The sequence below is a fragment of the Rhodococcus xishaensis genome (genome assembly GCF_004011825.1).
GTDB lineage: Bacteria > Actinomycetota > Actinomycetes > Mycobacteriales > Mycobacteriaceae > Prescottella > Prescottella xishaensis.
Genome location: NZ_RKLO01000001.1, coordinates 111,997 through 209,474, shown reverse-complemented (window position 1 = coordinate 209,474; position 97,478 = coordinate 111,997). Strand labels below are relative to the sequence as shown.

Here is a 97,478-nt window from a genome sequence, read left to right as displayed (position 1 = left end):
CGCTAGCCGACGGTCGCGCGGTACAGGTCGGGTTCGATGTAGATCAACTTGGCAGCGGGGACAGAGTCCCGGACACGGGCCTCGGCCTGATCGATCGCCGCCGCGACGTCCGCGATTCCCGAGCCCGGCGATATCGCAACCTTGGCTGCGACGAGAATCTCCTCGGGTCCCAGGTACTGGGTGCGGCAGTGGATCACCCGTTCGATCCGGTTGCCGTCGACGAGGGCCGCCAGGATCCGATCCTCCTCGTCCTGCGTGGCACCTTCACCGATGAGCAGACTCTTCATCTCGATGATCAGGACGATCGCGATGATGCCCAGGAGCGCTCCGATGAGAAGGGTTCCGATGCCGTCCCACACCGGATCGCCAGTCAGCATGGTGAGCCCGACACCGCCCAGCGCCAGGACGAGGCCGACGAGTGCACCGGCGTCCTCGAGCAGGACGACCGGCAGCTCGGGCGTGCGCGACGTCCGGATGAAGTGCCACCAACTGGCGTTGCCCTTGAGTGGACGCGATTCCCGAACTGCGATCGTGAAGCTGTAGGCCTCGAGCGCTATCGCGGCCATCAGAATGATGACGGCCACGATCGGTGACGACAGATCCTCGGGGTGTTGAATCTTGTGGACACCCTCGTAGATCGCGAACAGCGAACCGAGGGTGAAGAGCACCAGTGCGACGACAAAGGCGTAGAAATAGCGGTTGCGCCCGTAGCCGAACTGATGGAGCTTGTCGGCCTGCTGCTCGGCCCGGTTCTGGCCGACCAACAGCAGCCCCTGATTGGATGTGTCGGCCACCGAGTGGACCGATTCTGCCAGCATCGACGACGAACCCGTGATGGCAAAGCCCACGAACTTGGCCACCGCGATTCCTGCGTTCGCCGTCAGTGCCGCGAAGATCGCCTTCCTACCCCCGCCAGCCGACACCGGACACACCCCTCGTCAGGCGTCGACCGCGCCTACGCCGGCCAAGAACAACTGGGCGTGTTCAGCACAAGCCTGGATGTGAACCTCGTTGTCCGACGCCGAGATCCAAGCTGCTGTCCCTCGCTCGAGCATCAACGACTGCGAACCGCAGCCGACCTTGGCCGCGCCGGACGTGCACAGCAGAATCTGTGGTCCGTCAGGTCCGAAGGTCGTTGCTCCGGTCTCGGTTCCCGAGGCATCGAGGTCGATACGTGAGAGCCGGAACTCCGGTGCCGGAGTCTGGTACCCGACCTCCCTGACGTTCTCGGTCGCGATGGGAGTCAGTACCGGGACGTCGACCGACTCGAAGTCGAGGACCCGCAGCAGCTCCGGCACATCGACATGCTTGGGTGTCAGCCCGCCTCGCAGGACATTGTCCGAGTTCGCCATGATCTCCACTGCCGTGCCATGGAGATACGCGTGCAGGTTGCCGGCGTCGAGGAACAGACCCTGCCCTGGTTCGAGCGTCACCCGGTTCAGGAGCAGAGATGCCAGGATTCCGGCGTCGCCCGGGTACCACTCGCTGAGTTCGAGCGCGGTCCGAGCCTCCTGCGCGAATTCGAGGTCCCCGGCTTCGGTTCTCGACAGGTAGGCGACACAGCCGTCGAGGACGGGTGGGACCAACGCCGCAAGCGCTTTCGGCGGCAACGTGATCCAAGTGGTGAACAGTGCGCGCAGACCGCCCGAATCGGGTTGGCCGGCGAGCAGACTTACGTACGGCTCGAGTTCCGGGACGTTCAGGGCACCGAGCAACCGTACAGACCGATGCGGATCTCGGAAGCCGGCGAGTGCTTCGAATCGCGTGAGCGCCACCACCAGCTCAGGCTTGTGACTCGCATCGGGGTAGTTGCGCTCGGCTGAGTCGACCGGAATACCTGCTGCCTCCTCGCGCGCAAAGCCCTCACGAGCCTGATCGGCGCTCGGATGTGCCTGCAGCGAAAGCGGCTCTTCTGAGGCGAGAACCTTGAGCAGGAACGGCAGCCGCGCACCGAACGTGGCGACGCACCGGTCGCCGAGCTCCCGGGTGGGGGCATCGTCGATGACATCCCGCAGAGACCGCGTGGCGCCGTCTTCGATGACATGTGCGGGGTCCGCGGGGTGGGCGCCGAGCCACAGTTCCGCTTCCGGATGGGCGCTGGGGCTCGGGCGGCCGCTCAGCTCCGCAAGCGCGGTTCGTGACCCCCATGCATAAGAACGGAGCGCACCTTCGAGTTGGCGCACTAGTTACCGCCGATCAAACGTAGGTATGCCGCACTCATCTCGAGCCGGCTGGCGAGAACTGCAATCTGCTCTAACTCTCCACGTGCGACAGCTGTTGTCTCCGTGGGGGATCCCGGCGGCCCCAGTGGACCGGCTTGATCCGACGCCGCGACGACGACGTCGGCATCGGGCAAAGCAGCGACCCGGCGTTCGACGGCCGGCCGATTCGCCTCCGAAGCCAAGACGAACACACGCAAAGGCATTCCGGGCATCGGGCCATCGATCTGCTCGTCGTGGAAGAGCGAGTCTTCGCCGGTCGGCCTCGAACCCGCGGCGGTGAACAGGGGCCCGGCTGTGAGAACCTCCGACAGGTCTGCCGCAGCGGCGACAGCGCCGCCGGTGCGCAGGAGGACCTCAGTTCCGTGTCGGGCCAGGTGCGTGGTGGCGCGGGTATCGCCACTGAGAACGACCCTGCGCCGTCGGATACGCGCGGCGAGCGACTTGGCCGGATTGTGGAAGACCTCGTTGCGCGGGTGATCGCGCAGCGCCTCGTCGTCGACCGCTTCCGCGAGGCGGCCCAGGTCGGGGCACACCGCGGCCACCCGCTCGGACTCGATCGCGATCAGGACGGCGAGAAAGACCGCGACATACCGCAGCAGCCCGTGATGGTCGGGTACCGCAACCCGCGGCGGCAGGGTGGTCGCACGGCCCGCGCCCGCGGCGCGCAGCGGCCCCTCGTCCGGAGCGGCGACCACGACCTCAGCGCCGCGTCCCAACGCGCGGTCCACGGATTCGACGAGCCGCGGATCACCGGCGTCGTCACCGGCCACGACGACCACATCGAGGGGCCCGACCCACATTGGGGTTCCCACGCTCTCGACCAACGGGATGCCGATCCGGCTACCGACCGCGGCCGTCAACAATTCGGCCGCACGTGACGCGCATCCGTCGCCGGTCACAAGCACCACACTGCGAGGTTGCAGACCGTGCAGTCGCGCGAGGCCGTCTTCCTCCACCGTGGCCTGGGTAGCACGGATCTGCGCACCCCCGAGCGCAGCGAATCGGAGCGAGCCATCGACGTCCGCCGCGAGCAGAGCGTCAACGTCATCGAGATCGAGCAGAGACGACGGAGCTGTCATCACCGACACACCTCCCTTTCTCCCTCTCCCTGTACCTCGACGAGTTCAGGTGACTCGAGTATCCCAGCAACGCGCGGACTAGGCGCGAACTGCTCCCAGGATCTCTGCGACGAGTTCATCAACCGCCTCAGGGGTCCGCGCCTCGACGTTCAGCCGTAGCAATGGCTCCGTGTTGGATGCGCGCAGGTTGAACCATGCCCCGTTCGCGAGATCGACGGTAACGCCGTCGAGCCGATCGACGGCGACCGCGCGGTCGGCGAACAGGTCGAGCACGGCGGCCGTGCGCTCGGCGGCATCGGCCACAGTCGAGTTGATCTCACCGGACGCCGCGTAGCCCTCGTAGGACTGCATCAGTTCCGACAAAGTCCGTTCCTGCTCGCCGAGAGCCGCCAACACGTGCAACGCCGCCAGCATGCCCGAGTCGGCGCCCCAGAAGTCGCGGAAGTAGTAGTGCGCCGAGTGCTCACCACCGAAGACGGCACCGGTCTCGGCCATCTGCTGCTTGATGAACGAGTGCCCAACCCGGGTGCGAACCGCCGTACCACCGAGCTTCTCCACCAGCTCGGGGACGAACCGTGACGTGATCAGGTTGTGGATTATGGTGCCGCCGGACTCCTTGGCGAGTTCACGCTCCGCGACCAGGGCGGTCACCGCCGAGGGCGAGACCGGATCGCCCTTCTCGTCGACGACGAAGCAGCGGTCGGCGTCGCCGTCGAACGCGAGTCCGACGTCCGCACCGGTCTCGCGTACGAGAGTCTGCAGATCCACCAAATTCGCTGGATCGAGAGGGTTGGCTTCGTGGTTCGGGAACGAGCCGTCGAGCTCGAAGTACAGCGGCAGGACCGTCACCGGCATGGGGCCGAACACCGCCGGGACGGTGTGTCCGCCCATCCCGTTGCCGGCGTCGACCGCAACTTTCAGCGGGCGCAGCCCGGTCAGGTCCACCAGCCCACGCACGAAGGCAGCGTACGGCTCGAGCAGCTCGTCCTCGGCGATGGTCCCCACCGGACCGTCGTACGCGGGCACGCCCTCGGCGACCTCTCGAGCGATCAGATTCAGACCCGTGTCCTGACCGACCGGCTTGGCGCCGGCACGGCACAGCTTGATGCCGTTGTACTTGGCGGGATTGTGGCTGGCAGTGAACATCGCGCCCGGGCAGTTCAGGATCCCCGACGCGAAGTACAACTGATCGGTCGATGCCAGTCCGATGTGTACGACGTCGAGGCCCTGTGCCACGACTCCGTCGGCGAACGCTCGCGAGAGCGTGGGAGACGACTCGCGCATGTCGTGGCCGATCGCAATCCGTGTCACGCGTTCGCCGCCGACCTGCTCGTCGCGCATCAGTCGAGCGAACGACGCACCCACGTCGCGCACGAAGTCCGGATCGATCTGCTCGCCCACGACACCACGCACATCGTAGGCCTTGATCACGGCATTCACGGATTCGGCGGATCGAGTCACTGCTGCTTACTCCTGCTGTTCATTGATGCGACACACTGGTCGCACCGGTCTACTCGGCTCGGTGTGGTGAGCGAGTCGAATCGTCGCACCGAGCCTAGTGGTCAGCGCCCCGATTGCGCCTCCCCGGGCGTTATGTCGAATTTCGTGGTCGGGGCCGACGCGGGAGTAAGACTCCGAGGCGACCGGTGAAACAGCGCCACCGAGGTGAGATGCTCAGTTGGCGGGGTCGGGAAGGACCCGGAGATGACCGCGACGACCGGTGCGTGCAGTGGGAGTCGTCGATGACGACGCAACACCCGGCCGCGACTCGGCCGATCCGGACTCGGCACCGGCGCGCTCACGCAAACCCGCCTCACGTACGGCCTCAGCGAGAGCCGTCAGATCGTCCTCGTCGGGAGTGCTGGAGGAGAATCCGCCCTCGTACCGCACCAGCTCCCACCCCTTGGGTGCGGTGATCCGCGAGGCATGGGTCTCGCAGAGGTCCCAGGAGTGAGGCTCCGCGACCGTGGCCAGCGGCCCGACGACGGCGGTGGAATCGGAATACACATACGTCAGGGTCGCAACAGCGGGGTTCTTGCACCCGGGCCGGCAGCAACGACGTAGTGATCTCACAAGTAAAGAGACTAGCCCCCGGCGTCGGGTAGACCTACCGGGACACACCGACGGACGGAGCCCGAACCACGGCCGACCCCCGCGGCGACGCCGGCCGACGGGAGGTGCCGGCCGTGGATAGCGGGGGGCGCTCTGGTGCCCCGCTGTAATCTCGCCTGCATGGCAAGAGCACGTCGTTCCCGCCCGCTGACATCGCGTTCGGTCGCGCGGCGAGGTCGTGGGATCCGGGGACCACTGTTCCCGCCGGATCTGCCCGCGGCGCGGACACGTGCGGAGAATTTCGATCACACCGTTCTGGGCGCGTTCGAACCGATCGATGCACGGTGGCACGATCGGCTCACCAAACTCGACATCGCGGTGGACGACGTGCCACGAATCCGGGCCATCGACCCGGACTCGGTGAATTGGCCGCCGGAGGTGGTGGCAGACGGGCCTGTCCCGTTGTCGCGACTGATTCCGGCCGGAATCGATCGCCACGGGACCGCGACACGCGCACGCATCGTTCTCTTCCGGCGACCGATCGAGTTGCGTGCCAAGGATCCTCAGGACCTCGAGGATCTCGTTCACGACGTACTAGTCGAACAGGTCGCGACGTACCTCGGTGTAGGCCCGGAGGTCGTCGACCCCGAGGTACCCGGGGCCGACGACTGAGGGCCGACGACCGATTCCGGTCGTCAGACGATTCCGCGCTTGAGGCGCCGGCGCTCACGCTCCGAGAGCCCGCCCCAGATTCCGAATCGCTCGTCGTTTGCCAGCGCGTACTCGAGGCACTCGTCTCGAACCTCGCACCCCATGCAGATGCGCTTGGCCTCGCGTGTGGACCCACCCTTCTCCGGGAAGAATGCCTCGGGGTCGGTCTGCGCGCACAGTGCGCGGTCCTGCCACTGCTCCTCGTCGTCGTCGAACATCGCGGCGAAGCCGGGGATCAGGCTCAGCCGGGGAGCAGTTTCTCTCAACTCGAGACCATCGGAGCCGACGCTGGCTGCAGCGTCCGCATCGGAATCGGTCCGCGGTATACCGCCGATCACGCTCAGGGGAGTGTCGAACTCGTATTGCTGGTGTTGCATCGCTCCGCCTCCTCACCTGTCCACAGCGCACAATTGGATCGCTCTCGAATCCTGTACTGCCGTTCCCACCCCGACAACCGTCCGGACAAATGCCCGAACGATGGTTCGAGCCGAGGGCCGTTCCAAGTGAACTCGCCCCTCGAACTTGGAATGACGTACATGTGATTAGACATGCCGTGGCGTGTCGGGTCAAGCGGAATCGGAAATGTTCGTTTATGATTCCCGCCCCACGCACGCGTGGTACACCTCGGCCGATGAGACGGCGCCGTCTGGCGCACAACACCACCGATAGGCTTCAGGTTGTGAACGTGACTGTATTGGTTGGTGGCGTCGGAGGGGCTCGTTTCCTCCAAGGTGTTCGAAGTCTGCTCGGCGGCGCGACCGGGGGTGACGCATCGAAGAACCCAGGTTCGTCCGCCGACACCGAGCACCGGATCACCGCCGTCGTCAACGTCGGCGACGACGTTTGGATGCACGGCCTGCGCATCTGCCCAGACCTAGACACCTGCATGTACACCCTCGGCGGAGGGATCGACCCAGCGCGCGGCTGGGGCCATGTCGGCGAAACCTGGAATGCGAAAGAGGAACTCGTCGCCTACGGCGCTCAACCGGACTGGTTCGGCCTCGGCGACCGTGACATCGCCACGCACTTGATCCGCAGCCAGATGCTGCGCGCCGGCTACCCGCTGTCGGCCGTGACCGAGGCGCTCTGCAATCGGTGGAAGCCCGGCGTCGCACTGCTACCGGTCAGTGACGACCGCTGCGAGACACACGTCGTCGTCACCGATCCCGAGGACCCCACCGGTGAGCAGCAACGCGCGATCCACTTCCAGGAGTGGTGGGTCCGCTACCGTGCGCAGGTGCCGACGCACAGCTTTGCGCACGTCGGCGCAGAGCAGGCAAAACCGGCGCCTGGGGTCGTCGAAGCGATCGAGTCCGCGGACGTCGTCCTGCTCGCCCCGTCGAACCCGGTCGTCAGCGTCGGCGCAATACTGGCCGTTCCCGGGATCCGTGGGGCGCTGCGCACCACCAAGGCCAAGATCGTGGGCCTGTCCCCCATCATCGATGGAAAACCATTGCGTGGCATGGCAGACGAGTGCCTCGAGGTGATCGGTGTCGAGACCTCCGCCGAGGCGATCGGCCGTCACTACGGCGCGCGCTCGGGCGCCGGCATCCTGGACGGCTGGCTGATCCATTCCACCGACCAGGCCGACGTCCCCGGCGTCGAGGTCCGCAGTGTCCCGTTGCTGATGACCGATCCCGAGGCGACGGCGGAGATGGTCCGTGCCGCCCTCGACGTTGCCGGAGTGAACTTGTGAACGACCGAAATCACAGCAGTGAGACTGTGACCGTTCAAGACCACGGCGCCGGCCGGGCGATCGAGATCCTACCCGTCGCCGACCTTCCCGAATTCCGACCCGGCGACGATCTTTCAGCGGCGATCGTCGAGGCGGCGCCCTGGCTCGCCGATGGCGACGTGCTCGTCGTCACGAGCAAGGTGTTCTCGAAGGTCGAGGGGCGGATCGTCGCCTCCCCCACCGACCCCGAGGAGCGCGACGCCGCCCGACGGCGCCTCGTCGACCAGGAAGCCGTCCGTGTTCTGGCCCGGAGGGGGCGCACACTGATCACCGAGAACAGGCTGGGCATCGTCCAAGCGGCATCGGGGATCGACGGGTCGAATGTCGACGGCGCCGAACTCGCCCTGCTGCCGGAGGATCCGGATGGCAGCGCACGAAAGCTTCGCGCGGACATCAAGTCTCGACTCGGCGTCGACGTCGCGGTGGTAGTCACGGACACGATGGGACGCGCCTGGCGGGTCGGCCAGATCGATGCGGCGATCGGAGCGGCGGGCGTCCCTGTTCTGCACGCGTACACGGGAACCGTCGACAGCCAAGGCAACGAATTGTTCGTGACCGAGGTCGCAGTGGCCGACGAGATCGCGGCCGCCGGCGATCTCGTCAAGGGCAAGCTCGGTGGCGTGCCCGTCGCGGTCGTGCGCGGCCTCGGGCTCGACGATGACGGCTCTGCCGCCGAGAAGTTGATCCGCCGGGGACCCGAGGACCTGTTCTGGCTCGGTACCGCGGAGGCACTCGAGCTGGGCCGTCGCGAAGCGCTGCTGCTGCGCCGCTCGATCCGCGAGTTCTCGGACGAGCCGGTCGCCCCCGAGGCACTGCGGGACTCGATCGCAGAGGCCCTGACCGCTCCCGCCCCGCACCACACCCGTCCGGTGCGGTTCGTCTGGCTGCGCAGCGCCTCCGTCCGCAGCCGTCTGCTCGACGCGATGCAGCAGCGCTGGCGCGAGGACCTCGCGGGCGACGGCCTGAGCGAGGACCGGATCGAGCGTCGAGTGTCGCGCGGCGACATCCTCTTCCGCGCCCCGGAGGTGGTGATCCCGTTCTGCGTGCCCGACGGCGCTCACGACTATCCGGACGAGCGGCGCACGCGTGCCGAGGCGACGATGTTCACCGTTGCGGTCGGGGCGGCGGTACAGGGCCTGCTGGTGTCGCTCGCGACCCGCGGCGTCGGCAGCTGCTGGATCGGGTCGACCATATTCGCGGCCGAGACCGTCCGGGCCGAACTCGGCCTGCCGGCCGACTGGCAGCCCCTCGGCGCGATCGCCGTGGGCCATCCCGTCGAACCGCTGTCGCCCCGTCCCCCGGTGACGCCGGGCGACGCCCTGCTGGAACTGTAGGTGACGGCGAAATGACTGCACGATCGCTGCACGCGTCCGCGCGTGAGGTCCTCGTGAACTGGTGCACCGATTCCGAGGCCGCGGAATCGTTGCGGCACACGATGCTCGCCTTCCTGGACTCCGCGCCGGACGGCTGCCTGCGCTCACACGTTCCGGGGCATATCACCGCGTCATCGCTCGTCCTCGACGAGGGTGGCTGTCACGTACTGCTGACGCTGCACCCCCGCGTGGGACGCTGGATACAACTGGGTGGGCACTGCGAGGAGAGCGACGACACGGTCGTCGAGGCGGCCCTGCGGGAGGCACGGGAGGAATCGGGCATCGAGGATCTGCGGATCGACACCGCGTTGTTGTCGGCGCACACGCACCCGATCACGTGCTCGCTCGGTGTCCCGACGAGACACTTGGACCTGCGGTTCCTGGTCAAAGCGCCGGAGGGAGCGCCGATCACTATCAGCGACGAGTCCCGAGACCTGCGCTGGTTCCCCGTCGACGATCTGCCCGACGGGGCGGAAGCGGACACGATCACCCACCTGGTCCGGATGGCCGCCACGCGCTGAGTGCGGCGGCCGTCGGCCGGTTCAGCGGTACGGCCCGATCAGACCAGCAGTTTCGCCGCGGTCGCCACGACGACCTCGTCGACGCTCACACCGGGCGCGGTCTCGACCATGCGCAGACCCTCGTCAGTGACGTCGAGGACCGCCAGGTCGGTGATGATCCGCTGCACGCAAGCCTGACCGGTCAGCGGAAGGGTGCACCGCTCGAGGACCTTGGGTTCGCCCCTCTTCGAGACGTGCTCCATCATCACGATGACGCGCTTGGCGCCGTGAACGAGGTCCATTGCACCGCCCATGCCCTTCACGATGTGACCGGGGATCATCCAGTTGGCGAGGTCTCCCTGGGCGCTGACCTGCATCGCACCGAGCACCGCAACATCCACTTGGCCGCCACGGATCATCCCGAACGACTCCGACGAGTCGAAGTACGATGCGCCGGGCAAAACCGTGATGGTCTCCTTGCCGGCGTTGATGAGCTCGGGGTCGAGTTCGTCCTCGGTAGGGTACGGACCCACGCCGAGGACGCCGTTCTCCGAATGGAGTACGACCGTGACGCCCTCGGGAATGTAGTTCGGCACGAGTGTGGGCATGCCGATACCGAGGTTGACGTACTGACCGTCGAACAGTTCCTGCGCCACGCGGGCGGCCATCTGCTCACGCGTCAACTTCTGTGCCAAGACTCGAGTCATGTTCGTACCGTTCGCTTCTCGATTCCGACAGGGACCTTGCCCACGTGCACCACACGCTGTACATGGATGCCCGGGGTGTGGATCTGGTCGGGGTCCAGTTCGCCGGGCTCGACCAGATGCTCGACCTGCGCGATGGTGATGCGGCCCGATGTGGCGGCGGGCGGGTTGAAGTTGCGAGCGGTGCGTCGGTACACGAGGTTGCCGTGGCGGTCGCCCTTCCAGGCGTGCACGAGCGCGAAGTCGGCGACGATGCCGAGCTCCATGACGTACGTGATGCCGTCGAACTCGCGGGTCTCCTTGACCGGGCTCGCGATGGCGATGCCGCCGTCACCGACGAAGCGACGCGGCAGACCGCCCTCCGCAACCTGCGTGCCAACTCCGGCGGGAGTGAAGAAGGCCGGTATGCCGGCACCGCCGGCCCGCATCCGCTCGGCGAGTGTGCCCTGCGGAGTCAACTCCACCTCGAGTTCTCCCGTCAGGTACTGCCGCGCGAATTCCTTGTTGTCGCCGACGTACGAACTGATGGTGCGGCGGATACGCCCCTTCTCGAGCAGCAAGCCGAGGCCGAAGCCGTCTGTGCCGCAGTTGTTGCTCACCGTCTCGAGGTCCGTTGCACCCTGGTCGAGAACTGCCCGGATAAGGACCCCCGGCACACCGACCAGTCCGAATCCACCGACTGCGATGGTTGCACCGTCCGGGATGTCGGCGACTGCCTCGGCCGCGGTGTCCTTGACTTTGTCCAGCATGCCGCCCAGCATACGACGATCGTACGTATTGTGCACGTCTGTGCGTATTACGAACACTCTCGGCTTCGATTGATTGATCGCGTGCTTGGAACGCACTAGATTGTTCGTATCGCGTTCTTTCGTCCATATTGCGAACACGGTCCGTGGTGTGAGCGCGGGCTCGAGTCGCCCGATCCACCCCATGAGACCCCACACGCCAGGCTGCATCAGGAGATCCCCGTGACACACACCCGCGGTGACCTGTTCGACCCGGTCTTCGGCGCAGACGAACTTGCCGCGACCCTGTCGGACGGCGCTTGGGTGAGCGCACTGCTCTCGGTGGAGGCCGCGCTCACCCGCGCGGCCTCCACCTTCGGCCTGGTATCTCCTGAGCACGCGATGACGGTGACTGCGGTGACGTCGCGTCTCGCCGAGCCCGGTGGAGTCGACATCGCCGACCTCGGACGTCGCTCGTCCGCGGGGGGCAACCCCGTGATCCCGCTCGTACGGACTTTGCGCTCCGAGTGCGAGGCCGAGGGCGTTCCGGCGTCGGCGGTGCACGTCGGTGCGACCAGCCAGGACGTGATGGACACCGCGCTGATGCTCTTGGCCCGCAGCGCCGGTCGCATCGTGATCGACGACCTGCGCGCCGCCGCCGATGCCGCCGCCGACCTCGCCCGCGACCATCGTGAGACCCCGATGATCGCGCGCACCCTCGGCCAGCAGGCGCTCCCGACGACCTTCGGCGCGTTGGCGGCGTCGTGGTTCACCGGGCTCGACGCCGCCGCCGTGTCACTCGAGCAGACCGTAGCAGCACTCCCAGTACAGTTCGGCGGCGCCGCAGGCACTCTCGCGGCCGTGCACCCGCACGGACTCGCCATCGCCGATGCGCTCGCCGACGAGCTGGGCCTGGCCCGACAGGTCGTCCCGTGGCATACCGTTCGTATCCCGATCGCGACATTGGCGGCCGCGTTGGGCGTCGCCGCCGGGGCGGTGTCGAAGCCTGCCACGGACATCACCCTGTTGGCCTCGACAGAGTTCGGTGAGGTCGCCGAGGACACACCGGGTGGCTCGTCGGCGATGCCGCACAAGCAGAATCCTGTGGCGGCCATCACGGCGCGGGCGGCGGCGCGTCGAGTCCCGGGCCTGGTATCGACGGCGCTGTCGTCGATGGACCACGAGTCCGCTCGCGCAACCGGCGCCTGGCACGCCGAATGGGAAACCGTCACCGACCTGCTGCTGCTCGCGGGTGGTGCAGCGCACCGGCTCTCGTCGAGCGTCGGCGGCCTGCGGGTCGATGCCGACGCAATGTCGCGCAACCTCACGCTCACCGGCGGCTTGATCCTCGCAGAGCGGGTCACCGCCGCGCTCTCGGAGTACACCGAGTCGGCGCACGACATCGTGACCGCCGCAGCGGCTTCCAGCGTCCCACTGGATCAGGCGCCCGCGATCACCGAGCATCTCCCACCCAGCACCCTGCGCGACCTGCTCGACCCCTCGCACTACCTCGGTCACGCGGTCGATCTCGTCGACCGTGCCCTCGCAGCCCGACCCACCGGAGGCCACCGATGACAGTGGACCTGCACCACGAACAGCACGGCGACCCAGCCATGCCCCCCGTCCTCCTGCTCGGTTCGCTGGGCTCGAACCTCCACATGTGGGATCCGCAGATCCACGCCCTCGCCCCCCACGCCCGCGTGATCGCGGCGGACCTCCGCGGCCACGGCGGATCCCCCGCCCCGGCAGGCCCGTACACGATGGCCGACCTGAGCGACGATGTCGTCGCGCTACTCGACAGGCTCGGCCTGCACTCCGTTCACGTCGTGGGACTCTCGCTCGGCGGCGCGATGGGCCAATGGCTGGCCGCGCACCACCCGCAGCGGGTGCGGACGCTGACCCTGATGTGCACGTCGGCTCGGTTCGCGCCGGCCCAGAAGTGGATCGACCGTGCCGCCGCGGTCCGTGCAAACGGTATCGCTTCGATCGCCGAGTCGATCGTCGGACACTGGTTCACCCCCGAACTGGCCCAGCGTGATCCGGACCTCTTCGCGCGTCACATCGAAATGGTCTGCAGCACACCCGACGAAGGCTACGCGGCGTGCTGCGAGGCGCTGGCGGAGTGGGACGGTCGCGACGACCTCGCCCGGATCGTCGCACCCACGCTGGTAATCGCGGCGGAGCAGGACACCCGGACCCCTCCGTCCGTGCACCAGGTGATCGCCGACGGCATCGCAGGTGCCCAGTTCCACGTCCTGTCCCCCGGGGCGCACCTCGCCAACGTCGAGCAAGCCGGCGCCGTAACCCACCTGATCGAGCGCCATCTCGACAGACACGCGACTGTCCCCGTCGATGCCGCCCGCCGCGCGGCGCACGACGTCGGCATGGCGGTTCGCCGGTCGGTCCTCGGCGACGCGCACGTCGATCGGACGATCGAGTCGACGACGCCGTTCACCGAGCCCTTCCAGGACTTCATCACCCGCACAGCGTGGGGCGACATCTGGGCCCGAGACGGCCTGGACCACCACACCCGCCGACTGTTGACCCTCGCGATCCTCACCGCCGTCGGCAACGAGCACGAACTCGACTTGCACATCCGGGCCGCGCTGCGAGCCGGAGTGGACCCCCAACTGCTCGTGGAAGTATTCCTGCACGCCGCGGTGTACGCGGGTGTGCCGAACAGCAACCGAGCGTTCGCGCTCGGCAAGCAGGCGCTCGCCGACCTGGCGGACGCCAACGAGGGGAGTAGCCGACAGTGACGAGTACCAGCGCGACCAGTATGAGCACGACGAGTGCGAGCGGGACCGACACTCGCACGACGACGAGCGGAGCATCCACCGACTACGTACAGTCACTCGCTCGCGGACTGTCCGTCATCCGCGCGTTCGACGCCGAGAACCCGCGCCGCACGCTCAGTGATGTCGCACGCGCAACCGATCTCACCCGTGCGACGGCCCGCCGATTCCTGCTCACCCTCGTCGAACTCGGCTACGTTCGCACCGACGGTTCGACGTTCTGGCTGACCCCGCGGGTGCTGGAACTTGGATACAGCTACCTGTCGAGCCTGACCCTGCCCGAGATCGCCCGCCCGCACCTCGAGGCCCTGTCGGCACTGGTGCACGAGTCGACGTCGGTGTCGGTCCTCGACGACGGCGACATCGTGTACGTCGCCCGTGTGCCCGTCAGCCGGATCATGACGGTCTCGATCACGATCGGAACCCGCTTCCCCGCTTTTGCGACGTCGATGGGCCGCGTCCTGCTGGCCGGGCTGAGCCCCGCCGACCTGGACACGTACCTCGACGGTGTGGAACTGTCCCCGCTCACCGGGCACACGATTGCGACCCCCGGCGCACTGCGCACCGAACTCGACAAGGTCCGAGCCCAGGGTTTTTGCGTCGTCGACCAAGAACTCGAGGAGGGACTGCGCTCGCTCGCCGCGCCGATCAAGGACCAGTTGGGCGCGGTCGTCGCGGCCGTCAATATCTCCACACAGGCGGCGCGGTACACCAGCGAGGCGGTATACGAAACGCTCGTGCCCGCCGCCGTCGCAGCTGCGGCAGCGATCTCGGCCGACGTGGCCCGCATCCAGACGAAAGCGCCCCCGCAACAAGGAAAAAGACATGCCTGACGCAGTCATCTGCGAACCGCTCCGCACCCCCGTCGGCCGCTTCGGCGGCGTCTTCCGTGACGTCGCGCCCGAGGATCTCGCGGCCACCGTCATCACCGAATTGGTTTCCCGTACAGGGCTATCAGGCTCTGACATCGACGACGTGATCCTCGGCCAGGCCTCCCCGGGCGGCGAGGCGCCCGCCATCGGCCGAGTCGCGGCGCTCAACGCAGGGCTGGGTGCGGACGTGCCGGGCCTGCAGGTCGACCGTCGCTGCGGATCGGGCCTGCAGGCGATCATCCAGGCTGTGATGACGGTCCAGTCCGGCGGCAGTGACCTCGTCATCGCCGGTGGCGTCGAGTCCATGAGCCAGGCCGAGTTCTACGCCACGGGGATGCGCTACGGCGTGCGGGGCGAGTCGCTCGAGCTCAACGACCGGTTGGCCCGCGCCCGCGTAACGGCCGGTGGCCGCAACTTCCCCGTCCCGGGAGGCATGATCGAGACAGCCGAGAACCTGCGCGCGGATTTCTCCATCAGCCGTGAGGATCAGGACGCTCTCGCGGTCCAGTCCCACCAGCGCGCGGTCGCGGCACAGCGCAGCGGGGTGTTCGCCGAGGAGATCGTTCCGGTGACCGTGCCCCAGTACAAGGGCGACCCGCTCGTCGTCGACACCGATGAGCATCCGCGTGCCGACACCAGCCTCGAGTCCCTCGCCAAGCTCCGTCCGATCCGCGGCAAGGTCGACCCCGACGCGACGGTCACCGCCGGCAACGCCAGCGGCCAGAACGATGGCGCCGCGGTCGCGATCGTCACCACCCCGAGACGGGCGAAGATGCAAGGCCTGCGCCCGCTCGCCCAGCTCGCGAGTTGGGCAGTGGCCGGTGTACCTCCACGGACGATGGGCATCGGACCGGTGCCGTCAACCGAAAAGGCGCTCGACCGACTCGATCTCACGTTGGATGACATGGACCTGATCGAGCTGAACGAGGCATTCGCCGCGCAGGCCCTCGCGGTTACCCGCACGTGGGGCCTCGAACCCGACGATGCGCGACTGAACCCGAACGGCTCGGGAATATCCCTGGGTCACCCCGTGGGTGCGACCGGCGCCCGCATCCTCACGACGCTGCTGCGCGAACTCGATCGCCGCGAGGCTCGCTACGGCCTCGAGACGATGTGCATCGGCGGCGGCCAGGGGCTGGCCGCGGTGTTCGAGCGCGTCGCCTGACGCGTGGATGGCTTGGCCGACGCCAGGTGTGGGCCGAGCGAGTACCCGGTGGGTGGATCAGTCCAGCGGTGTGCCCACATAGTTCTCGGCGATCAGCGTGCGCCCGGCGACCGAGCGGGTGACCATGTCGAGCTCCGCGACCTGGCGCCTGTGGTCGAACCCGGAAGCGTCGGGCAGGCGGTGCAGCATCGACGACATCCACCACGAGAAGTGTTGGGTACGCCAGATCCGCGGCGACACCGTCTCGGTGTACGCGTCGAGCCGGCCTCGATCGCCGGTCTCGAAGAACTCCGCCATGCCGTTCGAGAGCGCGTAAACGTCGGCGACGGCCAGGTTGAGGCCCTTGGCGCCGGTGGGCGGAACGGTGTGCGCGGCGTCGCCGGCGAGGAAGAGGTTCTCGTGCTGCATCGGCTCGCACACGAAGCTGCGGAACTGCAGGATCGACTTGTCGAAGATCTTGCCGTCCTTGATCTCTGCGCCGTCACCGTCGACACGAGCGTGCAACTCGGACCAGATCCGGTCGTCGGACCAGTTGTCGACCGAATCGTTCGGGTCGACCTGGAGGTACTGCCGCTGCACCTGCGGCGTGCGAGTGCTGATGAGCGCGAAGCCGCGGGGGTGGTTCGCGTAGATCAGCTCCTCCGACGACGGTGGTGCTTCGGCGAGGATGCCCAACCAGGCGAACGGGTACTGGCGGAAGTGGTCCTGGCGAATCGTGGCCTCGGGGATCAGCTTCCGCGTCTCGGTCCGGGAACCGTCGCAGCCAGCAGCCAGCACACACCTGAGTGTGTGCGGGTTGCCGTCGGCATCGGTGTAGGTGATGTACGGGCTGTCGGTCGTGTGGTCGTGGACCTCGACCTCGGAGACACCGAAGCGGATGTCGCCGCCGTCTGCGAGCCGCTTGGCGATCAGGTCCACGAGGACCTCGTGCTGCGGGTAGACCGTGACGGCGCGACCGTCTGTGAGCTCGTCGAACGCGATGCGGTGTCCACGGCCGCCGAATCGCAACTCGATGCCATGGTGCTCGAGCCCCTCGGCTTTCACGCGGTCACCGAGCCCGGTCTCGACCATCAGGTCGACGGTGTTCTGTTCGAGGACACCTGCGCGGATGGTGCCCTCCACCTCCTCCCGCGTGCGGGCCTCGAGAACAACGGATTCGATGCCCCGCAGGTGCAGAAGGTGGGACAGCATCAGTCCCGCGGGGCCGGCGCCGACGATGCCGACGCGGGTTCGCGAGTTGGTCATGGGTAGCTCCTCGTAGAACGTGATCTACAACACTGTCCCGCCCAATAGGCCAGCTACAGAACCGCCACTTTCACTCAGTGGAAGACTCCTCCGTCGTCAGGCCACGCGAGATGCCGCGTGCGGCAGCCCGCAGCGCCGGTATCAGTGGCGCGGGATCGACGTCGGCACCGATGACGACCGAGATCGCCGCGACCACTTCTCCGGACGGGCGCTGCACAGGGGCTGCGACGGCGAGAGTGCCGAGGTTGAGATGCTCGCGACACACCACGAAACCGCGTCGCCGGATGTCGTCCAGTACCTGACGCAGGCGGTGCTCGGAGGTGATTGTGTTCGGGGTGAACCGTTCGAGGCCGGCCTCGAGGACTGCGTCGAGAAGTTCACCGCCACCGTGCGCGAGCAACACCAATCCGCCGCTGGACGCGTGCAGCGGGAGCCGACCACCGGCCCGTCCGACCACGGTCACCGCTGCGCGGCCGGAGAGCCTTTCGATGTAGAGCGCCTCGAGTCCGTCCCGCACGATCAACTGCACGTTCTCGTGGGTCGCCTCGTAGAGGTCCTCCAGATAGGGCATCGCGATCTGCCTGAGCCCATGTGCTCGGGGAGCGAGGGCGCCCAGTTCCCAAAGCCGGACCCCGATTTGGTACCGCCCATCGGTGGCGCGTTCGAGTGCGCCATTGGTTACCAACTGCGTGCACAACCGGTGGACGGTCGGCAGCGGAAGGCCCGTGCGACGACTCAGCTCGGACTGGGTCATCCGGACGCGGGCGACGGAGAAGCACTCGAGCAACCGGAATACCCGGCCGAGCATGCTCCTGTCCGTTTCGTTCACGTCGGCCACTCCACGAGCGTCCCGTCGGACCGGTGTTCACCCGATAGCCATCGGGCGGACCGAACAGTCCGCGCCTTGGCATTCACCTGTGACCCACCACAGCCTTGACATTCGTCTGTGACTCGCCACACAATAGCAAAGTTCTAGAATTGAACACTGGTTCGCATTACGAACACACTCTCTCGGAGATCGAATGAGCACCATCGAACGCCCTGTGATGCGCCGAACCACATCGGCTCTCTGGGTGGCTCCCCTGTGTTGGGCTGCAATCCTCCTCGACGGTTTCGACTTGGTCGTGCTCGGCACGGTCATCCCCTCCATCCTGGACGGGAACTGGAACGTCGGCATCGGAACACTCACGACCATCACGACGCTCAGCCTCGTCGGCATGACGATCGGTGCGCTGACCATCGGAACTCTCACCGACATCATCGGCCGCCGCCGAGTGCTGATCTTCGCCGTCACGGCGTTCTCATTCCTCACGTTGCTCTGCGCTCTGGCTCCCAACCCCTTCCTCTTCGGGCTCTTCCGCTTCCTGGCCGGCATCGGGCTCGGTGGCGCCCTGCCCACCGCGCTGGCACTGGTCAACGAGTTCTCCAAGAAGCAGGGCGGAGGCTCCGCCTCAACGCTGCTGATGACCGGCTACCACGTCGGCGCCGTCGCGACCGCCGCACTGGCCCTCGTACTCATCGATCCGTTCGGGTGGCAGTCGATGTTCGTCGCCGGTGCACTTCCGGCCATCGTGCTCGTCCCACTCATGATCCGCTACTTGCCGGAATCACCGGCGTACCTGCTCTCCCGGGGCCGTCACGCGGAGGCCGAGGCCATCGCCACCGAGTGCGGCCTGACCCTCGAGACCCGGCCCGCTGCCACCGTCCCCGCGCCATCGCAGCCGGCGCGCATGCTCTTCACTCCCAAGTTCCTGCGCAACAGCATCTCCATCTGGGTCACGTCGTTCATGGGTCTGCTGCTGGTCTACGGCCTCAACACCTGGCTGCCGACGATCATGCGCGAGGCCGGCTACGACCTGGGCGCAGCCCTGACCCTGCTACTCGTCCTCAACGCCGGCGCCATCGTGGGACTGCTGATCGCCGGGGGTGTCGCCGACCGGATCGGGCCGCGGACCGCGTGCATCGTCTGGTTCGCCGGTGCGGCCCTGTTTCTCGCGCTGCTCAGTATCAAGGTGTCGTTCGGCATCTACATCCTGGTGTTCCTCGCGGGTTGCTTCGTCTTCAGCGCCCAGGTGCTGGTGTACGCCTACACCAGCGCCAGCCACCCCGCGAGCATCCGCGCCACCGCGCTGGGTTGGTCGGCCGGCATCGGCCGGATCGGTGCGATCTGCGGACCGCTGCTCGGCGGACTGCTTCTCGATGCCGGCGTGGCCGTCCCGTGGGGGTTCTACGCGTTCGCGCTGGTCGGACTCATCGGCCTGGTCGCAATGTCGACCAGCCGTGCAGTGAGGACCGCTTGACCGGTGGCTACCGGATGGGTGCGAGCGTAGGCCGCTTGGCCACGACGTCGTCGCCTGACGACGTACCACGGATACGCCGTCCGATCCAAGGCAGCACGAACCGCTTGGTCCACAGCAGATCGGCGCGTAGCCGGGCCGCCCGGTCCGTCGGCAGGTCCGGACCGAGCGGATCCACCGTGATGTGGTGTTCGACGCCGAGTGTCTCGAGGACACGGATGGCCATGTTCTGGTGGCCGACAGTGGACATGTGCAGGCGGTCCCAGTCCCACATCCGTAGGTCCCGGTACTCGCCGAAACGCCAGAAGTCGACGATCTTCGCGCCGTGCCGGTCGGCGACCTCCCGGATGAGTTCGTTGTAAATCGCTGAGCGGCCGCGCAGCTTGCCGAAGAGGGCAGCCCATCCCGTGTCGTACGCGGTCCACATCAGCACCGTCGCACCGGTGGCCGCCAGCTTTCCGATGGCGTCGTCGTACCGCTCCACGAGCGCGTCGAGGTCGATCGTGGGTCGCATGAAGTCATTGCCGCCCGCGTAGATCGTCACCAGATCCGGCTCCAACGCGACCGCCGCGTCGACCTGCTCCTCGATGATCGGGACCATCAGCCGGCCACGGATCGCGAGGTTGGCGTAGCCGAAGTCGGCGCTGCGCTGGGCGAGCTCCTCGGCGACCCGATCCGCCCAACCGCGCAGTCCGTTGGGCCGGGTTGCATCGGGGTCGCCGACACCCTCGGTGAACGAGTCGCCGAGAGCGACGTATCTGTGGAAGACGGATTCCTGCGGCATCATGCCCCCCATTTTCTCATTAGCTACACTAAAGACATCGGACGTGGTCACACGTCGGTACTGAACCGCACCCCGCCGTCAGGAATCGAGACGCCGGGCCACACCCGCGCACCGCTGATCAGTTCACACCGCGCGCCGATGTCGGCGCCGTCACCGACCACCGCGTCCCGCACCAGCGCCCGCGGACCGATCCGGGAACCGAACCCGATGATCGACCGCTCGACCACCGCCCCGGCCTCCACCTGCGCGCCGTCGAACAGCACGGCGCCGTCGAGTCGGGCACCCGCGCCGACCACCGCGCCCCGACCGACGACCGTGCCACCGATGAGCAGCGCACCCGGCGCCACACCGGCGCCCGGATGGACGAGGGACTCGCCGCGCGGGCCCTCCAGCGCAGGCGACGGCGCGATGCCACGAACCAGGTCAGCCGAACCGCGCACGAAGTCGTCAGGAGTACCCATGTCCCGCCAGTACGAGCTGTCGACATGACCGAACACGCGCGCACCGTCTGCGAGCAGCGCGGGGAAGACCTCGCGCTCGACCGAGACCGGACGATCCGACGGGATCTTCTCGATGACCTCGCGGCGGAAGACGTAGCAACCTGCGTTGATCTGATCGGTCGGCGGATCCTGAGTCTTCTCCAGGAATGCCGTTACCCGGCCGTCCTCGTCGGTGGGCACGCAACCGAAGGCCCGCGGGTCGCCCACACGGACAAGGTGCAGCGTGACATCGGCGTTGTTCCGGTGGTGGGTCTCGAGCACAGACCCCAGATCGGTGCCACCGAGGACGTCGCCGTTGAAGACCATGATGTTGTCGGCCCGCAGGTTCGGAAGTACGTTGCGGATACCGCCGCCGGTGCCCATCGGCTCGACCTCGGTGACGTACTCGATCTCGAGGCCCATACCGCTGCCGTCACCGAAGTACTCCTCGAAGACCTCGGCCTTGAACGAGGTACCCAGCACGACGTGGGTAATGCCGGCCTGCTTGATCCGAGCGAGCAGGTGTGTCAGGAACGGCACTCCCGCGGTCGGGAGCATCGGCTTGGGCGCGGACAGGGTCAGAGGACGCAGCCGGGTGCCCCGGCCACCCACCAGAATCACGGCATCGGTCGCCGGCGCAGTTGTCATGCTTTCCCCTCAATCTCTATTTCCCGACGCTCGTCAACGCCGCGCCGACGAACGGCTGCCGCGACCGCGAGCCTTGAACGCAGGGCAAGTCCCCCCCGCAACGCCCACCGCAACGGCGCCTGCCACCACAGCGGGTGGCGGTCGGCCTGGAAGCGGTAAGCGCTCTGATGGTGGGCGGGCAGCATCAACTCGGGGTGCCGACCCGCGGCATGCCCCTTGGCGTGGGTCACCTCGGCGGACGGTACGAACACATTGAGCCAGCCCGCCTTCCCGAGGCGGTCACCGAGGTCGACGTCCTCCATGTACATGAAGTAGCGGGAATCGAAGCCGTCGACCGTATCGAACGCCACCCGCCGCAGCAACAAGCACGACCCTGACAGCCAACCCGCGGAACGCTCGCTGATCGCCTCGTTCTCCTGGCGGTACCGCTGGGTCCAAGGGTTCGACGGCCACACCGAGCCGAGGACCGCGTGCCCGGCGCCGGAGACCAGGTCGGGCACCTGGCGTGCGGAGGGATACACACTGCCGTCCGGTTCGCGAACCATCGGTCCGAGAGCACCGGCTCGCGGCCACCGCTCCGCCGCGGCCAGTAATTCGTCGATCGAGCCAGGCGACCACCGGACGTCGGGGTTGACGACGATGACGAACTCTATGTCGGGGTCGATCTCGGCGACGGCGCGGTTGATCGCGCCGCCGTATCCGATGTTGCCGCCGGTACGCAGCAGCCGGACGTGATCATGAGCCGCGGCGGCCGCCTCGGGCGCGCCGTCGGTGGACCCGTTGTCGGCCAGGATGACCTGCGGATGCTCGACGGTGGCATCGGCCAGAGTGCTCAGGAAATGCTCCAGATGCTCGCCTGGCGAGTAGGTCACCGTCACCACGGCCAGCTTCGAACTCACGCGGGCCAGCCTAGCCCGAACGCCCGTACCGTTTTCACCCGAGCCGTGCCAGCGCGTCCGTCAACGCGTCCCGCCACGGACGCAGCGGGGTCAGCCCGGCGGCCGCCCAGGAGCGGGATGACAGCACCGAATACGCGGGCCGTGCTGCGGGCTTCGCGAGCTCTCCGGTCGAGCACGGTCGAACACGCTCAGGATCGGCACCGACCTCGGCGAACACCGCGCGAGCCAGGTCGAACCGTGACGCCGAGCCGGCGTTGGTCGCGTGGAGAGTCGTCACACCCCGGCCGCCGGTGCGAGCGAGCTCGATCAGGCCGACGGCCAGATCCACCGAGTAGGTGGGCGAGCTCACCTGGTCGTCGATCACCCGGACGGTGTCACGCTCGCGCTCGAGTCGCAGCATCGTCGCGACGAAGTCGGCTCCCGTGCCGGCCGGCCCCCCATACGTGCCGGTGTACACCCAAGCCGTCCGGACGATCTGCGCACTGGGTAGCTCTGCGTGGACCGCTCGCTCCCCCGCCAACTTGGTTCGGCCGTACACCGAGCGGGGACCGGTGGGGTCGTCGGTCTCGTGAGGCACTGCGGTGCCGCCCGCTCGGTCGCCGGAGAATACGTAGTCAGTGGAGACCTGGATCAGGCTCGCGCCGGCGCGCGAGCACGCGGCCGCGAGGTTACGTGCGCCGACCTCGTTGACGGCGCGAGCGGCCGCCTCGTCCGACTCCGCGTCGTCGACGGCCGTGTAGGCGGCGCAGTTGATGACGACGGCATCGGGTTCCACCCACCGGTCGACCGCATCTCGGTCGGTGATGTCGAGTTCGGCCGACCCGACGCCCGAAGCCTCGAGGCCTTCGTCCTCGGCGCAACGCAGCAGTTGGCTGCCGAGTTGTCCACGTGCACCCGTCACCAGAATTCTTCGCACAGCTACAAGTTTGGCACGCCGAGCATCGCCACCTCTCGTCCGAGCACGATCGCCAGTAGCCTGGACGTCAGTCAACGTGAGAACCGACGTCAGTCAGCGTGAGAACCGACCGCCATGGAGACACACACGTGCCACAGGAGTCGACCGCACGGAAGGTACCGCGGCCACGGGCCAGGGCCTCGCGTACTCGGATCGTTGTCGCGATCACCGCGGTGATCATCCTGGTGGTCACGGGAATCGCTTGGCGCGGGGTCGACTCACTGCGGTCCAACCTCGCCACGATCGGTGGCCTCGGACTGGGCGGAGCCAGGGACGGCGCCGTCGACATCCTTCTCGTAGGCATCGACAGTCGGACGGACGCCCACGGAAACGCGCTGAGCCCGTCGGAACTCGCCTCGCTCCACGCGGGCGACGAGGTCGCGTCCAACACCGACACGATCATCCTCATCCGTGTACCCAACGACGGCAGTTCCGCGACCGCGATCTCCATTCCACGCGACGCGTACGTCGACGTCCCCGGGCTCGGCATGTCGAAGATCAACGCGGCCTTCGGTGCGACCAGGGAGATCGAACGGCAGGAACTGGTCGAGGAAGGCGAATCCGAGTCCGAGGCCGACAAGGAAGCCACGCAGGCCGGGCGTGAGGCGCTCATCAAGTCCGTGGCGGACCTGACCGGCATAACTGTCGACCACTACGTGGAGATCGGCCTGCTCGGGTTCGTGCTGCTCACCGACGCGGTCGGTGGCGTCGATGTGTGCCTCAACGCGCCTGTCAACGAGCCTCTCTCGGGTGCGAACTTCCCGGCCGGCGAGCAGACGCTCAACGGCTCCGAGGCCCTCAGTTTCGTCCGCCAACGGCACGGCCTGCCCCGCGGAGACCTCGATCGGATCGTGCGCCAACAGGTGTTCATGGCCTCCCTCGTCCAGAAGGTGCTGAGCGCGAATACCCTCACCAACCCGGGAAGGCTGAACCAACTCTCCAGCGCGGTGCAGCGATCGGTGGTGCTTGATTCCGATTGGGACATAATCGATTTCGTCACCCAACTACAGGACCTCGCCGGCGGAAACGTCACGTTCGAGACCATCCCGGTGGTCGACATCAACGGGATGACCACTGCCGGCGAGTCCATCGTTCGAGTCGACCCCGACGCCGTCCGCAAGTACGTCGCCGGAGTTGTCGGTCAGGAACCGACAGAGTCCGACACCGACACGGTTCCGACGACCATGCCCAACATCGACATGTCATCGTTCATCGTCGACGTCGTCAACGACAGCAACATCAACGGACTCGCCGCAAGCGTCGGCCAGACCCTCGTGAGCGAGGGCTTCGATCTCGGGAGCATCGGCAACAACACCGGCGCTTCGGTAGCGCGCACCACGGTGTTCGCGAACCAGTCCGACAGCGAGGCAGCCCAGGCAGTCTCCGTGACCCTGGGTGGGCTACCGATCACGGCAGACCCGTCCCTCGACTCGGAGGAAGTCCGCGTCGTCCTTGCCGGGGACTACAGGACCTCCTCCGGGGGAGCGTCGACACCTGGCAACATCGCCAACCCAGGCACCTCTCCGACACCAGTCGAACCGGGCCCCGCGATCACCGCCGGCGAACCGGGACCACACTGTGTCAATTGAGCGCACCGCACTCGTGTGAACTGAGCGCACCGCACTCGTGTGAACTGAGCGCACCGCACTCGTGTGAACTGAGCGCACCGCACTACTAGTCGAAAGAATGGACCCCGTGCCCAACCTGGCAAGCGCACTGCTCGACCCCATCCTCGCCGCGGACCCCGCCGGACCCCGGATCACCTACTACGACGATGCCACCGGGGAGCGCATAGAACTGTCGGCGATCACGCTCGCCAACTGGGCGGCCAAAACCGCGAACTTCCTGTGCGACGAGTTCGCGCTCATGCCGGGGGCACGGGTGTCGGTGCTGCTGCCCGCTCACTGGCAAACCGCCGCGGTCCTCCTCGGCGCGTGGTGGGCGGGGCTCGAGGTGACGCTGGACGCCGATCCCGATGCCGACTCCGCGCTCGTCACCGCCGATCGTCTCGCCGACGTCGCCGACGTCCCCGAGGTCGCGGTCCTCTCCCTCGACGCATTCGGCCGACCGGCACCCGACCTGCCAGTCGGGGTCACCGACTACGCCACTGCCGTCCGCGTGCACGGCGACCAGTTCGACACCCCCGCATCCGCTTCCGTAGCACTCGACGGGCGCAGCACCGAAGAAGTCCTCTCCACGGCCCGCGCCCTTGCCGCCGAGCAGAAAGTGTCCGGATCCGATCGCGTGCTCTCGACCCGCCCGTGGACCACCGCCGACGACGTCATCGCCGACCTGGTCTCGGTACTCGCGGTGGGGGCCTCGCTGGTGCAGGTGTCGAACCCGGACGAGGCCGCGCTGGCTCGCCGCATCGATACCGAGAAAGTCACCGCTCAGCTCGGCGTGTAGCCACCGTCCCCGAGACCCGCGGCAATCTCGTAACGGTTGCGGGCCTTGGGATTCCGCATCTCCTCGCACAGATACATCACGGCGAAAACTGCTCCGTGCCAACCCCATTGATCGGCGTGGACGGCCTCGTGCCGGAGGACGCGGCGGCAAGTATTCGCACGGGTGAGGTAGGCGCCTCCGAGGGTCATGCCGCCACGGCCGAACCCGCCGCGCATCCCCGAGCACACGAAGATGCCGAACTCGTCGTCGAACTCGATCCGCGCGCCCCACAGCCGTGCATAGAACAGCGCCGCCACCGTGACCAAGCGGGAACTCCGACTGCCGCGGCAGGCCCGGACCAGCATCGCGTGCCGTTCCCGGGCCTGCCGCGCATTCCTCACAACCTCACGCTAGCGCAGCAATCGGAGCCGTTCCGGCCGCACGCCGCGCCGGCAGCAGAGCCGCAACCACGCCCGCGGCTCCCCCGCCCAAGACGATCGCGGCGAGCGTGAGCCACGGCAGCGTGCCCAACTCGAGTCCCTCGAATCCGAACACCGACGCCGATCCCGTGATGCCGAACACCAAGCCGAGCGTCACCCCCATCGCGGACGCTACGCCGGCGATCAGCAGCGCCTCCCACAGCAGCAGTGACCGCAGGCCCGCTCGCGTGAGCCCCAGCGCACGCAACAGACCCGATTCCCGGCGCCGCTCGAGAACCGACAGCGCCATCGTGTTGCCGACCCCGATCAGTGCGATCACGACGGCCACCGAAAGCAGGCCTGCCACGATCAGCAACATCGTGTCGAGGACGGTATCCAGCGTCGCTCGCATCACGAGAGACCCGCCGATGTCACTGCCCGGCGCGAACTGTTCAGCGAGCGAGGCAATCTCGTCCTGTACGGCCAGACGGTCGTCGTGGACTCCGTCCGCCAACCGGATCCACATCCGATCGGCGGTGACTTGCGAAGACAGCATCGCCAGGGTCTGGTTGTCCACAAGTGCCAACCTGTTGGACGAGGCGGCTCCGACGGTGAGGTCGGCGTGGCCGGCAGTACCTCCCAGCGTCACCGTGTCGCCGGGCGCGAGACCGAATGCGCGACGCTCGTCCGGTCCCAGCATCAGTTGCCCCGGGCCGGGCAGGCTGATGTCGTTGCGCGCCGTGGCCCGCAGGGCCGCGACGTCCACGCCGACGACCGGCATGGTGTGTCCGTCGGCCAGGGTGAGTTCGGCCGTCTCCAGTTGCGCGACGGCCGTCACACCATCCAGATCCCGCACGGCATCGGTGAGTTCGACCGGCAGTCCCGCCGAGTCACGCGTCATGATGCTCACGTCCACGGGGAACTGGTCCTCCACCGCTCCCGGCGCGCTCGCCCTGGTCACCGCGATCCCGACGACAAGGGTGCTGGTGAGGGTGACGCCGATCAGCAGCGCCGTCGCGGTAGCGGCCGTGCGCCGCGGGTTGCGGCCCGCGTTACCTGCAGCGAGCAGCCCCACCGGGCCACCGAGCCGTCCGAGTAGTGCGCCCACGCCCGACACCACGGCGGGCACGATTCGCTGGCTCAACACCACGATCGCGACGAACGTGAGCAGGCCCCCGAGGCAGGCGGTCAACACCTGTCCGGTTGTAACGCTCACCGCGAGGACGCCAATGCCGACGAGCAACGCGAGGGTTCCGCCGATCCGCCGGGTCCGGGACACCACGACCGCCTCGGGCGCGGATTCGAGCGGCTGCAGCGCGGCCAGCGGCGACACCCGTGTCGCGGCCCGTCCCGGCGCCGAGGCCGCCACCATCGTCATCACGACACCCACGACAAGTCCGGCGACCACGGTCACCGGCGTCACCGTCACCCCGTTCAGCGGAATCGGGACATCGGCGGCGGACGCGATCCGCGTCACCGCCCACGCTGCCGCAATACCAAACCCGACCCCGAGCACCGAAGCGACCACACCCACACCGGCCGCCTCGACGCGGACACTGCTGCGAACCTGCGTCGCCGTCGCCCCGACACAGCGCAGCAGTGCCAGGTCCCGGGTGCGGGCGGCCAGCAGCACCGCGAACGTGTTTGCGATCACGAGTCCCGCGACGACGACCGCGATCGCCCCGAAGGCCAGCAGCACGCTCGCCAGAAGATCCGAATCGCCGAGATACTGCTGTGACACCAACTCCGCCTGTCGGACACCGGTTTCCACGGTCACGTCCGGCAGGAACGACCGGACCCGCTGCGCCAGTTGCTCCTGCGAGAGGGTGCCGTCGCCGGCGGCCCGGATCTCCCCGATCCCGGATCCGGTGGTCCACCGGTCGAGTTGCTCGGTCGACCCGAACACGGTCGTACCGTTCATCTGTTGCACGGTGCCCTCGAGATCGATCAGCCCGACGACCGTCGCGGACGAAGCCGTCGTCGTCTTGCCGGTGAACGGCGTGACCGTCAACTGACTACCGACGGGAATCCCCAAGTTCGCTCCCACGGCCACCTCGCCGAGAGCGTCCGGGTATCGGCCGTCCGCCAGCTTCTGCCAACGCAGGCCGGGATCCTGCGACAGCGAGACCGCCGAACCCCACGACGTTCCCTCACCGGGACGCGCGATCTTCGCGCCAATCGTGGCGTCCGCGGTTGCCGCCCGCACCCCAGGCACCGCGGCGACTGCGGCCGCGTCCACGTTCCCCGTGACGACCACGTCCGTCGTGGCGTACTGCCCGGCAAGCGAATCCGCAACTCCGGCCTTCAGAGTCGAGTTCAGTGTCAGCGTCGCCACGATGAAGGCGACAGCGATGACGACCGCGAGGACTGACGCCACGTAGCGTCCCGCGTGTGCGCGCATCTGCGCCCAGGCGAGGCCGCGCATCAGCGTGCCCCGCTCAGGTCGTCGGCACCGAGCGCGCGCATGGTCTCGATCACCGAATCGGTTGTCGGACGATCGATCTCACCCGCGATCGTACCGTCGGCGATGAGCACGACGCGGTCGGCGTACGACGCCGCGACGGGGTCGTGCGTCACCATGACCACCGTCTGCCCGGTCTCGCGCACACTCGAGCGCAGAAGGTCCAGCACCTCGGCGCCGGTGCGGGAATCGAGGTTACCGGTGGGTTCGTCCGCGAAGATCACGTCGGGCTGCGGTAGCAGCGCCCGCGCCACCGCTACCCGCTGCTGTTGTCCGCCGGACAGTTCGTGCGGGCGGTGTCCGAGTCTGTCGGCCAAGCCGAGTCGGCCCACCACCTCGTCGCGCCACCCGCGCTCGGGCACCCGTCCGGCCAGGCGCATCGGCAGCAGCATGTTCTCCTCCGCAGTCAACACCGGCAGCAGGTTGAAAGCCTGGAACACGAATCCGATTCGCTCACGGCGCAGTTCCGTAAGCTCCCGGTCCCCCAGCGCGGTGATCTCCGTACCCCCCACCTGCACCGTGCCTGACGTCGCAAAGTCGAGTCCGGCCAGGCAGTGCATGAGCGTCGACTTGCCCGATCCGGACGGTCCCATGATCGCCGTGAACACGCCGGCCCCGAAGTCCACGTCCACTCCGCGCAGGGCATGGACTGCAGTTTCGCCGTCGCCGTAGGTCTTGGTCAGGCCTCGCGCTCGCACCTTGTCGTCACCATTTCTCATGCTGTCAACGTTATGGCTGGTCAATGGCCTTCCACATCGGAGCGAGGGGCGATCTCCGCACGGCCGGGGGTCATCCTCCGGTAGGACTCGCCATCAGCCTCAGCGCCCATAACTTCGCTACTGGTGCGGGATTCCGCTCGGAAGCGAAGGGAATGGGAGGCAAGGCCGACCATCCACAGTGCCGACGTCATCCCCAGCCCGACCCGACGTGCGTACACAGATCTCCCGAGGCGTCGGGCGCTCGGGCGAGCCTGCGATCATGAGCCCCTTCGGAATCCACACCTTCGACGAACTGATTGCCGCGGGAGTTCCGCGCAGCACGATCGGCAGCCGATGCCGCCGCGGCCATTATCGACGCGTCCTGCCGAGAACCTATGCAGTCACTGAACCGACTGCCCTGGCACTCTGCCACGCGGTGACGCGCTGGCAACCGAGGGCGGTGTTGAGTCACCGGACGGCGGCGTGGCTGCACGGGTGGATCGGCGAACCGAACGTCGTCGAGGCGACGGTTCCGACGCCGGTTCGGGTGCGGACACCGAAGTGGCTGGTCCTGCACCGCCGCAACCTCGACGATGCCCAAGTCCGCGAATGCTGGTCACTGCCGACCGTGTCGACTGCGCAGACTCTGGTCGATTGCGGGGCCGTGATGCCCACCGAGGAGTTCGAGCGCCTCATCGACGAGCGACTGTCCGGATCGGTTGCCCCCGAGCAGTTGCAGGAGCTGCTCAACCAATGTCCGGGCCGGTGGGGCAACACGCGAGCACGCGAGCAGTTCCGCATGGCTGCACTGCGGGCCGCCTCGGAGCCCGAACGCCTGCTCGCACGGGCTCTGAACCAGCGACGGTGCCCGATGGCGGCGAACGAACCCGTCGGCCCGTATGTGTGCGATCTCGTAGATGCCCGCGCCAGGGTCGTCGTCGAGGTGGACGGCCGCGAATTCCACAGCGAACCAGACGTGTTCCGCAGAGACCGACGTCGACAGAACTGGCTGGTCCGACAGGGCTGGCTGGTGTTGCGCTACGCGGCCTACGACGTCCTCGCCGATCCCGATGCGGTGGCAGAGGAGGTCGCTGCGGTAGTACGGCGACGCCGACACAACCGACACCGATCGGCCTGAGTACCCAGTTCTTTTCCGCACACGCGGGAATCCGACCGCAGGCGTAAGGAATGGGAGCTCAGGACGGTCAGTCGGAGCCGAGGATATCCTCCGGCCGCACCAGGCCGACCTGGAAGGCGTACACGACCGCCTGCACACGGTCGCGCGACCCGGTCTTCGACAGCACACGTCCCACATGGGTTTTCACCGTCGCCTCGGACACCACGAACTTCTCGGCGATCTCGGCGTTCGACAGCCCGTGCGCCATCGCCTCGAGAACCTCGATCTCGCGGGGCGTCAGGTCGGGGAGCGTCGGCCGGACCGTGCCCAGCATCGGGCCGACGTGCTGCAGGAGTTTGCGCGTGGACCTCGCCTCGATGACGGCGTCGCCCCGGTAGACGGTGCGGATCGCGCCGAGCAGTTCCTCGGGCGGGACGTCCTTGAGGAGGAAACCGCTGGCGCCGGCACTGATCGCCGACATGACGTACTCGTCGTTCTCGAACGTGGTGAGCACGACCACCTTCGGTGAGTCGTTCCGCGCGCTGAGCCGGCGAGTGGCCTCGATCCCGTCCATGTTCGGCATCTGGACGTCCATCAGGACAACATCGGCGGACGTGCGTGACAGCTCGTCGACGCCGCGCGCGCCGTCCGATGCCTCGAGCACAACCGAGAGGTCGGGTTGCGAGTCGATCACCATGCGGAAACCGGCCCGCACGAGCTGTTGGTCGTCGACGAGTGCCACGCGGATCATGTCGACCAGCCTAGGGCGCGACGTACGGTAGCTGGCCCCGCACCCGGTAGCCACCGCCCGCGAGCGGTCCGGCGCGGAGCTTGCCGCCGTGCAGGTTTGCCCGCTCGGCCATGCCGATCACACCCTGTCCGCCCGGCGAAGCCTCGATCAGCGCGGCTGCCCCACCGCGGCCATCGTCAGTGACGACAAGCTCGAGTTCACCCTCGCGCCAGTTCAGCTCAACGCGCGCCTGGGCACCCGGTCCCGCGTGCTTGAGGACATTGGTCAGCGACTCCTGCACGATGCGATACGCGGTCAGGCCCGCACCGGGCGACAGCTCGCGTGGCTTCCCCGTCAAGTCGAGAACTACGTCGAGGCCACTGCGGCGGAGTTCCGCGACCAGGCAGTCGATGTCGTCGGCGCCGGGCATCGTCGAGAACTCGCGTGGCCGGTCCTCTCGCAGCACCGACAGCAGCGCCCGCATATCCGTGAGTGCCTGCCGGCCCGTCGACGAGATCGTCTCGAGCGCGGCGATGGCGGCCTGTGGGTTCTGTGCCGCACCGTAGCGTCCGCCGTCGGCTTGCGCGATCACGACGGTCAGCGAGTGAGCGACGATGTCGTGCATTTCGCGCGCGATCCGGGTGCGCTCACCCAAGGCCGCCAGCTCGGCTTCCTGGGCGCGCTCGAGCTCGAGCAGCCGCGCCCGCTCGGCCAGTCCCTCGAGTTCCTGGATCCGCACCCGCCGCAGATCGCCGAACGCCCACACCGCGAGGACGAACACGACGGCGAACGCGGACAAGACCGCGACGCCCTGCCACCCACTTTCGGCGAACGCGAAGTACCTGACCCCGGCCGCGGTGGCACCGAATATGGAAAGGGCCAGGGCCGTATAGCTGCTCCACCGGGGGGCGTAGGCCGCGAACCCGTACAGCGCGATCGGAACCGCGATCGAACTCGGCATCAGTGTGTCGACGGCCAGCAGGTGCAAGACCGCGAACCCTGCGATCACGAAGCCGGACTCCACCGTCCGAGACCGACGCCACGCGAGTGGCACCGTCATTCCCAGCGAGATCACGATCTCGGCGGCACCGCCGGCATCAGCCACGGCCAGGCAGATCAGCGACAGCAGCGCCGCCTCGACCCGGTCGATCGCGACCGCGTGGGCGGCGCTCCAGCGATACCAGCGCTCACTGAGCGGGAATCGGGCCATGCGTCAGCCTCGGATTCGATCCAGTACCGCTCAGCCGAGCAGCTTGCGGCGCAGCGACTCGTCCTTGTCGAGAACCATTTGCTCGAGGCCGGCCTGGAACTCGGCCATACGCTGCAGTAAAGCCGGATCCGACGCGCCGAGGATGCGTGCGGCCAGCAGCCCCGCGTTACGGGCGCCACCGATCGACACCGTGGCGACGGGGACCCCAGCGGGCATCTGCACGATCGACAGCAACGAATCCATGCCGTCGAGGTACGCGAGCGGAACCGGCACGCCGATCACCGGAAGCGGGGTCGCCGACGCGACCATGCCGGGCAGGTGTGCAGCGCCGCCGGCGCCCGCGATGATGACCTTGATGCCGCGTCCCGCCGCGTCCCGGGCGTAGTCGAGCATTCGCTGCGGGGTGCGGTGTGCCGACACGACACCCACCTCGAACCTGATGCCGAACTCGGCCAGCGCCTCGGCGGCGGCCTCCATCGTCGGCCAGTCCGAGTCGCTGCCCATGATCAGCCCGACGAGGGGCCCGTTCGATTCAGTCACTTCGTGCTACTCCCCGTGTGTTCCGTCCCGGACAGTGTCCCCCGGCCGTGCTCATTCCGCCCAGCATCATCCCGTCCCGTGCTCATCCCAGCCGTCGGTCCACTCGGCGTGCGACAGCCAGTGTGCCGCCCGCTCCGCACGCTCGCGCACGTCGGCCACGTACGCGGCGTCGTCCGGTGAACCCTCGGCACCGCCAACCACATTGACGTGACCGATCTTGCGGTCCTTGCGTTCTCCCTTGCCGTAGAGGTGCACCTTGGCGTCGGGCATGCGCGCGAACAGATGGTGCAGCCGCTCATCCACGCTCATGGTCGGCGCCTCGGGCGCGCCGAGGACGTTCGCCATCACAGTGACCGGTGCGATGGGCGAGGTGTCACCGAGCGGGTAGTCCAGGACGGCTCGCAGATGCTGCTCGAACTGCGACGTCCGTGCGCCGTCCTGTGTCCAGTGCCCGGAATTGTGTGGACGCATTGCCAGTTCATTGACGACCAGCGTCCCATCGGTGGTTTCGAACAGCTCGACGGCCATCGCACCCACAACGCCCAATTCGGACGCCACGCGCAACGCCAGCCGCTCGGCCTCCGTCGCGAGGTCCGCCGACAGCTGCGGAGCGGGCGCAAGCACGACCGCGCACTGCCCATTTCGCTGCACCGTCTCGACAACCGGCCAGGACGCGCCCTGCCCGAACGGCGAGCGCGCGACCATCGCGGAGAGTTCTCGGGTGAAGTCGACCGCCTGCTCGACCATGAGCGCGACGCCCCTGTCTAGTTGCTCGGCGACAATCGACTCGGCCTCGTCGGAGTCGTCGGTGATCCAGACACCGCGACCGTCGTAGCCGCCGCGTACGGCCTTGAGGACGACGGGCCAGCCGTGCTCGGCACCGAACCGGATGACGTCCTCGGCCCAGGTGACCTCCGCGAAGGCTGGGACCGGGACACCCATCTCGCTGAGCTTGCGCCGCATCGCCAGTTTGTCCTGCGCGTACACGAGAGCCTGTGGCGGGGGTTGAACGTTGACGCCCTCTGCCACCAGGGCGTCGAGGTGCTGGGTGGGGACGTGTTCGTGATCGAAAGTGAGCGCAACCGATCCGACGGCGGCCTTGCGGAGTGCCGCGAGGTCGGTGTGACTGCCGAGCACGACGTCGGGACTGACCTGTGCGGCGGGCTCGTCGATGCCTTCCGCGAGCACCCGCAGGGTCTGTCCCAACTCGATCGCGGCCTGATGGGTCATGCGGGCGAGCTGACCGCCACCGATCATCGTCACCACTGGCATCCCGCTCGGGAGATCACGCTGCGGGGTGGGGCGAGCTTCGGAATCAGATTTGCCGGTCACGACACACCATGGTGTCACGTTCGCCGTCAGCACTTCTGCCGAGGTCGTCCGGTATCGCTACCTGTGAAGAACCTGATAGATCACCATCTGCTGCATCGATGAGATTACGGATTCGTACAATACTTCGTTGTGTCTTTCGTCGATGCGGCGATCAGCCGAGTTCCGCAGCCCTTCCGGACCATCGCCGTTCGCCACCATGAGTTCGTCAAGTTCGCGATCGTCGGCGGCACGACCATGGTGGTCGACCTCGCGATCTTCTACACGCTGAGCCTGTCGATCCTCGAGCAGAAGCCTGTCGTCGCCAAGGTCTTTTCGGGCGTCATTGCGACGATCCTGAGCTACATCCTCAATCGTGAGTGGTCGTTCAAGCACCGTGGTGGACGCGAACGCCATCACGAGGCGCTGCTGTTCTTCACGATCAGTGGCGTCGGCGTCATCATCGCGGCGGCACCGCTGTGGATCGCGAACAACATCTTCGACATCCGCACCTCCCTGACCTTCACGACCCTCGTGGTCGTCGACTTCGTCCTCAACTACATCATCGGCAATCTGCTGCAGATGACCTTCCGATTCTGGTCTTTCCGCCGATGGGTCTTCCCGGAGGACTCGACCGGCTACGAGGAGATCGACCAGCCCGAACCGGCGGGGCTGGCGGCAGACGATCCCGGCCGTATATGAGACAGGCCGCGTAGGAAACAGATCGCGTAGGGGACAGGCCGCGTAGGAAACAGTCGATGGCCGACTAGCGCGGTTCGTGGATACCGGCCACCCGCGTCGGAGCGTCGTCACGAACTGGCGAAAGGAACACCGCGAACAGTGCGGGTCGTCTGCGCTGGAGTTCGAGACGCCCGCCGTCCGCCTCCACAAGTGCTCGTGCGAGCGCCAACCCGACCCCGGTCGATCCGGCCCCGGAGAATCCGCGGTCGAAGATGTGCGGCGCCAGTTTGTCGCTGACCCCCTCGCCCTCGTCGGATACCTCCACGCATACACGGGAATCGAGCGGATCCGTCGAGGATCCTCGTCCCACCGGACCCGACACGAGCCGGACAGAGACCGTGCAGGTGCCCGCGCCGTGCTGCAGGGAGTTGTCGATCAGCACCGATACCGCCTCACGCAGCCGCGACCCAGTCGCTGACGAGGTCAAACGTGGCTCGCCCCGCAGGCGCAGTACCCGGCCGGAGTCTTTGAACGGACCCTGCCAGTCCGCGACGACGCTCGCGAGTTCCCGTACCACCGAGACCGGCTCGTGGCTGGCGGCATCACCGTCGCGGGACGATCGCACGAGATCGTCCACGGCGACGGTGAGCCGATCGACCTGTGCCATCGCTTCCTCCGCCTCGTGCACCACGGAGGGATCCGGGTGTCCGGACAATTCGTCGAGACGCAGGTGCACCGCTGTCAGTCGGCTGCGCAACTGGTGCGAGACATCGCCGACGAGCGCGTGCTCACGTTGCAAACGCCCCGATATCTCGACGGTCGCCGAATCGAGCACGTCGGACACGCGATCGAGTTCCGGGATGCCGTGCCTGCGGGAGTCCGGACGGAAGTCGCCCTCGGCGAGCCGAGCCGCGCGCTCCGCAACGTCTCTGAGGGGATCTGCGAGGCGTTTGGCGGTCACTACAGCGACGGCGGCGCCGGCGCCCATCGAACCGAGGACCAGCAGGGTCACCGCGCCCACCGCCTGACGCTGTAGCGTCCGCATCCGGTCGGACGGCACCTCGAGCCGCAGCGACCCGGACGTACCCATCGACAGCGACTCGACGAGCGGCGAGGGCACCGACTCCGCCCCTATGTCCATCCGTGCAGCCCCGTCCTCGGGGGTGGGATAGACCACGACGAGCTTGCCGCCCTCGGGTACGGCCAGACGCAGGGAGGTCGTGTCCAGCTCGCCCTCGACGACGCCGGCACTGCCTTGCTGCGTGATGATCTCCACGGCCATCCGGTCAAGCCGGTTCTGGAGGTCGCTGCGGGTGAAGTCGTCAACCCACAGCCACGCCGTAGAGATCAGCGGGACACCGAGCAGCAGACCCGTGAAGATGACGACCGCGAGGATCGACTGCAGGATTCTGCGACGCACGGTGCCGAGAACCTAGTCGGTGTTGATCCGGAACCCGACTCCGCGCACGGTCGCGATCCGGCGATCCGCACCCGCCCCCTCGTCACCGATCTTGCGACGCAGCCAGGACATGTGCATGTCGAGCGTTTTCGAGCCACGCAGTTCCACGTCGCCCCACACCTCCCGCAGGATGGTGTCGCGCGAGACGACCTGACCGGCGTGCTCGAGCAGCACCCGAAGCAACTCGTACTCCTTGTTCGCCAACGCGATCTCGGACCCGTTGACCAGGACGCGACGAGCGGCGGGCTCGAGGCGGATGCCGGCGACCTCGACGACGACGTCCTCGCCGCCGCCGCTTCGGCGCAGCAGCGCACGGACCCGCGCCATCAGTTCGGCGAGCCGGAACGGCTTGCCGACGTAGTCGTCAGCGCCCGCGTCCAAGCCGACGACGAAGTCGACCTCGTCGGTTCGCGCAGTCAGCATCAGTACGGCCAGGTCCAGGCTGTGTGCACGCAACTGACGGCACACTTCGAGCCCGTCCATCCCCGGAAGCCCGAGGTCTAGGATCAGGAGCTCGAACTCACCGGTGAGCGCGCGCTCGAGCGCGGCCGGCCCGGTCTGTTCGGTCGTGACGGTGTAGCCCTCGCGGCCGAGAGCACGCGACAGCGGCGCAGCGATGGCTTCGTCATCTTCGGCAAGCAGTACGGCGGTCACGACGACAGCCTACGATTACGCGAGCCGATGCGGTCCTATAACCAGCCTTTCCAATAATTTCGACCTTCTTCACCTGCACGGCCCGAACCACCACCCGGGTAGCGTTCGTGCGGGATGTTCGCCGAATCGAACACCTGGTGGTACAGCAGCGAGTGGACCCTCTGGACCTCGGGAATGTCATCGAATTCGAGCGGATCGTCTGACGACGCGACGATCACGAGCGTGCCGGTGCGCAGCATCCTGTCGACGAGCCCGTGCCGGAACTGGACATTGCTGATCCGGTTCATTGGGATGTCTATACCCGTGTGGGTCATGACCCCTTGCCGGACCATCACTCGCCGGTCGGTGACGATGAAGTGCGTCGACTTCCACCGCAGTACCGGGACCAAGACCTTCCACGCCACGAGTCCCAGCCACGACGCTCCGACCAGGATCGACACGACCGTCACGGTGCCGCCGATCAGTTGCGACTGAGCGAGTCCCACGGCGAAACCAGCGATTGCGGTCGCCAGGATGAAGATCACCGACGGGACGACGAGACTCTTCCAGTGCGGATGCCGGTGGAGCACGAGTTGCTCGTCCGCCGCCAGCGCGTCCTGCGGGTATCTCATGTGAAGAGTGTGACAGTGATCCCGCGGGTGGTGGGCTTCAGCTCAGCTCGTGCGGCGCGCCAGGAAAGCCGCCGCGACGACGATGACGCCGTACAGGATCATCCAGACTCCGACGACGATTACGAACACGCCGAGTGAAAGTTCCGGCTGCAGCAGCACAATCGCGCCTGCGACGACACTGATGATTCCGAGGACGATGCTCACGGCCCGGTTGCCCGGAACCTCCGTGGCGCCCGCGACGATGTCGAGCACGCCACGGAAGACCCACCACGCGCCGATCACGAGTGCGATGACCACGAGTGTCTGCAGCGGACTGCGGAGAACGAGGAATCCGAGCAGAACCGCGAGCGCGCCCGACAATCCAGTCAGCGTGCGCGCCGCCGTCGGAGCATTGACCTCGGCGAAGGACCGCACGATCTGGATGATCCCGAACGCGAACACCTGGATCGCGATGAGCACGGCGACGACGACGAGCGTCGCGCTCGGCCATACCAATATGGCGATTCCGAGACCGAGGGTGAGGAGGCCGAACACGACGGTCAGTGCCGTCAACATACGATCGGCGGTCTCCTGGTCCTTGGAGTCACCGGCCGCCCACGCTTCGCCGGAACCTGCGGACATTCCCTGCTGTGCGTTCATCTCTACCCCCTGCTGCGGCTACCGACTCCTCACGAAAATTGCTGGTGATTCAGCGTCAAAGTATCAGCACGACACACTCTGCGAGTGATTGTCCGGCGATTCCGTACACACCGACTCCTCGTCGTGGGCAAAGCGCGCAATTTTCACCCTTCCGGCGGACGATTTCACCCTTCGGGGATGAGGTTTCGCGAACTGAGACATTGCAGACTGCACCTGATGAAGTGGCTTCTCCACCGGTGAGCGATCGAAAGGGGAACTGCGATGACGACCAACACACCGACGACGCACGGTTCGGGCGGCGGGGGCTCCGGACAGGGGCTCGCGGCAGGTGCGTCACTCGCCGCTGCGGTCATCCTCGTCACGGTAGGAATCCTGCAGATCTTCCAGGGCATCTCGGCACTGACCAAGGACGACGTGTTCGTCGTCGGCCCGGACTACATCTACCAGTTCGACCTCACCGCGTGGGGCTGGATCCACCTGATCATCGGCGCTGTCGTCGTCCTCGTCGGTCTGGCTCTGATGACCGGGGCGATGTGGGCGCGGGTGGCGGCCATCGTCATCGCGGCGCTGTCGATCATCGCGAACTTCCTGTGGATTCCGTGGTATCCGCTGTGGTCGATCCTGATCATCGCGCTCGACGTCGTGGTGATCTGGGCGGTCGCCACTTGGAAGCCCGAGACGGCGTGAGGCTGACACCACGCGCAGCGTGAAGTTCACACCACGCGCAGATGGGTGACGTCGCCGGCCGATACCGCGACCGGCGACTCACTCTTCGGCTTGATCACGACTCGTCCTTGTCGGTCCACATCGGTCGCGATCCCAACGAGCTCCCGGTCTCCCGGGAGCTCGGCGCGTACCAGGCGGCCGAGCGTGCCACACCGCTCACGGTATGCCGCCGCCAGTTCGTCCACCTTCCAGTCCGCGGACTGCCACTGACGCCACCGCTCGGCGAGCGCTCGCAGCATCGCGCGCACCAGAACGGTGCGGTCGGTGACGCCGGCGTTTTCGAGCGCCAGAGATGTAGCCGTGGGCACCGGAAGCTCCTCCCGCGTCAGGGTCACGTTCAGCCCGATGCCGACGACGACCGTCGGGACCGGCTCCGTCGACGCCACCTCGGTGAGGATTCCTGCGACCTTCCGGTCCTCGATCAGAACGTCGTTCGGCCATTTGAGTTCCGTCTCGACGCCGGCCACGTCGTTCAGAGCGTCGACCACCGCAATGCCCGACAGCAGTGGCAGCCAGCCGAGGTCGGTCAGGTCGATCCCGGGCATGTCGAGCACCGCCGACAACGTCACCAGCGCCCGCGGCGCACTCACCCAGGTACGCGCATGCCTGCCCCGGCCGCCCGTCTGGTATTCGGCGATCAGGACGCTGCGCGCGTAGTCCGGCTCCTTCGCCCGGGCGAGCAGGTCGGCGTTGGTGGAACCGGTCTCTGTCACCACGTCCAGGCGCGACCAGAACGCCTTCGGGTCACCCCCGGGGTGACGAACGAGAGCGCGTCGAAGCGCACTCACATCGAGCGGAGGGCGGTTCAGATCGGTCCACATTCCACCCAGCCTAGGATGCGACTGGAAAGTGACCCGTGAGTAGCTTAGGTTGAATAATTCAACGCAACCCCACCTCACTAGACGCGAGGCCGACAGACCTGGCTAAGCTCACTTGTCATGACCAGTGTGCAGGAGCCAGCCGCGGCGGAGGCGGCGAATACCCCGGATATCCACACAACGGCGGGAAAGCTCGCTGACCTGCGGAACCGCCAGGCGCAGGCAGTGCAGCCGATGGGCGAGGCCGCCGTCGAGAAGGTCCACGCGAAGGGCAAGCTGACGGCCCGCGAGCGCATCCACGCGCTGTTGGACGAGGGCTCGTTCGTCGAGGTCGACGCGCTTGCGCGGCATCGCAGCTCGAACTTCGGCCTCGCCGACAACCGTCCCCTCGGCGACGGCGTCGTCACGGGCTACGGCACCATCGACGGCCGCGACGTCTGCGTGTTCAGCCAGGACGCGACCGTGTTCGGCGGCAGTCTCGGCGAGATCTACGGCGAGAAGATCGTCAAGGTCATGGATCTGGCGCTCAAGACCGGCCGTCCGCTGATCGGCATCAACGAGGGTGCCGGTGCCCGAATCCAGGAGGGCGTCGTCTCACTCGGCCTGTACGGCGAGATCTTCCACCGCAACGTCCAGGCCTCGGGTGTCATCCCACAGATCTCCCTGGTCATGGGCCCAGCAGCGGGTGGCCACGTTTACTCGCCCGCCCTCACCGACTTCATCGTCATGGTCGACGAGGCCAGCCAGATGTTCGTCACCGGCCCCGACGTCATCAAGACCGTCACCGGCGAGGACGTCACCATGGAGGATCTCGGTGGCGCCCGTACCCACATGACCAAGTCCGGTGTCGCGCACTACGTCGCCACCGACGAGCAGGACGCCCTCGACTACGTCAAGGACCTGCTGTCGTACTTGCCGAGCAACAACCAGGCCGCAGCCCCACGCATGCTGCCGTCCGATCCGATCGACGGCTCGATCGAGGACTTTCTCACCGACGAGGATCGCGAACTCGACACGCTGATCCCGGATTCGGCGAACCAGCCGTACGACATGCACGAGGTCATCCGCCGCATCCTCGACGACGACGAGTTCCTGGAGGTTCAGGCCGGGCGTGCCGGCAACGTCATCGTCGGCTTCGGCCGCGTCGACGGCCGCAGCGTCGGCATCGTCGCCAACCAGCCCACTCAGTTTGCCGGCTGCCTCGACATCGATGCCTCGGAGAAGGCCGCGCGCTTCGTCCGTACCTGCGATGCGTTCAACGTCCCGATCATCACGCTGGTCGACGTCCCGGGCTTCCTGCCCGGCACCGACCAGGAGTACAACGGCATCATCCGTCGCGGCGCAAAGCTCCTGTACGCGTACGGTGAGGCCACGGTAGGAAAGATCACCGTCATCACCCGCAAGGCATACGGCGGCGCGTACGACGTCATGGGCTCCAAGCACATGGGTGCAGACGTCAACCTGGCGTGGCCGAGCGCCCAGATCGCGGTCATGGGCGCGTCAGGCGCTGTCGGATTCGTCTACCGCAAGCAGTTGCTCGAGGCGGCCAAGAACGGCGAGGACGTCGACGCATTGCGTCTGAAGCTGCAGCAGGAGTACGAGGACACTCTGGTGAACCCGTACATTGCGGCTGAGCGAGGCTACATCGACGCTGTGATTCCTCCGTCGCACACCCGCGGACAAATTGTCTCGGCTCTACGGCTACTCGAGCGCAAGATGGTTTCACTTCCGCCCAAGAAGCATGGGAACATCCCTCTATGACCGCCACAACCCGGGAAGATTTGCTCACCGACACGGAGCTGCTGACGCCGTCGGTCGACGCCGCGGCACTCGAGGGTGCCGAACTGGAGGAGGCGATCGCCGGTCTGGAGTCGCAGGAGGCCGATGAGGCGGCCGATCCCAAAACACCGCTGATCAAGATCGTCAAGGGCAACCCGTCGGAAGAGGAGATCGGCGCGCTCGTCGCAGTCTTCACGGCCGCGGCGGAAGGCGCGGGTGACGCGGTGACGGACCCCCGCCCGCCCGAGACATGGGGTTCACCGACCCGCATGCACCGCGGGCACGGGGCTTTCTCGCCCCACTCGTTCGGCAACCCGGTCGCGGCGCGTCCGTCCTGATCGAGCGGTTCATACTGTGCTGATTGCGTGGTTCGAACAGTGTTGATCGTGTGGTTCCCACAGTGTTGATCGTGTGGTTCCCACAGTGTTGATCGTGTGGTTCCCACAGTGGTGACCCGACTGGTTCTCGCCTCGGCGTCCCCGGCACGGTTGACCGTGCTGCGGGGCGCCGGGGTCGAACCCACCGTCCGTGTCTCCGACGTCGACGAGGACGCGCTCATCGGCCATCTCGGCGCCTCAGCGGCCCCCGAGGTGATCGTCACCGCGCTTGCGGAGGCCAAGGCCCGTGACGTGGCTTCCTCGCTGACCGCCGAGGGATGGACCGACGCCGTCGTGATCGGCTGCGATTCGATGCTGCTCATCGATGGCGAACTGCAGGGCAAACCGCACACCGTCGACGTCGCGCGCCGCCGCTGGCAGTCCATGGCCGGCCGCAGCGCGACTCTCCTCACCGGGCACAGCGTGCTGCGGGTCGAGGGCGGCATGGTCGTCGCAGAGGCGTCGGACCACAGCGGCACGGTCGTCCACTTCGGCACCCCGTCGGCCGAGGACCTCGAGGCTTACCTCGCATCGGGTGAACCGCTGAAGGTGGCCGGAGCCTTCACCCTCGACAGCCTCGGCGGCTGGTTCGTCGAACGAATCGACGGGGACCCGTCCAGCGTCATCGGCATCGGACTACCACTCGTCCGGCGCCTGCTCGGCGAGCTCGGCGTCTCGGTGGCTGAATTGTGGGCCGCCAACGCGCTCGTCCGCTAGGTCGCCGGTGTCCAGGTTCTCCCCAGCGCACCTGCCATAGCAATCGCTTTCGTCTTCGCGCGTTCAGCGTCAGGTCCGGCGAATTCGGTGTCCACCGTCTCGCACCACAGATCCAGCCACCGCGCGAGCTTCTCGCCCGCGAGCCCGTGTTGCCTATTCAGTGCCTCGTGGACGAGCGCGAAGTCGCCTCGGTAGCGCGTGGTACGGAAAAGGATCTGCTCCCAGAAGTCGCCCACGACAGGCAGGTGTTCGTCCAGCCCGACCGTCGCGAGGGTCTCGAACGCCGCCGCGAGCATCGGATCGACGAGGGCCCGCTCGTAGAACGAGCGCACCAACCGATCGACGTCGGGGCGGCCGGCTATGTCGCGGCGGTGGTCGGTAGGGCGCGTCACGGTCCACGACGGTACTGGCTACCCACCGGTAGCCGTGGATGATCTCGACCGCTCCCACGAGTGTGGGACCACATAGAATCGGATGTGGATAGCCCTCCACCCACACCTGCCTCAGGAGCCCACCAGTGCCCGTCGCACCCGATTCCAATCCCGCGTTCGCTGCATACGCCCATCCAGAGCGACTCGTCTCGACCGAGTGGCTGTCCGCCAACCTGGGCGCCCCCGGCGTGAAGGTGGTGGAGTCGGACGAGGACGTGCTGCTCTACGACGTCGGCCACATTCCCGGCGCTGTGAAGATCGATTGGCACCTCGACCTCAACGACCCGGTCACCCGGGACTACATCGACGGGAAGGCGTTCGCGGACCTGATGGGCCGCAAGGGCATCGAGCGCTCGGACACTGTCGTGATCTACGGCGACAAGAGCAACTGGTGGGCCGCGTACGCGTTGTGGGTCTTCACGCTGTTCGGGCACGAGGACGTCCGACTGCTCGACGGCGGCCGAGACGTATGGCTGTCGGAGAGTCGCGACACCACGCTCGACGTCCCCACCCCCGCACCCACCCAGTACCCGGTCACGGAGCGCGACGACAGCCGTATTCGAACGTTCAGGGACGAGGTCCTGGCACACCTCGGCAACGGCCCGCTAGTGGACGTACGTTCCCCACAGGAGTACACGGGCGAACGCACCCACATGCCGGACTACCCGGAGGAGGGTGCGCTGCGCGGCGGCCACATCCCGACGGCGGTATCGATCCCGTGGGCACGCGCCGCGGCACCGGACGGGCGATTCCGCAACCGTGCCGAACTCGAGCAGATCTACGCGGACTTCTCGCGCGACGACGACGTGGTCGCCTACTGCCGGATCGGTGAGCGGTCGAGCCACACCTGGTTCGTCCTGACCCACCTGCTCGGATTCCCGAACGTTCGCAACTACGACGGCTCGTGGACCGAGTGGGGCAATGTCGTGCGGGTGCCGATCGTGAAGGGCGATGATCCGGGTGACGCGCCGGGCGCCACACCGGGTTCGGCCCGGGAAGTGGCCTCATGAGCCTGCCCGAGAGTCTCGCCGAGATCGTCGACGACTTCGCCGCCGTCGACGGCCAGGACAAGCTGCAACTGCTGCTCGAGTTCAGCCGCGAACTGGCTCCGCTGCCGCCTGAGCTCGAGCAGGACGCGATGGAGCCGGTCCCTGAATGCCAGTCACCGCTGTTCCTGTTCGTCGACAGCAACGACCGGGACAGGGTTCAACTGCACTTCAGTGCGCCAGCCGAGGCTCCGACGACACGTGGTTTCGCGTCGATCCTCCACCAGGGACTCGACGGACACAGTGCCGCAACGATCCTCGCGGTTCCCGACGACTTCTATTCAGAGCTCGGCCTGGCCGACGCGGTCAGCCCGTTGCGGTTGCGCGGCATGAGTGCCATGCTCGCGCGCATCAAGCGGCACCTTCGCGTCTGAGCGCGCGAAACGTGCTGCGCTGCCCAGCACGCGCCCGGTGGGCGTTCGTGAACGACCTTCCTGACAGGCGGGCCGCTGCCACCAACACCGGGCGCTGTTGCGGACGACGACAGCGCTACTGATCAGTAGGGTTGCAGTGGGAATCTGAGCCCTTAATGTGTAAGCGCTATCCGGTTACATCGGTTACCTGATTGGTGCATAGACTCCGATGAGATGCCAACAGACACCTGCCGGTGACACCAGCAAACCGCGGGAACCTACCATGCGAAACACAGGAGGCTCAGTGCCCACTCAAGCCAGCGCGCAAATCACGAAGGTGCTCGTCGCCAACCGCGGCGAGATCGCTGTGCGGGTCATCCGGGCCGCGAAAGACGCCGGCTACGGCAGCGTCGCCGTCTACGCCGAACCGGACGCGGACGCACAGTTCGTGAAACTCGCTGACGAGGCCTTCGCTCTGGGCGGCCAGACCTCCGCCGAGTCCTACCTGGTGTTCGACAAGATCCTCGACGCCGCCGCGAAGTCCGGCGCCGACGCCATTCACCCCGGCTACGGCTTCTTGTCCGAGAACGCGGACTTCGCACAGGCAGTCCTCGACGCGGGTCTGATCTGGATCGGCCCCTCGCCGCAGTCCATCCGCGACCTCGGAGACAAGGTCACCGCCCGCCACATCGCCGAGCGCGCCAACGCGCCGATGGCGGCCGGCACCAAGGACCCGGTCAAGAACGCCGACGAGGTCGTCGAGTTCGCCAAGCAGTACGGGGTCCCGGTCGCGATCAAGGCCGCCTTCGGTGGCGGTGGCCGCGGCATGAAGGTCGCGCACACCATCGAGGAGATCCCCGAGCTGTTCGACTCGGCCACCCGCGAGGCGACCGCCGCCTTCGGCCGCGGAGAGTGCTTCGTCGAGCAATACCTCGACAAGGCTCGCCACGTCGAGGCCCAGGTGATCGCCGACACGCACGGCAACGTCGTCGTCGCAGGTACCCGCGACTGCTCGCTGCAGCGCCGCTTCCAGAAGCTCGTCGAGGAGGCCCCGGCACCGTTCTTGACCGACGACCAGCGTCGCCGCATCCACGAGTCCGCGAAGGCCATTTGCAGGGAGTCCGGCTACTACGGCGCCGGTACGGTCGAGTACCTCGTCCAGGGCGACACCGTCTCGTTCCTAGAGGTCAACACCCGCCTGCAGGTCGAACACCCGGTCACCGAGGAGACCGCCGGCATCGACCTGGTCCGCCAGCAGTTCCGCATCGCCAACGGCGAGAAGCTCGAGATCACCGAGGATCCGACCCCTCGGGGCCATTCGTTCGAGTTCCGCATCAACGGCGAGGACGCCGGTCGCGGCTTCCTGCCCGCTCCCGGCCCGATCACCGTCTACAAGGAGCCCTCGGGGCCGGGCGTGCGCGTCGACTCCGGTGTCGTCGCGGGCGATGTCATCGGCGGCCAGTTCGACTCGATGCTCGCCAAGCTGATCGTCACCGGCGAGAACCGGGAGCAGGCCCTCCAGCGTGCTCGCCGCGCGCTCGCCGAGTTCGAGGTCGAAGGCCTCGCCACCGTCATCCCGTTCCACCGCCACATCGTCGAGAACGACGCGTTCATCGGCAAGGTCGACGAGAACGGGGTCGAGAAGTTCGACGTCTACACCAAGTGGATCGAGACCGAGTGGGACAACCCGATCGAGCCGTACAAGGGAGCCGGCACTGCCGCGGACGACGACGAGCACCTCCCCCGCCAGTCGGTCGTCGTCGAGGTCGGCGGCCGTCGTGTCGAGGTGTCGCTGCCCGGTTCGTTCTCGATCGGCAATACGGGCGGCGCGAGCGGTGCCATTCGCAAGAAGCCGAAGGCGCGCAAGCGCGGCGGCTCCGGCGCCGGTGCCGCGTCCGGTGACGCCGTGACCGCGCCGATGCAGGGCACCGTGGTCAAGGTCGCCGTCGAGGAGGGCCAGGAGGTCGCCGAGGGTGATCTGATCGTCGTCCTCGAGGCCATGAAGATGGAGAACCCGGTCACCGCGCACAAGTCCGGTGTGGTCACGGGTCTGAAGGTCGAGCCGGGCGCCGCCATCACGCAGGGCACGGTCCTGGCCGAACTCAAGTAGCACCTGTTCCATCGCTGTGCGCGCCTCACGGATCCCGGATTCAGGGGCGCGCACAGCGCTGTTCAGGTATTGCTCCTCTGGCAGTGCTCAGCACTCTCGGCAGCCTTAGTAGTCTTTTGGACATGGCCGACGTACCCGACATCCGTATCGGCACCGCAGAACGCGAAAGGGCACTCGAGGCGCTGACTCAGCACTTCAGCGACGGTCGCCTCACGGTCGCCGAGTTCGACGAGCGCAGCGGGCAGATCGCCGCAGCCATGATGCGCAGCCAACTAGACAAGGTGTTCACCGACCTGCCGGCGCTCGGTTCGACTCCTGTTCTCGGTTCGACGCCCGGGACAGGCGCCTCCTCCGAGACCGTCGAGGGCAGATCCTGGCGCAGTACCGTCATGGCGGTGCTCCCGTTCGTCGCGCTCGCACTGTTCTTCCTGGTGCCGATCGACCACAGTTGGTTGTTCTTCCTTCTCATCCCCGCGACTGCGGCCATCCTGTTCGGCGGCGAGAAGGGACACAGCGGCAGCTGATGGAACCGATCGAGATCAACGCAGGATCCTGGTACCTGCGCGCCCTGCGCGCCGACGAGCGAGTCGACGACGGGCCTGCGCTCCGCGACGGCGGCGTCGTGGACCCCGGCTACGTCACCGAGCGCGCCCGACAATGGGCCGATGACGAGCACTACTCGTGGGCCGTGTGCGAGCCCACCACGGGTGAACTCCTCGCGGAGGTCGGCCTGACCCCGAAGGGATCCGAGTGCATCCTGGATGGCTGGGCTCGTCCCGGCCACGACGGCGCTCTCGCCGCCGCCCTCGACGCCGCGCGACGTTTCGCCGCAGGAGCCCTCGGGCTCGCCCTCACCGAGCGTTGAAGGCAGCCGTTGTGGCCGACAGGATCGACGCGCGGTTCGTGCCGCTCACGATCGCGACGGTCATCGTTCTCGTGATGCTGTTCTCCCCCGGCTCCACGGTCCCGAGCGGGCCGGAGAACAGCGACAAGCTCACCCACGCCCTGATGTTCGCCACGCTGGCGGTGACGTCGCGTTACGCCCGCATCGGTGTCGTTTGGACCGCCGGATGGCTGCTGGCATTCGCCGCCGTGTCCGAGGTGTTGCAGGGTGCGCTTCCGATCCAGCGCAGCGGTTCGGTGTGGGATGCGGCCGCGGACACGGTCGGCATCGCGATCGGGCTGGTGCTCGCACGGGTGCTTGCGCGTCCGATGCGCATCTCGGTGTGAGCACCAGCCGCCGGCGGCAGCGCCGGGTTCGAAGTCAGCCTTCGAGCAGGTGGGTCCGGATCGACTCCCGTCCCGCGGCGTCGATACCGAGACCGTCGGCGAAGTAGCCCTCGATCGACCCGAAGTTCTCCCGCATGTGATCCAGCGCAGCCTTCAGGTAGTCCAGTCGAACCCCGACCACCTGCTTCAACAGTTCCGGATCTCCGCCGGCCTCGGCGAACCTGTCGAACACCGACTCGAACGCCGGCAGCAGTTGGGTGTTGGTGAGCAGGTAGTCGTGAAAGACGTCGTCCTCGTCGACACCCAACAGCAGCAACAGCGACGCCGCCGCCCACCCTGTCCGGTCCTTGCCGGTCGTGCAGTGCACGAGGGCTGGGAGGGTCGCCCGCGCAGCCAGCTCGGTGAACAGAGTGCGGTACGACGCCACCGCGCTGGGCAGGGTCACGAAGTCGCGATAGCTGCTGAGGAAGTAGTCGAGGGCGCGGTTGTCGCCAAGCATCGACTGGGCGATCGACGGATCGGACAGCACCGCCTGCATCTGCGCGGGCACCGACCGGTAGGCCTTGTCGGCAAGAACGTCCAACGCCACCTCACGAACCGACGCCGGCAAACTGTCGGGCGCGGCGTCGCGCTCGGATTCCGTGCGCAGGTCGAAGACCGTCGCGAGGCCGAGGTCGGCTAGTCGCGGAGCGTCGTCGACGCTGATCTTGCTGAGGTGCGTTGAGCGATAGAAGCGACCGAAACGGACGGTGGCTCCGTCGCGAGTACTGTACCCGCCGATGTCGCGCAGGTTGGGAACGGACTGGATCGGGATGCTCGCACCCTTCGTGGACGTCATGCGCCCAAACTAGACGAGGCCCGTGGACTTCAGGTCAGGGCCCTTGGAGGTCTCGCAGCGGCCGGTCTCGAGATCCCACTGCGAGCCGCGCGGATCGGCTCTAAGGCGTCATCCGGACGAGCACCCGGTCGAGTGCGTCGGCGGCCGCGTCGAGTTCCGCGATGGTCACCGTGAGCGGTGGTCGGAACCGGATCCCGCGCACACCGGTCGCGAGGAACAGCACGTGCTCGCACTCCCGCAACTCGAGCAGTACCCGGTCCCGGAACTCGGGGGTCGGAAGGGTGATCGCGCACATCAGCCCCCGCCCACGAGGTTCGGTGACGGCGTCGTGGGTGGCGGCGAGCTCTACGAGTCGGCCGAGGAGATGGGCCCCGCACAGCCGCGCGCGGTCGATCAACCGGTCCTCGTCTATGACCTCGAGGATGCGCCGTGCGCGGACCATGTCGGTGAGGTTGCCGCCCCAGGTGGAGTTGATGCGCGAGCTGACCTCGAAGACGTTGTCGCGGACCTCGTCGACGCGGCCTCCAGCCATGATCCCGCACACCTGAGTCTTCTTACCGAACGAGACGACGTCCGGTGTGACTCCGAGCTGCTGGTACGCCCACGCGGTGCCGGTCAGGCCGCAGCCGGTCTGGACCTCGTCGAAGATGAACAGTGCATCGTTCTCGACGCACTGGGCATGCATCCGACGGAAGAACTCCGGCCGGAAGTGGTGGTCGCCGCCCTCGCCCTGGATCGGCTCCGCGAGGAAACATGCGATGTCGTGAGGGTGCTCGGCGAACGCACGCTGCGCCTGCCCGAGGGCAAGGTCCTCGGCGGCGGCGACGTCCCGACCGTCGGCGAGATAGGGCGCGTCGATCCGGGGCCACGCGAACTTGGGAAAGCGCGCGATCTTGGCCGGGTCGGTGTTGGTCAGCGACAGGGTGTACCCGCTGCGGCCGTGGAACGCCTCGGTCAGGTGCAGCACGCGGGTGCCGAGCGCGGGATCTCGCCCCGCCGCCTCGTTGCGCCGGCTCTTCCAGTCGAACGCGACCTTGAGCGCATTCTCGACGGCGAGGGTGCCGCCGTCGACGAAGAACAGGTGCGGCAGCGCGGGGTCCCCGAGGACGCGGGCGAACGTGTCGACGAACCGCGCCATCGGCACCGTGTAGACGTCCGAGTTGCTGGGCTTGTTGATCGCGGCCATCGCGAGTTCGTCGCGGAATTGGACGTCGTCGGCGAGCGCCGGGTGGTTCATGCCGAGCGCCGACGAGGCGAAGAAGCCGAACATGTCGAGATAGGTGGTGCCGTCGCGCAGATCGACGACGTGCGTGCCCAGGGAGTTCTCGAGGTCGAGGACCAGGTCGAACCCGTCCGCGAGCATGTGTGCGCGCAGGACGTCGTGAACTCTCCCGGCCGGCAGGTCCGAGTCACCGGCCGCGGGGCGGACCGCGGTGCTCATATCGCAAGGCTACGTCAGCGTTCCCACCCACGTCCGGGCATCGAGGCTCGTAGGATCGAGGGACGATGGCCGAAATCCACGAGCTACGGTCGAGATTCGCTGCGGCGCTGTCTCGCATGTACGGCCGTGAAGTGCCGGCCTACACGACGCTGGTCGACGTCACCGAACAGGTCAACGCGGACTACATGGAGGCGAATCCGGACTCGGCGGAACGTTTCGGAACCATCTCACGGGTGACGGCCGAGCGGCACGGTGCGATCCGGGTGGGTACGCCTGCCGAAATGCACGACGTCGCGGTCCTGTTCGCCGGTTTCGGCATGTACCCGGTGGGCCTGTACGACCTGCGCGAGGCAACACCTCCCGTGCCGGTGGTCTCGACCGCATTCCGCCCGATCGATCCGGACGAACTGGCTCGCAACCCTTTCCGAGTGTTCACGTCGATGCTGATCACCGCGGACCGCCGCTTCTTCGAGCCCGACCTGCAGCGGCGGCTCGAGTCGTTCCTGGCACGGCGCAGACTGTTCCCGGACGTGCTGCTTTCCCTCGCCCGCCGAGCCGCGGACGACGGCGGCCTCGACGATCAGCAGGCAGAACGGTTCGTCTCGCTCGCGACGTCGGTATTCGAACTGTCGGGAGAACCGGTGGACCGGGCTTGGTATCGCGAACTCGAGCAGGTCTCGGCCGTGGCCGCAGACATCGGCGGCGTCTCGAGCACCCACATCAATCACCTGACGCCACGGGTGCTCGACATCGACGAGCTGTACGCGCGCATGTCGGCGCGCGGGATCACGATGATCGACCGGATCCAGGGCCCGCCACGGTGGGAGGGTCCGGAGGTGCTGCTGCGGCAGACATCGTTTCGTGCCCTGGCCGAGCCACGCAGCTTCGTCGAGTCGGACGGTTCGATCACCGACGGCGAGTTGCGGGTGCGGTTCGGTGAGGTCGAAGCCCGCGGGATCGCACTCACCAGGTCCGGCCGCGCCCTGTACGACGAACTGATGGAGGCGGATCCGTCGAACTCGAAAGGACTGTGGAACAAGAGTTTCCCGACATCGGAGGATGAGCTCGAGAAGCGCGGCATGGCTTACTTCACGTATCACGACGGCATACGTGAGCCGATCGTCTACGAGGACTTCTTGCCCAAGTCCGCGGCCGGGATCTTCCGGTCGAACCTGGCCGCGGGCGGTACCGGCGAATCCGATGCAGTCGGTGCCGCAGACTTGGGTGGCGGAGCGAGAACAACGTACGACATGGGCGCCCTCGCGGACGTCATCGGCCGCGAGGTGCATGACCCCTACGAGTTGTACCGGCGGCAGCAGGAGCAGTCAGGAGAGAGCCCCTTATGACACTTCCCGGTACCAGCACCTTGGCGGCTCGCGCGATCGCTGCACTCGGTCGTTGCGGTGCAACACTTCCCACGATCGCCGGCGATGCCGGCCCTGTCCCGCTCACGGCACGTACCCCGATCGACGGCTCCGTTCTCGCCTTCCTGCACCCCAGCACGTCCGCCGACGTCGAGGCCGCCGTCGCCGGCGCGCATGACGCCTTCCTGACGTGGCGAACGGTGCCCGCACCCAAGCGCGGATCATTAGTACGCCGACTCGGGGAACTGCTCAGCGAGCACAAGTCCGATCTAGCTGACCTGGTCACCCTCGAGGCGGGCAAGATCCGCTCCGAGGCGCTCGGCGAGGTGCAGGAGATGATCGACATCTGCGAGTTCGCCGCCGGACTGTCGCGGCAGCTCTACGGCCGCACGATGGGTTCCGAGCGACCCGGGCACCGACTCTCGGAGACGTGGCACCCGCTCGGGGTGGTGGCGGTGATCTCCGCGTTCAACTTCCCGGTGGCGGTGTGGTCGTGGAACACCGCACTCGCGCTGGTGTGCGGGGACCCAGTGGTTTGGAAGCCGTCGGAGACGACCCCGCTCACCGCGATGGCGTGTGACGCGTTGCTGCGCCGAGCCGCCACCGAGACCGGAGCTCCCGACGGGCTGCACCACGTGGTGCTCGGGACCGCCGTCGTCGGAGAACAACTCGTCGACAACCCCCGGGTCGCCCTCGTCAGCGCCACCGGTTCGGTCCGGATGGGTCGTGCTGTGGCACCGAGGGTCGCCGCGCGATTCGGCCGCTGCCTACTGGAACTGGGCGGCAACAACGCCGCCATCGTGACAGCGTCGGCCGACTTGGATCTGGCGGTGCGGGGCATCGTGTTCGCGGCGGCCGGTACCGCGGGGCAACGATGCACCACGTTGCGCCGACTGATCGTCCACCGCTCGATCGTCGACGACGTGACCGATCGGATCGCGGGGGCATACCGACAGCTGACCGTCGGCAGCCCCTTCGACGACAGTGTCCTTGTGGGCCCGTTGATCTCGGGCAAGGCATACCACGCCATGCACGCCGCCCTGGACACCGCGCGCGCCGATGGCGGCGTGTTGGTCACCGGCGGTCAACGCGTCGGCTCGGGCGAGTCGTTCTACGTGACGCCGGCTGTGGTCCGGATGCCGGAGCAGACGGCAATCGTGCGGGCCGAGACGTTCGCGCCGATCCTGTACGTGCTCGCGTACGACACCTTCGACGAGGCGATAGCGCTGCACAACGGTGTCCCGCAAGGGTTGTCCTCAGCGATCTTCACCACCGACCAACGTGAGGCCGAACGGTTCCTCGCCGCGGACGGCTCGGACTGCGGCATCGCGAACGTCAACATCGGCACCTCCGGCGCCGAGATCGGGGGTGCGTTCGGTGGCGAGAAGGAGACCGGGGGTGGGCGCGAATCCGGTTCGGACGCATGGAAATCGTACATGCGCCGCGCTACCAACACGGTCAACTACTCCGTCGAGCTCCCCCTGGCACAAGGCGTCGAGTTCGGGCCGCGATCATCCGATGACGCCGAGTAAGAAGTAGCTCGACCTTCGGCCGGGCTCGCCCCTCCCCGACTCGGAGGCGAGCATCCGGACGGATCAGTTGAGGGTGGCGATGTAGTCGAAGATGGCTGGCTGAACCGCCGGGTTTGCGGTGCTGATGCCGTTGAACGCGCCGATGGCGCCGCCGATCATCGCACCCGGAATGCATCCGACGAACAGGAACAGCACGCATCCGACGACCGCACCAACTCCGGCACCGATCTGAGCGCCCATGGCACCGCCGTTGAACCAGCCCTGTTCTATCTCCCGGATCATGTTGTTGTAGGCATCTTGCTGAGCGTCCACGTTCTGCAGCGCCGCAACTGCTTGCACAGGGATCTCCGGCGTGAGAGTGAGCTTGTTGCCGTCGATCGAGGGCACGAGCGGAACGGTGGTTCCGGCTACCTGATAGCTCAACGGTATGACCTCCGCCGTGGATCCTGCCGGGTCGACGACGTCGACGACGTTGCCGGCTACACGGAATGTTCCTGCATCCAGGACGGTTTCGAGTGACGCTCCGTTCGGGCCGATCTGGGTTTGGTAGCCGATCGGGCCAGGGGCCGGTGGTGCGCCAGGCTCCGCGTATGCGGTTCCGCTGGCCACCCCCAGCGCCGCGATGGCTAACACTGATACAGCCGCAGTCTTGTGGAGTTTCATCGGGGAGCTCCCCTCCTTGCCGGAAGACGGCCCCGAGCTGGTCAAAGACCGTCCGGAACATCGACTAGACTAGTGAAGTGGAGGCCGGTCCGTATGGGCTAGCTGAGATTCGATACCGAATCTCGAGCGATTCGATAGCACGGGCCGTCACCGCACTGAATGTCGTTCGACGATGTCCGATTCGACCGCATTTCCCTACTGCCCCAACCTATTCCGCATGAGCATGGTTGAGCGCCCGTCTCGTGTTGTTTCACTGCCGGACTACCGACGGACCGGCGACCGCGGACGAAACTGCCCGAACGGACAGGCGCCGATGCCCGATACGCGCCGAGCGCAGTCTCTCCGGGCGTTGCGCCAGTGGGCCGGATCTTCGCCGCTGCGACCAGTCGGATGCCCGCATTGCTGGATCCGCTCGGCTGGGGCGGGGCTCGATCGTGACCGGTCGCACACCCCCGCCTTCGACCGCCGAGGAGGGCCTGCCATCCTGTAGCCGTGATCCGACAGCTGCTCACTTCCGCCGCCCTCAACCCGCTCCCCTCGCCGCGCGCACTGGCTGCGCGCGTGCTACCAGGGACCGGCCGGCCAATCGCCGACCAACGTGTGCTGATCACGGGTGGTTCCTCCGGTGTGGGCGAAGCGGCGGCACGACGGCTCGCCGCGCTCGGGGCGGAGGTGATCCTCGTCGCCCGCGGTGTCGAGGGCCTCGAGTCCGTCCGCGACGACATCCGTGACGCTGGTGGCCGTGCCCACGCCTTCTCTGCCAATCTGACGGACCCCGACGACATCGACCGGCTCGCTGCGCAGGTCCTTGCCGAGGTCGGACCAGTCGACGTACTCGTCAACAATGCAGGACGCTCGATTCGGCGCACCGTGGAGGACTCGCTCGACCGCTTCCACGACTTCGAACGCACGATGGCGATCAACTACTTCGGCGCGACCCGGCTCACCCTGGCCCTGTTGCCGTCGATGCTCGAACGCGGCGACGGACACATCATCAACGTTGCCACCTGGGGGGTGCCCTCCGGGGTGATGCCCAAGTTCGCGGCGTACCACGCGTCGAAGGCTGCCGTCGAAGCGTTCGGGCGCAGCCTCGGAGCCGAGGTCGCGGACCGGGGAATCGCCGTGAGTACCCTGCATTTCCCATTGGTGCGGACGCCGATGATCGCGCCGACCGCCGACTACGACACGATGCCGGCGCTGCGACCCGAGGAAGCAGCCGAATGGTTCGTGACCGCTATCCGCACCCGTCCGGTGGAACTGATGCCCACCTACGCCGAGGCCCTGCGGGTAATCGGATTCTTCTCGCCGGGGCTGTCGAACGCGCTCGTGCTGCGCGGGCGCATATAGCGGGCACGCCTCACCGCAACCCGACTGAGTTCGGTCAGTAAGGGGGGACCGGTTGGTTTCTCGTGGGTGAATACCAACGGCGGGCGAAGACTGATTCAGCCGAGCTGAGGTACTGAACGCGGAACGAAGGTTGTCAGTACCGACGGGCAAGATGGACCACATGGACGGCGTCCTCGACCGCTTCTCCGCCCCCACCCGAGAGTGGTTCGACGGCGCCTTCGACGCGCCCACGGCCGCTCAGCTGGGGGCGTGGGACTCGATCGCGACCGGCTCGCACACCCTCGTCGTAGCACCGACCGGCTCGGGTAAGACGCTGTCGGCGTTCCTGTGGGCGCTCGACCGACTCGCGACTGACACCGCCAACAACGACGAGCGCACCACGCGCGTCCTCTACATCTCTCCGCTCAAGGCGCTCGGTGTGGACGTCGAGCGCAACCTCCGGGCACCACTGGTCGGCATCACCCAGACCGCGAAGCGCCTCGGGTCCGACCCGCCGGAGATCCGGGTCGGTGTCCGCTCCGGCGACACCCCCGCCGGCGAACGCCGCAAACTGATCAAGACGCCGCCCGACATCCTCATCACGACCCCCGAGTCGCTGTTCCTGATGCTGACATCGTCGGCGCGGGAATCCCTGGCCGGCGTGGAGACGGTCATCGTCGACGAGGTTCATGCCGTCGCCGGTACCAAACGCGGCGCCCATCTCGCACTCTCCCTCGAGCGCCTCGACATGCTGTTGGCGAAGCCTGTGCAGCGGATCGGCCTCTCCGCGACCGTGCGTCCCCACGACGAGGTCGGTCGCTTCCTCGTCGGCGCCGCACCAATCCGCATCGTGGCACCGCCCGCCGCCAAGACGTTCGATCTCACCGTTCGGGTTCCGGTGGAGGACATGACCGAACTCGGTCTCGCCGAGCCGGACCCGGACTCGGTCTCCCCCACCCCGCAGGCCGGATCGATCTGGCCGCACGTCGAGGAGCAGATCGTCGACCTGATCCTCGAACATCGGTCGTCGATCGTGTTCGCGAACTCGCGACGTCTCGCCGAGAAGCTGACCGCCAGGCTCAACGAGATCTACGCCGAACGCAATGGCGACGGCGTCGAGCGGCAGGGCGGACCGCCGTCACAGATCGGGGCACCAACCGAGGTCAACTACGGCGCCGATCCGCTGCTCGCCCGGGCGCACCACGGCTCGGTGAGCAAGGACCAACGCGCCCTCATCGAGGACGACCTCAAGTCGGGTCGCCTGCGCTGCGTCGTCGCCACCAGCAGTCTCGAACTCGGAATCGATATGGGCGCAGTCGATCTCGTCGTCCAGGTAGAAGCACCTCCCTCCGTCGCGAGCGGCCTGCAGCGCGTCGGCCGGGCCGGACACCAGGTGGGCGAGATCTCCCGCGGCGTGCTGTTCCCCAAGCACCGCACCGACCTGATCCACTGCGCCGTCACCGTCGAACGCATGACAGCGGGCCGGATCGAGGCCCTCGAGATCCCCGCCAATCCGCTCGACATACTCGCTCAACAAACCGTTGCCGCGACGGCGCTCGAACCGCTCGACGTCGAGCGATGGTTCGACGCGGTCCGGCGCAGCGGGTCTTTCGCGACGCTCCCCCGATCGGCGTACGAGTCGACCCTCGATCTGCTTTCCGGCCGGTACCCGTCCGACGAGTTCGCAGAACTGCGACCGCGCCTGGTGTGGGACCGCGACGGCGGCACCCTTACGGGTCGCCCCGGCTCGCAACGCCTCGCGGTCACCTCGGGTGGCGCCATCCCCGACCGGGGGCTGTTCGCCGTCTACATGGTGGGCGAGCGTCAATCGCGCGTCGGCGAACTCGACGAGGAGATGGTCTACGAGTCCCGTGTCGGCGACGTCTTCGCGCTCGGCGCCACCAGTTGGCGGATCGAGGAGATCACCTACGACCGGGTCCTCGTCAGCCCCGCGTACGGGTTGCCCGGGCGGTTACCGTTCTGGCACGGCGACGGTCTGGGCCGCCCCGCCGAACTCGGTGAGGCTCTCGGCGGGTTCCTGCGGGAGCTGTCGTCCAGCGCTCCCGACGCAGTCACAGCGCGCTGCGTCGCAGCTGGTCTCGACACCAACGCCACCACCAACCTCTCCGCCCTGATCGAGGACCAGCAACAGGCCACCGGCCGGGTTCCCACCGACCGGACGCTGGTCGTCGAGCGGTTCCGCGACGAACTCGGCGACTGGCGACTGGTGCTGCACTCGCCCTACGGCCTGCGCGTGCACGCGCCGTGGGCGCTCGCGGTCGGCTCGCGGTTGCAGGAACGCTTCGGCGTCGACGCCGCCCCCACCGCCTCCGACGACGGCATCATCGTCCGCCTGCCGGATACCGAGGACACCCCACCTGGCGCGGAGTTGTTCGCGTTCGAGCGTGACGAGATCGAGGACATCGTCACCGACGAGGTGGGCGGCTCGGCGTTGTTCGCGTCCCGGTTCCGCGAATGTGCCGCGCGCGCACTGCTGTTGCCGCGCCGCACCCCGGGCAAGCGGGCGCCCCTGTGGCAGCAGCGACAACGATCGGCACAGTTGCTCGACGTCGCCCGCAAGTACCCGACATTCCCGATCCTGCTCGAGACCGTGCGCGAATGCCTGCAGGACGTCTACGACCTCCCGGCGCTGCGCGAACTCTTCGGCCGCCTCGCTCGCCGCCAGATCCGGATGGTCGAGGTGGAGACTGCGACACCGTCGCCGTTCGCGAACGCACTCCTGTTCGACTACGTAGGCGCGTTCATGTACGAGGGCGACAGCCCGCTCGCCGAACGCCGCGCGGCGGCCTTGTCGCTCGACTCCACACTGCTGGCCGAACTGCTCGGGCGGGTCGAACTGCGGGAACTGCTCGATGCAGACGTCATGGCGCAGGCCGAGCGGGAACTGCAACGCCTCGTTCCGGAGCGCCACGCTCGTGACGTCGAGGGGATGGCCGACTTGCTGCGCCTGCTCGGCCCGCTCACCACCGCGGAGGCGGCAGCCCGCGCGACCGGCGACCCGCTGCCGTGGCTCACCGATCTCGTCGAACACCGCCGTGCACTTCAGGTGTCGTTCGGGGGCAGGCAGTGGTGGACGGCGATCGAGGACGCGGCACGCCTGCGCGACGGCCTGGGCGTGCCTCTGCCCATCGGTACCCCCGCCGCGTTCATCGAACCCGTCGACGACCCTCTCGGCGATCTGTTGAGCCGCTACGCCCGCACCCACGGGCCGTTCACGCTCGCCGAAGCGGCCGAACGGTTCGGCATCGGTGCCGCCGTCGCGCGGGATGTCCTCACCCGACTCGCAGCCGAAAAAAGGGTCGTCGAGGGCGAGTTCCGTCCCGGTGTCTCAGGCAGCGAGTGGTGCGACGCCGAGGTACTGCGCCGACTACGGCGGCGCTCGCTCGCGGCCGCGCGCGAGGACGTCGAACCGGTCAGTACCGCCACTCTCGGGCGCTTCCTCCCGAGTTGGCAGCATGTCGGCGGTTCGCTGCGCGGGCTGGACGGTGTCGTATCCGTCGTGGAACAACTTGCAGGGGTGCCGGTTCCGGCGTCGGCCCTGGAATCGCTGATCCTCGGCTTCCGGGTACGCGACTACTCGCCCGCGATGCTCGACGAACTCACCTCCACAGGTGAGGTGATTTGGGCAGGCGCCGGGCAGATCTCCGGCAAAGACGGCTGGATCAGTCTGCACCTGGCCGAGTCGTCACCGCTGACGCTCGCGCCCCCGGCCGACATCGACCTCACCGAGTTGCACCGCGCCATCCTGGATGCCCTCGCCGGGGGCGGTGCATACTTCTTCCGGCAGCTGTCGGACGCACTGGGCGCAACGGGCATGGCCGCGTCCCGCGGCGTGGACGACACGGCGGTCACCGCCGCACTCTGGGACCTCGTATGGGCCGGTCGCATCGGCAACGACACCCTCGCCCCGCTGCGGGCGCTCCTGTCGGACACCTCACGCGCCACCCCCAGCCACCGCACCCCTCGCCGCGCCCCACGCGCCCACGCGTACCGGCGCTTCAGCCGTCCGATCCTGCCGACGCACTCCGGCCCTCCCACCGTCGGCGGGCGCTGGTCGCTGCTCCCCGCACCCGAACCCGACCCGACACTGCGCGCCCATGCGACCGCGGACCTGCTCCTCGAACGCTATGGCGTCGTCACTCGCGGCTCGGTGGTAAGCGAGAACGTCCCTGGTGGATTCGCCCTGATGTACAAGGTGCTCAGCAGCTTCGAGGACAGTGGGCGCTGCCGCCGCGGCCACTTCGTCGACGCCCTCGGTGGGGCACAGTTCTCCACGCCCGACGTCGTCGACCGCCTCCGCACCTACGGCGACTCGATCGAGGGCCGGCACCCGTCGGCGCCTGCGGTCACCCTCGCGGCGTCCGATCCCGCGAACCCGTACGGCGCAGCACTGCCCTGGCCGCCGTCGGTGGCCGGTGGCGACGGCGGCGCAGCCACGCGGCACCGCCCCGGCCGCAAGGCGGGCGGGCTGGTAGTGCTCGTCGACGGGGAGCTGGTGCTGTTCGTCGAACGCGGTGGACGCACCGTCTTGACGTTCACCGACGACATCGGTGCCCTGCGCACCGCCACCGAATCGCTCGCCGCCACCGTCAAACGTGGCGGCATCGACAAGGTCGTGGTCGAGAAGGTCGACGGGTTGACCATCCACGGCAACGACTTCGGCGAACTCCTCGCGGAGGTAGGGTTCTCGGCCACCCCACGCGGCTACCGACTGCGAGCGTGAGCCGTGCCGGAAGGAGACACCGTCTGGCGGGTCGCGCTTCGACTCGACGCGGCTCTGACCGGAAACACGCTCACCGAGTGCGACATCCGGGTGCCGCGCTTTGCGACCGTCGATCTGTCGGGTCAACGGGTCGATGAGGTGCTTGCCCGCGGCAAGCACCTGCTCATCCGCGTCGGCGAACACACGATCCACACCCACCTGAAGATGGACGGCGTGTGGCAGGTGTACCCGCGTGGAACTCGCTGGACGCGCCCGGCGCACCAGGCGCGGATCGTTCTCGGCACGCAGGACACTGTCGCGGTGGGATTTCTGCTCGGAATCACCGAGGTAATCGCACGCAGCGACGAGGACGACGTCGTCGGGCACCTCGGCCCGGATCTGCTCGGCCCGGATTGGGACGCTTCGACCGCAGCGGCAAACCTCGCCGCTGCCGGCTGCCGTCCGATCGGTGAGGCCCTGCTCGACCAGCGCATCATGGCCGGCATCGGGAACGCGTACCGCAACGAGATCTGCTTCCTGCGTGGCGTCGACCCCCGCACACCCACCGATCGGGTGCCGAACCTGCCGGCGGTCGTGGACCTGGCGCATCGGCTGCTGCAGGCCAACTGCCGTCGTGCAGCACGTATCACCACCGGGGATCGACGGCCCGGCCGGCGCGAGTGGGTGTACGGGCGCGGCGGCGAGCCCTGCCTGCGGTGCGGGACGACGATCGTCGCCACCGACAGCGGGGAACAATCTGGGGCACAGCGCGCCGTCTACTACTGCCCAACATGTCAGCCGCCGGCCCGACTGAACGACTGAGCGCCACTTGTGCCGCTACGTAGCCTGAGACCAGGTGCAGTCAGGTCCTTGACGGAAGGCGGGCAGCACGTGACATCTCCGAATTCGCCGGTCCCCCTCGGATCGGACTCGCTCACCTGGCGCTACTTCGGGGACTGGCGCGGGATGCTCCAGGGGCTGTGGGCGGGATCCATGCAGAACATGCATCCCGGTCTGGGCGCGGGCGTCGAACAGCACTCCCGGTTCTTCGAGGAGCGATGGGAGCGTCTGCTGCGCTCGCTGTACCCGATCGGCGGTGTCGTCTTCGACGGCGATCGAGCCCGGCAGACGGCCGAGGAGGTCCGTGACTACCACCGCAACATCAAGGGTGTCGACGCCAAGGGGCGCCGCTACCACGCCCTCGATCCGGACACCTTCTACTGGGCGCACGCGACGTTCTTCGTGGGCACGATCCTTACCGCCGACAACTTCATGGGCGGCATCACCGAGGCGCAGAAGCGTCAGCTGTTCTTCGAGCACATCCAGTGGTACCGCCTGTACGGAATGAGCATGCGCCCCGTGCCACGCACCTGGGAGGAGTTCCAGCAGTACTGGGATCACATGTGCCGCAACGTCCTCGAAGACAACAAGGCCACCCGCGACGTACTCGACCTGTCCGGCGTCGACCGGCCGCCGTTCCTGACGTGGCTGCCCGAACCCGCCTGGCGGGTGATCCGAATCCCCGTGTCGAAGGGATTCGTGTGGTTGACGGTCGGCCTGTACGACCAAGCTGTGAGAGACCTGCTGGGCTATCGCTGGACCCCGGTCGACGCCTGGCTGCACCGAAGAGTGGGGCAGGCCGTCAACGCAGGCTTCCACCTGGTCCCGGCGCGCCGACGGAAACATCCGCGGGCCCGCGGCGGTTTCGACAGGGTCAGCGGCCGCACCCCGGCCGACGCACCCCTGGTGCACACGCCGGCCCGCAACCTGCCACCGTTGCAGCACCGCGACGATCCGAGTCACTACTCCCCGCCGGTGTGCTGACCGTGCGACGCTCTGTCGCATGGAATCGGATCGTCGCTCGCTACTGAACCGTCCGCTGCTGAGCCGGTCGGTTCCCCTCGACCGGGACAACGCCGCGAGCCGGATCAGCGCCTACGTGTACGGCAACATCCTGATCCTCGCGGCGCTCATCCCGGAGACCGCCTCCGACAGCGACACCCGCATCATCGCCGTCGTTGCAGGGACCGCGCTCTCGACCTTCGTCGCGCACGCTTTCGCGGAAGGGGTGGGCAAATCGGTCCGCGCCGGACGCCAGTTGACGACCGTCGAACGCCTGGCCGAGTTACGCGACTCGGTGCCGGTCCTCAGTTCCGCGGTCGTCCCGGTCGTGGTGCTGGCGACCGCCCTCCTCGGATGGCTCGAGCCGTCTACCGCTCAGCTCATCGCCGAGGTCACGATCCTGGTCCGGATCGCGTCGATGGTCTTCGTGATCGCTCGACTGCGTGGGGAACGGCCCTCGGGCTACACACTGATCGGCGCGGCGGCCCTTGCGATCTCCGCGACTGCGATCGTCGTCCTCAAGCTCGTACTGACCCACTAGGGGCCGCTCCCGGAACCGGCTCGAGGCTCTCGGCCCGTGCCTCGGGCGCGGTAGTTGTCCGCCGCGCACACGATCTCAGCCTCGGCGAGCTCGGACGTCTCGTCGCCCTCCCCGCCAGCAGCGGTCACAGTCTGGCGTCGACGCCGTCGACGTCCTCGTACGTGAGCGGGGTGACGAGTACCATATTGATCCCGGCCCAGGATGTAGTCGATATCGGCCCTTGTCGCCGCAAGGCCAAGGTCCCAGTCGGTGTCGGTGGTGCCGAGATCCATTGCCATAGACCGAGATCCCGTGTCATGGACCGAGATCCCATGTCATGGACAAGGAATCGATCCTCCTAGGCGAGAATGCCGTGGGACCTGACCCAGCGGGTCCTGGAGAGACTATGAGGATCACACTCACCGAGATCGCCGAACTCGTCGGCGGAGAAGCCGAGGGAGACACCGGGGCCGCCTTCGACGGCGTCGCGGGCATCCAGACCGCCGGCCCGACCGATGTCAGCTACTTCCAAGGCAGGAAGCTCGCCGACCACCTCAGCGTCACGCACGCCGGTTGCCTCCTCGTCCCGGCCTCCGAGAAGGGCAAGATCTCCTTCCAAGGACCCAAGGTATGGGTCGCCAACCCGCTGTGGGGCTTCGTCCTCGTCGCCCGCATCTACCAACGCTCGGTGGCCCGGAAGATCCAGCGTGGCATCCACGCCCAGGCCATCGTAGATCCCGCCGCCCGGCTCGGGCACGAGGTCGCCGTCCTCCAGGGCGCCATCGTCGAGGCCGACGCCGAGGTCGGCAACTACTCGATCATCCACCCCGGCGCCTACGTCGGTCCGGGCGCCAAGATCGGACAGACGACCATCCTCCATCCCGGCGCACACGTCCTCGCCGACTGCGTCGTCGGCGACCGGTGCATCCTCCACGCGGGCTGCGTCCTCGGCTCGGACGGCTATGGTTACGTCCAGGTCGAAGAGCGTCACGAGAAGATCCCCCACCTCGGCAAGGTCGTCGTCGAATCCGACGTCGAGATCGGGGCCAATGTCACGATTGACCGCGCCAACCACAGCGAGACCCGCATCGGCGCCGGCACCAAGGTCGACAACCTGGTCCAGATCGCCCACAACGTCCAGGTCGGCAAGGCCGTCCTCATCGTCGCGCAGGTCGGCATCGCCGGTTCCTGCGAGATCGGCGACGGGGCCATCCTCCGTGGCCAGGCCGGCCTGCCCCAGCACACCAAGATCGGCAAGAGGGCCGTCGTCCTCGCCAAGTCCGGCCCGATGAAGCCCGTACCGGACGGCGCCGTCGTCTTCGGCACACCGGCCCGGCCCGTGAAGGAGGCCTGGCGCATCGAAGCGATGCTGAGCAGACTCCCCGGCCTAGTGCAGGACGTCAAGAAGCTCAAGAAGGCCTCGGGGTTGGAGAGGTGACCACGAACGCGACCCGGACCCAGGCGGCCGTCGGGACCGCGAAGAAGACCCGCCCACAGACCACTCTGAAGAAGGAGATCGCGCTCGAAGGCATCGGCATCCACACCGGCGAGGCCTCGTGCCTGACGCTGAAGCCGGCCGCCGCAGACTCCGGCTACGTCTGCATCCGCACCGACCTCGAGGGCAAGCCGCGGATCCCGGCCCGCCTCGACATGGTTACGGCCACCGTCCGCAGCACGAACGTCGGCCGCGAGGACGTAGAGGTCCACACCGTCGAACACGTCCTCAGTGCCCTGAACGGCCTCGACGTCGACAACGCCGAGATCCTCGTCGACGGCCCCGAGCCGCCGGTCGTCGACGGAGCCTCCCTCGGTTTCGCCGAGGCCATCCGGAAGGCCGGCGTCGTCGAGATCGAGGGGTCGGCGCTCGAGCGCCTGACCCTCGCGGCCCCGGTCGAGAGTGCGTCGGGCGACATCGCCTACCGCGCCGCGCCGATCGACGATCCCGAGGCCCTCGAGATCAAGGTCGTCTACAGCCACGAGCGCTCCTTCATCGGCACCCAGACGCTCGAGCTCTCGCTGACCAACGAGAACTACCTCTCCCAGATCGCCCCGGCCCGGACGTTCAGCTTCGAGTACGAGATCGAACACCTCCACGCTCACGGCCTGGCCAAGGGCGGCTCGTTCGAGAACGCAGTAGTCATCGCCGACGACGACAGCATCGCCAACCCCGAGGGTCTGCGCTTCGAGGACGAGTTCGTCCGGCACAAGGCCCTTGACCTGATCGGAGACCTCGCCCTCCTCGGGCGCTCGCTGCGCGGCCTGCGCATCGAGGCCGTCCGCGGAGGCCACCACATGAACGTCGCTTTCGCCCGGAGGCTCGAAGAAATCCAGGCGAAAAGATGATCAATTATGACCGAGACCCTTTGGACGGAAACCCCGAACGCGGACGGTGCCCCGGTGCGCGTCCGTGAGGACGCCATCCTCGGCTCCATCCCGCACCGCTACCCGTTCCTCCTCGTCGACCGCGTCGAGGTGGCCGATGAGGACAAGACGTTCGCGGGGAACGGCCCTCGGGCTACACCCTGAGCGCCGCTGCGGTCCTTGCGATCTCCGCGACGGCCATCGTCGTCCTCAAGGTCGTACCGACCCACTAGGCACCGCTCCCGGAACCGGCTCGAGGATCTCGGCCCGTGCCTCGGGCGCGGCCGCCCGCAGGGCGTCTGCGGACGCATCGTCGGGCTGGGCCTGAGACATGATCTCGGCCTCGACCCGGGCCCGGTAGTTGCCCACCTCGCGCACGATCTCAGCCTCGGTCCAGCCCAACACCCGGGCCATCAGACGCGCCACCTGCTCGGCGCAATCCACGCCGCGGTGCGAGTACTCGATCGAGATGCGGGTGCGCCTGGCGAGCATGTCCTCCAGATGCAGGGCACCCTCCGCTGCGGCCGCGTACACGGCCTCAACCTGCAGGTAGGCAGGCGCCTCGGTGATCGGCTCGAGCAGTTCCGGTGACCCGTCAGCGAGATCGAGGACCTCGTCGATCAGCGACCCGTAGCGGTCCAGCAGGTGCTTGATCCGGTAGGGGTGCAGGCCATGCAGCGCCCCCAAGTGCACCGTCTGGTTGATCAGTGCGAAGTATCCGTCGGCACCGGCCAGCGGGACCTTCTCGGTGATCGACGGCGCCACCCGTGCCGGGATGTCCTCGGCGGCGAGATCGACGGCGTCACGGCCCATCACCCGGTAGGTGGTGTACTTGCCGCCGGCGATCGCCACCAGTCCAGGCGCTACTCGGGCGACTGCATGCTCGCGCGAGAGCTTGGACGTCTCGTCGCTCTCCCCCGCCAGCAGCGGTCGCAGTCCGGCGTAGACGCCGTCGATGTCCTCGTACGTGAGCGGGGTGACGAGTACTGTGTTGACGCGGCCCAGGATGTAGTCGATATCGGCCCTTGTCGCCGCCGGATGGGCAAGGTCGAGGTTCCAGTCGGTGTCGGTGGTGCCGATGATCCAGTGATTGCCCCAAGGGACGACGAAGAGGACCGACGTCTCGGTGCGCAGAATGATCGCGGAGTCGCTCACAATGCGATCTCGTGGAACAACGACGTGAACGCCCTTGGACGCCCGCACCCGGAACCGGCCCCGCTGCTTGGACAACGCCTGGATCTCATCGGTCCACACGCCCGTCGCATTGATCACGACGTGGCCCCTGACCGCCGTCGTCGCTCCGGTCTCCGAATCGCGCACCCGTACGCCCGACACTCGGTCGGCTTCTCGCAGGAAACCCACTACCTGCGTCGAGGTCCGTACCACCGTCCCGTAGTGAGCGGCCGTGCGTGCGACCGTCATGGTGTGGCGGGCATCGTCGACGACAGTGTCGAAGAAACGGATTCCACCGATGAGCGCGTTCCGCTTGAGGCCGGGCGCCATACGCAACGCTCCCGCACGTGTCAGATGTTTCTGCGGCGGAACCGATTTCGCACCACCCATCCGGTCATACAGAAGGAAGCCAGCCGCCATGTAAGGGCGCTCCCACACCCTGTGGGTCAGCGGGAACAGGAAACTCAGCGGTTTGACCAGGTGGGGCGCGAGGGTCGACATCGACAACTCGCGCTCGCGCAACGCCTCCGCAACCAGACCGAACTCGAGTTGTTCGAGGTAGCGCAGGCCGCCGTGGAACATCTTCGAGGACCGTGACGACGTGCCCGACGCGAAATCGCGCGCCTCGACGAGGGCGACCTTCAAGCCACGGGTCGCGGCATCGAGGGCGGCACCCGCCCCGACGACACCGCCACCGACCACCACCACATCGAACTGTTCGGTTCCCAACTGCGCCCAGGCCCGCTCCCGTTGTTCGGGGCCAAGGAACTGCACACCAGGCTGCTTGTCCAACTCGGTCTCCCGTGGTTGTCTGCGGATCTGTTCTCAGGCTAGTAGCTTCGTGGCCAGACCGCGCGAGAGACGAGGATCACCGTGACCCAGTACATCGCCTCCATCGACCAAGGAACGACTTCGACCCGATGCATGATCTTCGATCACGGTGGTCGGGTTGTCGGTGCGGCCCAGAAGGAACACCAACAGATCTTCCCGAAACCGGGCTGGGTGGAACACGATCCGGAAGAGCTGTGGAGCAATACTCGGGAGATGATTGTATCGGTCCTCGCCGAGACCGGTCTCACGGCCCAGGACATCGCGGCGGCCGGCATCACCAACCAGCGTGAGACGACCGTCGTGTGGGACCGCAACACGGGCAAGCCCGTCTACAACGCGATCGTCTGGCAAGACACCCGCACCGACCGACTGTGCACCGAACTGGGTGGCGACCAGGGCAGCGGGCGGTTCCGTGAGGCGACTGGCCTGCCGTTGTCGACGTACTTCTCCGGCCCCAAGGCCCGCTGGATCCTCGACAACGTCGACGGCGCCCGTGAACGTGCGGAGGCCGGCGAACTGTGCTTCGGCACGATCGACTCGTGGATCTTGTGGAACCTCACCGGCGGTCTGCACGTCACCGACGTCACCAACGCGTCCCGAACCTTGTTGATGAACATCGAGACCCTCGACTGGGATCACGAGATCTGCGAGGCGATGGGCATTCCGACATCGATGCTGCCGGAAATCCGCAGTTCGTCCGAGATCTACGGTGACCTCGTCCTGCCCGGAATCTCGCCGAACATCCCCGTCGCCGGCATTCTCGGCGACCAGCAAGCCGCGACGTTCGGGCAAGCGTGCCTGTCTGAGGGCGAAGCCAAGAACACCTACGGAACGGGCAATTTCCTGCTGCTCAACACCGGAACGACGCCCGTCCGCAGCGAGAACGGCCTGCTCACGACCGTCTGCTACAAGCTCGGAGAAAATCCCGCCGTGTACGCGCTCGAGGGATCGGTCGCAGTCACCGGCGCACTCGTCCAGTGGCTACGCGACAACCTGGGAATCATCCAGTCCGCCAAGGATATCGAGCCGCTCGCGAAGACCGTGGACGACAACGGCGGCGCGTACTTCGTGCCGGCCTTCTCGGGACTGTTCGCACCCCGTTGGCGACCCGACGCCCGCGGCGTCATCGCCGGGCTCACCCGATTCGTGAACAAGGGGCACCTCGCGCGTGCGGCCCTCGAGGCCACCGCGTACCAGACCCGAGAGGTCATCGAGGCAATGCGCGCCGACTCCGGCGTCGAACTGAGCTCGCTCAAGGTGGACGGCGGCATGGTTGTCAACGAGACTCTCATGCAGTTCCAGTCCGACATCCTCGACGTCCCGGTGACGCGCCCGGTCGTGAACGAGACCACCGCCCTCGGGGCAGCCTATGCGGCCGGTCTGGCGGTCGGATTCTGGAAGAGCGAGGACGACATCCGCAAGAACTGGGCCGAGGACAAGACCTGGGAGCCTCGGATGGACGAACCGCAACGAGCACGCCTCTACGCCGGGTGGAACCGTGCGGTAGAACGCACGTACGGCTGGACCGACGAGCACGAAGATCCGTCCGCATAGTCTCGCCCCAACTCGCCTCGCCGCTTATCGGGGTGGCACCGCTGGGTCGAAGATCAGTTCAGCGACCACCCTCGTGTCTGGCCGACGGTGTCCCATTCCCGCTGCCAGCAGCGCAGCCGGTACCTGTTCGCCAGCGAGTGGACTGCGAGCAGCACGAGCACGCATCCTGCCGAACCGAAGGCCCAGAACATGAGCGCGGCACCCACCGCGCCGAAGGCGTTCTCCGCGCCGGTGCTCGGCGCTTCCGTGTAGTTGCCTTCGGGGTCGATCCAAATGTCGACGGTTCGACCCACTTGGATCTCGCCGTCGACGTGGATCAAGCCTGTGCGGGGTGTGCCGTCCACCGACCACTCCGCACGAGCGCGGTCGTACATGCCTGTGCCGCGAGCTTGCGGCGACGGAGCGTCTCCGAGCAGAACGGCGGGAACCTGGCGGTTTGTCTGGCTGACCTGTCGCGAGGCGTCGGAGAGACCGCTATAGGTGCTCGTGCCCACCGCCCCGGCGAGCGGTACCAACATCGCGAGTACCAGGGCGACGAACAGTATCGAGAGAGATTCGAGTCGATCGCTGGGGCGCATCAGGGGATTACCGCTCCATGGCGCGAGGCGCCACAAGCGCGCCACCGAAATGTTCATATCGGCCATCGCCATCTCCCGATACCGGTCGATGACACCAGTGTCGGTGCGCCCCGGAGGGGAGGCATAGGGCCATAAGTCGATAACTCGACCCGGTCCCGGACGCCGCTCAGTGCCCGGTTACAGACCAGGGAGTCCGTATATGGGCGTCGTAGGCTTGGCGCAGCCGATTGACACCTTCGACCAGCACCTCACCGCCGTACGTCGCAAAGCACAACCTCGCCGCGTGCGAGTGGGCGTCCGCAACGCCGAAGGCGCCGCCCGGCACGTACGCGACGTCGTGTTCGATGGCCCTCGCAAGCAGACTGGTGGCGTCGCAACCGTCGGCGAACTCGATCCAACAGAACATGCCGCCAAAGACCGGAGTGTGTGAAATACGTTCCCCGAAAACGGATTCGAGCGCGCCGACCAGAGCATGAGACCGCGCTGAGTAGGCACCTCGAATGGCCGCCAGATGGGAATCGAGCCACGTGCGGTCGTCGAGCAACTCGGTCGCTATCCTCTGCGTCAGCGACGACCCGCACAGGTCGGCGCCCTGCTTGAGGAGTTCGACCGCCTCGCAGACCCGGCGATCGCCGTGCAGCCAGCCGATCCTGAGTGCCGGCGCCACGGTCTTGGACCCGCTCGACAGCCGCAGCACCCGGTCCGAGTGGGTGGCGACGGGCGCGGGTGGCGGCGCGTCGAACCACAACTCGCCGTACGGATCGTCCTCGATGATCCAGAACCCGTACCGATCCGCGAGGGACGCCAGGTGTTCCCGTCGCTGCGCGGACAGCACCACGCCGCGAGGGTTGTGGAAGTTGCTGACCGTGTGAACGACTTTGGGTCGCAATCCTTCACGTAGGGCCTGTTCGAGGACAGCGGTGTCCATGCCGTTCGCGTCAAGAGCAACGGGCACCACTGCGGCCTGCGCCGCCCGGAACACCTGCAACGCCCCGGTGTAGCCCGGCTCCTCGACGACGACGGTGTCTCCCGGGTCGAGCAGTACCTGCGCGAGCAGGCTGAGTGCCTGCTGCGAGCCGTGGGTCACGACCACCTCGGCCGGTGCGACACGGCGTCCGACCGCCTCGCTCTCGCGAGAGGCGACGGTTTCCCTCAGTGGCGCCCACCCCGACGTCTCGCCGTACTGGACCGAGTGCGGGTCGCCGAGTGCCCGCCGCGCGGCCTGCGCGATGCGTCCCCGCGGCACGAGTTCCACCGCGGGGAGCCCGCCCGCCAGGCTGATGACCTCTGGACGAGCGGTGAATGTGAGCAGGTCACGGATGGCCGAACTGCGCACACCGGCCATCCGCGACGACAGCCGCAGGGACGGGCCGAGCGACGACGAATCGACTGACATGGCGACTCCGTAGTACGAGGTACCGCCGTCGCGCACAGCGACGAAAGACGAACGGGGAGCACCCACTTCGTCCCGGATCCACGGGGCGGAGAGCGCGGAGATGAGGCCGAGGGTCTCGACCTACCGGATCATCCCACAGTCAACTCACAATGTGAACTGGAATTCTCACATTCTGCGACGCGAGCTAGCCGAGGTCGTCGTGCCGCATGAGCTGACGCGAGGCCTCGGTGATCGACCCGGACAACGACGGGTACACCGAGAAGGTCTGGGCCAGGTCTCCCACAGTGAGGTTGTTCTGCACCGCGATCGCGATCGGGAGGATCAACTCGGACGCGGTCGCCGCGACCACGACACCGCCGATGACCACCCCGGTGGCGGGACGGCAGAAGATCTTCACGAAGCCGCGACGCAGACCCGACATCTTGGCGCGCGGGTTCGTGTTGAGCGGCAGCATGACCGTGCGAGCGGCCACCTCGCCGTTGTCGATTGCAGCCTGGCTCACGCCGACGTTGGCGATTTCCGGGCGGGTGAAGACCGCCGACGCGACCGTCTTGAGTTTGATCGGGCTCACGCCCTCGCCGAGCGCGTGGTACATCGCGATACGGCCCTGCATCGCCGCCACCGAGGCCAGCGGCAGCAGGCCGGTGCAGTCGCCGGCGGCGTAGACGCCGGACACAGAGGTGCGGGAGACGCGGTCGACGCGCAGGTAGCCGCGCCCGTCGAGCTCGATGCCGACCTTCTCGAGGCCCAGGCCACTGGTGTTCGGGGTGGAGCCGACCGCCATGAGCGCGTGGCTGCCGTGCACCGTGCGACCGTCCGAGAGCTTGACGACGACGCCGCCGTCCTCGGTGCGCTCGACTTTGTCTGCGCGCGCATGCTTGACCAGTGTCACGCCGCGTTCGGCGAGCACGTCCTCGAGGACGAGCGCCGCGTCCGCATCCTCGTGCGGCATGACACGGTCACGGCTGGACACCAACGTCACCTTCACACCCATCTCGGTGTAGGCCGAAACGAACTCGGCGCCCGTGACACCCGAACCCACGACCACGAGGTGGGTCGGCAGTTCCTCGAGGTCGTATAGGTGTTGCCATGTCAGGATGCGCTCGCCGTCCGGCACGGCACCTGGTAGCACGCGTGGGCTGCCGCCGGTCGCGATGAGGACGACGTCGGCTTCGAGCGTCTTCTCCTCACCGGTGGTGAGCGATGCCCGGACCAGGTGGGCAGCCATACCGATCTGCGGGTCGATCAGCTCGGCCCTACCGGACAGCAGTTGCACGCCGACACTCTGCAGGCGAGCACGGATGTCGGAAGACTGAACCTGTGCAAGGTTCTTGACGCGGGAGTTGATCTTCGGGAGCGAGATAGTGGCGCTCGACGGGTCGACGGAAATACCCAGATCGGTGGCCCGACGCATGTCGGTACGGATTCCGGTGGAGGCGATGAAGGTCTTCGACGGCACGCAGTCGAACAACACACACGCGCCGCCGATGCCGTCGGAGTCGATCAGTGACACGTTGGCCCCGTGCTGGGCAGCCACCAGGGCCGCTTCGTATCCGGCAGGTCCGCCACCGATGATCACGATCCGGGTCATTCGTCCTCCAAGCTCGCGGTCCCGACCGGGATCTCCGGTGGGCCCGCGGACCACGCTATTCCAGTGACCGGGAACACGCAGGCAAGGGCCCCCTGGGGACTGCCTTCTCCGCGCCGAACCCGCACGATCGCGCGTCGGACTTCTCTCCCACTACCCGTGGGTGCTGAACACAGATTAGGCTTGCCGCCGTGCCGATCTATGCCGCGTACGGGTCCAACATGCACCCGGAACAGATGCTCGAACGCTGCCCACACTCCCCTACGGCGGGCACGGGTTGGCTCCACGGCTGGCGGCTGACGTTCAGTGGTGACGACATCGGTTGGGAGGGTGCGCTCGCCACCGTCGTCGAGGATCCTGACGATCCGGACGCCAAGGTGTTCGTGGTGCTGTACGACGTCCCGGACGAGGACGAGAGCCGACTGGACCGGTGGGAGGGGTCCGAACTGGGCCTGCACCGCAAGATCCGGCTCCGGATCGACACCGCCGATGGCCCCGTGCTGGCCTGGCTGTACGTGTTGGATGCGTACGAGGGCGGCCTGCCCTCTGCGCGCTACCTCGGTGTCATCGCCGACGCCGCCGAGACCGCTGGAGCCCCCGAGGACTACGTCCGCAATCTTCGCACCCGCAACAGCCGCAACGTGGGCCCCGGCACGACCTAGCTTGGTTCCCAGGCTGGTTTCAGGACTGCAGCACCAGGTTCGTCAAGACCCGCACACCGGTCGCGAGGGCCCGCTCGTCGATGTCGAACGTCGGCTGGTGGATGTCGAGCTGTGGGCCGCGCCCCGACCACACACCCAATCGGGCCATAGCGCCCGGCGCTTCCTCGAGATACCACGAGAAGTCCTCGCCGCCGCCCGACTGCGGGGTGTCCGCGAGGGCGTCGGGGCCGATCGCTCGTACGGCGTCCTCGAGCATCCGCGCTGACACCTCGTCGTTGACGACCGGCGGCACTCCGCGCCGGTAGTTGAGTTCGTAGCGCACCCCGGTCGGCGCGAGCAGCCCGTGCACGATCTCCCGGACCGTCGGCTCGAGCAGCGCCCACGTGTCATGGTCACCGGTGCGGACGGTGCCGGTGAGGATGCCGCTGCGCGGGATCGCGTTGGGCGCCTGCCCGGCGCTCACCGCACCCCACACCATCACGGTCGCGCTGCGCGGGTCTATCCGTCGGCTGAGCAACCCGGGCAGACCCGTGATCACGGTGCCGATCGCGTACACCAGGTCGGTCGTCAGATGTGGCCGCGACGTGTGCCCACCCGGTGAGTCGAGCACGAGTTCGATGGTGTCCGCGGCCGACGTGATCGCTCCGACCCGGACCCCGACCCGTCCCGCCTCGAGGCGCGGATCGCAGTGCAGCGCGAAGATCCGCGACACGCCCTGCATCCCACCTGCGGCGACGACGTCGAGCGCGCCACCAGGCATCACCTCCTCGGCCGGCTGGAAGATGAACCTCACGCCGATCGGCAACTGTGGCAACGCATTCAGCGCAAGTGCGGTTCCGAGCAGGATCGCGGTGTGCGCGTCGTGGCCACACGCGTGATCGACTCCGGGCACCGTGGACGCGTATGCCACACCGGTCGCTTCCTGCAACGGCAACGCGTCCAGGTCGGCGCGCAGACCGATCCGCATCCCGCCGGGCCCGATGTCGCAGACGACGCCGGTCCCGCCGGGCAGCAACAGCGGCGACATTCCCGCCGCGGACAATTGACTTGCGACGAAGGAGGTGGTCCCGAACTCGTGCCGGGCCAGTTCCGGGTTCATGTGGAAGTGTCGGCGCCACCGGGACAGATCCATCGCGTGCTCGGCGAGCCACTTCTCGATGTCCTCGTTCACCGACGTTCCACCCCCTCGAGCAGCCGCGCTCGCTGGTCTGGATCGAGTCCGGCACGGATGACGGTGCGCGCCAGAGCTGTCGCGCCGTCGAGTATGGCCTGGTCGGCCGACTCCGTGACCGCGGCCGCGGCGAACTCCGGTTGATGGATCACCGACCCGCCCGAATCCAGTCCGATCACCGGGTGGATGCCGGGGATCACCTGGGTCACGTTGCCCATGTCCGTGCTGCCCAGCGGACGGGACGCCTCCAGGTCCACGGGCACCGGGGTGCGACCGAGGTCGGTGACCTCCTCGCGAAAGACGTCGACGAGCCAGGGGTCGGGCCGCAGCTCGGCGTAGGCCGGCGACACCGTGCGCACCTCGTGCGTGCACCCAGTCGCGAGCGCGCCGGCCGCGAAACACGCCTCGGCGCGAGCAACGAGTTCGTCGAGCGATGCGGCGGTGTGCGCACGCAGGTAGTACAGCATCTCGGCCCGTGCCGGGATGATGTTGGGGGCCGTGCCGCCCGCACTGACTATGCCGTGCAACTGCTGGCCGGGTGCGAGCTGCTGACGCAGCAGGGCGAGGCCCACCTGGGCGACCGTGACCGCGTCCGCGGCGTTTCGCCCGAATTCCGGTGCCGCCGAGGCGTGTGCCTCCCGCCCGGTGAATGTGATCGCGATGTCGGCGAGCGCGAGCGACGTCGCGCCCACGATGTCGAACGGGCCCGGATGCACCATCAACGCGGCGGCGACGTTGTCGAAGACACCGCGCTCGAGCATGAGCACCTTGCCACCGCCCGACTCCTCGGCCGGAGTACCGATGACGCGTACGGTGATCCCGAGCGCATCCGCGATCGGGGCCAGCGCGAGACCGGCGCCGACTGCCGACGCTGCAATGATGTTGTGACCACATGCATGCCCGATCTCGGGCAGCGCGTCGTACTCGGCGAGAAGCGCGACCACCAATTCACCGTCGCCGAACCGCGCGTCGAATGCCGTCGGCAGATCCGCGATCTGCATCCGGACATCGAAGCCACGGCCGCGCAGGAACTCGACCAGCTTGGCGGCGCTCCTGTGCTCCTCGAACGCGAGCTCGGGTTCGGCGTGGATCGAGTGCGACAGCGCGACGAGATCGGAGCGCGCCGCCAGCACGGCATCCGACACCGAAGCCGGCGACGAAGCCGACGGGGTTCCTGATCTCACAGCCCCCAGTCTCTCACTCTTGGGGAGCCGACCCGGGTCACCCCAACTTGAACTTGAGGTTGCTCTCGTCGGTCTTGATCCTGAGCGCGTCGACGGCGTCGCGGTGGATGCCCTGCTTGATCCCGGCCAGGTTCTCGCCGTGGGTCGAAACCAGCGCGGATGCCCGGGCAACGGCGGCGTCGAGCACCAGATCACCCTCGACGGTGTCGTCGACGATACCGGCGGCGACCGCGTCGGTACCGCTGTAACGACGGCCAGTGGTCATCGCCTCGACGGCCGTCTGCCGTGTCAGTCGGGAGGTGAGCAGTGTGGACATCCCCACCGGAAACGGCATGTTCAGGTTGACCTCGGGCAGGCAGTAGTAGCCCCGGTCGCTGCGCATGACGCGGAAGTCGTGGGCGGTGGCCAGCAGCGCGCCGGCGCCGAACGCGTGGCCCTGCACGGCCGCGACCGTCGCCATCGGGAACGTCAACAGCCGGGACAGGATCGTCTGCACCCGGTCCAGGTAGGCGGGCAGCCTCTCGAGATTGCCGGCGATCCATTCGACATCGAGGCCGTTGGTGTAGAACTTGCCGGTGGCCGTCGTTACGAGGGCCGCTGGCCCCTCGTGCGCCTCGACCTCGTCCAGCAGGGCGTGCGTGGCCTCGACCCAGTCCGGGTGGAACCGGTTCTCGTTGTCCGCCTCTCCCTCGTTGCCGAGGTACAGGACGAAGACGTCGCCTTGGCGATTCAAATATGGCATGAGCCGGAGGTTACTCACGAGTAACATATGGTGTCAAGCATGCCGATCCATACTGTCCCACTACTGTTTCCGTCCATGGGCACCCTCGACCAGCAGGCGGCCGACGTCCTCGCGGACCGCACCGGAATCGCAAGACACACAGCGGCTGTCATCCTCGGATCGGGCTGGCAGGCCGCGGTCGACGCGCTGGGAGAACCGGCCGCAAGCGTGCCGATGGCCGACCTGCCCGGGTTCGCGACCCCGTCGGCGGTCGGTCACGCCGGGACCGCGCTGTCGGTGCGGGTCGGCGACAGCCGGGTGCTCGTCCTACTCGGGCGCACACACGCATACGAGGGCCACGACCTCGCCCGGGTGGTGCACCCGGTACGAACCGCGATCGCGGCCGGCGCGAAGTCGGTGATCCTGACCAACGCTGCGGGCGGCATCCGCGCCGACATGAGCGTCGGGCAACCGGTCCTCATCAGCGACCACCTGAACCTGACGGCCCGATCGCCCCTGGTCGGAGCCCAGTTCGTCGATCTGGTCGACGCCTACAGCCCCAGGTTGCGGGCAATCGCGCGCGAGATCGACCCGTCACTCGCAGAGGGCGTTTACGCAGGACTGCCCGGCCCGCACTACGAGACCCCGGCCGAGATCCGCATGCTCCGCACCCTCGGCGCCGACCTGGTCGGAATGTCGACAGTGCACGAGACCATCGCCGCCCGAGCGCTGGGGGCCGAAGTCCTCGGCATCTCGCTCGTGACGAACCTCGCGGCCGGCACCACCGGAGAACACCTCGACCACGCGGAGGTCCTCGCGGCGGGACGGGAGTCCGCGGCCCGCGTAGGCACACTGCTGCACGACCTGCTCACCCAGCTGTGAATCCCCCGCAACCTCGCCCGCCCCTCCGCTTCGGCACCGCCGGCCTCCGCGGCCCGGTCGGCGACGGTCCAGGCTGCATGAACGTCGGCGTGGTCGAGCGCACCACCGCGGGGCTGGCCCGATGGCTCCGCGAAAACCGCCTCGTCGGGATCGTGGTCGTCGGCCGCGACGCCCGTCACGGTTCGGAGGAGTTCGCCCGCGCCGCCGCCGAGGTACTCGCGGCCGACGGGTTCGACGTCGTCCTGCTGCCGCGGCCCCTACCGACTCCGCTCGTCGCGTTCGCGGTGCGCCGACTCGGTGCGGTCGCCGGCGTGCAGATCACGGCCTCGCACAACCCTCCCGCCGACAACGGCTACAAGGTGTACGTGCACGGCGGTGCGCCCCTCGCCGCACCGGCCGATCGTGAGATCGAGGATGCGATCGCACGCGTCGGGCACCCTCGGCGCGCGCCCGTCACCGCGGCCGACGACACGATGGAGACGGCGTACCTCGAGCGCGTTGCGGCGCTGCCTATCGGTGACCGTCGCGCCGTTCGCATCGCACTCACCGCCCTCCACGGAGTCGGCGGCGATGTGGCGGTGGCGGCGCTGCGTGCAGCAGGGTTCACCGACATTCATACCGTTGCAACACAATTCGCACCCGACCCGGACTTCCCGACGGTCATGTTCCCGAACCCCGAGGAGCCCGGAGCGACGGACGAGTTGCTCTTGCTCGCCGCATCCGTCGACGCCGACGTCGCGATCGCCCTCGACCCCGACGCCGACCGTTGCGCGGTCGGTGTGCCCGGACCGAACGGCTGGCGGATGCTCACCGGCGACGAGACCGGCGCATTGCTCGGCGACCGCATCCTCGCGCACGCATCAGAGCATGCGCTGGTAGCGACGACGATCGTGTCGTCGACCCTGCTGGGAAAGATCGCCGACGCCCGCGGCTTCGAGTCGACCCGTACCCTGACCGGATTCAAATGGCTGGTACGGGCCGGTGCCGGACTGGTCTACGCGTACGAGGAAGCGATCGGGCACTGCGTGGACCCCGGCGCGGTGCGCGACAAGGACGGCGTCTCCGCCGCCGTACTGGTCGCTGATCTCGTGGCCGATCTCGCCGGCAGCGGACGGACCCTGCTCGACGCGCTCGACGACCTCGCACTCGAGTTCGGGGTGCACACGACGGGCCAGGTGTCACGCCGGGCGGAGCACCCTGACGAGATCCGTCGCACCATGGAGCGACTGCGCACCGATCCCCCGACGGAGATCGCCGGGATCGAGGTGGAAGCCTGGGACCTCGCCACCGTGCGCGGCCCACTACGGACGGACGCGGTGGCCCTCGCCGGCCCGAATCTGCACGTGACGGTACGGCCGTCGGGCACCGAACCGAAGCTCAAGTGCTACTTCGAGGTGGTCGAACCGGTCTCGGGCCGCGACACGCTCGCCGCGGCCCGCTCCGCTGCCCGAGATCGCGCCAACCTCGTGCGGCGGCACCTTCGGGCTTTCTAGCGAGGGCCGAACTGGCGGTCACCGGCGTCGCCGAGACCAGGCACGATGAAGGCTCTCTCGTTGAGGCCCTCGTCGACGGTCGCGGTGATCAGACGCACAGGATGGCCGGACCTCTCGAGAGCCGCGACACCCTCGGGGGCTGCGACGACGCACACGGCGGTGACGTCGGTGGCCCCGCGGGCGACGAGCAGGTCGATCGTGTGGACCATCGAACCGCCGGTCGCGAGCATCGGATCGAGCACGTACACCGGGACCTCGGAAAGGTCCGCCGGCAGCGACTCCATGTACGGCACCGGTTGGTGGGTCTGCTCGTCACGGGCCACCCCGACGAACCCGACGTGTGACTGCGGAATCAACGCGCTTGCCGGCTCGATCATGCCGAGACCCGCCCGCAGCACGGGAACCAGCAGCGGCGGCCGTGCTAGGCGCGCGCCCTTCGTGACGGCGACCGGCGTCGTGACGTGGAACTCCTCGATCGAGGCGTCGCGGGTGGCCTCGTAGATCAGCATCTCGGTGAGCCGCCGCAGCGCGGACCGGAACGTGGCGTTGTCGCTGCGCTCGTCGCGCATCTTCGTCAGAAGAGCCGCCGCCAGAGGGTGATCGACCACTCGCGTTTCCATGGCTACACAGAATGGCTACACAGAATGGTGTTCGCAAGCTGGCACTCCCGCCCAGGACCGGCAAGCGAATGGAACCGCGCCCGCGTTCGGCGCGTCCAACCCAGTGACGAACAAATATTCATGGGGGACGCGATGAGCGAGTTCTCAGCGGCGGCGGCCGGGATCGCCGAATTCGGGGTTGCCGCGACCGAGCTGGCCGCACGGGTGGAAGCAGCTGCAACTGCGGTCGCAGCGAAGCCGGCAGCGCTGGGCCCGATGTTCGGTTCGATCGGCGGCGACTTGCTCGTCGCCTTCACCGATGCGCGCAGCGCCCACGCGGCACGGCTCGATCGGCTCGCCTCTGCCTGGACATCGATGAGTGCGGCCGCGATCACGACCGCCGCGGCATACGACGCGACCGACTCCGGAACAGCGTCCTCGCTCAACTCGGTTTCGGTGGCCTTGTGATCGATCTGCTCGCCCGCCCGGTCGTCGATCTGCTCGGCGCCTTCGGCACCGGCACCCCTCCCACCGGATCCCCCGTCGAGGCGATCCGGGAAGCGTCCGATGCCATGGATGCCGTGCACGCCTGTGGCCGCACAGCTATCAGTGGCATCGGCGGCGTGTGGACCGGCGTCGCAGCCGACGCCGCGATCGACAGGGCGCAGGCCACGCAGGCCCTATCGGTGCAGCTGTCCGACCGGGGCCGGGAGATCGCCGCGGTCATCGACAACGCATCGCACACGGTCCGCGCCGGAGCCGCCGAACTGCAGGCGATCCTGGACTCCTTCCTGTCGGTCGCGTCGTCTGCGCTGCCGCTGGTCGCCACCCCGGCGGGGCAGGCGATGTTGATCACCGTGGCGCTCGACCATCTGGGACGGGCCCTCGGCGTCGTCGAGCGGGCGCGCGGTGAACTGGCCGTGCACACCGCGAGGATGATCGAACTGACCGCCGCGGACCTGGTGCCCACAGAGGGCCGCACAATCGACGGCGTGAGTCGACCCATCGAGGGTGTGGGCCGCGGCGGCATGGAGATCCTGCTTCCCGACGGCAGCACCGCCGTCGCACCCAATCCGGCGGCAGCCGACGCCGTCCGCAACGCGCTGACGCAGCAGGGTGTCGCCTACCAGTGGGGCGGCACCGCCGCAGGGCGGGGCCTGGACTGCAGCGGACTGACGCAGTGGGCATACGGTGAGGCTGGAGTGGACCTGCCCCGACTCGCGCAACAGCAGTCCGTCGGCATGCCCGTCGACAAAGAACGGTTGATGCCGGGTGACCTCGCGGTGTGGGATGGCCACGTCGCGATGATTATCGGCAACGGCCAGATGATCGAGGCCGGAGACCCCATCGGTATCAGCCCCATCCGAACCACCAATAGCAGCATGGGTTTCCACGGTTTCTATCGACCAACAGAACGCACCTACTGATGCTGCGGAACGGTGGTGGCCGGTGAGTATGGGGCTTCGCCGCTGAATCGTCCGGGCAGCTCTGTCGGAGTGGGTCCGACTTGACGTCACGCCGGCGCCGCCCTCGATCGACCCTGTGGCGGCGGGAAGTGGCTGAACAGCGACGGCCCCGCCTATTGGGCGGGGCCGTCCGTGTCCGTCAGCTACACGAGTCCAAACTTCTCGTGTGTCACTGAGTCACGACTCAGTTGGCGTTCATGCTGCTGCCGAAGATGCCATCGAGGCTACCCAGGGCGTCATCGGCGCTGCCCAGGGTGTTATCGGCGCTGCCCAGGGAATCATCGATGCTGCCGTTCAGAGTATCCATGCTCGCTGTATCGATGGAGCCAAGGATGTCCAGGTTGCTGAGGAACATCTCGAACGAACTCGGCGTGCCTTCACCGTGTGCGTCGGCGCTGGCGGGCGCCGCGAACACGGCGGCGATGAGAGGTGCGGCGAGCATTGCCGCTGCTGCTGTGCGAACTGTCTTCTTCATCGATCCTCTTTCATTCGACTCACCGCACACGAACGCGTGCGGGCATCACAACACCTGGCGGCATCGGTCATATTGGTTGACGGAATCCCCCCGACAGGCATTGCTGGCCCCCCGAAGCCAGAAGAGAGTTAATCACAGTTCTGCATTCGAAAGGGTGAACTCGCACCGACTGATTCATCGGAGGCGATCGTCCTGTGCGGCGTTGTGTCTCCGAAACGCGTTGTTGCGCTGGAGAAATGCAGATAACTGTGACGCTCGTCACCATTGGTCAACGGGCGTGTGAACGGCCGGGCTCCTATCGACCAACTGAACACACTGACTGATGCTCAGGAACGAAAGGCATTGCATCGGAGCACTTCCGAATGATCATGGAATCGAGCGTAGGGAGCGTCTGGTCGAGAACGCGAGCACGAGTAGGAATGCAACCCCTCGAAGCCGAGAATGTAGTAAACCTCGGTGCATAAGGACTACTCGAAATCGCTGTATTGGGTGGCGAGGAATTCGCCTACCATGATCCCATTGGTGGCGTCGGCAGTCGTCGGTATGGATCGAAGTTCTTCGGTGACCGCCGCGGCGCGCCCCGCCTGGGCAAATCACCTCGTCCCTCGACTGTGGACAACCCATCCTGACCGATGGAACCGAACACCCACGGCGCGCGTCAAACCTGGTAATGCCAATCAATCGAGACGAGCCGAACCTCGGAGATTTTGTGTTCTGGCAATTGCAGTAACACCGGGACTGGAGGCGACACAGGGACTGGAGATCCCGGGCCGACCCGGGCAACCGTCCTCTCTAGGGCGGCGAGGAGGTCGCTGACTAGTGGGCGCCAGGACCGACATCCTCGGGCGCTCCCGTGCTCTGCCTTCTACGTGCTCTGCCTTCTAGTAGAGAGTCCGACACCAAAAGGTATTTTCTGCGGTTCCAGGGTTTCTACCGCCCCACGCAATGACAGGAGAAACATGACGAGCGAACCGTCCCCGCCGCCCGCCACTGTGGCGTCGGCCGCCAACCGCGCCCGCACTGTCACAGTGCGTGCCACCGAGACCGGGCTGCCGATGGAGATCCACATCGACCCACGCGAGCTGCGATACGGCGGCGAACACCTGGCGCAGGAGATCCTCCGCCTCTGCCGGGAGGCCGGCCGGGAGGCGGGCGCCCGCCAGCGCGACGAACTGGCGCGTCAAGGCATGCCCCACGATGTGCTCGACCGGCTCGGGCTGCCTACCCGCGGCGAGATCGCCGCGGAGCAGGCCGCGGCCGACTCGCAGGAAGCACCGACGAGTTGGATGCGTCCGGTATGAGCGGCGGCGAGATGGATGCGCTGGTGGAGCGCGCGACGGCAGCGTTGAACCTGCTCGACGACGCTCTGACATCACTCGACACGATCCGGGCCGAAGCGGTGAGCGAAGACGGCCGGGTACGGGTTGAGGTCGACGGCAACGCCAGGCCGACTGGGATATGGCTGAGCGATTCCCTCCACGACCTCGATGCCCGCCGCCTGGCCCAGACGATTACCCAGACCGCGCACCGGGCAGCGGCCGCCGCGGCCGCGGAGCGCGCCCGGGTCACGAGCACGTTGTTCGATACCTACGGCAAAGGTTGACCGGTGTCCGGCTATGTCTTTCGGCTCGACGTGGCTAGGCTTCCGGCCATGGCTGGAGACATCGTTCCGATCGAACTCGGTCTGACCAAGGGCGACCTCGTCACCTTGTGGGCCCCTCGCTGGCGCGAGGGTGACGACGAGTGGCAGGCCTTCCTCGGCCACGAGGAGGATCTCTACGCGTTCGAATCGGTTGCCGCCCTCGCGGCGTTCATCCGCACGAACGACGAGAACGACCTGGTCGATCACCCGGCCTGGCCCGTGGTCTCCAAGCTCGCCGCTCCAGAACTCGAGCCGGAGGAAAACTTCACCTTCGACTTGATCGGGGTTCCCGAACTCGTTGCCGGCGACCCCGAGGCCCTCCCCCTTGCCGAACTCGAGAGCACGCTCACGACGGTGCGCACAATCGGGGAGGTCTGCGACCTCGAACCGGTGATCAAGTTCTTCGCGAACCATCCGGAGATCGACTACCTGCGCGGCGGCGTCGGTCAGTTCGAGGGCCGCGACGGCGAGGCTCTGTGGGACCGCATCGGCATCGCCGTCGCCGAGGACTGGGACGCGGTCCTCGACGCGATCGATTCGATCGTCACCACTCCGGACGTCGACGCGGATGCGCTCTCGGTCGCCGACGCGGAAATCCTCACGGCCGAGGAGAACATCGTCGACGCCGACGACGAGGCCGAAGCCGAGGCCGAGGATGAGTACGAGACCGACGAGGAGCAGGAGGAGGAAGAGGAAGAAGTAGAGACCTTCTGGTCCGGCGTCGGGATCGACCCGATCAAGATCATCACGTCGGAGACCACGTACTTCTCGCTGCGCTGCTATCTCGGCGAGGACGAGCACCCGGTCTTCCTCGGCCGTGGCGGCAAAATCTCGGTCTTCGGCTCCGAGCGCGCACTCGCCCGCTACCTGGCCGACAACCACGAGCACGACCTGGCGCGGGTGACCACGTACCTGCAGGTGCAGAACGCCGCCGTGGACGGCACACTCGAGATCGAGGTCACCGACGCGAACGTCTACGTACTGCCGGGACTGGCCGACGACCTCGCAGAGGGCCCCGATGCCGTTGACGCCGACCAGTTGGAGTTGGCCGTCGAATTGTTCACCGACGCAGCGGACTTCGCGAAGGACGACTCCACCGACGCCGCGCTGGCGTCGTCGACCCCCCTTGGCTGGTACGTCTCCTACCTACTCGATCCCACACCCGGCCGGATGACTCCCAGCCCGCCCTTCCAGACGGAAGCGGCGGCATGGCGGACCCTCGAGCAGGAGTTCGAGGCCCGCCTGCGTCCCGAATAGTCCGCCAACGCCAGTAGTCCGCGCCTTGGTCGGCCCTACCGCCGGGGTTGTTCGATGGAACCACGCGTTGCTCCGATGCGTCTGATCCGATGAGCGAGTTGTTGCGGAAACGAGGAGAAGCGTGAGGTTCATGGGACGGTGGGGCGGCGTGATCGTGGCCGCGATCGGCGTGCTGGGGTTGGTCGGCTGCGGCTCGGCGACTGTCGAGGGGCAGGCCGGGACGACGAAGGCCGGGGAGCCGGTGTTCGATCCGTGCAGCGTTCCCGACGACGTACTGCACACGATCGGCGTCGATCCCGCGTCGGAGCGTCGCGACATCATGGGCGTCAAACAGCCGGGCTGGAGCCTGTGTGGCTGGAACGATCCCGACGTCTCCTTCTTCGTCACGATCTACGCCACCGGAAGACCGCTCGAGGAGATTCTCACGAATGAACGGTTCGTCGACGTCACCCCGGTCGATCTCGCCGGGCGTGAGGCGTTCACGGTTCGCGAGACGTCCGATACCCGCAACGAGCACTGCGACGTCGTGCTCGCCGCCGGCCCGGACACCCTGATGCTGCAGACGAGTTTCGCCAAGGGGCTACCACCGTCGCAGAGCCCCTGTCCGCAGGCGATCGAGAACGCGAAGCTTCTCGAACCGTCCCTGCCCCGCTGACGAAGAGACCCGATCATGTGGATAAATCCCTCGTGGAAAGAACTCGGCGAACTGGTGGGTGCAGGTGAGCTCTACCTGGAGCCAGGCATCGCCGAGAAGTGCGCCGCCCGCTGCGCGCAGCTGCGACGCGAGCTCGTAATCCTGCAAGACGACGCAAAAAGACTCGCCAGAATCGACGGCCTCGGCCACCTGCCCTCCGGGATCGCCCTTGCCCGCAAACTCGAGCAGAAGGCGTCGGGTGGCGAGTACGCGCTCGATCAAGCCCTCGGCGACCACATCGCCGTCGTCGAGCAGATGCAGGCGGTGTTCGAGAAGATCGCAGCAAGGTTCGGCGCCGCCGAGGAGGCGAACGCGCGGACGCTCGGCGCGATCGATCCTGACCGCTGACCGTGCAACCTACTCTTCGAAGGCGGGCGCGGACTGGAGCCCGACAGACGGCTCGAGTTCAGCCGATCAGCACGGCGAAGCCAGGCTTGATGATGTCGTCGATCACCGCGAGCCGTTGATCGAACGGGATGAAGGCCGACTTCATCGCGTTGATGGTGAAGCGTTCGAGGTCACTCCACCCGAAACCGAAGGTGTTGACCAGAACAAGCATCTCGCGACTCATGCTGGTGTCGCTCATCAGACGGTTGTCGGTATTGACGGTGACGCGGAACCGCAGGCGGGCCAGCAGGCCGAAGGGGTGGTCGTCGAGGCTCGCAACCGCCCCGGTCTGCACGTTCGAACTCGGGCACAGTTCGAGAGGAATCCGCTTGTCCCGCACGTAGTTCGCGAGCAACCCCATCGTGACGTGACCGTCCGCCCCGACGGCGATGTCGTCGGTGATGCGAACCCCGTGCCCAAGTCGATCCGTGCCACAGAACGCGATGGCCTCGTGGATCGACGGCAGCCCGAACGCCTCGCCGGCATGGATCGTGAAGTGTGCATTGCAGTTCCGCATGTACTCGAACGCGTCGAGGTGCCGGCTCGGCGGGTACCCGGCCTCGGCTCCCGCGATGTCGAATCCGACGACGCCGCGATAGCGAAAACGGACCGCGAGTTCGGCGATCTCCCGGGACCGCGCCGCGTGCCGCATAGCGGTGAGCAGGCAGCCGACGCGGATCTCGCGCCCCGCTGCGCGGGCCGACGCCTCGCCCTCCAGGAATCCCTCGAGGACGTGATCGACCACCTCGTCGAGGCTGAGCCCTCCCTCGAGGTGCTGCTCGGGGGCGAAGCGCACCTCGGCGTACACGACGCCGTCGTGGGCGAGGTCCTCCGCGCACTCGCGGGCCACGCGGCGCAGACCAGCCGGAGTCTGCATCACCGCGACGGTGTGCGCGAACGTCTCGAGATACAGCTCTAGCGACCCGCTGTCGGCCGCCTCCCGGAACCACTGGGCCAGTTCGTCGGGGGCTTCGACCGGCAGCCCGGTGTAGCCGCACTCGGCGGCCAGTTCGGCAACGGTAGCCGGACGCAAACCTCCGTCGAGGTGGTCGTGGAGCAGAACCTTGGGTGCCCGGCGGATGTACTCGAGGTCCAACGGCGCTGTCATGGGTCGACGTTAGCCTGACGGGTCCTCGATCCGCTCGATCACGAGCGGGGTCGTTACCATCGGCGTATACGGCTGGATGGTCCAGGCGCTGGTAAGCGCGCGTTTCGCGGCGGCAAAACGCTCGGGCGTATCGGTGTGGAGGGTGACGAGCGGCGTGCCAGCCGACACCCCGTCACCAGGCTTCGCGTGTAACTCGACACCGGCTCCAGCCTGTACCGACTCCCCCGGACGGGCACGTCCTGCACCTAGCTTCCACGCGGCGAGCCCGACAGCCATCGCGTCCAATTCGCACACCACGCCGTCCGCCTCCGAGAGCAGGACCTCGGTGTGCCGGGCCTGCGGAAGCGGGGCGTCGGGGTCGCCGCCTTGCGCGCCGATCATCGCCCGCCACCGGTCCATGGCGGAGCCGTCGCGGAGCTTCTGCTCGGGATCGACGTCGTCGATCCCGACCGACCACAGCATTTCCCGCGCGAGCGCCAGCGTGAGTTCGACGACGTCGGACGGGCCACCGCCCGCCAGGACCTCGAGCGACTCCCGTACCTCGAGTGCGTTGCCCGCCGTGTATCCGAGCGGCGCGTCCATCGCGGTCAGCAGGGCGACGGTGCGCACCCCTTCGTCCGCGCCGAGGCCGACCATCGTCTGCGCGAGTTCGCGCGCATCGTCGAGCTTCTTCATGAACGCGCCCGAGCCGACCTTGACGTCGAGGACCAGCGCCCCCGTTCCCTCGGCGATCTTCTTGCTCATGATGGAGCTGGCGATGAGCGGTATCGACTCGACGGTGCCGGTGACGTCTCGCAGCGCATACAGGCGCTTGTCAGCGGGCGCCAGGTCGGCGCCGGCGGCGCACACCACGGCACCGACCGCCGGATCGGACAGGATCTCCGCGACCTTCGCCGCGTCGAGGTCGGCGCGCCACCCCCGGATCGCCTCCAGTTTGTCGAGGGTCCCGCCCGTGTGCCCCAGACCCCGGCCCGACAGTTGTGGAACCGCTGCCCCGCACGCGGCGACGAGTGGGGCCAGTGGCAGCGTGATCTTGTCTCCCACCCCACCCGTGGAGTGCTTGTCCACGGTGGGGCGCGGCAGGCGTGAGAAGTCGAGCCGCCGCCCGGACGCGACCATCGCCGCCGTCCAGCGCGCGACTTCCCGTCGCGTCATACCGCGGAAGTAGATCGCCATGGCCAGCGCCGACATCTGCTCGTCCGCGACCACACCGCGCGTGAACGACTCGATCACCCAGTCGATCTGCGCGTCCGTCAACTCCCGGCCGTCCCGCTTGGCCGAAATGATCGATACCGCATCATGCATGGCCGTTGTCCTCGCCCTCGCCGACAAGGCCCGCCTGCTCGGTGGGCCCGAAGGCGTCTGGCAGAAGGTCCCCGAGTGGCCGAACCCCGGATCGGGTGTCGACCATTAGTTCGACTCCCCCGTGTTCGAGGAGGACTTGTCGACAGCGCCCACACGGCATCAAAATTGCGCCACTCGCGTCACAGCAGGTGACCGCCATCAACCGGCCGCCGCCACGAGAAATCAAGTTACCGACGAGTACACACTCGGCGCACAGACTCAGTCCGTATGAGACATTTTCCACATTGCATCCCGTTACGAGATGACCTTCCATGTCGAGCGCCGCCGCCCCCACCGGGTACTTGGAATAGGGCGCATAAGCCCGGCTCATGGCCCGATGAGCATTGTCGCGCAACAGCTTCCAGTCGACCAGGGTCATAATTCCCCATCCAACCACGGCCATTGGATTGCCGCAGGAGGTCCACGGAGAACACATCGACAATTTGGGAAGGCAAACCTAACAACCACTTTCGTTCCGGTACGAACCGCGGAGGGAATTAGTTCCCGGATTCGCATGGGTTTAGAGTTCACAGGAGTCGATTTAGGTTCTCGTCGAGCCCAAGCCACGGTAAATCCCAAGAGCTGTGCAGGCTCGACGCGCCCACAAAGACGTTGGAGGCACAGCACTCGATGAGCAGCACGGCTGAAGCCGCTCCCGCAACGGAGCGCACCCGGTCGCTTTACCGCGGCGATCCCGGCATGTGGTCCTGGGTTCTACACCGGATCACCGGCGTCGCGACCTTCTTCTTCCTCTTCGTCCACGTCCTGGACACCGCACTTGTACGCGTCAACCCGGACACCTACGACCGGGTCATCGAGACCTACAAGAACCCGGTCGTCGGACTCATGGAGATCGCGCTTGTGGCCATGGTGCTGTACCACGCACTCAACGGCCTGCGCGTGATGCTGATCGACTTCTGGTCGAAGGGCCCGCAGTACCAGCGCGTGATGCTCTGGGCCGTCCTTGCGATCTGGTTCGTGGTCATGATTCCGGCCGCCGGTCGCATCTTCTACAACATGTTTGCGGGGCACTGACATGACGACAGAAGCGAAGACTCTCGGCAAGGCATTCGACCGACCGGCCAGTCTGGACAATCCCCGATCACCGCGCCAGCCGGCCAAGAACAACTTCGAGCTCTACGCATGGATCTTCATGCGCCTGTCGGGCCTGGCGCTGATCGTCCTGGTCCTCGGCCACCTGTTCATCATGCTGATGCTCGACGAAGGCGTTCAGCGGATCAACTTCGCGTTCGTCGCGGGTCGCTGGTCCAGCCCCTTCTGGCAGTTCTGGGACCTGTCGATGCTCTGGCTCGCCCAGCTCCACGGCGGCAACGGCCTACGCACCGTCATCGCGGACTACTCGCGTAAGGACTCCACCCGGTTCTGGCTCAACACGATCCTGGTCGTGTCGATGATCCTGATCATGGGTCTGGGCACCTACGTCATCTTCACCTTCGACCCCAACATCTCGGCGAGCTAGGGGAGTAGAAACTTCATGCAGGAACATCGTTATGACGTCGTCATTGTCGGCGCCGGTGGCGCCGGCATGCGTGCGGCCATCGAGGCCGGTCCCCGCGTCCGCACCGCCGTCCTGACCAAGCTGTACCCCACTCGCAGCCACACCGGTGCCGCCCAGGGCGGGATGTGCGCGGCCCTCGCCAACGTCGAGGAAGACAACTGGGAGTGGCACACCTTCGACACCGTCAAGGGCGGCGACTATCTCGCCGACCAGGACGCTGTCGAGATCATGGCCAAGGAGGCCATCGACGCGGTATTGGACCTCGAGAAGATGGGGCTTCCGTTCAACCGCACGCCCGAGGGCAAGATCGACCAGCGTCGTTTCGGCGGTCACACTCGCGATCACGGCAAGGCCCCGGTTCGCCGCGCCTGCTACGCCGCCGACCGTACCGGCCACATGATCCTGCAGACGCTCTACCAGAACTGCGTCAAGCACGATGTCGAGTTCTTCAACGAGTTCTACGCGCTCGACATCGCGATGACCGAAACCCCAGAGGGCCCCGTCGCCACCGGTGTCATCGCGTACGAGCTCGCGACCGGCGAGATCCACGTCTTCCACGCGAAGTCCATCGTGTTCGCGACCGGTGGCTCGGGCCGCATGTACAAGACCACGTCGAACGCGCACACCCTCACCGGCGACGGCATGGGCGTCGTCTTCCGCAAGGGCCTGCCGCTCGAGGACATGGAGTTCCATCAGTTCCATCCGACGGGACTGGCCGGGCTGGGCATCCTGATCTCCGAGGCCGTCCGTGGTGAGGGCGGCATCCTCCGCAACGCCGATGGTGAGCGCTTCATGGAGCGCTACGCCCCCACCATCAAGGACCTGGCCCCGCGTGACATCGTCGCCCGCTCGATGGTGCTCGAGGTGCTCGAGGGGCGCGGCGCCGGCCCGAACAAGGACTACGTCTACATCGACGTCACGCACCTCGGCGAGGACGTGCTCGAGGAGAAGCTCCCCGACATCACCGAGTTCGCCCGCACCTACCTGGGCGTCGATCCGGTCACCGAGCTAGTGCCGGTGTACCCGACGTGCCACTACGTGATGGGTGGCATTCCCACCAAGATCAATGGCGAGGTGCTCCGCAACAACGAAGACCACGTCCCCGGCCTGTACGCCGCCGGCGAGTGCGCGTGCGTCTCGGTCCACGGTGCAAACCGGTTGGGCACCAATTCGCTGCTCGACATCAACGTCTTCGGCCGCCGCGCCGGCATCGCTGCCGCCGAACACGCGATGAACTCCGACTTCGTGCCGCTTCCGGAGAACCCGGCAAAGCTGGTCGAGGACTGGCTCTCGGAGATCGTGTCCGAGAAGGGCCACGAGCGCGTCGCGGACATCCGCACGGAGCTGCAGCAGTCGATGGACAACCACGCGTCGGTGTTCCGGACCGAGCAGACGCTGACGAAGGCACTCGACGACATCCACGCCCTCAAGGAGCGCTACAGCGATATCACGGTCCAGGACAAGGGCAAGCGCTACAACAGCGATCTGCTCGAGGCCGTCGAGCTGGGCTTCCTGCTCGAGATGGCGGAAGTCACGGTCGTCGGTGCGCTCAACCGCAAGGAGTCGCGCGGCGGTCACGCCCGCGAGGACTACCCGGACCGCAACGACGCCGAGTACATGCAGCACACGATGGCGTACAAGGAGGGGTCGGACCTACTCTCGCCGATCCGTCTGGACTACAAGCCGGTTGTCCAGACCCGCTACGAGCCGATGGAGCGTAAGTACTGATGTCCGCACCTGTCATGGACCAGGACACACCCTCGCTGCCGCCCGTTCCCGAGGGCGCCGTCATGGTCACCCTCAAGATCGCCCGGTTCAACCCGGAGGGCGGCGAAGGGCAGCGCTGGGAGAGCTTCCAGGTTCCCACCCTGCCGACCGACCGCCTGCTGAACTTGCTGCTGTACGTGAAGGGCTACCTGGACGGCACGCTGACGTTCCGCCGCTCCTGCGCCCACGGCGTGTGCGGTTCCGACGCGATGCGCATCAACGGCGTCAACCGTCTGGCGTGCAAGGTCCTCATGCGCGACATGCTGCCCAAGGACGGCAAGCCGATCACCATCACCGTCGAGCCCATCAAGGGTCTGCCGGTCGAGAAGGATCTGGTGGTCGACATGGAGCCCTTCTTCGACGCGTTCCGCGCCGTGAAGCCGTTCCTCATCACGTCGGGCAACGAGCCGACCCGCGAGCGAATCCAGTCGCAGGCGGATCGCGCCCGGTTCGACGACACCACCAAGTGCATCCTGTGCGCCTGCTGCACCACGTCGTGCCCGGTGTACTGGAGCGACGGCAGCTACTTCGGACCGGCCGCGATCGTGAATGCGCACCGCTTCATTTTCGACAGCCGAGACGAGGGCGCGGCCGAGCGTCTCGACATCCTGAACGACAAGGACGGCGTGTGGCGCTGCCGCACGACGTTCAACTGCACCGACGCGTGCCCCCGCGGCATCCAGGTGACGAAGGCGATCCAGGAAGTCAAGCGCGCCCTGTTGTTCGCCCGCTAATGATGTATTCCTGAGCGGATACAACACCTCGCCTTGCGCACCTGCGCTGCTCCAGCCATTCGGGGGCAGCGCAGGTGCGCATAGTGCACTTCAGCGGGTGGTCCCCCGAGCACAGCCCCGCAGACCCATGACGAGTGGCGCGACTTAGAGCATCACACCGATCCCGACTGCATTGGGAGAACATGAAGTTCAATCTCGGCGTCACCGCCGTACTGGGAGTCTGGTGCATTGTGACCGTCGGTCGGCTGGTGGCGGACGCACCGAATCAAGGAACCCGGTTCGCACTGTTGCTGTGCATTCCGTTCGCGGCGGCGGTCACGGTTTGGCGTGCGCTGAAACTGAGCCAGGAACCAGCCGTCTTCTTGGCCGTCACCTATCTCTCGTTCGTCGCGGTTGCGGCGATCGCATACGCTGCCGCCGGCGACTACAACCGGGCTGCGATGGGCGCGATCCTGTCGCCGATCGTTGTGGCCTTTTCTTCCATTGATCCGCGCAACCGCCAGTGGATCAATCAGAAGGCCGAGTGGGTCAATCAGAAGGCCCTGCGGATCACTCAGAAGGCTCCGTATCCCGGGAAGAACAAGCGGGACGGCGCCAGCGCGCCGCCACAGCACCCCGGAACCCCTCCCATACGCTGAACTGTCGTGATGGCTGCACTCCCGAATTCCGCGCGGCGAATCCTCCTGACCGCCACGGCCTCGGCACTCGCTCTCGGCGTCGGGGCCGCTCTCGCGCTCCCTGCGGCAGCACAGCCCCCCACGAACACCGACGAGTGCCCTTACCGCGACTCGCCGCCGCCGGCGATAGACCTCTCCGAGGTTCCGAAGCCGGGGCAGGCGGCTCCGACGCCGTTGCCGGTGCCGGACTCTCCCGTGGGCGGTGAGGAGCTCGGGAACTGCGGGATCGTAACCGCTCCCGGGACACCTCCATTGCCGGCCGACATTTCCGCCACCGGCTGGATCCTGTCCGATCTCGATACCGGGCAAGTGCTAGCGGCCAAGGATCCGCATGGCCGCTACCGGCCCGCCAGCACGATCAAGGTTCTGCTGTCACTCGTCGTCTTCGACGAGCTCGATCTGGACAAGACCTACGTCGCCGACGCGGCCGATGCCGCTATGGAGGGCAGCTCCGTCGGTCTCGGCGCCGGCGGGACGTATTCCAATCTTCAGCTGATACAGGGCCTGCTGATGCGTTCGGGCAACGACGCAGCGCGCGCTCTCGCTGCACAGCTCGGCGGCGACGATGCGGCCATCAAGAAGATGAACGCCAAGGCCACGTCCCTGGGCGCGCTGGACACCCGAACGGCGTCGGTCTCCGGTCTCGACGGCCCGGGGATGTCGACGTCGCCGTACGACCTGGCACTCTTCTTCCGGGCGGCGATGCAGAACCCGATCTTTGCGCAGTCGATCGCGACGGACACGGTGCTTTTCCCCGGTTTCCCCGCCGATCCGGCGACGCCCGGCGACGGGCCCGTCGAGCCGTATCCGATCTACAACGACAACCGGTTGCTCGTGAACTACCCGGGAGCGCTCGGCGGCAAGAGTGGGTACACCGACGACGCCCGGCACACATACGTCGGCGCGGCCGAGCGGGACGGACGACGGCTCGTGGCGGCGCTCCTGGAGGCGGACGCCTCGCCGGTCAGCCCGTGGGAGCAGGCAGCACGACTGCTCGACTACGGGTTCGGGCTGGATCCGACGGTGTCGTTGGGCACTCTCGTGCAACCCGCGACCGAGTCCGTTACGCCTGTTGTCGAAGTAGCCAAACCGCCTGCCCACGGTCCGGGTGGCATGGATTTGGCGTCGGGCTCGGACTTGCCCAACAAAGATGCAGCCCTACGCGTCGCGATCGGTCTCCTGGGATTCGGTGTGCTCATCGGACTGTTCGGTTGGGCCCGGACACTGCGCCGCCGCCGCCGCTACCACCGTCACTGATCACTGCGCCCGACGGCGCCACAAGTCACCGTGCCCGACGGCGCCACAAGTCACCGTGCCCGACGGCGCCACAAGTCACCGTGCCCGGCGGCGCCACAACCCGGCCAGGCCGATCGCCGCGAGCGCACCCGCGCCGGTGAGGACCACCGCCTCCTTTATCGACACCCCCTCACGAACCTGCATCCGTGGTTGGATGACGGCCGAGTCGGGCGGCGGCACGAATGCCTGCTCGACGTTCTCGCGCGCGGTCGCCGCCCACGCGGTCGCGAACAGAACCAGTCGCGCGGCCAGGTTGCTGAACACGAGCAGACCGATGATCGGACCGAATGCGACGCCGGCAGGCCCCTGGCTGACCGCGTTCAGGTAGATGGCACCCACCTGGCGAAAGAGTTCGAAGACGATCGCAGCGGCGAAGGCGGCCCGCATTGCGCTGCGTAGCGTGACCGGTTCACGCGGCAGTCGCGCGATCACCCAGGTCAACAGGCCCCACGTCGCGAGCAGGGCGACCACCGCCGAGGTGATCCGCAGCAGAATTCCGCCAGCGAGGGCATTCTCGACGCCGAGCCATTCCACGACGCGCTGGGCCACCGGGCCGTTGCTCAGCGCCGACAGCCCGAACGTCACGATCAACGCCAGACCCAAACCCACCAGCTTGACGAAGTCCCGCAGCTTCGTGACGACGAGGCCGTGCTCCTTGCGCGTGTGTTCCCACATCGCGGTCAGAGCGTCGCGCAGGTTGGCCATCCAAGCGAGCCCCGCATATGTGGCGCCGAGGAAACCCACGACCCCGACGCCGGCACGCGAGGCAATGGCGGAATCGATCAGGCCGTTGACGGTGTCGCCGAGGCCACCCGGCATGCTCGTGCTGACCTGGTCCTGGATCTCGGTGAGCACCTCGGGTCGACCCGCGAGCACGAAACCCGCGACGGCGAACGCCACCATCAGGATCGGGACGATCGCGAGGATCGTGAAGAAAGTGATTCCGGCGGCGTAGTGGTTGCCCTGCTGCTGCTGGTAGCGCCTGCCCGCCCGGACGAGGTGATCCACCCACGGCCGCGCCGCTCGCTGTCTGTCGAGGAAGCTCGGTGCGGCAGCGGCCATGCGCGAATCACCCCCTGGTCAGGAAACCCACCTTCTCATAGACCTGCCCGAGCGTGCGGCCTGCGACCTCACGGGCGCGATCCGTGCCGGCCGCGAGTATGCGGTCCAGTTCGGCGCGGTCGGACAGGTAGCCGTCGACCTTCGCTCGCAGCGGGGTGACGAACTCGGCCAGCACCTCCGCAGTGTCAGCCTTCAGGTCGCCGTATCCGCGGCCCTCGTAGCCCGCGACGAGTTCGTCAACGCTCTTGCCGGACAGCGCCGACTGAATCGTGAGCAGGTTGCTGACGCCGGGCTTGTTCTCGGGGTCGAACCGGATCTCGCGCTCGTTGTCGGTGACGGCGGACTTGATCTTCTTGGCCGAGACCTTCGGATCGTCGAGCAGGTTGATCAGGCCGGCCGGGGTGGGACCGGACTTACTCATCTTCGACGTCGGGTCCTGCAGGTCGTAGATCTTGGCGGTGCCCTTGATGATCTGTGCCTCGGGGACCACGAACGTCTTGCCGAAACGGCTGTTGAACCGGGCCGCGAGATCACGCGCGAGCTCGAGGTGCTGGCGCTGATCCTCGCCCACCGGCACCCGCTGCGGGCGATAGAGCAGGATGTCGGCCGCCATGAGCACCGGGTAGGTGAACAGCCCGACGCTGGCATGCTCGCTGCCCTGCCGCGTCGCCTTGTCCTTGAACTGGGTCATGCGGCCGGCCTCACCGAACCCGGTGATGCAGTTCAGCACCCACGCCAACTCGGCGTGCTCGGGCACCTGGCTCTGGACGAACAGCGTCGACCGCTCCGGGTCGATGCCGAGGGCCAGTAGCTGCGCGACGGCCCGCAGGGTGCGCTGCCGCAGCTGTTTGGGCTCCTGCGGAACCGTGATCGCGTGCAGGTCGGGGATGAAGTAGAAGGCGTCGAACTCGTCCTGCAGAAGCACCCACTGCTGCAGTGCACCCAGGAAATTGCCGAGGTGGAAAGAGTCCGCGGTGGGCTGAATACCCGACAGAACTCGGGGCTTCGCCGTCGGCGCGGGGGTGGGGTTCTTTGCAGTACTCGACATAATCCTCGATACTTTCACGCGCCGGGCTCGGCGATGCGCGCCAGGTGCGCCGTTCGGTTCAGGCCGGTGTGCCCGTCAGCGGAACTGCACGGTGACGGGCGCGTGGTCCGACCAGCGTTCGGCGTACGTCGCGGCCCTCTCCACGCGTGCATCCTTCGCCCGAACCGCCAGTCCGGGCGTGGCGAGGTGGTAGTCGATGCGCCAACCGGCGTCGGTGTCGAACGCCTTTCCGCGGTACGACCACCACGAGTAGGGACCGTCGACGTCGGGGTGCAGCTTGCGCACGACGTCGACCCATGTGCCCTCCGAGAGCAGCGAGTCGACCCAGGAGCGCTCGCGGGGCAGAAATCCGGACTTCTTGAGGTTGCCCTTCCAGTTCTTGATGTCCCGCTCGGTGTGCGCGATGTTCCAGTCACCGCACACGAGAACGTCACGCCCGGCAGCCTGCGCCGCTTCCGCACTGCGCGCCAGGTGCGCCGCGAACGAGGCCATGAAGCGTTCCTTCTGCTCTTGCTTCGGAGTCTCGGCCTCACCGGTCGGGAGGTACAGGCTGCCGACGGTCACCGCAGCGAAGTCGGCTTCGATGTAGCGGCCGGTGTCGGTGAACTCGTCGTCACCGAACCCGATCCGCACGGCATCGGCGGGTCGTCGCGACAGCACGGCCACGCCGTTGCGACCCTTTGCCGACGGCTCCGCCGACGCCACGTGCCAGCCGGCGTCGAGGGCTACGGCGAGGGTGTCCCGCAGCTGCACATCGGTCGCGCGCGTCTCCTGCAGGCACACGACGTCCGCCTGCGAACCCGTGAGCCACTCGAGCAGACCCTTGCGGGCCGCCGCGCGGACACCGTTGACATTGACCGTTGTGATGATGTGGGGCACAACCAGAACCGTACCGACCCCGACGGCGACCGCCGCGGACGGTCACCGCCGTGCCGTCATCACCGTCAAGGGGACGACCTGAAACCCTGGTATCGAGAAACCCCCGCATCGAGCAAAAGGAAACGGGACGTTCCCGAGAGGGGAACGTCCCGCATCGTTGCTTGGCGCGGGTTACGCGCGCGCCTTCTGGAGGTTCTCGTCCAGCGTGGCGAGGAATTCCTCGGTGGTCTGCCAACCCTGATCGGGACCGATCAGCAGGGCGAGATCCTTGGTCATCTGCCCGTTCTCGACGGTCCGGATAACGACGTCCTCGAGTTGGTTCGCGAACTCGATCAGCTCAGGGGTGTTGTCCAGCTTGCCGCGGTGCTCGAGGCCCCTGGTCCACGCGAAGATGGACGCGATCGGGTTCGTCGAGGTGGGCTTGCCCTGCTGGTGCTGACGATAGTGGCGCGTGACCGTGCCGTGCGCGGCTTCGGCCTCGACGGTCTTTCCGTCCGGCGTCATCAGGACCGAGGTCATCAGGCCCAGCGAGCCGTAGCCCTGCGCGACGGTGTCGGACTGAACGTCTCCGTCGTAGTTCTTGCAGGCCCAGACGTAGCCGCCCTCCCACTTGAGCGACGACGCAACCATGTCGTCGATGAGGCGGTGCTCGTAGGTGAGTCCGGCAGCGTCGAATTCGGCTTTGAACTCCTCGTCGAAGATCCGCTGGAACTCGTCCTTGAACATGCCGTCGTAGGCTTTCAGGATCGTGTTCTTGGTCGACAGGTAGACCGGGTAGTTGCGCTGCAGACCGTACGCGAACGACGCGCGTGCGAAGTCCTGGATGGACTTCTTGTAGTTGTACATGCCCAAGACGACGCCGCCGTCCTCGGGAATGCTGCACACCTCATGCTGGATCGGCTCGGAGCCGTCCTCAGGGGTGAAAGTGATGGTGATCTTGCCGGCGCCGGGGACCTTGAAGTCGGTTGCACGGTACTGGTCGCCGAACGCGTGACGTCCGACGATCACCGGCTTGGTCCAACCCGGGACCAGACGGGGGACGTTGGAGATCAGGATTGGGGCACGGAAGATGGTGCCACCCAAGATGTTGCGGATGGTGCCGTTCGGGGAACGCCACATCTTCTTGAGGCCGAACTCCTCGACGCGGGCCTCGTCCGGGGTGATGGTCGCGCACTTGACGCCGACGCCATGCTTCTTGATCGCGTTCGCCGCGTCGACGGTGACCTGGTCGTCAGTTGCATCGCGATGCTCGATGCCCAGGTCGTAGTACTCCAGATCGACATCCAGGTACGGATGGATCAACTTGTCTTTGATGAACTGCCAGATGATGCGGGTCATCTCGTCGCCGTCGAGTTCGACGACCTTGCCTTCGACCTTGATCTTGGACATGGGGGCTTCGCGTCCTCCTAGGAGTTTCCCTTGGTTCCGTTCCCTGGGTGCTGGGGGTGCGCGGACCACTTTGTGAGTAAGCCCGCCAACGGTTCAATTATCAAACGTATACGGTCCGAATCTCCCACGTCAGGGCCGACCGAAACAAGACGAGCGTACTGCTATTGCGGCGGCAAGCAAACATCATCCGTGCGTCGAACCACTACTTACCGGTAACCTCTGTTGGTACGAGGGTCCGGAGGGCCACGCCCACATCGAATCCACGTAGAAAAGGCCAACCCCAGCTTCCCATTACCCGGCCGTTTCGCTAACATCACAGAGAGGTCAAGAGCGCCAGCGCCAAGCCCCGGCTCGCTGGCCGGCAACCCTCCAACCGCGGTGGGGTGCCCCGGGTGATGACCAGGTTTCCCGACGAAAGTCGAGGAACAAGCGCGGGTCCGCTGGGACGGACCCACTGACCGGGCCATGCCCCAACGGAGGTTTAGCATGTGCTGCTCTCCCCCATAGCCGGTCCCCGGCGCGCACGACACTGCGCCAGCTCATACGCCGACCA

General features: G+C 67.1%; 96 protein-coding genes, 1 pseudogene and 1 riboswitch. Of the genes and pseudogenes, 50 read left to right on the top strand and 47 right to left on the bottom strand.

Features of this window, described 5'->3' with window-relative positions; genetic code table 11:
- Positions 1-2 precede the first annotated feature (2 nt).
- The 5 genes from EGT50_RS01075 to EGT50_RS01055 all read right to left on the bottom strand — a co-directional run bounded on the left by EGT50_RS01075 (position 3) and on the right by EGT50_RS01055 (position 5,374).
- Positions 3-923: a cation diffusion facilitator family transporter gene (locus EGT50_RS01075; RefSeq protein WP_127950768.1), complete on the bottom strand. Its 921-nt coding sequence runs from the start codon at positions 921-923 to the stop codon at positions 3-5.
- Between the two features lie 15 nt (positions 924-938).
- Positions 939-2,183 (bottom strand): mannose-6-phosphate isomerase, class I, encoded by a 1,245-nt coding sequence (gene manA, locus EGT50_RS01070; RefSeq protein WP_127950767.1) that lies wholly within the window; start codon positions 2,181-2,183, stop codon positions 939-941.
- Positions 2,183-3,301: a tobH protein gene (locus EGT50_RS01065; RefSeq protein ID WP_127950766.1), complete on the bottom strand. Its 1,119-nt coding sequence runs from the start codon at positions 3,299-3,301 to the stop codon at positions 2,183-2,185. The genes manA and EGT50_RS01065 overlap by 1 nt, the downstream gene beginning before the upstream one ends.
- A gap of 78 nt (positions 3,302-3,379) precedes the next feature.
- Entirely contained in the window at positions 3,380-4,762 is a 1,383-nt protein-coding gene (locus EGT50_RS01060) for a phosphomannomutase/phosphoglucomutase (protein WP_127950765.1), read from the bottom strand.
- A 213-nt stretch (positions 4,763-4,975) separates the two neighbouring features.
- The gene (locus tag EGT50_RS01055) at positions 4,976-5,374 is read right to left on the bottom strand and encodes a DUF3499 domain-containing protein (protein WP_127950764.1); all 399 of its coding nucleotides are present in this window, start codon (positions 5,372-5,374) and stop codon (positions 4,976-4,978) included.
- A 159-nt stretch (positions 5,375-5,533) separates the two neighbouring features.
- Here EGT50_RS01055 and EGT50_RS01050 point away from each other — a divergent pair, with 159 nt between their 5' ends.
- Complete coding sequence (locus tag EGT50_RS01050; protein ID WP_127950763.1) at positions 5,534-6,025, top strand: metallopeptidase family protein; 492 nt, start codon at positions 5,534-5,536, stop codon at positions 6,023-6,025.
- 23 nt (positions 6,026-6,048) lie between these two features.
- Here EGT50_RS01050 and EGT50_RS17125 read toward each other — a convergent pair whose 3' ends face one another.
- Positions 6,049-6,282, bottom strand: a complete 234-nt coding sequence (locus EGT50_RS17125; RefSeq protein ID WP_206615728.1) for a WhiB family transcriptional regulator — start codon at positions 6,280-6,282, stop codon at positions 6,049-6,051.
- A gap of 461 nt (positions 6,283-6,743) precedes the next feature.
- Here EGT50_RS17125 and cofD point away from each other — a divergent pair, with 461 nt between their 5' ends.
- The 3 genes from cofD to EGT50_RS01030 are packed head-to-tail and all read left to right on the top strand — an operon-like array spanning position 6,744 to position 9,693.
- On the top strand, positions 6,744-7,760 hold the full coding sequence (gene cofD, locus EGT50_RS01040) for a 2-phospho-L-lactate transferase (protein WP_127950761.1): 1,017 nt from the start codon (positions 6,744-6,746) through the stop codon (positions 7,758-7,760).
- A gap of 26 nt (positions 7,761-7,786) precedes the next feature.
- Positions 7,787-9,133 carry a coenzyme F420-0:L-glutamate ligase gene (locus tag EGT50_RS01035; RefSeq protein ID WP_408014571.1) on the top strand — a complete coding sequence of 449 codons (1,347 nt, stop codon included), beginning with the start codon at positions 7,787-7,789 and terminating at the stop codon, positions 9,131-9,133.
- An 11-nt stretch (positions 9,134-9,144) separates the two neighbouring features.
- Positions 9,145-9,693 (top strand): NUDIX hydrolase, encoded by a 549-nt coding sequence (locus tag EGT50_RS01030; protein ID WP_127950759.1) that lies wholly within the window; start codon positions 9,145-9,147, stop codon positions 9,691-9,693.
- A 38-nt stretch (positions 9,694-9,731) separates the two neighbouring features.
- Here EGT50_RS01030 and EGT50_RS01025 read toward each other — a convergent pair whose 3' ends face one another.
- Together EGT50_RS01025 and EGT50_RS01020 are read right to left on the bottom strand one after the other, a co-directional pair.
- Complete coding sequence (locus EGT50_RS01025; protein ID WP_127950758.1) at positions 9,732-10,379, bottom strand: CoA transferase subunit B; 648 nt, start codon at positions 10,377-10,379, stop codon at positions 9,732-9,734.
- Positions 10,376-11,125: a CoA transferase subunit A gene (locus EGT50_RS01020; protein ID WP_206615698.1), complete on the bottom strand. Its 750-nt coding sequence runs from the start codon at positions 11,123-11,125 to the stop codon at positions 10,376-10,378. Before EGT50_RS01020 ends, EGT50_RS01025 begins: the two co-directional genes overlap by 4 nt.
- 219 nt (positions 11,126-11,344) lie before the next feature.
- Between EGT50_RS01020 and pcaB the strand changes: the two genes are divergently transcribed.
- From pcaB to EGT50_RS01000, 4 genes are read left to right on the top strand one after another with little or no spacing between them, the layout of a single operon-like run.
- A complete protein-coding gene (pcaB, locus tag EGT50_RS01015) occupies positions 11,345-12,676 on the top strand; it encodes a 3-carboxy-cis,cis-muconate cycloisomerase (RefSeq protein ID WP_127950757.1) in 1,332 nt (443 codons plus the stop codon).
- Positions 12,673-13,860 (top strand): bifunctional 3-oxoadipate enol-lactonase/4-carboxymuconolactone decarboxylase PcaDC, encoded by a 1,188-nt coding sequence (gene pcaDC / locus EGT50_RS01010; protein WP_127950756.1) that lies wholly within the window; start codon positions 12,673-12,675, stop codon positions 13,858-13,860. Before pcaB ends, pcaDC begins: the two co-directional genes overlap by 4 nt.
- Positions 13,861-13,880: 20 nt before the next feature.
- Positions 13,881-14,729, top strand: a complete 849-nt coding sequence (locus EGT50_RS01005) for an IclR family transcriptional regulator domain-containing protein (protein ID WP_127951329.1) — start codon at positions 13,881-13,883, stop codon at positions 14,727-14,729.
- The gene (locus tag EGT50_RS01000) at positions 14,722-15,933 is read left to right on the top strand and encodes an acetyl-CoA C-acetyltransferase (RefSeq protein WP_127950755.1); all 1,212 of its coding nucleotides are present in this window, start codon (positions 14,722-14,724) and stop codon (positions 15,931-15,933) included. The genes EGT50_RS01005 and EGT50_RS01000 overlap by 8 nt, the downstream gene beginning before the upstream one ends.
- A gap of 57 nt (positions 15,934-15,990) precedes the next feature.
- On the opposite strand, the gene EGT50_RS00995 is transcribed toward EGT50_RS01000, so the two are convergent.
- Positions 15,991-17,178, bottom strand: a complete 1,188-nt coding sequence (locus EGT50_RS00995) for a 4-hydroxybenzoate 3-monooxygenase (RefSeq protein ID WP_127950754.1) — start codon at positions 17,176-17,178, stop codon at positions 15,991-15,993.
- A 70-nt stretch (positions 17,179-17,248) separates the two neighbouring features.
- Entirely contained in the window at positions 17,249-18,007 is a 759-nt protein-coding gene (locus EGT50_RS00990; protein ID WP_127951328.1) for an IclR family transcriptional regulator, read from the bottom strand.
- 193 nt (positions 18,008-18,200) lie between these two features.
- Between EGT50_RS00990 and EGT50_RS00985 the strand changes: the two genes are divergently transcribed.
- The gene (locus tag EGT50_RS00985; RefSeq protein WP_127950753.1) at positions 18,201-19,478 is read left to right on the top strand and encodes an MFS transporter; all 1,278 of its coding nucleotides are present in this window, start codon (positions 18,201-18,203) and stop codon (positions 19,476-19,478) included.
- A 7-nt stretch (positions 19,479-19,485) separates the two neighbouring features.
- Here the strand turns inward: EGT50_RS00985 and EGT50_RS00980 are convergent, their stop codons facing one another.
- Genes EGT50_RS00980 through rfbD form a run of 4 tightly spaced genes read right to left on the bottom strand, consistent with a single transcriptional unit; the run spans position 19,486 to position 23,201 of the window.
- Positions 19,486-20,262, bottom strand: a complete 777-nt coding sequence (locus EGT50_RS00980) for an SGNH/GDSL hydrolase family protein (protein ID WP_127950752.1) — start codon at positions 20,260-20,262, stop codon at positions 19,486-19,488.
- A gap of 44 nt (positions 20,263-20,306) precedes the next feature.
- Entirely contained in the window at positions 20,307-21,386 is a 1,080-nt protein-coding gene (gene manB, locus EGT50_RS00975) for a mannose-1-phosphate guanylyltransferase (RefSeq protein WP_127950751.1), read from the bottom strand.
- A complete protein-coding gene (locus tag EGT50_RS00970; RefSeq protein ID WP_127950750.1) occupies positions 21,383-22,285 on the bottom strand; it encodes a glycosyltransferase family 2 protein in 903 nt (300 codons plus the stop codon). Before EGT50_RS00970 ends, manB begins: the two co-directional genes overlap by 4 nt.
- A 34-nt stretch (positions 22,286-22,319) precedes the next feature.
- Entirely contained in the window at positions 22,320-23,201 is an 882-nt protein-coding gene (gene rfbD / locus EGT50_RS00965) for a dTDP-4-dehydrorhamnose reductase (RefSeq protein ID WP_127950749.1), read from the bottom strand.
- Between the two features lie 128 nt (positions 23,202-23,329).
- Here rfbD and EGT50_RS00960 point away from each other — a divergent pair, with 128 nt between their 5' ends.
- Together EGT50_RS00960 and EGT50_RS00955 are read left to right on the top strand one after the other, a co-directional pair.
- On the top strand, positions 23,330-24,829 hold the full coding sequence (locus EGT50_RS00960) for an LCP family protein (RefSeq protein ID WP_408014570.1): 1,500 nt from the start codon (positions 23,330-23,332) through the stop codon (positions 24,827-24,829).
- Positions 24,830-24,926: 97 nt separating this feature from the next.
- The gene (locus EGT50_RS00955) at positions 24,927-25,646 is read left to right on the top strand and encodes a TIGR03089 family protein (protein ID WP_127950748.1); all 720 of its coding nucleotides are present in this window, start codon (positions 24,927-24,929) and stop codon (positions 25,644-25,646) included.
- Here EGT50_RS00955 and EGT50_RS00950 read toward each other — a convergent pair.
- Genes EGT50_RS00950 through EGT50_RS00940 form a run of 3 tightly spaced genes read right to left on the bottom strand, consistent with a single transcriptional unit; the run spans position 25,631 to position 29,224 of the window.
- Positions 25,631-25,990 carry a hypothetical protein gene (locus EGT50_RS00950; RefSeq protein ID WP_127951326.1) on the bottom strand — a complete coding sequence of 120 codons (360 nt, stop codon included), beginning with the start codon at positions 25,988-25,990 and terminating at the stop codon, positions 25,631-25,633. The genes EGT50_RS00955 and EGT50_RS00950 overlap by 16 nt on opposite strands.
- Before the next feature lie 40 nt (positions 25,991-26,030).
- Positions 26,031-28,469 (bottom strand): FtsX-like permease family protein, encoded by a 2,439-nt coding sequence (locus EGT50_RS00945; protein WP_127950747.1) that lies wholly within the window; start codon positions 28,467-28,469, stop codon positions 26,031-26,033.
- Positions 28,469-29,224, bottom strand: a complete 756-nt coding sequence (locus tag EGT50_RS00940; RefSeq protein ID WP_127950746.1) for an ABC transporter ATP-binding protein — start codon at positions 29,222-29,224, stop codon at positions 28,469-28,471. Before EGT50_RS00940 ends, EGT50_RS00945 begins: the two co-directional genes overlap by 1 nt.
- Positions 29,225-29,483: 259 nt before the next feature.
- Between EGT50_RS00940 and EGT50_RS00935 the strand changes: the two genes are divergently transcribed.
- Positions 29,484-30,341 carry a DUF559 domain-containing protein gene (locus EGT50_RS00935; RefSeq protein ID WP_127950745.1) on the top strand — a complete coding sequence of 286 codons (858 nt, stop codon included), beginning with the start codon at positions 29,484-29,486 and terminating at the stop codon, positions 30,339-30,341.
- Positions 30,342-30,408: 67 nt separating this feature from the next.
- Here EGT50_RS00935 and EGT50_RS00930 read toward each other — a convergent pair whose 3' ends face one another.
- From EGT50_RS00930 to EGT50_RS00915, 4 genes are all read right to left on the bottom strand, one after another.
- Complete coding sequence (locus EGT50_RS00930; protein WP_127950744.1) at positions 30,409-31,071, bottom strand: response regulator; 663 nt, start codon at positions 31,069-31,071, stop codon at positions 30,409-30,411.
- Between the two features lie 10 nt (positions 31,072-31,081).
- Positions 31,082-32,260: a sensor histidine kinase gene (locus tag EGT50_RS00925; RefSeq protein ID WP_127950743.1), complete on the bottom strand. Its 1,179-nt coding sequence runs from the start codon at positions 32,258-32,260 to the stop codon at positions 31,082-31,084.
- A gap of 30 nt (positions 32,261-32,290) precedes the next feature.
- Positions 32,291-32,764: a 5-(carboxyamino)imidazole ribonucleotide mutase gene (gene purE / locus EGT50_RS00920; RefSeq protein WP_127951325.1), complete on the bottom strand. Its 474-nt coding sequence runs from the start codon at positions 32,762-32,764 to the stop codon at positions 32,291-32,293.
- A gap of 102 nt (positions 32,765-32,866) precedes the next feature.
- On the bottom strand, positions 32,867-34,132 hold the full coding sequence (locus EGT50_RS00915; RefSeq protein WP_127950742.1) for a 5-(carboxyamino)imidazole ribonucleotide synthase: 1,266 nt from the start codon (positions 34,130-34,132) through the stop codon (positions 32,867-32,869).
- 129 nt (positions 34,133-34,261) lie between these two features.
- On the opposite strand from EGT50_RS00915, the gene EGT50_RS00910 reads away from it, so the two are divergent.
- Positions 34,262-34,810, top strand: coding sequence for a GtrA family protein (locus tag EGT50_RS00910; protein ID WP_127950741.1), 549 nt, complete (start codon positions 34,262-34,264; stop codon positions 34,808-34,810).
- Between the two features lie 64 nt (positions 34,811-34,874).
- On the opposite strand, the gene EGT50_RS00905 is transcribed toward EGT50_RS00910, so the two are convergent.
- Genes EGT50_RS00905 through EGT50_RS00890 form a run of 4 tightly spaced genes read right to left on the bottom strand, consistent with a single transcriptional unit; the run spans position 34,875 to position 38,134 of the window.
- Positions 34,875-36,209 (bottom strand): sensor histidine kinase, encoded by a 1,335-nt coding sequence (locus EGT50_RS00905; protein WP_127950740.1) that lies wholly within the window; start codon positions 36,207-36,209, stop codon positions 34,875-34,877.
- A 12-nt stretch (positions 36,210-36,221) separates the two neighbouring features.
- Positions 36,222-36,902 carry a response regulator transcription factor gene (locus EGT50_RS00900; protein ID WP_127946253.1) on the bottom strand — a complete coding sequence of 227 codons (681 nt, stop codon included), beginning with the start codon at positions 36,900-36,902 and terminating at the stop codon, positions 36,222-36,224.
- Positions 36,903-36,937: 35 nt separating this feature from the next.
- Positions 36,938-37,513, bottom strand: a complete 576-nt coding sequence (locus EGT50_RS00895) for a PH domain-containing protein (RefSeq protein WP_127950739.1) — start codon at positions 37,511-37,513, stop codon at positions 36,938-36,940.
- Between the two features lie 42 nt (positions 37,514-37,555).
- The gene (locus EGT50_RS00890; protein ID WP_127951324.1) at positions 37,556-38,134 is read right to left on the bottom strand and encodes an HdeD family acid-resistance protein; all 579 of its coding nucleotides are present in this window, start codon (positions 38,132-38,134) and stop codon (positions 37,556-37,558) included.
- A 279-nt stretch (positions 38,135-38,413) separates the two neighbouring features.
- Between EGT50_RS00890 and EGT50_RS00885 the strand changes: the two genes are divergently transcribed.
- On the top strand, positions 38,414-38,839 hold the full coding sequence (locus tag EGT50_RS00885) for a DUF7144 family membrane protein (protein WP_127950738.1): 426 nt from the start codon (positions 38,414-38,416) through the stop codon (positions 38,837-38,839).
- A 26-nt stretch (positions 38,840-38,865) separates the two neighbouring features.
- Here the strand turns inward: EGT50_RS00885 and EGT50_RS00880 are convergent, their stop codons facing one another.
- The gene (locus EGT50_RS00880) at positions 38,866-39,699 is read right to left on the bottom strand and encodes a biotin--[acetyl-CoA-carboxylase] ligase (RefSeq protein WP_127950737.1); all 834 of its coding nucleotides are present in this window, start codon (positions 39,697-39,699) and stop codon (positions 38,866-38,868) included.
- Between the two features lie 117 nt (positions 39,700-39,816).
- Here EGT50_RS00880 and EGT50_RS00875 point away from each other — a divergent pair, with 117 nt between their 5' ends.
- The 3 genes from EGT50_RS00875 to EGT50_RS00865 all read left to right on the top strand — a co-directional run bounded on the left by EGT50_RS00875 (position 39,817) and on the right by EGT50_RS00865 (position 42,569).
- Entirely contained in the window at positions 39,817-41,457 is a 1,641-nt protein-coding gene (locus EGT50_RS00875; protein ID WP_127950736.1) for an acyl-CoA carboxylase subunit beta, read from the top strand.
- The gene (locus EGT50_RS00870) at positions 41,454-41,813 is read left to right on the top strand and encodes an acyl-CoA carboxylase subunit epsilon (protein ID WP_127950735.1); all 360 of its coding nucleotides are present in this window, start codon (positions 41,454-41,456) and stop codon (positions 41,811-41,813) included. The genes EGT50_RS00875 and EGT50_RS00870 overlap by 4 nt, the downstream gene beginning before the upstream one ends.
- A gap of 111 nt (positions 41,814-41,924) precedes the next feature.
- On the top strand, positions 41,925-42,569 hold the full coding sequence (locus EGT50_RS00865; protein WP_127951323.1) for a Maf family protein: 645 nt from the start codon (positions 41,925-41,927) through the stop codon (positions 42,567-42,569).
- Here the strand turns inward: EGT50_RS00865 and EGT50_RS00860 are convergent.
- The gene (locus EGT50_RS00860; protein ID WP_127950734.1) at positions 42,566-42,961 is read right to left on the bottom strand and encodes a group III truncated hemoglobin; all 396 of its coding nucleotides are present in this window, start codon (positions 42,959-42,961) and stop codon (positions 42,566-42,568) included. The two genes, EGT50_RS00865 and EGT50_RS00860, sit on opposite strands and share 4 nt — an antisense overlap.
- A 125-nt stretch (positions 42,962-43,086) precedes the next feature.
- Here EGT50_RS00860 and EGT50_RS00855 point away from each other — a divergent pair, with 125 nt between their 5' ends.
- The 6 genes from EGT50_RS00855 (at position 43,087) to EGT50_RS00830 (ending at position 47,739) form a co-directional block, all read left to right on the top strand.
- Positions 43,087-44,010: a sulfurtransferase gene (locus EGT50_RS00855; RefSeq protein WP_127950733.1), complete on the top strand. Its 924-nt coding sequence runs from the start codon at positions 43,087-43,089 to the stop codon at positions 44,008-44,010.
- Positions 44,007-44,420, top strand: a complete 414-nt coding sequence (locus EGT50_RS00850; protein ID WP_127950732.1) for a SufE family protein — start codon at positions 44,007-44,009, stop codon at positions 44,418-44,420. Before EGT50_RS00855 ends, EGT50_RS00850 begins: the two co-directional genes overlap by 4 nt.
- 283 nt (positions 44,421-44,703) lie before the next feature.
- Entirely contained in the window at positions 44,704-46,509 is a 1,806-nt protein-coding gene (locus EGT50_RS00845) for an acetyl/propionyl/methylcrotonyl-CoA carboxylase subunit alpha (protein WP_127950731.1), read from the top strand.
- A 122-nt stretch (positions 46,510-46,631) separates the two neighbouring features.
- Positions 46,632-47,033 carry a DUF1707 SHOCT-like domain-containing protein gene (locus EGT50_RS00840; RefSeq protein WP_127950730.1) on the top strand — a complete coding sequence of 134 codons (402 nt, stop codon included), beginning with the start codon at positions 46,632-46,634 and terminating at the stop codon, positions 47,031-47,033.
- Complete coding sequence (locus tag EGT50_RS00835) at positions 47,033-47,374, top strand: hypothetical protein (RefSeq protein WP_127950729.1); 342 nt, start codon at positions 47,033-47,035, stop codon at positions 47,372-47,374. Before EGT50_RS00840 ends, EGT50_RS00835 begins: the two co-directional genes overlap by 1 nt.
- Before the next feature lie 11 nt (positions 47,375-47,385).
- Positions 47,386-47,739 (top strand): VanZ family protein, encoded by a 354-nt coding sequence (locus EGT50_RS00830; RefSeq protein ID WP_408014569.1) that lies wholly within the window; start codon positions 47,386-47,388, stop codon positions 47,737-47,739.
- A 34-nt stretch (positions 47,740-47,773) separates the two neighbouring features.
- Here the strand turns inward: EGT50_RS00830 and EGT50_RS00825 are convergent, their stop codons facing one another.
- Together EGT50_RS00825 and lat are read right to left on the bottom strand one after the other, a co-directional pair.
- Positions 47,774-48,577 (bottom strand): tyrosine-protein phosphatase, encoded by an 804-nt coding sequence (locus tag EGT50_RS00825; protein ID WP_127950728.1) that lies wholly within the window; start codon positions 48,575-48,577, stop codon positions 47,774-47,776.
- A 100-nt stretch (positions 48,578-48,677) separates the two neighbouring features.
- Positions 48,678-50,018, bottom strand: coding sequence for an L-lysine 6-transaminase (gene lat, locus EGT50_RS00820; RefSeq protein ID WP_127950727.1), 1,341 nt, complete (start codon positions 50,016-50,018; stop codon positions 48,678-48,680).
- Positions 50,019-50,083: 65 nt separating this feature from the next.
- Between lat and hglS the strand changes: the two genes are divergently transcribed.
- Both hglS and amaB read left to right on the top strand, forming a co-directional pair.
- A complete protein-coding gene (hglS, locus tag EGT50_RS00815) occupies positions 50,084-51,364 on the top strand; it encodes a 2-oxoadipate dioxygenase/decarboxylase (protein ID WP_127950726.1) in 1,281 nt (426 codons plus the stop codon).
- Entirely contained in the window at positions 51,361-52,914 is a 1,554-nt protein-coding gene (gene amaB / locus EGT50_RS00810; RefSeq protein WP_127950725.1) for an L-piperidine-6-carboxylate dehydrogenase, read from the top strand. The genes hglS and amaB overlap by 4 nt, the downstream gene beginning before the upstream one ends.
- A 63-nt stretch (positions 52,915-52,977) precedes the next feature.
- Here the strand turns inward: amaB and EGT50_RS00805 are convergent, their stop codons facing one another.
- The gene (locus EGT50_RS00805; protein WP_127950724.1) at positions 52,978-53,577 is read right to left on the bottom strand and encodes a hypothetical protein; all 600 of its coding nucleotides are present in this window, start codon (positions 53,575-53,577) and stop codon (positions 52,978-52,980) included.
- A 492-nt stretch (positions 53,578-54,069) separates the two neighbouring features.
- Here EGT50_RS00805 and EGT50_RS00800 point away from each other — a divergent pair, with 492 nt between their 5' ends.
- The 5 genes from EGT50_RS00800 (at position 54,070) to EGT50_RS00780 (ending at position 62,009) form a co-directional block, all read left to right on the top strand.
- The gene (locus EGT50_RS00800) at positions 54,070-54,924 is read left to right on the top strand and encodes an SDR family oxidoreductase (protein ID WP_127950723.1); all 855 of its coding nucleotides are present in this window, start codon (positions 54,070-54,072) and stop codon (positions 54,922-54,924) included.
- 160 nt (positions 54,925-55,084) lie between these two features.
- Positions 55,085-59,647 (top strand): ATP-dependent helicase, encoded by a 4,563-nt coding sequence (locus tag EGT50_RS00795; protein WP_127951321.1) that lies wholly within the window; start codon positions 55,085-55,087, stop codon positions 59,645-59,647.
- A gap of 3 nt (positions 59,648-59,650) precedes the next feature.
- Positions 59,651-60,448, top strand: coding sequence for a DNA-formamidopyrimidine glycosylase family protein (locus EGT50_RS00790; protein WP_127950722.1), 798 nt, complete (start codon positions 59,651-59,653; stop codon positions 60,446-60,448).
- Between the two features lie 48 nt (positions 60,449-60,496).
- Positions 60,497-61,450 carry an oxygenase MpaB family protein gene (locus EGT50_RS00785; protein ID WP_127950721.1) on the top strand — a complete coding sequence of 318 codons (954 nt, stop codon included), beginning with the start codon at positions 60,497-60,499 and terminating at the stop codon, positions 61,448-61,450.
- A gap of 19 nt (positions 61,451-61,469) precedes the next feature.
- Positions 61,470-62,009, top strand: a complete 540-nt coding sequence (locus EGT50_RS00780; protein WP_127950720.1) for a hypothetical protein — start codon at positions 61,470-61,472, stop codon at positions 62,007-62,009.
- Between the two features lie 68 nt (positions 62,010-62,077).
- Here the strand turns inward: EGT50_RS00780 and EGT50_RS17170 are convergent.
- Positions 62,078-62,275 (bottom strand): annotated as a pseudogene (locus EGT50_RS17170) (glycerol-3-phosphate dehydrogenase); the annotation flags it as partial.
- Between the two features lie 119 nt (positions 62,276-62,394).
- Between EGT50_RS17170 and lpxD the strand changes: the two are divergent.
- From lpxD to EGT50_RS16930, 3 genes are read left to right on the top strand one after another with little or no spacing between them, the layout of a single operon-like run.
- Positions 62,395-63,426 carry a UDP-3-O-(3-hydroxymyristoyl)glucosamine N-acyltransferase gene (gene lpxD, locus EGT50_RS00775; RefSeq protein WP_164873320.1) on the top strand — a complete coding sequence of 344 codons (1,032 nt, stop codon included), beginning with the start codon at positions 62,395-62,397 and terminating at the stop codon, positions 63,424-63,426.
- Positions 63,423-64,331 carry a UDP-3-O-acyl-N-acetylglucosamine deacetylase gene (gene lpxC, locus EGT50_RS00770; RefSeq protein ID WP_164873319.1) on the top strand — a complete coding sequence of 303 codons (909 nt, stop codon included), beginning with the start codon at positions 63,423-63,425 and terminating at the stop codon, positions 64,329-64,331. The genes lpxD and lpxC overlap by 4 nt, the downstream gene beginning before the upstream one ends.
- Positions 64,332-64,337: 6 nt before the next feature.
- On the top strand, positions 64,338-64,514 hold the full coding sequence (locus EGT50_RS16930) for a hypothetical protein (RefSeq protein WP_164873318.1): 177 nt from the start codon (positions 64,338-64,340) through the stop codon (positions 64,512-64,514).
- 45 nt (positions 64,515-64,559) lie between these two features.
- On the opposite strand, the gene EGT50_RS00765 is transcribed toward EGT50_RS16930, so the two are convergent.
- Positions 64,560-66,314, bottom strand: a complete 1,755-nt coding sequence (locus tag EGT50_RS00765) for a glycerol-3-phosphate dehydrogenase/oxidase (protein ID WP_127950717.1) — start codon at positions 66,312-66,314, stop codon at positions 64,560-64,562.
- Between the two features lie 81 nt (positions 66,315-66,395).
- Between EGT50_RS00765 and glpK the strand changes: the two genes are divergently transcribed.
- Entirely contained in the window at positions 66,396-67,907 is a 1,512-nt protein-coding gene (glpK, locus tag EGT50_RS00760; RefSeq protein ID WP_164873317.1) for a glycerol kinase GlpK, read from the top strand.
- A gap of 53 nt (positions 67,908-67,960) precedes the next feature.
- Here glpK and EGT50_RS00755 read toward each other — a convergent pair whose 3' ends face one another.
- From EGT50_RS00755 to EGT50_RS00745, 3 genes are all read right to left on the bottom strand, one after another.
- On the bottom strand, positions 67,961-68,551 hold the full coding sequence (locus EGT50_RS00755) for an Rv1733c family protein (protein WP_127950715.1): 591 nt from the start codon (positions 68,549-68,551) through the stop codon (positions 67,961-67,963).
- Between the two features lie 100 nt (positions 68,552-68,651).
- Complete coding sequence (locus EGT50_RS00750) at positions 68,652-69,881, bottom strand: aminotransferase-like domain-containing protein (RefSeq protein ID WP_127950714.1); 1,230 nt, start codon at positions 69,879-69,881, stop codon at positions 68,652-68,654.
- A 184-nt stretch (positions 69,882-70,065) separates the two neighbouring features.
- Complete coding sequence (locus EGT50_RS00745; RefSeq protein ID WP_127950713.1) at positions 70,066-71,472, bottom strand: NAD(P)H-quinone dehydrogenase; 1,407 nt, start codon at positions 71,470-71,472, stop codon at positions 70,066-70,068.
- 188 nt (positions 71,473-71,660) lie between these two features.
- On the opposite strand from EGT50_RS00745, the gene EGT50_RS00740 reads away from it, so the two are divergent.
- Complete coding sequence (locus EGT50_RS00740) at positions 71,661-72,131, top strand: gamma-glutamylcyclotransferase (RefSeq protein WP_127950712.1); 471 nt, start codon at positions 71,661-71,663, stop codon at positions 72,129-72,131.
- A gap of 19 nt (positions 72,132-72,150) precedes the next feature.
- Here the strand turns inward: EGT50_RS00740 and EGT50_RS00735 are convergent, their stop codons facing one another.
- From EGT50_RS00735 to EGT50_RS00725, 3 genes are read right to left on the bottom strand one after another with little or no spacing between them, the layout of a single operon-like run.
- On the bottom strand, positions 72,151-73,302 hold the full coding sequence (locus EGT50_RS00735) for a M20 family metallopeptidase (RefSeq protein WP_127950711.1): 1,152 nt from the start codon (positions 73,300-73,302) through the stop codon (positions 72,151-72,153).
- Complete coding sequence (locus EGT50_RS00730) at positions 73,299-74,486, bottom strand: M20 family metallopeptidase (RefSeq protein WP_127950710.1); 1,188 nt, start codon at positions 74,484-74,486, stop codon at positions 73,299-73,301. The genes EGT50_RS00735 and EGT50_RS00730 overlap by 4 nt, the downstream gene beginning before the upstream one ends.
- 37 nt (positions 74,487-74,523) lie before the next feature.
- Positions 74,524-75,228, bottom strand: a complete 705-nt coding sequence (locus EGT50_RS00725; protein ID WP_127950709.1) for an enoyl-CoA hydratase-related protein — start codon at positions 75,226-75,228, stop codon at positions 74,524-74,526.
- A gap of 75 nt (positions 75,229-75,303) precedes the next feature.
- Here EGT50_RS00725 and EGT50_RS00720 point away from each other — a divergent pair, with 75 nt between their 5' ends.
- The gene (locus EGT50_RS00720; RefSeq protein WP_206615725.1) at positions 75,304-76,089 is read left to right on the top strand and encodes a purine-nucleoside phosphorylase; all 786 of its coding nucleotides are present in this window, start codon (positions 75,304-75,306) and stop codon (positions 76,087-76,089) included.
- Entirely contained in the window at positions 76,086-77,582 is a 1,497-nt protein-coding gene (locus tag EGT50_RS00715) for a phospho-sugar mutase (RefSeq protein ID WP_408014566.1), read from the top strand. Before EGT50_RS00720 ends, EGT50_RS00715 begins: the two co-directional genes overlap by 4 nt.
- On the opposite strand, the gene upp is transcribed toward EGT50_RS00715, so the two are convergent.
- Positions 77,579-78,202, bottom strand: a complete 624-nt coding sequence (gene upp / locus EGT50_RS00710) for a uracil phosphoribosyltransferase (protein WP_127950707.1) — start codon at positions 78,200-78,202, stop codon at positions 77,579-77,581. The genes EGT50_RS00715 and upp overlap by 4 nt on opposite strands.
- A gap of 132 nt (positions 78,203-78,334) precedes the next feature.
- Here upp and EGT50_RS00705 point away from each other — a divergent pair, with 132 nt between their 5' ends.
- Positions 78,335-78,649 carry a type VII secretion target gene (locus tag EGT50_RS00705; protein WP_127950706.1) on the top strand — a complete coding sequence of 105 codons (315 nt, stop codon included), beginning with the start codon at positions 78,335-78,337 and terminating at the stop codon, positions 78,647-78,649.
- Positions 78,646-79,608 (top strand): C40 family peptidase, encoded by a 963-nt coding sequence (locus EGT50_RS00700; protein WP_127950705.1) that lies wholly within the window; start codon positions 78,646-78,648, stop codon positions 79,606-79,608. Before EGT50_RS00705 ends, EGT50_RS00700 begins: the two co-directional genes overlap by 4 nt.
- A gap of 223 nt (positions 79,609-79,831) precedes the next feature.
- On the opposite strand, the gene EGT50_RS00695 is transcribed toward EGT50_RS00700, so the two are convergent.
- Positions 79,832-80,122, bottom strand: coding sequence for a hypothetical protein (locus tag EGT50_RS00695; RefSeq protein ID WP_127950704.1), 291 nt, complete (start codon positions 80,120-80,122; stop codon positions 79,832-79,834).
- A gap of 959 nt (positions 80,123-81,081) precedes the next feature.
- Here EGT50_RS00695 and EGT50_RS00690 point away from each other — a divergent pair.
- The 5 genes from EGT50_RS00690 (at position 81,082) to EGT50_RS00670 (ending at position 84,063) form a co-directional block, all read left to right on the top strand.
- Positions 81,082-81,423, top strand: a complete 342-nt coding sequence (locus EGT50_RS00690) for a hypothetical protein (RefSeq protein ID WP_127950703.1) — start codon at positions 81,082-81,084, stop codon at positions 81,421-81,423.
- Positions 81,420-81,725: a YbaB/EbfC family nucleoid-associated protein gene (locus EGT50_RS00685; RefSeq protein ID WP_127950702.1), complete on the top strand. Its 306-nt coding sequence runs from the start codon at positions 81,420-81,422 to the stop codon at positions 81,723-81,725. The genes EGT50_RS00690 and EGT50_RS00685 overlap by 4 nt, the downstream gene beginning before the upstream one ends.
- 48 nt (positions 81,726-81,773) lie before the next feature.
- Positions 81,774-83,021, top strand: a complete 1,248-nt coding sequence (locus EGT50_RS00680; RefSeq protein WP_127950701.1) for a primosomal protein — start codon at positions 81,774-81,776, stop codon at positions 83,019-83,021.
- A gap of 130 nt (positions 83,022-83,151) precedes the next feature.
- On the top strand, positions 83,152-83,676 hold the full coding sequence (locus EGT50_RS00675; protein WP_127951320.1) for a DUF3558 domain-containing protein: 525 nt from the start codon (positions 83,152-83,154) through the stop codon (positions 83,674-83,676).
- Positions 83,677-83,691: 15 nt separating this feature from the next.
- Positions 83,692-84,063, top strand: a complete 372-nt coding sequence (locus EGT50_RS00670; RefSeq protein ID WP_127950700.1) for a hypothetical protein — start codon at positions 83,692-83,694, stop codon at positions 84,061-84,063.
- Positions 84,064-84,121: 58 nt separating this feature from the next.
- Here EGT50_RS00670 and EGT50_RS00665 read toward each other — a convergent pair whose 3' ends face one another.
- From EGT50_RS00665 to EGT50_RS00655, 3 genes are read right to left on the bottom strand one after another with little or no spacing between them, the layout of a single operon-like run.
- Positions 84,122-85,210 (bottom strand): adenosine deaminase, encoded by a 1,089-nt coding sequence (locus tag EGT50_RS00665; RefSeq protein ID WP_127950699.1) that lies wholly within the window; start codon positions 85,208-85,210, stop codon positions 84,122-84,124.
- Positions 85,211-85,219: 9 nt separating this feature from the next.
- The gene (locus tag EGT50_RS00660) at positions 85,220-86,515 is read right to left on the bottom strand and encodes a thymidine phosphorylase (RefSeq protein WP_127950698.1); all 1,296 of its coding nucleotides are present in this window, start codon (positions 86,513-86,515) and stop codon (positions 85,220-85,222) included.
- On the bottom strand, positions 86,508-86,933 hold the full coding sequence (locus tag EGT50_RS00655) for a cytidine deaminase (protein ID WP_127950697.1): 426 nt from the start codon (positions 86,931-86,933) through the stop codon (positions 86,508-86,510). The genes EGT50_RS00660 and EGT50_RS00655 overlap by 8 nt, the downstream gene beginning before the upstream one ends.
- Before the next feature lie 251 nt (positions 86,934-87,184).
- Here EGT50_RS00655 and sdhC point away from each other — a divergent pair, with 251 nt between their 5' ends.
- The 6 genes from sdhC to EGT50_RS00625 all read left to right on the top strand — a co-directional run bounded on the left by sdhC (position 87,185) and on the right by EGT50_RS00625 (position 92,508).
- Complete coding sequence (gene sdhC, locus EGT50_RS00650; protein WP_127950696.1) at positions 87,185-87,589, top strand: succinate dehydrogenase, cytochrome b556 subunit; 405 nt, start codon at positions 87,185-87,187, stop codon at positions 87,587-87,589.
- A 1-nt stretch (position 87,590) separates the two neighbouring features.
- Positions 87,591-88,034, top strand: coding sequence for a succinate dehydrogenase hydrophobic membrane anchor subunit (locus EGT50_RS00645; RefSeq protein WP_127950695.1), 444 nt, complete (start codon positions 87,591-87,593; stop codon positions 88,032-88,034).
- A gap of 15 nt (positions 88,035-88,049) precedes the next feature.
- Positions 88,050-89,801: a succinate dehydrogenase flavoprotein subunit gene (gene sdhA / locus EGT50_RS00640; RefSeq protein ID WP_127950694.1), complete on the top strand. Its 1,752-nt coding sequence runs from the start codon at positions 88,050-88,052 to the stop codon at positions 89,799-89,801.
- Complete coding sequence (locus EGT50_RS00635; protein WP_127950693.1) at positions 89,801-90,574, top strand: succinate dehydrogenase iron-sulfur subunit; 774 nt, start codon at positions 89,801-89,803, stop codon at positions 90,572-90,574. The genes sdhA and EGT50_RS00635 overlap by 1 nt, the downstream gene beginning before the upstream one ends.
- A 182-nt stretch (positions 90,575-90,756) precedes the next feature.
- Positions 90,757-91,212, top strand: a complete 456-nt coding sequence (locus EGT50_RS00630) for a hypothetical protein (RefSeq protein WP_127950692.1) — start codon at positions 90,757-90,759, stop codon at positions 91,210-91,212.
- A gap of 9 nt (positions 91,213-91,221) precedes the next feature.
- Positions 91,222-92,508, top strand: coding sequence for a D-alanyl-D-alanine carboxypeptidase family protein (locus EGT50_RS00625; RefSeq protein WP_127951319.1), 1,287 nt, complete (start codon positions 91,222-91,224; stop codon positions 92,506-92,508).
- Positions 92,509-92,583: 75 nt separating this feature from the next.
- On the opposite strand, the gene yhjD is transcribed toward EGT50_RS00625, so the two are convergent.
- The 4 genes from yhjD to EGT50_RS00605 form a co-directional block, all read right to left on the bottom strand.
- Entirely contained in the window at positions 92,584-93,609 is a 1,026-nt protein-coding gene (gene yhjD / locus EGT50_RS00620; protein WP_127950691.1) for an inner membrane protein YhjD, read from the bottom strand.
- A 7-nt stretch (positions 93,610-93,616) separates the two neighbouring features.
- Entirely contained in the window at positions 93,617-94,657 is a 1,041-nt protein-coding gene (trpS, locus tag EGT50_RS00615; RefSeq protein WP_127950690.1) for a tryptophan--tRNA ligase, read from the bottom strand.
- Between the two features lie 75 nt (positions 94,658-94,732).
- Positions 94,733-95,536 (bottom strand): exodeoxyribonuclease III, encoded by an 804-nt coding sequence (locus EGT50_RS00610; RefSeq protein WP_127950689.1) that lies wholly within the window; start codon positions 95,534-95,536, stop codon positions 94,733-94,735.
- Between the two features lie 171 nt (positions 95,537-95,707).
- Complete coding sequence (locus tag EGT50_RS00605; RefSeq protein WP_127950688.1) at positions 95,708-96,925, bottom strand: NADP-dependent isocitrate dehydrogenase; 1,218 nt, start codon at positions 96,923-96,925, stop codon at positions 95,708-95,710.
- A 322-nt stretch (positions 96,926-97,247) separates the two neighbouring features.
- A riboswitch (SAM riboswitch) is annotated at positions 97,248-97,363 on the top strand.
- Positions 97,364-97,478 lie beyond the last annotated feature (115 nt).

What these genes read in the sequence shown, in the direction of transcription:
- EGT50_RS00875 (WP_127950736.1), top strand. Translation starts at nt 39,817, where the DNA reads ATGACCAGTGTGCAGGAGCCAGCCGCGGCGGAGGCGGCGAATACCCCG.
- EGT50_RS00705 (WP_127950706.1), top strand. Translation starts at nt 78,335, where the DNA reads ATGAGCGAGTTCTCAGCGGCGGCGGCCGGGATCGCCGAATTCGGGGTT.
- EGT50_RS00680 (WP_127950701.1), top strand. Translation starts at nt 81,774, where the DNA reads ATGGCTGGAGACATCGTTCCGATCGAACTCGGTCTGACCAAGGGCGAC.
- EGT50_RS00950 (WP_127951326.1), bottom strand. Translation starts at nt 25,990, where the DNA reads ATGCTGGTCCGGGCCTGCCGCGGCAGTCGGAGTTCCCGCTTGGTCACG.
- EGT50_RS00825 (WP_127950728.1), bottom strand. Translation starts at nt 48,577, where the DNA reads ATGACGTCCACGAAGGGTGCGAGCATCCCGATCCAGTCCGTTCCCAAC.
- EGT50_RS00750 (WP_127950714.1), bottom strand. Translation starts at nt 69,881, where the DNA reads ATGTCAGTCGATTCGTCGTCGCTCGGCCCGTCCCTGCGGCTGTCGTCG.
- EGT50_RS00885 (WP_127950738.1), top strand. Translation starts at nt 38,414, where the DNA reads ATGACGACCAACACACCGACGACGCACGGTTCGGGCGGCGGGGGCTCC.
- EGT50_RS00945 (WP_127950747.1), bottom strand. Translation starts at nt 28,469, where the DNA reads ATGCGCGGCCTCGCCTGGGCGCAGATGCGCGCACACGCGGGACGCTAC.
- EGT50_RS01050 (WP_127950763.1), top strand. Translation starts at nt 5,534, where the DNA reads ATGGCAAGAGCACGTCGTTCCCGCCCGCTGACATCGCGTTCGGTCGCG.
- EGT50_RS00805 (WP_127950724.1), bottom strand. Translation starts at nt 53,577, where the DNA reads ATGAAACTCCACAAGACTGCGGCTGTATCAGTGTTAGCCATCGCGGCG.
- EGT50_RS00940 (WP_127950746.1), bottom strand. Translation starts at nt 29,224, where the DNA reads ATGAGAAATGGTGACGACAAGGTGCGAGCGCGAGGCCTGACCAAGACC.
- EGT50_RS00605 (WP_127950688.1), bottom strand. Translation starts at nt 96,925, where the DNA reads ATGTCCAAGATCAAGGTCGAAGGCAAGGTCGTCGAACTCGACGGCGAC.
- EGT50_RS00675 (WP_127951320.1), top strand. Translation starts at nt 83,152, where the DNA reads ATGGGACGGTGGGGCGGCGTGATCGTGGCCGCGATCGGCGTGCTGGGG.
- EGT50_RS00780 (WP_127950720.1), top strand. Translation starts at nt 61,470, where the DNA reads ATGGAATCGGATCGTCGCTCGCTACTGAACCGTCCGCTGCTGAGCCGG.
- EGT50_RS01025 (WP_127950758.1), bottom strand. Translation starts at nt 10,379, where the DNA reads ATGACTCGAGTCTTGGCACAGAAGTTGACGCGTGAGCAGATGGCCGCC.
- EGT50_RS00870 (WP_127950735.1), top strand. Translation starts at nt 41,454, where the DNA reads ATGACCGCCACAACCCGGGAAGATTTGCTCACCGACACGGAGCTGCTG.
- EGT50_RS00720 (WP_206615725.1), top strand. Translation starts at nt 75,304, where the DNA reads ATGGGCACCCTCGACCAGCAGGCGGCCGACGTCCTCGCGGACCGCACC.
- EGT50_RS00745 (WP_127950713.1), bottom strand. Translation starts at nt 71,472, where the DNA reads ATGACCCGGATCGTGATCATCGGTGGCGGACCTGCCGGATACGAAGCG.
- EGT50_RS00645 (WP_127950695.1), top strand. Translation starts at nt 87,591, where the DNA reads ATGACGACAGAAGCGAAGACTCTCGGCAAGGCATTCGACCGACCGGCC.
- EGT50_RS00695 (WP_127950704.1), bottom strand. Translation starts at nt 80,122, where the DNA reads ATGAAGAAGACAGTTCGCACAGCAGCAGCGGCAATGCTCGCCGCACCT.
- EGT50_RS01000 (WP_127950755.1), top strand. Translation starts at nt 14,722, where the DNA reads ATGCCTGACGCAGTCATCTGCGAACCGCTCCGCACCCCCGTCGGCCGC.
- EGT50_RS00930 (WP_127950744.1), bottom strand. Translation starts at nt 31,071, where the DNA reads ATGATCCGCGTGGCACTCGTCGACGACCAACAGCTCGTGCGGGCCGGT.
- EGT50_RS00880 (WP_127950737.1), bottom strand. Translation starts at nt 39,699, where the DNA reads ATGTGGACCGATCTGAACCGCCCTCCGCTCGATGTGAGTGCGCTTCGA.
- EGT50_RS01030 (WP_127950759.1), top strand. Translation starts at nt 9,145, where the DNA reads ATGACTGCACGATCGCTGCACGCGTCCGCGCGTGAGGTCCTCGTGAAC.
- EGT50_RS00850 (WP_127950732.1), top strand. Translation starts at nt 44,007, where the DNA reads ATGAGCCTGCCCGAGAGTCTCGCCGAGATCGTCGACGACTTCGCCGCC.
- EGT50_RS00895 (WP_127950739.1), bottom strand. Translation starts at nt 37,513, where the DNA reads ATGAGATACCCGCAGGACGCGCTGGCGGCGGACGAGCAACTCGTGCTC.
- EGT50_RS00690 (WP_127950703.1), top strand. Translation starts at nt 81,082, where the DNA reads ATGACGAGCGAACCGTCCCCGCCGCCCGCCACTGTGGCGTCGGCCGCC.
- pcaDC (WP_127950756.1), top strand. Translation starts at nt 12,673, where the DNA reads ATGACAGTGGACCTGCACCACGAACAGCACGGCGACCCAGCCATGCCC.
- sdhC (WP_127950696.1), top strand. Translation starts at nt 87,185, where the DNA reads ATGAGCAGCACGGCTGAAGCCGCTCCCGCAACGGAGCGCACCCGGTCG.
- EGT50_RS00655 (WP_127950697.1), bottom strand. Translation starts at nt 86,933, where the DNA reads ATGACCCTGGTCGACTGGAAGCTGTTGCGCGACAATGCTCATCGGGCC.
- EGT50_RS00625 (WP_127951319.1), top strand. Translation starts at nt 91,222, where the DNA reads ATGGCTGCACTCCCGAATTCCGCGCGGCGAATCCTCCTGACCGCCACG.
- EGT50_RS00670 (WP_127950700.1), top strand. Translation starts at nt 83,692, where the DNA reads ATGTGGATAAATCCCTCGTGGAAAGAACTCGGCGAACTGGTGGGTGCA.
- EGT50_RS00630 (WP_127950692.1), top strand. Translation starts at nt 90,757, where the DNA reads ATGAAGTTCAATCTCGGCGTCACCGCCGTACTGGGAGTCTGGTGCATT.
- EGT50_RS00890 (WP_127951324.1), bottom strand. Translation starts at nt 38,134, where the DNA reads ATGTCCGCAGGTTCCGGCGAAGCGTGGGCGGCCGGTGACTCCAAGGAC.
- trpS (WP_127950690.1), bottom strand. Translation starts at nt 94,657, where the DNA reads ATGTCGAGTACTGCAAAGAACCCCACCCCCGCGCCGACGGCGAAGCCC.
- hglS (WP_127950726.1), top strand. Translation starts at nt 50,084, where the DNA reads ATGGCCGAAATCCACGAGCTACGGTCGAGATTCGCTGCGGCGCTGTCT.
- EGT50_RS00725 (WP_127950709.1), bottom strand. Translation starts at nt 75,228, where the DNA reads ATGCCATATTTGAATCGCCAAGGCGACGTCTTCGTCCTGTACCTCGGC.
- EGT50_RS00635 (WP_127950693.1), top strand. Translation starts at nt 89,801, where the DNA reads ATGTCCGCACCTGTCATGGACCAGGACACACCCTCGCTGCCGCCCGTT.
- EGT50_RS17125 (WP_206615728.1), bottom strand. Translation starts at nt 6,282, where the DNA reads ATGTTCGACGACGACGAGGAGCAGTGGCAGGACCGCGCACTGTGCGCG.
- EGT50_RS00955 (WP_127950748.1), top strand. Translation starts at nt 24,927, where the DNA reads ATGGACCCCGTGCCCAACCTGGCAAGCGCACTGCTCGACCCCATCCTC.
- EGT50_RS01005 (WP_127951329.1), top strand. Translation starts at nt 13,881, where the DNA reads ATGAGCACGACGAGTGCGAGCGGGACCGACACTCGCACGACGACGAGC.
- EGT50_RS00980 (WP_127950752.1), bottom strand. Translation starts at nt 20,262, where the DNA reads ATGATGCCGCAGGAATCCGTCTTCCACAGATACGTCGCTCTCGGCGAC.
- EGT50_RS00665 (WP_127950699.1), bottom strand. Translation starts at nt 85,210, where the DNA reads ATGACAGCGCCGTTGGACCTCGAGTACATCCGCCGGGCACCCAAGGTT.
- EGT50_RS00985 (WP_127950753.1), top strand. Translation starts at nt 18,201, where the DNA reads ATGAGCACCATCGAACGCCCTGTGATGCGCCGAACCACATCGGCTCTC.
- EGT50_RS00795 (WP_127951321.1), top strand. Translation starts at nt 55,085, where the DNA reads ATGGACGGCGTCCTCGACCGCTTCTCCGCCCCCACCCGAGAGTGGTTC.
- EGT50_RS00935 (WP_127950745.1), top strand. Translation starts at nt 29,484, where the DNA reads ATGAGCCCCTTCGGAATCCACACCTTCGACGAACTGATTGCCGCGGGA.
- EGT50_RS00835 (WP_127950729.1), top strand. Translation starts at nt 47,033, where the DNA reads ATGGAACCGATCGAGATCAACGCAGGATCCTGGTACCTGCGCGCCCTG.
- EGT50_RS16930 (WP_164873318.1), top strand. Translation starts at nt 64,338, where the DNA reads ATGACCGAGACCCTTTGGACGGAAACCCCGAACGCGGACGGTGCCCCG.
- manB (WP_127950751.1), bottom strand. Translation starts at nt 21,386, where the DNA reads ATGACAACTGCGCCGGCGACCGATGCCGTGATTCTGGTGGGTGGCCGG.
- sdhA (WP_127950694.1), top strand. Translation starts at nt 88,050, where the DNA reads ATGCAGGAACATCGTTATGACGTCGTCATTGTCGGCGCCGGTGGCGCC.
- EGT50_RS00925 (WP_127950743.1), bottom strand. Translation starts at nt 32,260, where the DNA reads ATGGCCCGATTCCCGCTCAGTGAGCGCTGGTATCGCTGGAGCGCCGCC.
- EGT50_RS01065 (WP_127950766.1), bottom strand. Translation starts at nt 3,301, where the DNA reads ATGACAGCTCCGTCGTCTCTGCTCGATCTCGATGACGTTGACGCTCTG.
- EGT50_RS01020 (WP_206615698.1), bottom strand. Translation starts at nt 11,125, where the DNA reads ATGCTGGACAAAGTCAAGGACACCGCGGCCGAGGCAGTCGCCGACATC.
- EGT50_RS00755 (WP_127950715.1), bottom strand. Translation starts at nt 68,551, where the DNA reads ATGGCCGATATGAACATTTCGGTGGCGCGCTTGTGGCGCCTCGCGCCA.
- EGT50_RS00995 (WP_127950754.1), bottom strand. Translation starts at nt 17,178, where the DNA reads ATGACCAACTCGCGAACCCGCGTCGGCATCGTCGGCGCCGGCCCCGCG.
- EGT50_RS00840 (WP_127950730.1), top strand. Translation starts at nt 46,632, where the DNA reads ATGGCCGACGTACCCGACATCCGTATCGGCACCGCAGAACGCGAAAGG.
- upp (WP_127950707.1), bottom strand. Translation starts at nt 78,202, where the DNA reads ATGGAAACGCGAGTGGTCGATCACCCTCTGGCGGCGGCTCTTCTGACG.
- amaB (WP_127950725.1), top strand. Translation starts at nt 51,361, where the DNA reads ATGACACTTCCCGGTACCAGCACCTTGGCGGCTCGCGCGATCGCTGCA.
- EGT50_RS00685 (WP_127950702.1), top strand. Translation starts at nt 81,420, where the DNA reads ATGAGCGGCGGCGAGATGGATGCGCTGGTGGAGCGCGCGACGGCAGCG.
- lpxD (WP_164873320.1), top strand. Translation starts at nt 62,395, where the DNA reads ATGAGGATCACACTCACCGAGATCGCCGAACTCGTCGGCGGAGAAGCC.
- EGT50_RS00660 (WP_127950698.1), bottom strand. Translation starts at nt 86,515, where the DNA reads ATGCATGATGCGGTATCGATCATTTCGGCCAAGCGGGACGGCCGGGAG.
- yhjD (WP_127950691.1), bottom strand. Translation starts at nt 93,609, where the DNA reads ATGGCCGCTGCCGCACCGAGCTTCCTCGACAGACAGCGAGCGGCGCGG.
- lat (WP_127950727.1), bottom strand. Translation starts at nt 50,018, where the DNA reads ATGAGCACCGCGGTCCGCCCCGCGGCCGGTGACTCGGACCTGCCGGCC.
- purE (WP_127951325.1), bottom strand. Translation starts at nt 32,764, where the DNA reads ATGGGCAGCGACTCGGACTGGCCGACGATGGAGGCCGCCGCCGAGGCG.